Source organism: Micromonospora sp. A3M-1-15, assembly GCF_024213425.1.
Lineage (GTDB): Bacteria > Actinomycetota > Actinomycetes > Mycobacteriales > Micromonosporaceae > Micromonospora > Micromonospora chersina.
This window is the reverse complement of the sequence record NZ_JANAVK010000007.1, coordinates 55728-168176: the sequence shown is the minus strand read 5'-3', so window position 1 is coordinate 168176 and position 112449 is coordinate 55728. Positions and strand designations below refer to the sequence as shown.

Below are 112449 nucleotides of genomic sequence, written 5' to 3'. Positions count from 1 at the left end.
CACGCGACCAGGGCCGGCCGGAGGGCGGGGCCGGGGACCCGCACCGGCGCGCCGGCCGGGGTGAGCAGCGCCCGCGCGGCCACCGCCATCCGCCGCCGCCGGGGTACGAGGGCCCGACGGGTGAACACGTCGAAGTCCTGGGCGGCCACCTCGTCGAGGATCCCGCCGTAGAGCGCGTACGCGGTGCGCATGCAGGCCTGCGAGGCGGGGGCGAGCAGCGGGATGCCGGGCGCGGCGGCTTCGTAGTGTGCCTGGGCCCGGCTCACCTCGTACTCGATCAGCTCGCGCAGCCGTGGGGTGGTGCGGCCGGCGGCCCGGGCGGCGAGCAGGTCCTCGCGGGTGACGTCGAACCTGGCCAGGTCCTCGTCCGGCAGGTAGGTCCGCCCCCGGTCCAGGTCCTCGGCCACGTCCCGGATGAAGTTGGTGAGCTGGAAGGCGAAGCCGAGCTGGCGGGCCGGCTCCCGGGCGGCGGCCGGATCGGAGCTGCCCAGGATCGGCAGCATCATGGTGCCGATGACCGCGGCCGAGCCCTCCATGTAGTCGAGAAGGTCGTCGTACGTCGGGTAGGACGTCACCGTCAGGTCCATCGTCATGCTGCGCAGAAACGACGCGAAGTCGCCGCGGTCCAGGTCGAAGACGGCGATGGTGTGCAGCACGGCGGGGAGCAGCGCATCGTCGACCGACGCACCGTGCAGGCCGGCGACGAAGCGGGCGGACCACCCCTCCAGCCGGGCGGCGCGCTCGGCCGGCGGGAGGTCCTCGGTGCGGTCGACGATCTCGTCGGCGTAGCGGGTGAAGCCGTACAGGGCGTGCACGTGCCGCCGTTTCCAGGCGGGAAGCAGCCGCGTGGCGAGATAGTAGGTACGGCCGTGACGCCGGTGCAGCTCGCGGCAACGCTCATAGGCAGCGGTGAGATCGGTGTCCACCGGCCCTCCTCGAATTCGACGCAGCAATCGACGCAACTCGTAACTCTAGGGTACGCTCGCCCGCATGGCCAACGACGCAGTTGCGGATAGTTCGCTCCGGGTGGTGACGCCGGCTCAGCCCGGCACGTCGGACGATCCGGTCCGCGGCGTGCTGGCCGCGTTCACGAACGACCTGGTGAACGGTGTCGACGAGACTCTCGCGGCGTTCCTGGCCACCGAGGTCGACTCGCTCGCCGAGATCGACGCGGCGATGGGCGGGTTCGCCGCGACCGCCCGCGACTGCGTGCTGGCCGGCGGCAAGCGGGTCCGGCCGACCTTCGCGTACTGGGGCTGGCGCGGCCTGGCCGGCGGCGACGCGCCGCTGCCCTCGGTGCTGCCGGCGCTCGCCGCGCTGGAACTGCTGCACACCTTCGCGCTGGTGCACGACGACGTGATGGACGCCTCCGACACCCGGCGCGGCCGGCCGACCGCGCACCGGGCCGCCGCCGACCGGCACCGCGCGGCCGGGCACACCGGCGACCCCGAACGGTACGGCGAGGCGGTCGCCGTGCTCATCGGCGACCTCTGCCTGGTCTGGGCCGACCGGCTCATGGCGCACGCCACCGTGCCGCCGGCCCGGATGCTCGACGTGCGCCGCTGCTACGACCAGATGCGGGTGGAGACCGTCGCCGGGCAGTTCCTCGACGTGCTCGGCGAGCACGACGCGGCGCACTGGTCGGTGGACCGGGCGCTGCGGGTGGCCCGCTACAAGACGGCCGGCTACACCGTCCAGCGACCGCTGCTCTTCGGCGCCGCCCTGGCCGGGGCCGAGGCGGACACCCCGCTGATCGCCGCGTACACCCGCTACGGGCTGGCCGTCGGCGAGGCGTTCCAGCTGCGGGACGACCTGCTGGGGGTCTACGGCGATCCGGCGACCACCGGCAAGCCGGCCGGTGACGACCTGCGGACCGGCAAGCCCACCGTGCTGCTGACGCTGGCCCGCCAGTTGGCCGACCCGGTCCAGCGCCATGCCCTGGAGCGGGCCGGCGCGGTCACCGAGGCGCGGGAGGTGGCACGCCTGGCGGACGTGGTCCGGGAAACCGGGGCGGTGGCCCGGGTCGAGCGGATGATCGCCGACCGGGTGGCGGAGGCGCAGTCCGCGCTCGACACCGCCCCGATCGACGGCACCGCGCGGACCGCGCTGACGGGCCTCGCCACCGCCGCCACCACGCGGCGGGCATGATGGGCAACTTCGCGAACAAGGGGGCTGGGATGCGCACCGTGAGCGGGCGTACCGACCGGGTGGTGGTCGTCGGCGCCGGGTTGGGCGGGCTGGCCTGCGCGCTGCACCTGGCCGGGAGCGGCCGGCAGGTGACCGTGCTGGAACGCGAGCCGGTGCCGGGCGGGCGCGCCGGCCGGCTCGGCGTCGACGGATACGAGTTCGACACCGGGCCGACCGTGCTCACCATGCCCGACCTGATCGCCGAGGCGCTCGGCGCGGTGGGCGAGGAGCTGAACGACTGGCTCGACCTGACGCCGCTCGACCCGGCCTACCGGGCGTACTACCCGGACGGGTCGACGCTCGACGTCATCACCGACACCACCCGGATGGCCGCCGAGATCGCCCGGGTCTGCGGGCCCCGCGAGGCGGACGGCTACCTGCGCTTCGTCGACTACGCGCGGGACCTGTGGCGCTGGGAACGGGCCGACTTCATCGAGCGCAACCTTGACGCGCCGACCGACCTGCTCACCGGCAACCTGCTCCGGCTGCTCGCCAACGGCGCCTTCCGGCGACTCCAGACGAAGATCAACCAGTTCTTCCGGGACCCGCGTACCCAGCGGATCTTCTCCTTCCAGGCCATGTACGCCGGCCTCGCACCGCACGACGCGCTGGCCATCTACGCGGTCATCGCGTACCTCGACTCGGTGGCCGGGGTGTGCTTCCCGCGCGGCGGCATCCACGCGGTCTCCCGCGGGATGGCCGGCGCCGCGGAGAAGCACGGCGTGCAGATCCGGTACGGCACCACGGTGACCCGGGTGGAGACCGCGCACGGCCGGGCCACCGGAGTGGTCACCGCCGACGGCGAGTTCGTCCCGGCGGACGTCGTGGTGCTCAACCCCGACCTGCCGGTCGCCTACCGGGACCTGCTGCCGACGAGCCGGCAGCGCAAGCTCACCTACTCGCCCTCCTGCGTGGTGCTGCACGTCGGTTCGACGCAGGGCTACAGCCGGATCGCCCATCACAACATCCACTTCGGGCGGTCCTGGAAGGGCACGTTCGACGAGGTGATCCGCCGCGGCGAGCTGATGACCGACCCGTCGCTGCTGGTGACGAACCCGAGCCGGACCGACCCGTCGGTGGCGCCGGCCGGCCGGCACACCTACTACGTGCTCGCCCCGGTGCCCAACCTCCACCGGGCGCCGTTCGACTGGCCGGGTGACCTGACCCGCCGCTACGCCGACCAGCTCGTGGCGACCCTGGAGGAGCGCGGCTACGTCGGTTTCGGCGACGGCATCGAGGTGCTGCGCGCGGTGACGCCGGCCGACTGGGCGGCGCAGGGCATGGCCGCCGGCACCCCGTTCGCCGCCGCGCACAGCCTCTTCCAGACCGGCCCGTTCCGCCCCGCGAACCTGCACCGGACGCTCGGCAACGTGGTCTTCGTCGGCTCCGGCACCCAACCCGGGGTGGGCGTGCCGATGGTCCTGATCAGCGGCAAGCTCGCCGCCTCGCGCGTCACCGGCGGCGACCGGTGAGCGCGAGGAGTGCAGCGGAGCGGAGCCCCGCGGTCGCGAACGAAAGGCCGGCACTGTGACGGCCCGGGAGAAGCACCTGGTCGAGCTGGTCGACGACGGCGGGCACGTGCTCGGCGAGACCACGGTGGCCACCGCCCACCAGCCACCCGGACGGCTGCACCGGGCGTTCTCGGTGCTGCTGGTCGACCCGCGGGGTCGGATCCTGCTCCAGCAGCGGGCCGCCGCCAAGACCCGGTTCCCGTTGCGCTGGGCCAACTCCTGCTGCGGCCACCCGCTGCCCGGCCAGTCGCTGGCCGAGGCCGCCAACCGCCGGCTCGCCGAGGAACTCGGCGTCGAGCCGGTCGACCTCACCGAGGTCGGGGTCTACGTCTACTACGCCGAGGACCCGGCCACCGGTCGGGTCGAATTCGAGTACGACCACGTGCTGCGCGCCGACGTGCCGGCCGACCTGCCCGTCCGGCCCGACCCGGACGAGGTGGCCACCCTGCGCTGGGTCGACCCGCGCGAGCTGGAGCAGGAACTGGACGCCGACCCCCGCGCGTACGCGCCCTGGCTCGGCGGGGTGGTGAACCGGCTGCTGCGGCCGGCCCGTCCCGCCGTCGACGCGGCCCGGGCGGGCGCGCCGGCCGACGAGGTACCGGAGCGGTCGGGTGGCGGATGAGGCGCTGAGCGCGGGGGCCGTCGCGCGCCGGCTGGGGGTCGCGGTCACCACGCTCCGCACCTGGCACCAGCGCTACGGCCTCGGTCCCGGCGAGCACGTGCCGGGGCACCACCGGCGCTACACGCCGGCCGACCTCGCGCGCCTGGAGATCATGCGGCGGCTCACCGCGGAGGGGGTCGCTCCCGCCGAGGCCGCCCGCTGGGCCCGGCAGGCGCCGGCCGTCCTGCCCGCCGAGCAGCTCGGGCCGAGGCCGCGGGCCACGGCGGTCCGGGACGGCGGCGGGACGACGATCCCGGTCGGCCGGGCCGGACCGGTTGCCCGCGGCATGGCCCGCGCCGCCATGCGGCTGGACTCGGTGGCGATCGGCGAGACCGTCGCGCACGCCCTTGCCACCGACGGCGTGGTGCGCACGTGGGACGGGCTGCTCCGGCCGGTGCTCGCCGGCATCGGCGAACGGCACGCCGCCACCGGCGGCCTCGTCGAGGTGGAGCACCTGGTCTCCCGGTGCGTCTCCGAGGCGTTCGCCACCGTGGCCCGGGCGCACCGCACCGCCGGGCCCGCCCGGATCCTGCTCTCCTGCGCCGACGAGGAGCAGCACACGCTGCCCCTGGAGGCGCTGGCCGCCGCCCTGGCCGAGGCCGGGGTGGGCTACCGGATGCTGGGCGCCCGGGTGCCGGTGGCCGCCCTGCTCGAGGCCGTCAGCCGGACCGGCCCGGCGGCCGTGGTGCTCTGGTCGCACACCCGGGCCACGGCCGACCCGGACCAGCTCACCGCGGTGCTCGCCGCCCCGCGCCGCCCGCTGCTGGTGCTCGCCGCCGGGCCGGGCTGGCGGTCCGACACCCTGCCGGCCGGGGTGGTCCGGCCGGTGGACCTCGCCGAGGCGCTGTCGCTGGCCGTGGCGGTGCGGGACTCCCTGGGCCAGTCGACGACAGGCTGAGGGGCCCTCCCCATTCGGCGCGACGTCCACTACGGTCGGAAAGTCCGCCCCACCCGACCCCCTCTCGGGAGCGACGATGCGTCCACGCGCCGCGCTGGCGTTCGCCCTCGGCCTGGTGCTCCTCCTGGCCGGCTGCGGCGAGCCCGGCAAGACCCCGACCCAGGCCGGCGCCCCGCCGACCGCCTCGGCCGTCCCGACGCCGCCGAAGACGCCGGCCCCGCGGCCCAGCCCGAGCCGCACCACCCCGCCGAAGCCGAAGCTGCGCCCGCTGCCGAAGACCCTGCCCGCCGGGCTGCACCGCACCAGCGGCGACCGGGGTGTGGCGCTGACCTTCGACGACGGGCCGGACCCCCGGTTCACCCCGCAGATCCTCGACCAGCTGCGGGCGGCCCACGTCACGGCGACCTTCTGCCTGGTCGGCAAGCAGGCCCGGCGCTACCCGCAACTGGTCGCCCGGATCGCCCGCGAGGGTCACCAGCTCTGCAACCACAGCTGGCGGCACGACATCAACCTCGGCCGGCGACCGCTCGCCGAGATCCGGGCCGACCTGGTCCGCACCAACCAGGCCATCCGGGCGGCCGCGCCGCACGCGCCGATCACCTGGTTCCGCCAGCCCGGCGGCCGGTGGACGGCCGAGGAGCTGACCGTGGCCCGCCAGCTCGGCATGCGCCCCCTCCACTGGAGCGTCGACCCGCAGGACTGGGACCGCCCGCCGGCGAAGACGATCATCAAGCGGGTGACGGCGGCGACCCACCACGGCTCGATCGTGCTGATGCACGACGCGGGCGGCGACCGGACCCAGACGATGGCCGCCTGCCGGCGCCTGATTCCCGACCTCAAGCGGCGGTACGGGATCTCCCGGCTCCGATGACACCGCCTCTGACCTGGGGTTTCGCCCGGCGGTGTGCGGGTGGCCATACCGGTTTGGCCGACCCCGGAGGCATGGCATATGCTTCTCATGCCTCCGGCGGGGCCGGATGGGAGCAAGTCCGCTTGAAGTTGCGAGTGTGCAATGATGGCGGGGCCGCCCTCATCGTCTAGCGGCCCAGGACGCCGCCCTTTCAAGGCGGTAGCACGGGTTCGAATCCCGTTGGGGGCACGGTCCGGCTCAGGCCGGATGCAACACCAGCCAGGTCCTGTGGAGCAGTTGGAGTGCTCGCCGCCCTGTCAAGGCGGAGGTCGCGGGTTCAAGTCCCGTCAGGACCGCAAGCGCTGACGCCGCGCCCTTACACGCGCGGCGTTCTGCGTATCGGCCCGTGCGGTAGCATGAGCCGAGCAGCACGGCCAGGTAGCTCAGTTGGTACGAGCGTCCGACTGAAAATCGGAAGGTCGGCGGTTCGACCCCGCCCCTGGCCACATAGCCTTTCGCCGGGCTACAGGAGCGCCGACCAGCGGAAACGCCGGTCGGCGTTCTGCTTTGCGCTCCCACATGCGGCACGGCGCTGGCGTGCGGATCTTGGAGACTTTCCGTTCGTAGCTGACGGAAAGTCTCCAAGATCCCGATGCGAACCACCTGCTGCCGCCCGTTCCCGGGTGCTACTCGGCGTAGGGCTGGTCCGTGCCCTGGTCGCTGTAGCCGAGACTCCAGATGTAGCCGTCCGGGTCCGCGAAGGAGCCGCCGTACCCGCCCCACGGCAGGGCGCCGGCGGGCTTGAGGATCGTGGCGCCGGCCTTCTCGGCCTCCGCGAGGATCTCGTCGACCCGCGCCTCACTACGGACGACGTAGGTGAGGACCAACCCGCTGAAGCCGCTGCCTTCCGGGTTGGCGCCCACCTGGCCGGCCAGGCCCTCGCGGCCGAAGAAGCCGACGAGGGAGCCTCCGTCGGATTCGAAGAACACCGAGATGCCGTAGTCGTCCTTGATCTTCCAGCCGAGCCCCTCCGTGTAGAACTGCTTGGACCGGGCCAGGTCCCGGACGCCGAGAAGGATCGAGCTGACGTTCGCCTTCATGCCTTGTCTCCTTGCGCTTGAGGAATCGTGCACGCGGATCACGCTACGAACGGCCCCGTGCCCGGCGCTTCTTGATTCCTGACCGGTTGGTCGCCGGTCGCCGCCCAGGTGGCAGGCCTACCGCCCCTCCGTGTGCACCACGCTCAACCCCGGGTCCGCCGGAGGCGGGCGGGCGAGTATGAGCGGTATGGGACGTCCGGAAGGCGGTGAACGAGGTCAGGACCTGTTGCAGCGTCGCGAGGACGTGCGGCAGGCCAACTTCCTGGAACTGTTCGTCGACCTGGTGCTGGTGTTCGCCCTGGCCGGCGTGGTCACCCGGGTCGCGCGGGACATCGTCAACGAGGACCTGGTCGTCCGGTGGCGGTCGATGGCCTTCCTGCCGGTGCTGTCACTGCCGCTGATCTGGCTGTGGATCACGACCGCGCACATCACCAGCTGGTTCGACCCCCGCCGCCGCAAGATCCAGTGGATCGTCCTGGCCAGCGCCTTCGGGCTGCTGATCATGTCGACGTCCCTGCCGTACGCGTTCGTGGGCCGCGGCTGGGCGTTCGTGCTGCCGTACGTGATCCTGCTGTGCGGCCGGCCGCTCATCCTGATGCCCGCGCTGCGCGGACACCCCCTGCGGCAGCTCTACCTCCGGTCGCTGCTGTGGTCCGCGGTCTCGGCGGTGTTCTGGTTCGCCGGCGCGGCCGTCAGTGGCGGCGCCCGGGCCGCCCTCTGGGCGACCGCCGTGGTCATCGACTACCTGGGTGCGCAGCTCCGGTGGGCCGTACCGGGGATGGCCCGTTCGCCGGTCAGTGCCTGGGCCACGGACAGCCGCCACCACCTGCCCGAGCGCTACCAGCAGTTCCTGATGATCGCCCTCGGGGAAACCGTGCTCGCCGTCGGCACCACGCTGACCAACCAGAAGGTCACCGCGGCGAGCGCCGCCGGGCTGGTGGTGGCGTTCCTGTCGACGGTGCTGATGTGGCGGATCTACTTCTACCGCTCCGGCCAGGTCCTCGCCGAGACCGTCGCCGCGGCGGGAGACCGGGACGCCGCCGGCCTCGCCATCGGCACCGCCCACATCGTCATGGTGTTGGGCATCGTGGCCACCGCCGTCGGTTTCGAGGTCGTGCTGAAGCATCCGGCCGGCGCACCGGAGCCGGCGTGGCTCGTCGCGAGCCTCGGTGGTCCGGTGCTGTTCCTCTACGGGCGCATCCGTCTGGAACGCGTCGTGTTCGACCGGCTCTCGCTCCGCCGGGTCGTCGCCATCGCCGCACTGGCGGTCGCCGCCGTTCCCCTGTACCTCGCCCCGCCGCTGGCCGCGGGGGTCGTGGCCGCCCTCGTACTGCTCGGCGTGGCCCTAGCCGACGCCCGGCACGCCGCCGGCCATCCCCAGGAGCCTCCCTCGCCGGCGCACTGACCCGCTGGGCACGCGAGGCCGGGCCGGCAGCTGGGGCCGGGTCAGGGATACGGGCTCGGGCCGGGCTGTCCGCAAGGGTTCGCGGGACCGGGCCGCCACGTGAGCTGATCGCCAGGGCTACCGCTTCGGGCGGTGCTGGCCCATGCCGCTCTGGATCGCCTCCCAGACGCTACGACCGGCCTGCAACAGCGTCTCCCCGGCCTGCCCGGCGAGCTGCGCCGGCCCCGGTTGGCCGGACGGCGCCTTCTCCGCTTCCTCCGGCTTCCCGTCAGCGGCCGGCTTCCCCGGCTCCGGAGCCTTCCCCGATCCGGCCGGCTTCTCCGACTCCGACGTCTTCCCCGGACCGGCGGGCTTCTCCGGTTGCGGGGGCTGCTGCCCAGGCCCGCCGGGCTTCTCCGCCTCCGGGGTCTTCCCGGGACCGGCCGGCTTCTCCGGCTCCGAGGGCTGTCCGGCGCCGAGGCCGGTGGGCGCCTGGCCGGCGCCCTTCCCGGTGGACGGCGGGCGCCCTTCGGGGCTCTTCGACGGCCCCTGGGCGCCGGTGGGCGGCTCCGGGGAACGTGCCCCGGCCGGCGGCGCCGGGGAGGGCGGTGCGGGTCGGCCGACGCCCTCCCGCAGGGCCCGGTCGGCCACCGGGCCCACCGTCCCGATCCGCTGCCCGCTCTCGTCCACGATCGGCGCGCTGGCGAGCTGCTGCGCCGCCCGGTTCACGTCGTCGATGCTGCCGCCGACCGACCGGGCCAGCGCGTCGATGAGGTGCGGGTTCCGGTCGATGGTGCTCAGTGCCCGGTCCAGGATCTGCACCAGCTTCTCCAGCCGCACCTTGAGCAGCGCCTCGGCGCTGACGCCCGTGACGTCCAGCTCCACGCCCTCCAGGTGCACCCGGACCCCGGCGTCGAGCTGCAGCAGGTTGGCCAGGCGGGCGCGCAGCGACAGGTCGGCGTCGAGCCCCTCGACGGACAACCGGATCTGGTCGACCGTCACCTCCGGGATGTCGAGCAGGACGTCCGGCTCCGACTCGCCGCCGCCCCGGTGGGCGGGCCGCCCGCTCGTCGGCTCCGGCTCCCGCTCGGTCGCTCCGCTCTCGCTCATGCTCCCCGCTCCCCGCTGGCCCCGTCGCCTGGGCCGGATCAGGCGCGGTTACCCGGTTTCGGGCCCGCCATCCCTGGCGGTCCGTCAAGCGGGCCGTGGCGGGCGACGCACGGCCCGGACGCTGTCCAGAAAACGTTCTCCCGCTGTCCGGAAGCGGGCGAACAGGAAAGCTGCACAGCGAGGCATGAGCCGGTATGGTCCGGGCCTATGGGACAGGGGATGGCCGATCCGGATGAGGTCCGCCAGGAATTCGACCGCTTCTCCCTCCGCAGCACACTCTTCGCCCCCGCCTCCGCCGAGCGGGCGTACGCCGTGTTCACCGGGTCGCTGGCCGACTGGTGGGTGCGCGAATACACCTGGTCCGGGCCGGAGGCGCTGGCCGAACTGGGCATGGAACCACGAGCCGGCGGCATGCTCTACGAGATCGGCCCGTACGGCTTCCGGGGTGACTGGGGCCGGGTGTTGACCTGGGATCCGCCCCGGCGGCTCGTCTTCACCTGGCAGATCGGGCCGGACCGGGTGCCGGTGCCGGACCCGGCGCGGGCCAGCGAGGTCGAGGTCCTCTTCCAGCCCGAGGGGCCGGAGCTGACCCGGGTGGACGTCGAGCACCGCTACTTCGACCGGCACGGCGAGGCCGCCGAGGGCTACCGCAAGGCGCTCACCGCCGGTTGGCACGAACTGCTCTGCCGCTACCTGGCGACGGTCGCCCGCGCCACCGACTGACCGCGGCGGGTCAGCCGCCGATGCCCCTCGTCGGGGCTCCGGCGCCGGTCACCCCGGTGCCGCCGAGGTCGGCGCGGCGGCCCGCGGCCGCGCCCGGACCGAAGCCGCTGCCCGCGAGCCGGCGGCGCGGGGCGGTGCGCAACCGGGGGTACACCTCGGCGAGCCGGCGCTGGACCCGGTCGGAGCGGTCGGCGAGCACCAGCGCCACCGAGGGCGCCCCGGATTCGGCCACCGCGCCGGCCTCGGCCGTCCGCAGCCGATCGGCGACCACGTGCGCGAAACCGGCCAGCCAGGTTCGCCGGAACGCGGCCGGATGCTCCCCGGCGGGTACGGCGGCGCCGGCCAGCCCGTGCGCGGCCTGGACCAGCAGCGAGGTGAAGAGCAGCTCGACCCGTTCCAGGTCGCTGGCGAAGCCGAACAGGTGCAGGTCGAAGCCGCTGCCCTGCCGGCGGCGTACGCAGCGGCAGCGCAGCGGTTCGGCGACCGCCGCGAGCAGGCCGGCCTTGTCCCGGGCGTACGGGGCGACCACCTCGACGACCCGGTCACCGACCGGATCGGTGGCCGGCTCGCGGGCGGCGAGCAGCGCCCGGTCGACGCCGTAGCGGGCGATCAGCTCGGTGGCCTTGGCCATGAAGGCGGCCGACTCGGCGGGCGTGCAGGCCGGGTCCTCGGCCTGGGCGAGCAGCTTGCGGACCTTGCTCAGCATCGCCTCGGACATGCATCAGAGCTATCACAGAGCGGGGACGGGTCAACCCGCCCGGCTGCGCAGCGTGGCGACCGTCGAGCCGGCGAGGGTGAGCAGGCAGTCGGGCAGCAGCCCGTCGGCCGCCGCGGCCCCGAACAGCGCCTCGCCGGTGTCGGCGTCGTCGTTGGCGTACGCGCTGACGAAGCGGGCCACCCAGCGGGTGTCGTAGTCGGCCTGGTCGATGCCGGGAAAGTCGAGCGCGGCGCCGCCGCCGGGTGCGTCGTCGCCGACCATCGTGGCGGCCAGGCACCAGGCCACCCCGTACGCCCCGGCGAGCCCGGAGCGGTCCACCACGGCGTCGAAGGTGTCCACCACGCCGGCACCGTCACCGGCCAGCGCCGAGCGGAGCACGGCGGTCGCATCGTCCAGCGTCTGCTGTGCCTCGTCGCTCACCTGCCGAACAGTAGTTCCGGGGGTCAAGCGGTGACCCCGGAACAGCGCCTTCATCACGGAGAGTGATACCAGCAGTCGGGGTGCCGACGGACCGACCTCCACGGTCCCGCGCGCCGCGCCGGCACGCTAGTGTGCGCAGCGGACCCTCGCCGGAGGAAGGACGACAATGCTCAGATCTCGCGCGTCGCGTGCGGCCCTGTCCACGGCCTGCGCGGCGCTCCTGCTCGCCACCAGCGCCTGCGGGAGCGACAAGCCCGAAGAGGCGGCCAACATCCAGGTGCGCCTCTACGGCACCGACGGCAACATGCTCAACTCGTACGCTGACGGGCTGAAGGACCGCGCGGACCTCATCAACGGCATGAAGGGCACCACCCCGCTCACGCCGCTGCCCGAGAGCTTCAAGGATCGGCTACGCACCGTAGACCCGAAGCTCCAGGACTACCTCTATGCGGCGGAGACCTACGACGCGATCGTGATAAGCGCGTTGGCCGCCCAGCTCGCCGGCACGACCGACCCGGGCGAGATCGCCAAGCAGATCGTCGGGGTGACCAACGTCGGCCAGCGCTGCGACGAGGTGGCGACCTGCCTCCAGCTGGCCCGCGCCGGCGAGGACATCGAGTACCGAGGGGTGTCGCTGAACCGTGCCGGGTTCACCGACGTCGGCGAGCCGGCCACCGCCAGCTACGCCACCCTGCACTTCGACGACCGGCAGATCGACGACGGCAAGACCGAGTTCGTCGGTGCCGGGAACGATTCGTCGGCCAGCACGAAGACGCCGCCGCGGGGCCGGAAGTCGCGGCCGGCCAAGTCCTACAAGGAGGACGGCTCCCCGCTGGTGCTCGGCGGCCTGCTGCCGAAGACCGGCGACCTGGCGATCGCGTACCCGCCGATGGCGGCCGGCGCGGTGCTTGCGATCCGCGAGATCAACGCGGCGGGCGGCGCGCTCGGCGACCCGGTGACCTGGATCGAGGGCGACGACGGCACCGACCCGAAGGTGGCCAAGGCGACGGTGGCCTCGCACGTCCAGCAGGGCGTGCAGGTCATCATCGGTGCGGGCGCGTCCGGCATCTCCCGGGCCGTGCTGCCCGACGTGGTGGCAGCCGGCCGGATCCTCTTCTCCCCGTCGAACACCGACGCCGGGCTGAGCACCGTGGACGACAAGGGCCTCTACTTCCGCACCGCGCCGCCGGACAGCCTCCAGGGTCGGGCGCTGGCCGACGTGATAATGCGCGACGGACCGCACAAGATCGCGATCGTCGCCCGCAAGGACTCCTACGGCGAGGGCCTCCAGGAGAACGTCCGCGCCGAGCTGGAGCGGGCCGGCATGGGCGCCGACAAGGTCAAGCTGCTCTCGTACGTGCCCCCGGAGGGCGCGTCGCCGCCCCCGGTGGACTTCACCGCCGGGGCCAAGGAGATCAAGGACTACGGGGCGGACGCCGTGCTGCTGATCGGCTTCGGCGAGTCGGCGAAGGTGATCACCGACCTGGCCGACGCCGGGGTGCAGATCCGGAACTGAGACGACGACGAGGGCCGCACCGGCGAACCGGTGCGGCCCTCGTCGTGTCCGCCGTCAGCGGGAGCGGCGCCGCTCCAGGAACTCGGTCATCCGCCGGTGCTTCTCCTCGTCCTCGAAGAGCACCGCCTGGCTGAGCAGGTCGAGCTGCGGGTGCGCGGCCGCCGGGGCGTCCACCGCGAGCTTGGTGAGCCGCAGCGCCAGCGCCGAACCCTTGGCCATCTCGTCGAGCAGGCCGTGCGCGGTGGGCAGCAGCTCCGCCGGCTCGGCCACGACCCGGTTGACCAGCCCGATCCGCAGCGCCTCGTCGGCGTCCACCCGCCGGCCCGTGAAGAGCAGCTCCTTGGCCCGGGCCTCCCCGACCAGCGCGGGCAGCCGGTAGGTCGCGCCGGCGCCGGCCAGGATGCCCAGCCGCACCTCGGGCTGGCCGAACACCGCCCGCGCCGTGCACACCCGCAGATCGCAGGCGTACGCCAGCTCGGCGCCGCCGCCCAGCGCCGGGCCGTCGACGGCGGCCACGGTGGGCATCGGCAGCGCCCGGATCCGGGCGAAGGCGGCCTGGTTGATGGCGGCCAGCGCGTCCAGCCGGCCGCGCTCGCGGAGCTGGGCGATGTCCGCGCCACCGGCGAAGATGCCCTCCGTCCCGCCGGTGAGCAGCAGCAACCGGGGCCGCGCCTCCAGCTCGGCGCAGACCGCGTGCAGCTCGGCGATCAGGTCCGCGTCGATCGCGTTGCGCTTCTCCGGCCGGTCCAGGGTGACCACCAGCCGGTCCGGCAGCTCCTCGATCCGAAGCCCGCTCATTGCTTCACCCCGCCTTCCCAGCTGTAGAAGCCCTGGCCCGACTTCTTGCCCAGCCGGCCGGCGGCCACCATCTCCACCAGCAGCGGCGGCGGCGCGAAGCGGTCCCCGTACGCGGCCTGGAGGGTGCGGGCGATGTCGAGGCGAACGTCCAGCCCGACCAGGTCGGTCAGCTCCAGCGGGCCGACCGGGTGCCGGTAGCCGAGCACCATCGCCTTGTCGATGTCGGCGGGGCTGGCCACCCCGTCGGCGACCATCCGGATCGCCTCCAGGCCGAGGGTCACGCCGAGCCGGGAGGTGGCGAAGCCGGGCATGTCGCGTACCACGACGGGGTCCTTGCCCAGCCGGCCGGCGAGCGCGACGGCCACCTCGGTGGTCTCCGGCGCGGTGGCCGGGCCGACCACGACCTCGAGCAGGGCCATGGCCCAGACCGGGTTGAAGAAGTGCAGGCCGAGGAAGTCGGCCGGCCGCTCCAGCCCCTCGGCCAGCTCGGCGATGGGGATGCTGGACGTGTTGCTGCCGAGCAGGACGGGCCGGCGGCCCTCGGCGTCCCGCAGCACGGCGCGCTTCAGGTCGAGCCGCTCGGGGACCGCCTCCACGATCACGTCGGGGCCCTCGGCCACCTCGGCGAGCCCGACCCGCAGGGTGACCCGCTCGCGGTTCGCCGTCGCCGCCTCGGCGGTCAGCTTGCCGCGCTGCACGCCGCGCTCCCACAGCTCGCCGAGCCGCCGCAGGGCGTCGGCGCCGCGCGCCGGGTCCACCTCGACCAGCTCGACCGCGTACCCGGCGCCGGCCGCCACGTACGCGATGCCGAGGCCCATGGTGCCGGCCCCGACGACCACAAAACGACCACTCATCGATGTCCCTTCGGCGCGGACCGCTGGCGGGCGGGGTCTCCGCCGCGCCGCACGAGTCCGCTCGCTCGCTCCTGGGTGCGACCCTATGCAGGGCCGGCCCGCGGGGCATGCGTGGGGGCGCGCCGGATCGGGTACAGACGGCCGTCAACGCCGAGGGAAGGATCGAGATGAGCCAGGCACCGGAGAGCGCGGAGGGCACCGAGACCGTGGAGACCCGCGGCGACGAGCGGGTGGACCTGCTCCGCGCGGACACCAACAACGACGGGAAGACCGACGTCTGGGTGGTGGACACGGACGGCGACGGGAAGGCCGACCTGTTCCAGTTCGACACCGACGGCGACGGCAAGGTGGACATCACCATGGTCGACATCGACGAGGACGGCACCCCGGACGAGGTGGTCGACGGCGACGGCGGCCTCCCGCCCGAGCAGACCACCCCCACCGTGCGGGTCTGACGCGTACGCCGGCGGGCGCCCGGGGTTGTCCGGGCGCCCGCCGGCTCAGGCCAGCCTCAGCGTGGCCAGGTAGTACGGGTGGTCCTGGTCGTCCACGTCGACCAGTCGCCACGGCGAGCCGTGTAACAGTTCGGCGAACTCCTCGACCGAGCACACCAGATAGTCGAACCACTCGGTGCCGAGCAGGCGGTAGCGCAGCCGCAGCCGGAGCTGCCCGCCCAGCCGCCCCCGCCGCCGGTTCCGCTCGTGGTAGCCGGTGTGCACCGGATCGGTGGTGCCGTACGGGTCGGTGCCGTGCGCGATGACCTGCGCGCCGGGGCGGGCCAGCGCGGCGAGCGCGGCCAGCAGGGCGGGTGCCCGCTCCCGGCCCTCGAACAGCCCCAGGTTGTTGCCGAGCAGCAGGAACGTGTCGTAGCGCCGGCCGTCGGCGACGTGCTCGTCGACGGTGCCGAGCACCAGGTCGCGTACGCCCCGGTGCCGGCTGACCCGCAGCGCGCCGACCGAGGTGTCCAGGCCGGTGACCGGCACGCCGCGCTCCTGGAGGTGCAGGGCGATCCGGCCGGCCCCGACGCCGATGTCCAGCACCTGCCCACGCACCCGGTCCACCGCCCGGTGGTCGTACGGCTGCCACCGCTGCGGCGGGTCCAGGTAGTGCTCGGCGGGGGCGCCGTTGACCAGCCCGTCGTCGCGCTCGATGATCTCGATGACCGGCCGGGGCAGCCGTCCACCGACCAGCGGCCGGGGCCCGATCCCGGTGGTGACCGCGTACGCGTCGCGGATCATCTCGCCGAACACGTCGCCGATCGTGGGTTCCCCGGTCACGCTCACGGCGATGACGCTATCCGGGCTCGGTCGGCCTGTCGCCGCCGTATCCTGAGCGGCGTGACAGACCTGGACCGCCTGGCGGCGGAGAAGTACGTCCTGCTCACCACGTTCCGCAAGGACGGGCGGGCGGTGCCGACTCCGGTCTGGGCGGTGCGCGACGGTGAGGCGCTGGCGGTGTGGACGGTGTCGGACTCCGGCAAGGTGAAGCGGATCCGGCGCGACGGCCGGGTCACGGTGGCCCCGTGCGACGTGCGCGGCCGGCCGCACGGCGAGGCGGTGCCGGGGCACGCGACGGTCAGCGACCCGGCGGGGACCCGGCGGATCCGGGGCCTGCTCAAGCAGAAGTACCGGCTGATCGGCCGGCTGAGCCTGCTGGGCAGCCGGCTGCGCCGGGGCGAGGGCGGCACGGTGGGCCTGCGCATCGTGCTCGACTGAGCGAACCGGCCCCGGACACGATTCAGGGCGGCGGATCGTCGCTGTCGCGACGTCCCACCGCCCCTGATCGAACGCCTGAGAAACGTCCGGCCGTCAGTCCCCCTGACGCTGCTGGGGAATCTGCCCCTGCAGCAGGGCGCGAACCTCCGACTCGCGGTAGCGGCGGTGGCCGCCCAGGGTCCGGATGGCGCTGAGCTTGCCAGCCTTGGCCCACCGGGTCACCGTCTTCGGGTCGACACGGAACATCGACGCCACCTCGGCCGGTGTGAGTAGCGGCTCTGGTTCGTGCGTTCGCGATGCCATCGGGGTCACTCCTCCACATGTATAGACATCGGCCGGGGTCCCGCCGGCCGACGCGTCTCCCATGGTCCGGCTAGTCCCCGATGTCCGACATGGGCCGAACGGCTGAAGGTCCCTAGACGGACGGATGAACCATGCCCGATTTTTACTACTTTTATGCCGCAGAAACTACCTTATTCGGACTCATGATCACGGTTCGTGATGCGTCAACTACGAGACAGTCTCGCATCGAGAGGTCTCAACCCGGGCAAACCCGGCGCCCCTAGTTGCAGCGCTCCAGCAGCTGCACGGCACGCCACCGGGCGACCAGCTTGTCGTACGCCGCCGAGGCCTCCTCCGCCTCACCCCGGGAGAGCCCGGCCAGCCCGGTCGCGACCAGCTCGGTCGAGTCGTCGGCGGCGAGCGTCTCGTCGGGCAGCAGCTGCACCAGGCCGCCGTAGTCCAGCTCCACCACCGAGCGGGGGTGGAACTCCTCCAGCCAGCGGGCGGCCTCCTCGACCGCCTCGGTGATCGGCGCCTCGCCGACCGACTTCCGCAGCACGGACAGCGCGCGGGACGACCGGCGGCGCGCCTTGGAGATCTCCGTCCGGTAGCGCAACGCCCGCCGCTCCGGCTCGGTGACCAGGTGCCGCTCCTGCGCCTCGAAGAGCACGAACCAGCGCAGCGGCACGCCCCAGGTGGCGATCTGCTCGTGCACCCGGGGCACCCCGTGCTCCAGCACCCGCGCCCCGCTGCGCCAGTCCTCCACCACCGCCTTGGCCTGCCCGGCCAGGACCGGCGGGACGAACGCGTCCGCCAGCACCGAGGGCACCCCGTCGCGGGCGCTCAGCGCCGCCTCGGCGACCCGGATCCGCAGGTTCCAGGGGCAGACCAGCAGGGTGTCGTCGGCCTCCAGGACGTACGCCTCCTCGGGGAGGTCGGGCAACCGGGTCCAGCCCGCGCCCAGCGCCTCGATCACCGCCGTCCGCTGCCGGACCGGCCCCTCAAGCGGGGCGACCGCCCGGCCCTCGTTGACGTAGCGGCGCCAGTACGACTGGCGGTCGCGATCGAAGGCGGTCAGCGGCTCGTACACGCGCAGGTATGAGGCGAAGAGCGACGGCACGGCGACGATCCTCCCACGAGACGGGACTTGTCCGCCGCCGCCGTCACGAGGCGTCGTGACGTGCGCGACAGTACGGCTGCGGCCGATATTAGGCTCAGCAGCACCGGCACCATCCCGCCGGCGTGCCAACAGGTTCCGCGCCCCACAAGGACGCACACCGACACAGGAGTCAGCCATGGGCGTATTCGCCAGCACCGACGACCCGGGATCCACCGGTCACGAACAGGTCGTCTTCTGCCAGGACAAGCAGTCCGGCCTGAAGGCGATCATCGGGATCTACTCCACCGCGCTGGGCCCCGCCCTCGGCGGCACCCGGTTCTACCCGTACGCCAGCGAGGCCGACGCCCTCGCCGACGTGCTCGACCTCTCCCGGGGAATGGCGTACAAGAACGCCCTGGCCGGCCTCGACCTCGGTGGCGGCAAGGCGGTCATCTGGGGTGACCCGGAGCAGATCAAGAGCGAGCCGCTGCTGCGCGCCTACGGCCGTTTCGTGGAGTCCCTGGCCGGGCGCTACTACACCGCCTGCGACGTCGGCACCTACGTCGCCGACATGGACGTGATCGCCCGGGAGACGAGCTACGTCACCGGCCGCAGCGTGGAGCACGGCGGCGCGGGCGACTCCTCCGTCCTCACCGCCTGGGGTGTCTTCCAGGGCATGCGGGCCGCCGCCGAGCACGTCTGGGGCACCCCGACCCTGGCCGGCAAGCGGGTCGGCGTGGCCGGCCTGGGCAAGGTCGGCAAGTACCTCACCGGCCACCTGCTGGAGGACGGGGCGGAGGTCGTGGCGACCGACGTCAACTCGAAGGCCCTGGAGTGGGTGCGCGCCACCCACCCGCAGGTCACGCTGGTCGACGACACCGCGGCGCTTGTCGCGTCCGACATCGACGTGTACGCCCCGTGCGCGCTGGGCGGCGCCCTGAACGACGACACGGTGCCGGTGCTGCGCGCGAAGGTGGTCGCCGGGGCGGCCAACAACCAGCTCGCCCACGCGGGCATCGAGAAGGTCCTCGCCGACCGGGGCATCCTCTACGCCCCCGACTACGTGGTGAACGCCGGCGGCGTGATCCAGGTGGCCGACGAGATCGAGGGCTTCAACTTCGACCGCGCCAAGCTGCGGGCCACCCGGATCTTCGACACCACCCGGGAGATCCTGCGCCTCGCCGACGACGAGGGCGTCCCGCCGGCGGTGGCCGCGGACCGGCTCGCCGAGCGGCGGATGGCCGAGGTCGGCCGGCTGCGCACCATCCACCTGCGCTGAACGTCACCCCCGGGGGCGGGCACTGGCCCGCCCCCGGGCCGCGCCGGCTCGCGCACCAGCGTTAAGCTGCGATTGGGATGTTTCGTGCCGGTTTGACCGCTGTCATGGCCGGCCCCGGTGCCCACCCCTTACCGGGTACACTTTGTGACGGCCGGATCACTGCGACGCGCAGGGCCGGTTGACGGTAACCCGAGGTGCCGAACGGTGGCATCCCCATGTACCGTAAGAGCCACGAGAGATGCCTGACGTCATCGGGGCCCGCCTTCGGGCTGCCCCGCATTCTGTGCGAGGGGGTCGAGCCATGGGGCGCGGCCGTGCTAAGGCCAAGCAGACGAAGGTGGCGCGGGAGTTGAAGTATCACTCCCCGAACACCGACCTCACCGCCTTGCAGCGCGAGTTGGCGGGTGCTGGTGGGAAGTCTGAGCAGCACTTCGACGACGACTACAAAGAGTATGTCGACGACGATGATGAGGATCACCCGGACGACGACCCGGACACCTGGGTCCGTCCGACCCGCTGACCTCCGGTCGCATCTGAGCACGCGGTGACTCCCCGCGTGCTCACGCATGTGCCCATCCAACGCGGCGCACCGACGATCAGGGACCTCGCCGTCCCGGAGCCACTCCGGCCGACCGGCAGGTCCCTGATCGTGGACGCGTACCGTCAGCGGGGCCGGTTGTTCCAGTTGTAGAACGTCGGGATGTTCTCGAAGTGGTTCCAGGCGCACACCGCGCTGGCACCGTCGCCGCCCGACACCTCCGCCCGCAGCAGGCGCGCGGCCTCGGCCTCGTGGAGAAGTGCGGTCAATCCGGCGGCGGCCTCCCGCACCCGGTCCACGACGGGATCAGGGGCGGCTCCTCCGACGCGCTCAGGCTGCCGGTGACTCGTGGTCTCGGGCATGCTCCAACACTCCCTCCAGTAAGCGGATCTTGCTGTTGCGGCAGTGCTCGGTCTCCGTACCGTCAAAACGCCCCAGCTCGAAGTAGCGGTTGGCCGCGTGGCCGCCGCCGCAGAAGCCGAAGTAGGGGCAGGAGGACCGGCACGCCTCCACGCCGGTGAGGAACTCGCCCACCCAGGGCGTCCGCCCGGCGCCGGCCAGGATCTCGGCCAGCGGGGTGGTCAGCACGTTACCGCTGCTGAAGTCGCCGTAGCGCGGGTCGGTGAAGCCGGCCAGCTCCGGGGAGAGCACGACCACCGAGCCGTCGTGGCTCACCGTGGGGATCGGGTCGAGCCGGCGGGGCAGCAGGTCGTCCGCCGTGCCGGCCAGGACGGCGCCGGCGTACCGCAACGACCACTCGATCTCGCGCAGGTGGATCCGGGGATCCCGGCGCCAGGCGCCGACCAGCTCGGCCCAGAACCCGGTCACCGCGGCCGCGTCCCGGGCGTTCGTGCGGGTGTTCACGCCCTCGGTCTCCTCGATGTTGATCCCCAGCACGTCGCAGCCGAGGTCGAGGAAGTAGTCGTAGAGCTCGGTGGCCAGCCCCGGCTCCGGCCGGGAGACCACGGCCAGCGCCGAGAAGGGCAGCCCGTGCCGGCGCAGCGCCGCCACCCCGGCCAGGATCCGGTCGTACGCCGGCCGGCCGCCCCGGGTGACCCGCTCACCGTTGCGGGCCCGCGGGCCGTCCACGCTCACGCTGACCCGGATCCCGTGCTCGACGAAAAACGCGCACCAGGCGTCGTCGATAAGCGTGGCGTTGGTCTGGACGTGGTGCTCCACCGCCGGACCGAACGGGGCAAGCAGGGCCGCCAGGTGCTCCCGGCCGGCCGCGAGCGGCTCCCCGCCGTGCCAGACCACCGAGAAGCGTCCGGAGGCCGCCCAGGGGTTCACCGAGGCCGCCACCGCCTCGGCGACCGTGAGAGGCATCCGCCGGTCGGCCGCCCGCAGCGGCAGGTAGCAGTAGACGCAGTCGAGGTTGCAGAGCGTGGTCGGCTGCATCACCACGTAGGAGGGGACGGCGGCGATGCCCCGCATGCCGGTGTGCGTACGCGCAGCCATCAACCCTCCCCCGCCTAGCCTGAACCGCCCTTCAGGCTAGGCGGCGGTGACCACTCGGGTGAACCCCCGATCAGGTGCCCGGATGATCACCGGAGAGTGATCATCCGCGGGTGTGCTGCCCGATCATCTGCACGTTGCCGGTGCCCTCGATGATCTCGCCGGCCTGCCAGGCGTCGACGCCCCGGCCGGTCAGGGTGGCCAGCGCGCGGTCCGCGTCCTCGGCCGAGACGATGGCGAACATGCCGACGCCCATGTTGAACGTCGCCTCCATCTCCGGGTCCTCGATCCGGCCCTTGGACTGGATCAGGTCGAAGATCGGCTGCGGCTTCCACGTGGAGCGGTTGACCACCGCGTCGACGTGCTCGGGCAGGACCCGGACCAGGTTGCCCGGGATGCCGCCGCCGGTAACGTGGGCCAGGACCCGCACCTCGGCCTCGGCGATCAGCTTGAGGCAGTCCTGCGCGTAGATCTTGGTGGGGGTCAGCAGCTCCTCGCCGAGGGTGCGCTGCCGGCCGAAGTCCTCGATGACCACGTCCAGCCGCATCCGGCCGGCGCCCAGCAGCACGTGCCGGACCAGCGAGTAGCCGTTGGAGTGCAGGCCCGAGGAGCGCATGGCGATCACCACGTCGCCCACCTCGACCCGCTCCGGGCTGAGGATGTCGCTCTCCTCCACCACGCCCACGCCGGTCGCGGAGATGTCGTACTCGTCGGGGCGCAGCACGCCCGGGTGCTCGGCGGTCTCGCCGCCGAGCAGGGCGCAGCCGGCGTACCGGCAGCCGTCGGCGATGCCGGCGCCGATCTCGGCGACCTTGTCCGGGACGACCTCGCCGGTGGCGATGTAGTCGAGCAGGAAGAGCGGCTCGGCGCCGCACGCCACCAGGTCGTCGACCACCATGGCGACCAGGTCGATGCCGACCGTGTCGTGGATGTCGAGCTGCTGGGCGATCACCAGCTTGGTGCCCACGCCGTCGGTCGAGGAGGCCAGGATCGGGTTCTTGTACTTCTTCGTGTCCAGCCGGAACAGGCCGGCGAAGCCGCCCAGGTCACCCATGACCTCCGGGCGCCGGGTCTGCCGGACCTTGGACTTCAGCAGCTCGACCGCGCGGTCGCCCGCCTCGATCGACACCCCGGCGTCGGCGTACGAGACCGAGCGTTTGCGCTGCGTACGGCCGGTCCCCGCCGACCAGGGCTGGCGGTCGCCGCCGGCGCCCGTCGGGCTGGATCCTGCGCCGCTGCGCTCGGACACGTGCGTCACGGTTCTCCCCTTTGTGGTTCCCGCGGGCCGGTCGGTGCGGCCGGGTCCGCGTCGGTGGTGCTACGGGCGGTTGCTCGGCGTGGCGACGAGCGCGGCGGTGGTTGCGGCGGGCTCGGACGCCTCGGCGGCGACCCGGCGGCCCACTCCTTCGAGCACGTGCTTGCCGATCAGGTTCCCGGCCGGCAGCTCGATCGGGTATTCCCCGTCGAAGCAGGCCCGGCAGAGTCGGGTCTTCGGCTGCTCCGTCGCGGCGATCAGGCCGGGGAGCGATACGTAGCCCAGCGTGTCGGCCCCGATCGACCGACGGATGCCCTCGTTGTCCAGCCCGTTGGCCAGCAGCTCGGCGCGGGTGGCGAAGTCGATCCCGTAGAAGCAGGGCCAGCGGACCGGCGGCGAGGAGATCCGGACGTGGACCTCCAGCGCCCCCGCCTCGCGCAGCATCCGCACGATGGCCCGCTGGGTGTTGCCCCGGACGATCGAGTCGTCCACCACCACGAGGCGCTTGCCGCGGACGTTCTCCCGCAGCGGGTTGAGCTTGAGCCGGATGCCGAGCTGGCGCAGGGTCTGCGAGGGCTGGATGAAGGTGCGCCCGACGTACGGGTTCTTCATCAGGCCCTGGCCATAGGTGATGCCGGACTCCTCGGCGTAGCCGATCGCGGCCGGGGTGCCGGACTCCGGCACCGGGATGACCAGGTCGGCCTCGACCGGGTGCTCCCGGGCGAGCTGGCGGCCGATCTGCACCCGGGCGGAGTGCACGTTCCGCCCGGCGATGGTGGCGTCCGGGCGGGCGATGTACACGTACTCGAAGAGGCAGCCCTTGGGCTCCGGGGCGGCGAACCGGCTGGACCGCAGCCCGTCCTCGTCGATGGCGATCAGCTCGCCCGGCTCCACCTCGCGGACCACGCTCGCGCCGACGATGTCCAGCGCGGCGGTCTCGCTCGCCACCACCCAGCCGCGCTCCAGCCGGCCGAGCACCAACGGGCGGACGCCGTGCGGGTCGCGGGCCGCGTAGAGGGTCGACTCGTCCATGAAGACGAAGCTGAACGCGCCGCGCAGCTGGGGCAGCACCTCCAGGGCGGCCGCCTCGACGGAGAGGTCGGGGCGGCTGGCCAGCAGCATGGTGACCAGCGAGGTGTCGTTGGTCGAGCCGTCGGAGTCCACGCCCCGCTCGGCCACCTCACGCTGGAGCTCGGCGGTGTTGACCAGGTTGCCGTTGTGGGCCAGCGCGATCGTGGTGCCGGCGCTGGTGGCCCGGATGGTCGGCTGGGCGTTCTCCCAGGTCGAACCGCCCGTGGTCGAGTAGCGCGCGTGCCCGATCGCCACGTGCCCGCGCAGGCTGGCCAGCGTCGGCTCGTCGAAGACCTGGGCGACCAGGCCGAGGTCCTTGTAGACCACCACGCCCGAACCGTCGCTCACCGCGATGCCCGCGGCCTCCTGGCCGCGGTGCTGGAGGGCGTAGAGCCCGAAGTAGGTCAGGTTGGCGACCTCCTCCCCGGGCGCCCAGACACCGAAGACGCCGCACGCGTCCTGGGGGCCGGGTCGCTGGGGGTCAAGGTCGTGGCTCAGCCGGCCATCGCCTCGGGGCACCTGCCGCTCCCTCAATGCTGGGGTCTGGACTGGCCTTGGCGGAGGTCGGGGGGCAAGCTCCGCACGGTGGGCCGGGGACCGTGGTCGCCTCACAGTGTACGCGAACAGCCGACGACACCGACAGTCACGATCCGCCCGCGCAGCGTGATCGCCCGGAGCGCGTCGCCACAGCTACAGCGGCAGGTGCTCGGAGAGATCCGCCCTGATGCCGGACACGCGTACCCGACCCTCGGTGACGGCCTCCGCCCAGCCGAGGCGGCCCGTGGCCAGCGCCAGCCAGGTCGCCGGGTCCATTTCCACCACGTTCGGGGGCGTTCCGCGGGTGTGTCGCGGCCCCGCCACGCACTGCACGGCACCGTAGGGTGGAACCCGCACCTCCACCGATCGGCCGGGGGCGCGCTCCGCGAGGACGGCCAAGAGGGTACGGACCGCCTCCCGGAACACCGGCCGTTCGGGCGTACGCCCCTCATCCAGCGCCGTCAACGTTGCCGCGACCGCGGCCGAATAAGTGTGCGGAGAGGACACGACGGGACGATACGACCCGGCAGCATCCCGCTCGACGCTGGCCCTGGGTAGAGATGATCCGGTCAGACAAGGCATAGTTGCCGACGGCGTATTCGTACCGTGAGTGATCACCCTGGCCGGACCGGCCGGCGGGGAGATCAGACCCGGAAGGCGGTGGACGTGTCAACACACCGACGTGCCTGGAAGCAGCGGGCCGGTGTGGTCGTAGCGCTGGTCTTCGGCGCGCTGCTCGCCGTCCCCGCCACACCCGCCCTGGCGGCTCCCAACATCAGCAACGTGTCCGCCTCGCCGAACTCCGTCGAGGCGGGCGGCTCCGTCAAGGTGAGCTACACCCTCAACTTCACGGACCCGCTCTCCGCCGCCGACGTCTCGGTCACCTCCAGCAACCCGAAGCTCAACTGCGTCGACGGCTGCTCACGCGGTCGGGTGGATCAGAACGGCACCTTCGACGCCACGTTCCGGGCTGCCTCCGACGCGCCGAACGGCTCCGCCACGATCACCATCAAGGCGACGGATTCCAACGGGCCCAACAAGCAGGAGCAGTCGGCCACGGTGACGGTGACCCTCGTCGCCAAGGCTCCGCCGGCCCCGCAGACGGTCAAGTCGGTCTCCGGCAAGGTCGTCATCTCGGCCAACGGCGAGCCGATCGCGGGCGCACTCGTCATGCTCCGGGACAGCCGGAGCAACCAGCGCCGGACCACCACGGACAGCAGCGGCAACTTCCGCTTCACCGGCTCCGACTCGGACCCCATCGCGCCGGGCCGGATCGACCTGGGCGCCTCCAAGGACGGCGCCGAACCCGGTACGAAGTCGATCGACGCGGCGGCCGGTCAGTCCGTGACCGGCCTGCGCATCAGCGTGCCGCTCAAGGTCGAGGCCAGCCCCAGCGCCACCCCGTCCGCGAGCGAGGAGGCCCTGCCGAGCGACGAGGCGACCGACGAGGCGACCGACGAGCCGGCCAGCGAGCAGCCGGCCGCCCAGCAGCCGGCCGCCAACGAGGACTCCGGCAGCTTCGGCTCCTGGCTGCTGATCCTGCTCGGCGGCCTCTTCGTCGCCGTCGGTGTGGGCACCATCGTGCTGCTCTACATGCGGCGCAAGAACGAGGACGGCGACGGCGACGGGGACGGCCCACACGGGCCGACCGGCCCCGCTGGCCCGGCCGGCGCGGTGCCGGGCGCCCGGGGCGCCTACCGCGGCGCGGACGACCAGACCCGGGTGGTCAACGGCATGGGCGCCGGTGCGACGCCGACCATGGTCGGTGGCACCTCCCTGAGCGACGCGCCGACCATGATGCACCGCCCGGTCGTCGACGACGTGCCGCCGGACCCGTACGGCGCGCCGCCCGGCCCGGCCTACGGCGCCGGGGCCGGCGCCGGTCAGGCCGGCTGGGCCGGCAACGGCTACGGCGACGGGGCTCCCGGCCAGGGCGGCTACGGCGGCGACAACGGCTACGGCGCCGCACCGGCCTCGGGCGGCGGCTACGGCGCCGCCCCCTCATCGGGTGGCGGCTACGGCACCGCCCCGTCCTCCGGTGGCGGCTACGGGAGCCGGGACTACGGCGCCGGCGCCGCCGGTTACCCGCCCGCACAGGGCGGCGGCTACGGCGGCGAGCGTTACGACGAGCCCACCGGCCGCTACACCGGCGACAGCACCCAGTACGCCCCGCCGGCCGATCCGTACCCGACCAGCACCTACCAGCCGGACCAGGGCCGGGGCTACGACCAGCCCGGTCAGGGCCAGTACGGCCGCGGCCCGGAGCAGGGCGGCAACGGCTACGGTTCCGGTGGCGGCTACGGCGCCCCGGCGGGCGGCTACGACAACGGTCCCGCGGGCGGCTACGGCGGCCAGCAGGGCGGCTACGACAGCGCCCCGGCCGGTGGCTACGACAGCGGCCAGACCGGCGGCTACGACGCTCGCCAGGCCGGCTACGACGGCGGCCAGACCGGCGGCTACGACCAGCGCGGCGGCTACGGCGGCGGCGACGGTTACGGCCAGCCCCAGCAGGGTGGCTACGGCCAGCCGGGCGGCTACGGCCAGGAGCAGCCGCCGCAGCAGCGTGGCGGTGGCTACGACAACCAGGGCTACGACCAGGGTGGCTACTACGCCGACCCGGCCGAGGCCGGCCGGGGCCGACCGGACGCCCCGCAGGACCGCGGCGGCCGCCGCCTGGACTGGCTGGACGACTGACCGCGTGGGGCGCGAGCGCCCCGACCGAGCACGACGAGAGTGGCCGCCCGGCTCAACCGGGCGGCCACTTCACGTAGGGGCGACGTCGGTCGAGACCTTCTCCGCGCCGATCCGCCGGATGCGTTCGGTGCCCCAGGTCCCCAGGGATGCCAGTGCGGCGTTGAGGGACACGCCGTGTTCCGTCAGCGAGTACTCCACCTTCGGCGGCACCTCGCGGTACACCTCACGATGCACGAGCCCGTCTTCTTCCATCTCCCGCAGGTGCTGGATCAGCATCTTCTCGCTGACGCCCGGCAGGCCGCGTCGAAGCTCGGCGAATCGGCGGGTCCCGTGGTGGTGCAGCTCCCAGAGAATCAGCGACTTCCACTTGCCGGCCACGACGTCCATGGCGGCGTCGATGCCGCAGAAGTACGGACCCCGTCGTGCTGATGTCGCCATCCGTCCTCTTTCCCGGGACCTACTTACCCGAAGGTGGGTACCCCACCAATTAGTCGGTACTGGTCACCCTAGCGGGTAGCGGAGAGGATCTCCCCGAACGACGAACGCGAGGGGAGTCCCGACATGACAACCGACGACAGCGTCCAGGTGAGCGTCCTCGGACTGGGCGCGATGGGCAGCGCGCTGGCCGCCGCCCTGGTGCGGGCCGGACAGGCGACGACCGTCTGGAACCGTTCACCGGGAAGGGCGGACGATCTCGTCGCGCAGGGCGCGCGGGCCGCCGCGACGGCAGGCGACGCGGTCCGGGCCAGCCCGCTGGTGATCGCCTGCCTGCTGGACCACGCCTCGGTCCACGAGGTGCTCGATCCGCTCGCCGGCGACCTGGCCGGACGTACGTTGATCAACCTGACCACGACGTCACCCGAACAGTCGCGCGAGCTGGCCGCCTGGGCCGCCGACGCGGGGATCGCCTACCTGGACGGCGGCATCATGGCCGTCCCCGCCATGATCGGTCAGCCCGGGGCGTCGATCCTCTACAGCGGATCGGCCGCCGTCTTCGACCGGTACAGGCCGCTGCTCGATGTGTGGGGCGACAGCACCTACTTCGGTGCGGATGCCGGGCTGGCGTCGCTGTACGACCTCGCCCTGCTCGCCGGCATGTACGTCATGTTCGCCGGCTTCCTGCACGGCGTCGCCATGGTCGCGCCCGCCGGCGTGACCGCCCGCGATTTCGCCGCCATGGCCGCGCCGTGGCTGACCGCCATGACCGGCGCCTTCCAGGGGTTCGCCGCGGTCGTCGACGGCGGGGACTACACGGTGGAAGGGCAGCAGAGCCTGGCCTTCTCCGACCTCGCCCTCGGCGGCATCGTGGCCGCCAGCGCCGACCAGGGCGTCCGTACCGACGCGCTCGTCATGGTCCAGCGCCTCATGCGACGCCAGATCGATGCCGGCCACGGGCAGGAGGGCTTCGCGCGGATCATCGAGAGCATCAGGCAACCCGGCTGAGGAGAAGCGGCGCGCCCACGAGGCGGTCGCCGGCGTCAGGCGGGGGCGAAGTAGCCCTGCCGCAGCACCGGCACCACGTCGGAGACGCCGACCTCGACGGCGACGTCCACGTCCCGGGCGAAGCCACCCTCGATGAGTTCCCGGCCGGAGACGCAGCCACGGACCGCCGCCGGCACGTCGGGCGTGCTGGCCAGGGCGGCCAGGGCCATGGCCGCCTCCACGGAGAGCCCGCCGGGCACCCCGGACAGGGCGTCCAGCACGCTGGCCGCCCCGAGCTGGTCCTCCACGCCGGGGCGCAGCGACCCGTCCGGCCAGCGCTCACCGGCGGCCACCACACCGACCGGGGCGTCGGTCGAGCCGTACCCCTGGGCGCGCAGCCAGCGGCCGACGGCGGGCGCGTTGCGCAGGCAGGCCGCGACCACCGGCACGCCGGTGGCGCTCGCGGCGGCGCTGATGGCCGAGCCGTTCGGCGACGGCAGCACCAGGTCGGCGACGACCGGCGCGGTTCGCAGCGCCGCCGGGGAGAGCGACCACGGGTGTTCCGGGGTCGTCTTCCGGCGGCCGACCGCGGCGACGGCGCCGACCCGGCGGGCGTAGTCGGCGGCCTGCTCGCCCCACGGGAACGGGTGCACCCGCATGCCGCGGCTGACCGCCACCTCCACGGCGGTGGTGAACGAGAGCACGTCCACCACCACCAGGGCGGCGCAGACCCGGCCGAGCTCCGCGGCCCCGCTCAGCCCCCAGTCGAACCGGGCGCCGGCGCCGGGTTGGGCGAAGACGGCCAAGGCCAGGGCCTCAGCGCTGATCCGGCGCGGGGCGCTGGTCGTCGTCACCGGTGGCCGTCGCGGAACTCTCCGGGCCCGACGCCGCCTCGGGAGCGTCGCCGGCGTCGGTGGTGGCGTCGGCGACCTCCGCCGGAGCCTCGTCGGCCGGAGTCCCGTCCGTCGCGGTGCCGTCGGCCGCCGGAGCGTCCGCGGCTGCCACGGGAGCGGCCGCCTCGGCCCCGGTCTCCGCGGGAGCGGAACCGGCCCGCGCGATCGGTTCGGCGTCGACCTCGGCCGGGTCGACACCGACCGGCTGCTCGGCGGTGGCCGGCAGGACGGTGGTGGTCCCGGTGCGGGTGGCCTCCACCTCCACCTGGGCCGCCCCCGCGCCGCCGAAGAGGCGCGGCAGCGTGGCGGTGTGCGCCTCGCGCAGCTCGTCGAGGCCGATCCGGAACTGGCCGTGCACCTCCAGGGCGCCGCCGGCCGGGTCGGTGACCCCGATGAACTCCCACGGCACACCGCGCTCGGCGCAGAGGGCGGTGAACGCCTTCTCGTGCCCCCGCGGCACCGACACCAGCACGCGGCCGGCGGACTCGCTGAACAGGAAGACGAACGGCATCGAGCCGCCGGTGAAGTGCTCCGGCACCACGACCCGGGCGCCGACCCCGCGCCGCAGGCTCGACTCGACCAGGCTTTGGGCGAGACCACCGTCGGAGAGGTCGTGCGCGGAGCTGAGGTGCCCGACCCGGGCCGCCTCGGCGAGCAGCTCGGCGAGCTGCCGCTCGCGGGCCAGGTCGACCTGCGGCGGGATGCCGCCCAGGTGCTCGTGGGTCACCCAGGCCCACTCCGAGCCGGAGAGCTCGACGTGCGTCTCGCCGAGCAGGAAGAGCTGGTCGTGGTCGCCGGCCGGCCGCGGCACGAAGCCCATCGGCACCCGGTCCGCCACGTTGTCCAGCACGCCCAGCACGCCGACCACCGGGGTCGGGTGGATGGCCGCCGCGCCGGTCTGGTTGTAGAAGCTGACGTTGCCGCCGGTCACCGGGATGCCCAGCTCCAGGCAGCCGTCCGCCAGGCCGCGCACGGCCTCGGCGAACTGCCACATCACGCCCGGGTCCTCCGGCGAGCCGAAGTTGAGGCAGTTGGTCACGGCGATCGGCTTCGCGCCGGTCACCGCCACGTTCCGGTACGCCTCGGCCAGCGCGAGCTTCGTCCCGTGGTACGGGTCGAGGCGCGCGTACCGGCCGTTGCCGTCGACGGAGAGGGCGACACCGAGGCCGGTCCGCTCGTCGATCCGGATCACGCCGGAGTCCTCCGGCTGGGCGAGCACGGTGTTGCCCAGCACGTACCGGTCGTACTGCTCGGTGACCCAGGTCTTGTCGGCCAGGTTCGGCGACGCGATCATGCGGAGCAGGGTCTCCCGGAGCGCCTCCGGGTTGCTCGGCCGGGGCAGCGTCTCGGCCCGGTCGGCCTGGAGCAGGATCAGGTCGGCCGGCTCGCGCATCGGGCGGGCGTAGACCGGCCCGTCGTCGACCAGCGAGCCCGGCGGCACGTCCACCACGAGCTGGTCGCGCCAGGTGATGACCAGCCGGCCCGGCTGGCCGTCCGGCGACGGCGCGGTGACCTCGCCGATGGCGGTGGCCCAGACGCCCCACTTCTCGGCGGTCTTGAGCACCGCGTCGAGCTTGTCCGGGGAGACGACCAGCAGCATCCGCTCCTGGGACTCGCTGGCCAGGATCTCGTGCGGCTCCATCGAGGGCTCGCGCAGCGGCACCCGCTCCAGCCAGACCCGCATGCCGGTGCCGGCGGAGGCGGCGGTCTCGGTGAGCGCGCAGGTCAGGCCGGCGCCGCCGAGGTCCTGGATGCCGACGACCAGCTCGGCGTCGTAGAGCTCCAGGCACGCCTCGATGAGCAGCTTCTCCATGAACGGGTCGCCCACCTGCACGGACGGGCGGCGCTGCTCGCTGCCCTCGTCGAAGGTGGCGCTGGCCAGCACCGACACGCCGCCGATGCCGTCGCGGCCGGTCTTGGCGCCCATCAGCACCACGACGTTGCCGGGGCCGGTGGCGTCCTTCTTCTGAAGCCGGTCGACCGGCAGCACGCCGAGGCAGAGCGCGTTGACCAGCGGGTTGCCCTGGTAGCAGGGGTCGAAGACCACCTCGCCGCCGATGTTGGGCAGGCCGAGGCAGTTGCCGTAGCCGCCGACGCCGGCCACCACGCCGGGCAGCACCCGGGCGGTGTCCGGGTGGTCGGCCGCGCCGAAGCGCAGCGGGTCCATGACGGCGACCGGGCGGGCGCCCATGGCGAGGATGTCCCGGACGATGCCGCCCACACCGGTCGCCGCGCCCTGGTACGGCTCGACGAAGCTCGGGTGGTTGTGCGACTCGACCTTGAAGGTCACCGCCAACTCGTCGGAGACCTGGACCACGCCGGCGTTCTCGCCGATGCCGGCCAGCAGCCGGTCGCTCGGCGGGGCCTTCTCCCCGAACTGGCGCAGGTGCACCTTGCTCGACTTGTAGGAGCAGTGCTCGCTCCACATGATCGAGTACATGGCCAGCTCGGACTGGGTGGGCCGGCGGCCCAGGATGTGCCGGATCCGGTCGTACTCGTCGTCGCGGAGGCCCAGCTCGGCGTACGGCTGGAGCTCCTCGGGGGTGCCGGCGGCCCGGGGCACGGTGTCCACGCCGGGGGCCCAGTCCTCGGCCGGGCCGGCCTGCGGCACCACGCCCGGCGTCTCCCGCAGGGCCGGGTCCGGATGGGTGGTCATGACCTCTCCTCGCTGCGCTCGCCGCCGTGGCGGCGGGTGAGCCGACCGATGATCCCGCCGGTCACGCCGGGGCCCCCACCAGGTGCTTCAGCACCGAGGTGAAGAAGCCGAGGCCGTCCAGGGAGGGGCCGGTGAGCGCCTCCACCGCGTGCTCGGGGTGCGGCATGATGCCGACCACGTTGCCGGCCTCGTTGGTGATCGCGGCGATGTCGCGCTGCGATCCGTTGGGGTTGCCGCCGACGTAGCGGGCGACGACGCGGCCCTCGGCCTCCAGCCGGTCCAGTGTCGCCGGGTCGGCGACGTAGCAGCCCTCGCCGTTCTTGACCGGGACGAGCACCTCCTGGCCGGGCTGGAACGCGTTGGTCCATGCGGTGCCGACGGCCTCGATCCGGAGGACCTGGTCGCGGTTGCGGAAGTGCAGGTGCTGGTTGCGGGTGAGCGCGCCGGGCAGCAGGTGGGCCTCGCAGAGGATCTGGAAGCCGTTGCAGATGCCGAGCACCGGCAGGCCGCCGCGGGCGGCCTCGACGATGGTCCCCATCACCGGGGCGAACCGGGCGATCGCGCCGCAGCGCAGGTAGTCGCCGTAGGAGAAGCCACCGGGCAGGACGACGGCGTCGACGCCGTGCAGGTCCGGGTCGCCGTGCCAGAGCCGGACCGGTTCGGCGCCGGCGATCCGGACGGCCCGGGCGGCGTCGCCGTCGTCGAGCGAGCCGGGGAACGTCACCACACCGACCCGGGCGGTCACGAGCGCGCGTCCGCGGTCTCGTCGGCCTCGACCAGGTGGACGGTGAAGTCCTCGATGACCGGGTTGGCGAGCAGCTTGTCGGCGATCTCCCGGGCCCGGTCCAGGTCCGGTTCACCGGTGAACTCGATCTCGATCCGCCTGCCGATCCGGACCGAGGCGACGTCGCTGACGCCGAGCCGGGGCAGCGCGTTTGCGACGGCCTGGCCCTGAGGATCGAGGATCTCGGGCTTGAGCATGACGTCGACGACGACGCGAGGCACGGGGCACTCCTGACTGTGTACGCAGTTGGGTGCCGGCCCACAACGGGCGAGCGCAGCCAGCCTACCTGGCAGATACGGTCCCGCCCGCACCGGCCGGGGCCGGGTCAGGCAGTGATCGGCGTGACCGGCCGCCGGGACGGAAGGCCGATGCGAGTTCGTTGCGGCGTCGATACGAATTTGTTGCCCGACGCGGCCGCCGGCCCGCGGCGACAGGCCTCTCACCAGGCATTTTGCCGTACGGCCCGGGTGGTGGGACCGGTTTCCGACAGACGGCGGGCAGACCCCCGCACAGCCGGTCGATCGATCCACCGATTTCGATCGAACTCTTGTGACGAACATCAGCCGGCCCTTAGCATTCATCGCCAAGCGTCGATGAGTTCATCGACCGGCCCACCGGGTCCACCCCGCCCCGGTCGGGTCACCCCCGGCCCGGCGACCCCGGGCGCCCCCTCCGCAGAAGGAGTCCTCGACATGCGCCTCCGTCCCCTGCTCGCCGTGCTGACCACCGCCCTCGCCGGCGTGCTCGCCACCGCCTCCGGCGCCGCCGCCGCGCCGGCCGGCCCGCAGCCGATCATCGGTGGCAGCACCGTCTCGTCCGCCCCGTGGGCCGCCGCCGTGTTCAGCAACGGCTCGTTCACCTGCTCCGGAAGCGTCATCGCCTCCCAGTGGGTGCTCACCGCCCGACACTGCGTCAGCGGCTCGATGTCGGTCCGGGTCGGCAGCGTCTACTACGCCTCCGGCGGGGTCACCCGCACGGTGAGCGCCTCCTACACCCGCTACGACCTGGCCCTGCTCCGCCTGTCCAGCGCGGTCAGCACCTCCACCGTGACGCTGGCCAGCAGCAACCCGCCGGTCGGCTCGACCAACTCGATCTACGGCTGGGGCATGACCTGCTACAGCGGCTGCGGCGCGTCTCCCCAGCTCAAGACCGCCAGCGTGCAGGTGACCAGCACCAACGCCACCGACGCCTACGGCGGCCAGGCGATCCGCAGCACCCGGATCAACGGCAACGCCTGGCGGGGCGACTCGGGCGGCCCGCAGTTCTACAACGGCCGGCAGGTCGGCGTGGCCTCCACCGCCGACGGCTACAGCATCCAGAACTACGGCAGTGTCGCGTACAACCGGTCCTGGATCACCTCGGTTACCGGTGTCTGACGGTTAGCGCCGGTGCGGCGCGGATGGGCCGGTGGCACCCCGCCCGTCCGCGCCGCGCTGTTTTGCAGCATCCGATCAGGTGAACACGGCTCACGAACCGGCCGCCCGACGGCTGACAGCATCGGAACCGTGCTGGTCGTGACGACGGATCAACTGCCCGGCTACGAGATCCGCCAGATCCTCGGCGAGGTGGTCTCCTCGATGGCGCGGACCCGCAACCCGTACCGCGAGGGGGTCAAGAACCTGCGCGGTGGCGCCTACGACCCGATGGCGCCGGACAACCTCACCCGCTGGCGTACCGACTCGGTGGCCCGGCTCGGCGAGGAGGCCATGCGGCTCGGCGCGAACGCGGTGATCGGCATGCGCTTCGACAGCCGGGACTGCGGCGAGATGTGGATGGAGATCTGCGCGTACGGGACGGCGGTGATCGTCGTACCCAAGACGCCCGACGTCATGCCGCCGGACCAGCCGATGATCGCGGCCGAGACCGCCCACGAACCGGAGATCGCCTCGGCGCCCGGCGGCATCGCCGAGCCGGCAAGCGCCCCCAACCTCCGTACCGCCGGCGAGACCCCCACTCCCGGCTCCTGACCGCTCAGAGAATGGGGGGCGGGGAGTAGGCGGCGGCTTCGGGGTGCGCTTCCACGATCTTGGCGATGCGGGCGGTCACCCGGTCGACCTGGGCGCCGGCGGCGCCGACGAAGGCGTTGCGGTCGGCAACCAGGGCGTCGATCTCGGCCCGGCTCAGCCCCAGCCGCCCGTCGGCCCCCAGCCGGTCGAACAGGTCGTTCTCGGCGGCGCCCTTCTCCCGCATGGCCAGCGCCACGGCGACCGCGTGCTCCTTGATCACCTCGTGCGCGACCTCCCGGCCGACGCCCCGGCGGACCGCCGCGACCAGGATCTTGGTGGTCGCCAGGAAGGGCAGGAAACGCTCCAGTTCCCGGTTGATCACCGCCGGGTACGGCCCGAACTCGTCCAGCACGGTGAGGAACGTCTGGAACAGGCCGTCGGCGGCGAAGAAGGCGTCCGGCAGGGCCACCCGGCGGACCACCGAGCAGGAGACGTCCCCCTCGTTCCACTGGTCGCCGGCCAGCTCGCCGACCATCGACAGGTAGCCCCGGATGATCACCGCGAAGCCGTTCACCCGCTCCGACGAGCGGGTGTTCATCTTGTGCGGCATGGCGCTGGAACCCACCTGGCCGGGCTTGAAGCCCTCGGTGACCAGCTCCTGGCCCACCATGAGCCGGATCGTGGTGGCCAGCGACGACGGCCCGGCGGCGACCTGGGCCAGCGCGGAGAGCACGTCGAAGTCCAGCGACCGCGGGTAGACCTGGCCGACGCTGTCCAGCACTCGGGCGAAGCCCAGGTGCCCGGCGACCCGGCCCTCCAGCTCGGCCACCTTGCCGGCGTCGCCGTCGAACAGGTCGAGCTGGTCGGCGGCGGTGCCCACCGGCCCCTTGATGCCCCGCAGCGGGTAGCGGTCGATCAGGTCGGTCAGCCGCTCGTACGCGATCAGCAGCTCCTCGGCCGCCGAGGCGAAGCGCTTGCCCAGCGTGGTGGCCTGCGCGGCGACGTTGTGCGACCGGCCGGTCATCACGAGGCCTGAGTATTCGTGGGCGTGCCAGGCCAGCCGGACCAGGGTGGCGACCACCCGGTCCCGGATCAGCTCCAGCGAGGCCCGGACCTGGAGCTGCTCGACGTTCTCGGTGAGGTCCCGGGAGGTCATCCCCTTGTGCACGTGCTCGTGCCCGGCGAGCGCGCTGAACTCCTCGATCCGGGCCTTCACGTCGTGCCGGGTCACCCGCTCGCGCTCGGCGATCGAGGCCAGGTCCACGTCGTCGACCACCCGCTCGTACGCCTCGACCACCCCGTCCGGCACCGGCACGCCGAGGTCCCGCTGGGCCTTCAGCACGGCGAGCCAGAGCCGCCGCTCCATCCGTACCTTCTCCTCCGGCGACCAGAGGGCGACCAGCTCGGGCGAGGCGTACCGGTTGGCGAGCACGTTCGGGATCGTCACGGCCCCATTCTTTCGTACGCGCCGACCAGCGCCCCGGCCGCCCCACGAGCCGGATCAGCGCGGGGCGGGCCGGCCGGTGAGGGCGTGGTAGAGCCCGGCGCAGGCGTCCTCCTCGGTGTCGAAGCGCTGGCGGACGTCGTGCACGCCGCGCTCGTAGAGGCCGATCTCCCAGCCACCGCCCGGGGCGTGGCGGAGGAACCAGAAGTCGGCCGGGACCGGCACGTGCTCGTGCACGCCTTCCAGCTCGAAGGCGTCCGGCGACAGTCCCGCCGCCAGCAGGGCCCCGCGTACCTGGTGCCGATCCACACCCACCTCCCGTCCCGCTCGAGCCGATGATGGAGAGGTTCCGGGCCTGAACAAGACGGTTGTCCGTTCAGCCACCCGATCGGGTCATCTCGTCGACCTCGAAATCCGCCGTCCGTTATGCCGGCCGGGACAGCGGGACACGGGCTGACCGGCGAAGATCATCCTCGGCTCTCCCTGGGCCCTCCTTCCTCCTCGAACCGAGGATCCGCATGCGCAAACCTCTCTTCGCCGGGCTCACCGCGGCCGCGTTGACCGGTGGCTCACTCCTGACCTTCGCCGGCGCGGCACAGGCCGCGGACGGGACGACCCTCTACGTCCGACCGGCGGTCACCACCTGCGCCGACACCGGGCCCGGCACCTACGACCAGCCGTTCTGCTCGATCGGCGCCGCAGCGGCGGTCGTCTCGGCCGGGCAGACCGTCGAGATCAGCGGCGGCGTCTACCGGGAGCACGTCACCGTCACCCGGTCCGGCACGCCGGACGCGCCCATCGTCTTCCGGGGCGGCCCCTCCAGCTCGCAACTGGTCGGCCCGGCGGGCGGAATCACCATCGACGGCCAGCACGACATCAGGATCGAACGGATCCAGGTCCCCGGCGCGGCCGACGGTCCCGCACTCGACATCCGCAACGCCGCCCGTGTCACGGTCGAGGGCGGCGGCTACTCCCTGACGAGCGGTGTGACCGGGACGGCCGTGCGCCTTTCCGGCGTCACCGACTCGGTCCTGAGCAACTTCTTCGTCTCCGGCACCTCGCTGACCACCGGCGTGTCGCTGGACGACGCCACGTCCGGCGTCCGCCTGTCGTCCGTAGGCGTCGTCGGCAACCCGGTCGACCCGATCGAGCAGAGCGTCGGGGTACGGATCGAGGGCACCGACAACACGGTCGTCGGCGGTTCCCTCAGTCGCCTCACCGGCGCCGCCATCAGCATCGCGGCGAGCGCGCGCGGAACGACCGTGGCGAACAACGAGATCAGCGAAGGGGTCGGCTACGGCGTCCACAACGCCGGTGCCGCCGGCTCGGCGATCACCAACAACACGATCCAGGACCGGTGCCGAGGCGGCGTCCGCGTCGACGCCGGGTCCACCGGCGTCTCGGTGCAGAACAACCGGCTCGTCAAGAGCCGCGACCACAGCTGCCCGTCACCGCCCGGGCAGGGCGTGCAGATCGCCGTCGAGGGCAGCGCCACCGCCGACACGGTGGTCGACTACAACCTCGCCGACCTTTACACGCCCGGCTCCTCGGCGATCTACGCCTGGAACGGCACCCGGATGGGCCTGGCGGCCTTCCGCACCGCCTCCGGCCAGGCTGCCCACGACCTCGACACCCCGGGCCCGACGGGCGGCTACGACTCGGCCAACTCGGCCGCTCCGGGCTTCCCGGTGACCGACCGCAACGGCACCGCCCGAGTTGACGACCCCGCGGTGCCGAACACCGGCGCCGGGCCGCTGCCCTACGCCGACCGGGGGGCGGTCGAGACCGTCCGCGGCCCGGACACCCGGTTCGCCCTCACGCCGGACCTCGACACGGGCTCGGTCACCGTGGACGCCTCCGCCACCGTGCCGGGGGTCGCGCCGATCGCCACCTACCGGTTCGACTTCGGCGACGGCACGATCGTCACCCAGGACACGCCGATCGCCACCCACCGGTACGCCACCCGGAACACGTACAGCGTCTCCGTGCGGGCCACCGGCACGGACGGCCGCAAGGACGACACCACCCACGCGGTGAGCGTGCTGCCCCGCACCGGCACCGTCGGCCTGCTCACCACCTCCGCCCTCCGGTACGTCGCCCCGATGGCCAACGTGCCGTGGCCGGCGCTCGGCGCGGACCGGTCCGACCTCGGTCCGACCGCCCGGCTCGACCTGGTCGACGCGGGCGACGGCAAGGTGGCCCTGTTCCTGCGTTCGGCCGGGCGCTACGTCACCGCCGACACGGCCGGGGTGGCGGCGCTGACCTACCAGACCGTGGTGGTCGGCGACACCGAGCGGTTCACCCTGCTCCGCAACGCCGACGGCACGATCAGCCTCAAGTCCGTCGCCGGCGGCAGGTTCGTGACCGCGACCGCGAACGCGACCACGCCGCTGATCGCCAACGGCACGACCATCGGCACCGACCAGAAGTTCTACCGGGTCGACGTGGCCAACGCGGGACGCACCCTGAAGGCGGGCGCCAACGGCCGCTTCGTCACCGCGGACAGCGGCAGTGTCAAGCCGCTGATCGCGAGCGCCACCAGCGCCGGCACGGCGCAGCGGTTCGACCTGCTCGACCTCGGTGGCGGCAAGGTGGCGCTCCTGGCCTGGGCCAACCGGCTGATCGTCTGCGCGGACGGCGCCGGCGCCAAGCCGCTGATCGCCAACCGCACCAGCGCCGGCGCGTGGGAGAAGTTCACCCTGGTCCGCAACACCGACGGCACGGTCAGCCTCAAGGCGGCGGTCAACAGCCGCTACGTCACCGCGGACAGCGGCGGCGCCAAGCCCCTGATCGCCAACCGCACCGCCATCGGCCCCTGGGAGAAGTTCACCCTAGGCGGCTGAGCGCACGACGAGCGACGCCCGCCCGGCCGCGACAACCGGGCGGGCGTCGTCGTCACCTCCACGCGAAATGCGCGACCGGGGCAGCGGGAACACCTCCCGATGGGTAAAGATCGACCCGGGCCCGGTCCGGGTCCCTCCTCTCCTCGACCGAGGACGCACATGCGCAATCCCTCCCTCGCCGGGCTCACCGCACTCGCGCTGACCGGCGGATCCCTGCTGTCCTTCGCCACGCCGGCCCAGGCCGCCGAAGAGACGGTCCTCTACGTCCGCCAGACGTCGACCGCCTGCTCCGACACCGGACCTGGCACCCTCGCCCAGCCCTACTGCTCCATCACCCCGGCCGTCGCGCGGGTCACCGCCGGCCAGACCGTCGACATCGGGAAGGGCACCTATCCGGAACGCCTCACCGTCGACAGTTCCGGCAGCTCAGACCAGCCGATCACGATCCGCAACAGCGGCGGCGCCGTTCTCAACGGCGGGACGGCCGGTGTCGTCGTCATCGACCAGCACGACATCCTGCTGCAAGACCTCTGGGTGAGCCGGGCCGTCGACGCGCCCGCGCTCGAGCTGAAGAACGTTTCGAGGATCACGATCGAAGGCGGCAGCTACGCGATGGCGGACGCCGCCACATTGCCCGCCGTCCGGCTCACCGGGGTGACGCAGTCGACCCTCGCAGGGTTCAAGGCCATCGGAGTGGCCGCCATGAGTGGGGTGAGTCTGGACACCGCGACCACCGGCGTGGATGTCCGTTCCGCGATCGTCGGAAGCTCAGCAACGTTCGACAACCTCGACCGAGTCGGCATCCGGATCGACGGGCCGGGAAACACTGTCCGGAACAGCACCATCGGCGGGTTCACGGGGGCGGAGATCGCGCTGGGCCCGGCCGCGGTGGGCACCGTGGTGGCGAACAACGAGTTGAACGGCGGAGCGGGCACGGGCATCCACAATCGCGGCGCAGCCCGGACGGCGATCACCAACAATCGGATCCAGAGCAGTTGCCGAGACGGTGTCCGGATCGACGGCGCCTCCACCGGCGTCTCGGTCCAGAACAACGTGCTGGCCTCGAACGGCCTCTTCGGGCAGCCCTACTGCGACCCTTCTGCCGAGCCGGGCGCGGAGATCGGTGTCTACGGCGCCGCCCGAGGCGACACGGTGGTCGACTACAACAACACCTATCACTTCGGCTCACCGTCCGGTTCCGCGTACTCCTGGGATGGCAGCCGGATGGGTCTGGAGGCGTTCCGGGCCGTCTCCGGGCAGGCCGCGCACGATCTGGACACCCCGTCCCCCTTCGACAAGGAGGACTCGGCAAACTCTGCGGCACCCGGATTCCCGGCGACCGATCGCAACGGCAACACCCGTGCCGACAACCCGTCGGTGCCCAACACCGGCGGCGGGCCGATGCCCTGGGCCGACCGCGGCCCGACCGAGCGCCTCGGGAGCCCCAGCGCCCAGATGGAGGCGGGGCTGGATCTCGGCACCCGCACCGTCCGGGTCGACGCCTCCGCCTCGCTCCCCGGATACGTCCCGATCACCGAGTACGTCATCGACTTCGGTGACGGCACCGTGGTCACCCAGGACAAGCCGATCGCCACGCACACGTACGCGAGGAACGGCACCTACACCGTGTCGGTCCGGGTGTCCGGCATCGACGGTCGCACGGCCACCGTCACCAGATCCGTCAGCCTCCTGCCGCGTACCGGCACGGTCGGCTTGCTTTCCCTGTCCAACCTGCGCTACGCGTCGTCGACCGTGGCCGGGTGGAGTGTGCGTGCCGACCAGGCGGCGCTGGATGCCGGCGGCCAGTTCGACCTGGCCGACGCCGGCAACGGGCAGGTCGCCCTGCTGTCCCGAGCCACCAACCGCTACCTGTCCGTCGACGGCACCGTACGTCCGGTCAACGCGGCAGTCGGCCCCACCGAGACGTTCTCCCTGGTCCAGAATCCGGATGGCACAGTCAGCCTCCGGTGGACCGGCGGCGGCTACGTGGGCGTGTCGTCGAGCACCGATCTGACTGCGGTCGCCACCACGGTCGGCACGAGGGAGAAGTTCTACCGGGTGAACGTCGCCGACGCGAACCGCTCGTTCAAGGCCGGCGCCAACGGCAGGTACGTCACCGCGGAGAACGCCGGCGCCAATCCGCTGATCGCCAACCGGACCAGCGTCGGCCCGTGGGAGCGGTTCGACCTGGTAGACCTCGGCAGCGGCCAACTGGGCGTCTTCGCCCACGCGAACAACCGCTTCGTCTGCGCGGACAACGGCGGCGTCAACCCGCTGATCGCCAACCGGCTCAGCGCCGGCGCGTGGGAGAAGTTCACCCTGGTCCGAAACACCGACGGCACGGTCAGCCTCAAGGCGGCGGTCAACAGCCGCTACGTCACTGCAGATAGCGGCGGCGCCAAGCCCCTGATCGCCAACCGCACCGCCATCGGCCCCTGGGAGAAGTTCACCCTCGGCAGCTGACCGGAACGCAGGACGCCCGCCCGGATCCATCGACCCGGGCGGGCGTCGGCGTCAGCGCTCCAGGATCGCCGTCACGCCCTGCCCGCCGGCCGCACAGATCGAGATCAGGCCACGCCCGCTCCCCTTCTGGTCGAGGAGCTTGGCGAGGGTCGCCACGATCCGGCCGCCGGTGGCCGCGAACGGGTGCCCGGCGGCCAGCGAGGAGCCGTTGACGTTGCACTTGTCCCGGTCGATCGACCCGAGCGGCGCGTCCAGGCCGAGCCGCTCCTTGCAGAACGCCGGCGACTCCCAGGCGGCCAGGGTGGCCAGCACCTGCGAGGCGAACGCCTCGTGGATCTCGTAGTAGTCGAAGTCCTGGAGGGTCAGCCCGGCCCGGGCCAGCATCCGGGGCACCGCGTAGGCGGGGGCCATGAGCAGCCCCTCGTCGCCGTGCACGAAGTCGACCGCCGCGGTCTCGGACCAGGAGAACCAGGCGAGCACCGGCAGGTGGTGCTCGCGCGCCCACTCCTCGGACGCCAGCAGCACGGTCGACGCGCCGTCGGTGAGCGGGGAGGAGTTGCCGGCCGTCATGGTGGCCCGCTCGGCGTCCGGCCCCTTGGCGCCGAAGACCGGCTTGAGCGAGCCGAGCTTCTCCAGGCTGGTGTCCGGGCGGAGGTTCTGGTCGCGGGTCAGCCCCAGGTAGGGGGTCATCAGGTCGTCGAAGAACCCCTTCTCGTACGCGGCGGCGAGCCGCTGGTGCGAGCGGAGCGCCAACTCGTCCTGGGCCTGCCGGTCGACGTTCCAGAGCAGCGCGGTCTTCGCGGCGTGGTCGCCCATCGACAGCCCGGTCCGCGGTTCGGCGTTGCGCGGGATCTCCGGCTTGAACGGCTGGAGCGGGCGGAGCTTCGCGGCGATCTTCAGCCGCTCGCCGAGGGTCCGGGCGGAGTTGAGCTGGATCAGGGTGCGGCGCAGGTCCTCGTTGACCGCGAGGGGCGCGTCGGAGGTGGTGTCCACGCCGCCGGCGATGCCGACCTCGATCTGCCCGAGCGCGATCTTGTTGGCGACCAGGATGGCGGCCTCCAGCCCGGTGCCGCAGGCCTGCTGGATGTCGTAGGCCGGGGTGTGCGGGTCGAGGCGGGAGCCGAGCACCACCTCGCGGGTGAGGTTGAAGTCCCGGGAGTGCTTCAGCACGGCGCCGGCCACCACCTCGCCGACCCGCTGCCCGGCCAGCCCGAACCGGGCGACGAGCCCGTCCAGCGCCGCGCCGAGCATGTCCGCGTTGGACGCGTGCGCGTAGCGCGAGTTGGACCGGGCGAAGGGGATGCGGTTGCCGCCGATCACCGCGACCCGCCGGACACTCTGCACGATCGGCCTCCTCGAAGCTGTTGCCCGAACCCTACTCGCCAGTAGGCTACGCCTATGACCGACAGGTACGCGAGCTTCGTCCAATCGGGGGCCGGCCGCGCGCTGGTCAAGCGCCTCGGGCTGCCCGACCCGCCTCGCCTGCGCCGGCACACGCCGGGCGACCCGCTGGTTCCCGGGCCGGTCCTGCTCGGATCGTCGACCGGCGGCCGGCTCGCCGAGCCGGTGGGCAAGGTGCTGACCGCCGCCGGGGTCGAGCTGGTCGACCCGGCCGCCGCCACCGACGCCACCGCCCGCGTCGCGGCTCTGGTGTACGACGCCAGCGGCATCACCGACTCCACCGGGCTGCGCCAGCTCTACGACTTCTTCCACCCGCAGGCCCGGGCGCTGCTGCCCAGCGGCCGGGTGATCGTGCTGGGCACCCCGCCGGCCGAATGCGGCTCGCCCCGGGAGGCGACCGCCCAGCGGGCGCTGGAGGGGCTGACCCGCAGCATCGGCAAGGAGTTCGGTCGGGGCGTGACCGCCCAGCTCGTGTACGTCACGAAGGACGGCGACGCCGGCACCCCGGTCAGCCTGGAGTCCACCCTGCGCTTCCTGCTCAGCGGCCGGTCCGCGTACGTCTCGGGCCAGGTGATCCGGGTCGGCGCGGGGACCGCTGCCGCTCCGGCCGACTGGGACCGGCCGCTGGACGGTCAGGTCGTCCTGGTCACCGGGGCCGCCCGGGGCATCGGCGCGGCGCTGGCCCGGGTGCTCGCCCGGGACGGCGCCACGGTCGTCGCGCTGGACATCCCGGCCGCCGGCGACGAGCTGGCCGCGGTCGCCAACGAGGTCGGCGGCAGCGCGGTGCAGCTCGACCTGACCGCGCCGGACGCCCCGACCCGGCTGGCCGAGCACCTGGCGAGCCGGCACGGCCGGGTCGACGTGGTGGTGCACAACGCCGGCATCACCCGGGACAAGACGCTGGGCCGGATGGACGCCGACCGCTGGGACTCGGTGATCGACGTGAACCTCTCCAGCCAGGAGCGGATCAACGACGTACTGCTGGAGCGTGACCTGATCCCGGCCGGTGGCCGGATCGTCTCGGTCTCCTCGATCGCGGGCATCGCCGGCAACCGGGGCCAGACCAACTACGCGACGAGCAAGGCCGGTGTGATCGGCCTGGTCGACTCCCTCTCCCCGGTGCTGCGCGAGCGGGGCATCAGCCTCAACGCGGTCGCGCCCGGTTTCATCGAGACCCGGCTGACCGCCCGGATCCCGCTGATGATCCGCGAGGCGGGCCGGCGGATGAACAGCATGGCTCAGGGCGGCCTGCCGGTGGACGTGGCCGAGACGATCGGCTGGCTGTCGTGGCCGGCGAGCGGCGCGGTCAGCGGCAACGTGGTCCGCGTCTGCGGCCAGAGCCTGCTGGGGGCGTGATGGCGCGGCGGAAGCAGCGGCCGGAGGAGCCGGCCGAGGAGCTGTCGGTGCACGAGCTGATCGAGGGCCCGACCCAGGACCTCACCTCGGCCCGGGCGGCGCTCGCGGCGCGCGGCGTCCCGGAGCCGCCCGTCGAGGCGACCCAGGACCTGTCCGCGCTGGCCGACGACCGCACGCGGGACCTGTCCGCGCCGGCCGACGACCGCACCCGGGACCTGTCCGGCGCCGCCGCGGCGGTCACGGCGGGCGGGGCGGCCACGCTGACCGCGCCGGACCGCACCGGGCCGGAGGGGCGCCTGCGCATCGACCTGCCCCGGCTGCCCGCGCCGGGTGCGCTCTACCGGCGGGCCCTGCTGGGCGCACTGCCCGGCACGGGCGGCCGGCGGCGGCCGGACGTGCCGGCCGTGGAGCTGGGCGTCACCGGGGTGCCTGTCGACCCGGCACACCTGGCCGACTACGACCGGGTGTGCGGGTTCCGGCTGGCCGACCGGCTGCCGGCGACGTACCTGCACGTGCTGGGCTTTCCGCTGTCGCTGCGGCTGATGACCGCACCGGATTTCCCCATCCCGCTGACCGGCGTGGTGCACGTGGCGAACCGGATCACCGTGCACCGGCCGGTCGAGGTGGGCGAGACGGTGGACTTCCGCACGTACGCGGAGAACCTGCGCCCGCACGAGCGGGGCCGGCAGCTCGACGTGGTTCTTGTCGGCTCGGTCGGCGGCGAGGAGGTCTGGCGGGGCGTCTCGACGTACCTCGGGAAGGAGCGCACGGCGGGCGGCGGCCCGCGGCCCGACCGGGGTGACCGCCCGACCCCGCCGGCGGCCTCGGCGCACTGGCGGGTGACCCCGCGGGTGGGGACCGACTACGCCCGGGTCTCCGGCGACCACAACCCGATCCACACCTCCAGGCTGGGCGCGCGACTGTTCGGCTTCCCGCGCCCGATCGCCCACGGCATGTGGAGCAAGGCGCGCTGTGTGGCGGCGCTGGAGAGCCGGCTGCCGGAGGCCTACACGGTGGAGGTGGCGTTCAAGCTGCCCGTGCCGCTGCCGTCCACGGTGGCCTTCAGCGCCTCCGGCACCGGCGGGAGCTGGGACTTCGCGCTGCACGACGCGCGGCAGGGGCGGCCGCACCTGGTGGGCACCGTCCGCTGAGGAAAGAGGGGGCTTGGCGTTCCCTTTTTCGTGCGCTAAGTTGTTCTCAGGTTGAGTTGTTCTCAAGATGAGAGAGACGAGACGACGTGAACGAGCAGGACTTCCTCGCCGCGTACGACCCCCGGGACTACCCGGCGGTCGCGGTCACCGTCGACGTGGTCGCGCTGACCATCCGCGACGGCGCGCTGCACCTCCTGCTGATCCGCCGGGCGGCCCCGCCCTACGCGGGGCACTGGGCGCTGCCCGGCGGGTTCGTCCGCCCGAACGAGGACCTGGCCGCCGGCGCCCGGCGGGAGCTGGCCGAGGAGACCGGCCTCGGCGGCGAGCGGCTGCGCCGGGTCCACCTGGAGCAGCTCGCCACCTACGGCGGGCCCGACCGCGATCCCCGGATGCGCGTCGTCTCGGTCGCCCACCTGGCCTTCGCCCCCGACCTTCCCGACCCGGTGGCCGACACCGACGCCGACGACGCGATCTGGCTGCCGGTCACCGCCCTGACCAGCCGGCAGCTCGCCTTCGACCACGGCCGGATCATCGACGACGGGCTGGAGCGGGCCCGGTCCAAGCTGGAGTACACCCCGCTGGCCACCCGCTTCCTGGAACCCGAGTTCACCATCACCGAGCTGCGGGCCGTCTACGAGACGGTGTGGGGCCACCCGCTGCACGCCGGCAACTTCCACCGCAAGGTGCTCTCGGTGCCCGGCTTCGTGGAGAGCACCGGCGCCAGCACCGAGCGGGGCGGCGCGCGCGGTGGCCCCCGGGCCAAGCTCTACCGGGCCGGCGACGCCCGGCTGCTCCACCCGGCGCTGCTGCGCCCCGCCCGGGAGGAGACCGTGCGGTGAGGACCGAGGACGCCATCCGGCTGGTCGCCACGGCGCACGGCGACGCCGACCTGTTCGGCACCGAGGCGCCGGCCCGCCGCTACCGCGAGCTGGTCACGGCACTGCACCCCGACCGGCTCGGCGCGGTCGACCCGGGGGTACGCGCCGCCGCCACCGACGCGCTCATGGCGGTGACCGCCCGCTGGCGGGGCGGCCGCGGTGCCGAACTCGGCGACTACGCGTTACGCCGGATCGCGTACGCCGGGGACCTGGCCGACCTCTACGACGTCGGGCGGGACCGGCTGCTCAAGCTGCCCCGGAATCCGGCCGACAACGACCTGATGGCCCGCGAGGCGCGCGCCCTGCGGCGGATCGCCGAGCGGGGCGACCCGCGCCACCTGCCCTACGTACCCCGGCTCGTCGACCACCTGCCCGCCCGCGACCCGGCGACCGGCGCGGAACGGCTGGTCAACGTGGTGGCCGCGGCACCCGGGCTGCACAGCCTCGACGAGGTGCGCCGGGCGTACCCGGACGGGCTGGACCCGCGCGACGCGGCCTGGATGTGGCGGCGGCTGCTGGTCGCCCTCGGCCTGGCCCACCGGGCCGGGGTGGTGCACGGCGCGGTGCTCCCCCGGCACGTGCTCATCGAGCCGGACGCGCACGGCGTGGTCCTGGTCGACTGGTGCTTCGCGGTGGTGGGCGAGGGCGCCGTCCCGGCGCTGGTCCCCGGCCATGAGGAGTGGTACCCGGCCGAGGTGACCGCGCGGCGGCCCGCCGGCCCGGGCACCGATCTGGCCATGGCCGCGCGCTGCATGACCTGGCTCATGGCCGGCCGGGCGCCGCGCGAGCTGCGCGCCTTCGCGGCCGGCTGCACGCGCCCGAAGCTGGCCGCCCGCCCCGACGACGCCTGGCGGCTGCTCGGCGAACTCGACGAGGTGCTGGACCGCCTCTTCGGCCCCCGCACCTTCCGCCCCTTCACCCTCAATCCCTAGGGAGGCTGCCATGGGCAGCGGAATCTGGTCCACCGACGTGTACGACGCCGCCGACCGCTACCGGCGGGCCACCGGCGCGAGCGCGTTCTCGTACAGCGACAGCGGGGCGCGGACCGTGCACCCCGCGCTCGACCCTCGTGGCGCCGTCCGGGAGAGCCGCGACTCGGCCGAGCACCCGCGGTCGACGCCCATCGCGGTGCTCTTCGACGTGACCGGCTCGATGGGCCACGTGCCCCGGGTGCTCCAGAGCAAGCTGCCGCAGCTGCTCGGCCTGCTGCTCCGCCAGGGGTACGCCCCCGACCCGCAGATCCTGTTCGGCGCGATCGGCGACGCCACCTGTGACCGGGTGCCGTTGCAGGTCGGCCAGTTCGAGTCCGACAACCGGATGGACGACGACCTCGGCCGGATCGTGCTGGAGGGCGGCGGTGGCGGCCAGATGACCGAGTCGTACGAGCTGGCGCTCTACTTCATGGCCCGGCACACGGTCACCGACAGCTGGGCGAAGCGGGGGCGGCGCGGCTACCTGTTCATCATCGGCGACGAGCTGGCGTACCCCCGGGTGGACCGGCGGCAGGTCGCCCGGCTCATCGGCGACAACCTGAGCGAGGACGTGCCGCTGCGGCAGATCGTCGACGAGGTGACCCGGCGCTGGGACACCTACTACCTGCTCCCGGCCGGCAGCGCGTACGCGGGCAGCCGCAAGGTGCTCGACTTCTGGCGCGACCTGCTCGGTCAGCACGCCGTCGAGCTGGACGACCTGGACGCGGTCTGCGAGACCATCGCGCTCACCGTCGGCCTCGGCGAGCAGGCCATCGACCTGGACGCCGGGCTGCGCGACCTGGACCGGGCCGGGTCGACGGCCGGCCGGACCGTCTCCCGGGCGCTCGCCCGGCTCGGCGGCGGCCGGCGCGCGGTGGCCACGCTGCCGTTCGCCCCGACCGACGGAAGCGGGGTCACCCGGCTGTGAACCACGTGATGGTGGTCGACCTCGGCTACGGCGACGCCGGCAAGGGCACCGTCGTCGACTGGCTCTGCGCGAGCCGGCCGGTGCACACGGTCGTCCGGTTCAACGGGGGCGCGCAGGCGGCGCACAACGTCGTGCTGCGCGCCGGGCGCCACCACACGTTCGCGCAGTTCGGGGCCGGGACGTTCCGTCCCGGGGTCCGCACGCACCTGTCGCGGCACGTGGTGGTGGACCCGCTGGCGCTGGCCGCCGAGGCCGACCACCTCACGGCGGTCGGGGTGCCCGACGCGCTCGACCGGCTGACCGTGGACGGGGAGGCGCTGCTGGCCACCCCGTACCACCGGGCAGCCAACCGGGCGCGGGAGATCGCCCGGGGAGCCGACCGGCACGGCTCCTGCGGGCTGGGGGTGGGCGAGGCGGTCGCGTACGGCCTCGCCCACCCCGACGAGGCGCCCCGGGTGGCGGACTGCGCCCACCCGGCGGTGCTGCGCCGCCGGCTCACCGCGCTGCGGGACCGGCTCACCGCCGAACTCGGCCCGCTGGACGCCCCGCCGGTCGAGGACTGCCTGCCCGCGTACGCGGCCTTCGCCGACCGGGTGGCGATCGTCGGCCGGGCGCACCTGGCGGGTGTGCTGCGGGCGGGGACCTGCGTGTTCGAGGGGGCGCAGGGGGTGCTGCTGGACGAGTGGCACGGCTTCCACCCGTACACCACGTGGAGCACCACCACCTTCGCCAACGCCGAGGCGCTGCTGGCCGAGGCCGGGCTGGCCGGCACCGCGCAGCGGCTCGGCGTGCTGCGGGTGACCACCACCCGGCACGGTCCCGGGCCGCTGGTCACCGAGGACCCGGCGCTGCCCTTCGCCGACCCGCGCAACCCGACCAACCCCTGGCAGGGCCGGTTCCGGTTCGGTCACTTCGACGCGGTCGCCCACCGCTACGCCCTGGCCGCCGCGGGCGGGGTGGACGGTCTGGCCCTGACCCACCTCGACCTGGCCGGCCCGGCCCTGCGCCTCTGCCGCCGCTACGACACGGTGGACGGGCTCAACCCCGGCCCGGCCGGCGACCTGGACCGTCAGGCCGCGCTCACCGCCCGGCTGCTCCGGGCCCGCCCGGTCCTCGACGAGGCGCCCACCGACTGGCCGGCGGCGGTGGCGGCCGAGCTGGGCGCGCCCGTGCTGCTCACCTCGCACGGCCCGACCGCCGAGGACAAGGTCCCGGCCCTCGCTGGAGCCGTTTCCACTCCCCGCTGACATCCCACCACCGAGCATGGGGGCATGGGGGACATCGTCGACCTGCTGCACCAGACGGTGACCTCGCCGTGGGTGTACCTGGTGATCATCGTGGTCACCGCGGTCGACGCGTTCTTCCCCGCGGTGCCGGGCGAGACCGTGGCGATCACCGCCGGGGTCTTCGCGGCCGGCGGGGAGCCGAACGTGGTCGGGGTGATCGTGGCCGCCGCGTTCGGCGCGCTCGTCGGCGACCACGTCTCGTACGCCATCGGGCGCGGCGGCGGCGCGCACCGGCTGGCACGGCTGCCCGCCGACAGCCGGCGCCGGACGGGTTCCGAGTGGGCCCGCCGGGCGGTCGACCGGCGCGGCGGCATCATCCTGACCACCGCCCGGTACGTGCCCGGCGGGCGGACCGCCGTCACCCTGACCATGGGCGCGGTCCGCTACCCGGTCCGCTCCTTCCTCATGTACGACGCGCTGGCCTGCGCCACCTGGGGGATCTACTGCGGCCTGCTCGGCTACTTCGGCGGGCTGGCCTTCGAGCACAACCCGATCCAGGGCCTGCTCGCCGGCGTCGGCATCTCGGTGGCGGTCACGGGCCTGTTCGAGGCCGCCCGCTGGGCCCGCCGCCGCGCCCGCGCCCGCGCCACCGCGCGCCGCTGACCCGGGATCTCAGTCCTCCAGCAGGTCGGCGTCGTGGACCAGGATGGCGAGCTGGACCCGGTTGGCCACGCCGAGCTTGGCCAGCGCGCGGCTGACGTGCGTCTTCACGGTCGCCTCGCTCGCGCCGACCCGGCGGGCCACGTCGGCGTTCGCGTCACCCCGGGCCACCTCCCGGACGATCGCCGCCTCCCGGTCGGTGAGCCGGGCCAGCCGCTGCCGTGCGGCCTCCCGTCGGGCCGGACCGCGTTCGGCGAACGAGCTGATCAACCGCCGGGTCACCGTCGGGGCGAGCATGGCGTTGCCGGCCGCGACGGTCCGCACGGCGGCCGCGAGCTCCCGGGGCGGGGTGTCCTTGAGCAGGAAGCCGACGGCGCCGGCACGCAGTGCGGCGTGCACGTACTCGTCCCGGTCGAAGGTGGTCAGCATGACGACCCTGGGACCCGCGGCGACGACCCTCGGCGCGGCGGCCAGCCCGTCGGTGCCGGGCATGCGGACGTCCAGCAGCACCACGTCGGGCCGCAGCCGGACGGCGGCGGCCAGCGCCTCGTCGCCGTCGGCCGCCTCACCGACCACCGCGATGTCCGGCGCGGCCTCCAGGATCAGCCGCAGGCCGGCGCGGACCAGTTGCTCGTCGTCGGCGATCAGGGTACGGATCACGGCAGCTCCTCGACCGGCACCAGCGCCCGCAGCAGGAATCCCCCGTCGGCGGTCGGACCGGCCGACAACCGGCCGCCGGCCAGTTCGACCCGCTCGCGCAGCCCCACGACGCCGAGCCCCGCGCCGGGCAGGGCGGGGCCGGGCCGAGTGGCCGGGCCGTTGAGGACGGCGACCTCGATCCCGTCGGGCAGGTGCCGCAGGCGCACGGTGACCGCCGCGTCCGGGGCGTGCTTGCGCACGTTCGTCAACCCCTCCTGGACCACCCGGTGCACGGTCCGGGCCACCGCGCCCGGCACCGGCCCGGCCGTCCCCTCGTCCCGCCGGTCCACCCGGAGGCCGGCCGCCCGGGAGTCCGCCACGAGGTCGTCGACCGCGTCCAACCCAGCGACGGGCAGCGGGGTGCCGCCGGCGGCCGGCTGGCGCAGCACGCCGAGCACCTCACGCAGGTCGGTGAGGGCCGCCCGCCCGGTGGAGCGGATCAGGGCGGCCGCCTCGACGGTGGCCGCGTCGGCGGCGGTCACCTCCAGCGCCCCGGCGTGCACCACCATGAGCGAGACGCGGTGCGCCACCACGTCGTGCATCTCCCGGGCGATCCGGGCCCGCTCCTCGGCGCGTACCCGGTCGGCCCGCGTCTCCTGCTCGCGTTCCAGCCGCTCGGCGCGGTCCCGGAGGGCGGCCAGGGTGTCCCGTCGCGCCTGGATCCACAGGCCGGCGAGCAGCGGGAACACCACCAGCCAGGCGAAGAGCGCCGTGGCGTTGGCGCCGGTCGCGGTGGTCAGCCGGCGCTCCCCGCCGACCGCGACGCCGACCACCACCCCGAGCACGGCGACAAGTCCCGCCCCGAGCAGGTGAGCGGCGAGCCGGCGACCGCGCAGCCCCACGCCGGCGCGCCAGGAGGCCAGGAGGGCGGCCGGCCAGGCGGCCAGGACGACCCAGCCGACCACCGCCGCGCCGACCAGCGGCCAGCGGCGGGCCGTGACGGCGGCGGCGCCCGAGGCCAGCGCCACGACCAGCACCAGCAGCCGGGGCAGCGGCGAGCGGACGCCCAGCGCGCCGGTCGCCGACGCCCAGGTGCCGGCCGCCACGAGCCCGGCGAGCAGGAGCGGCGTGTGCCGCTCGGCCCGCCGCAGCAGGGTGGCGCGGGTGGTCACCCGGCGAGCCTAGGCCGGGCGGGCGCGCGACGGGGCGTACCTCGGGGTGGGTTGGGGGCCGACCCCGAGGGCCCGTCGGGGTACGACACGACGAAAGTGACCGCCGCCGGCCGACCGACGGCAGATGGCGGGGACCGGCGGCGCGACAAGCATCGGGGCCATGGATTCCGTGCTCGACCTGCTCCACCAGACCATGTCCTCGCCCTGGGTCTACCTGGCTCTGTTCGCCATCGCGGTGGTCGACGGCTTCTTCCCGGTGGTGCCGAGCGAGACCGCCGTGATCACGGCCGGAGTGTTCGCCGCCACCGGCCAGCCGGACCTGCCGCTGGTGGTCGGCGTGGCGGCGCTCGGCGCGCTCGTCGGCGACCACGTCTCGTACGCGATCGGCCGGCACGGCGGCGGCCGGCTGCTGGCCCGGCTCCCGGCGGTCGATGGCAACGCGGCGGCGGGTCGGGGCAGGCGGCGGCGGGCCGCCGTGGAGTGGGCCCGGCGCGGCATCGCGGCACGCGGCGGGCTGATCCTCACGGTGGCCCGCTACGTCCCGGGTGGACGCACGGCGGTCACCCTGACCATGGGGGCGACCCGGTTTCCCCGGCGGCGGTTCCTCGCCTTCGACGCGCTGGCCGCCGCCTCCTGGGGCGGCTACTCGGCGCTCGTCGGCTACCTGGGCGGGCTCGCGTTCGAGCGGGACCCGGTCCGCGGGCTGCTGCTCGGGCTGGGGCTGGCGCTGACCCTCACGGTGATCGTGGAGGCGGTGCGCTGGGCCCGGGGCCGGCGCCGCCGGGTGGCGTGTGCCCGGGTCAGCCGGCCGGCGGATGCCAGGTGATCCCGCGCAGCAGCTGGTCGGCGCCGAGCCAGGCCACGTTCATCATCCGGGTGGCGGTCTTCTCCGGGTCCGCCTCCGGGTGGTCGGCAAGCCAGTCGGCCAGCGACTCAGTGGCGCCGACCAGGGCGTACGCGACGACCTCCAGATCGGTGGCGCGGACCTCGCGCCCCTTGGCGCGCAGCGCGTGGTCGAGCATCCCGGCGACCACCTCGACCAGCCGCCCGCGCATGGTGGCCAGTTCGGCGGCGAACGGCTGCTCGCCGCGGGCCTGCCGGTAGAGCACGGCCCAGCCGTCCCGGTGCGCGCCCACGAAGCCGAAGAAGGCGCGCAGCCCGCGCCAGAGCCGCTCGTCGGCGGGCAGGTCGGAGGCGGCCGCCCCGGCGATGGCCTCCATCATCCGGGTGCCCTCGCGGTGCAGGCAGGCGACGAAGAGCTCCTCCTTGGTGCCGAGGTACGCGTAGACCATCGGCTTGGAGATGCCGGCGTCGTCGGCGATCTCGTCCATGCTGGCCGCGTGGAAGCCCCGGCGGGAGAAGACCTTTACCGCCGCGTCGAGCATCTGCTGCTCGCGCACGGCGCGGGGGAGGCGCTTGAAGGTCGGTGTGCTGGACACCCTTGCGAGCATACCTACTCGTGCGTAAGGTTACGCCAGAGTAACCAAAGTCGGCTCGCCCGAGAGGTGCATCCCCCATGAGTGACTTCGACCCGGCCAACTTCGCGAACGTCGGCCCGAAGGAGTTCGCGCAGCTGGTCAAGTCCACCCCCGACGACAAGCTCGCCGAGGTCATGTCCGGCGACCTGCGCGGCAAGATCCTGAGCGAGGTCTTCAACCGGATGCCGAGCCTGTTCCGGGCCGACCGGGCGGGTTCCACCAACGCGGTCATCCACTGGAACATCACCGGCCGTCCCGACGGTGGCACCGACACCTACGAGATCGTCATCGAGAACGGCACCTGCACCGTCTCGGAGACCCCCACCCGGGACCCGAAGCTCAGCCTCACCATGGGCCCGGTCGAGTTCCTGAAGATCGTCTCCGGTGGTGGCAACCCCGTCATGATGTTCATGACCGGCAAGCTGAAGGCCAAGGGCGACCTGGGCCTCGCCGCCAACATCGCCAACCTGTTCGACATCCCCAAGGCCTGAGATGGCCGAGTTCTCGCTCGACCTGAACGAGGAACAGCGGGACCTTCGCGACTGGGTGCACGGCTTCGCCGCCGAGGTCGTGCGCCCGGCCGCGGCCGAGTGGGACGCCCGCGAGGAGACGCCCTGGCCGATCATCCAGGAGGCGGCGAAGGTCGGCCTGTACGGCTTCGAGTTCCTCGCCACCTGCTGGGCCGACCCCACCGGACTCTCCCTGCCGATCGCCAGCGAGGAGCTGTTCTGGGGTGACGCCGGCATCGGCCTGAGCATCTTTGGCACCTCGCTGGCCGTCGCCGCCATCTACGGCGCCGGCACCCCCGACCAGATGGTCGAGTGGGTGCCCCAGTGCTTCGGCGACGTCGACCAGCCCGCCGTCGCGGCGTTCTGCACCACCGAGCCGGAGGCCGGCTCCGACGTCGGGTCGATGCGGACCCGGGCGGTCTACGACGAGGCCACCGACGAGTGGGTGCTCAACGGGCAGAAGGCGTACGCCACCAACGGCGGCATCGCCGGCGTGCACGTGGTCACCGCCTCGATCGAACCCGAACTGGGCTCGCGGGGACAGGCCGCGTTCGTCGTGCCGCCGGGTACGCCGGGGCTCACCGCCACCCGCAAGCTGCGCAAGCTCGGACTGCGCGCCTCTCACACCGCCGACGTCTTCCTCGACGACGTACGGGTGCCCGGGCGCTGCCTGCTCGGCGGCAGGGAGGCGCTCGACGAGCGGCTGGCCCGCGCCCGCACCGGCCAACGCGCCTCCGGCCAGGCCGCGATGCGCACGTTCGAACTGTCCCGGCCGACCGTCGGCGCGCAGGCGCTCGGCGTGGCCCGCGCCGCGTACGAGTACGCCCTCGACTACGCCAAGGAACGGGTCCAGTTCGGCCGGCCCATCATCGAGAACCAGGCGGTCGCGTTCGCGCTCGCCGACATGAAGATGGAGATCGACGCGGCCCGGCTGCTGGTGTGGCGGGCCTCCTGGATGGGTCGCAACAACCGGCCGTTCAGCGCGGGCGAGGGCTCGATGTCCAAGCTCAAGGCCGGCGAGGTGGCCGTCTCGGTCACCGACCGGGCCGTCCAGCTCCTCGGCGGCGCGGGCTTCCTGCGCGACCACCCGGTCGAGCGGTGGTACCGGGACGCCAAGATCTACACCATCTTCGAGGGCACTTCCGAGATCCAGCGGCTGGTCATCTCCCGGGCCATCTCCGGTATGCAGATCCGCTGATCGCCGGCGGACCCCGACCCGACCCGCGGTGGCACCACGTGCCGCGGGTCGGGCCGCCGGTCCACCCGCCACGTTCAGGGTGTCCGCAGGTTGGGCACCTGATCACGTGGGCTGGGCGGCGCGCCGACCCCGGTGCATGATCGGGAGAACACGAACGCGAAGGAGGGTCGCGACTTGGACCTGCCGTTCATCGTCGCCACGCTGACCCGACGCGGACTGCTCAACCCGGGCCGCCCCATCCGGGTGGCCTCCCAACTCAACGCGCTGCGCCGGTGGGGCTGGAGCCTCGCCGGCGAGCTGCGCCAGGCCGCCGCCCGCGACCCGGGGCGGACCGCCGTCGTCGACGAGCACGGCGCCGCGCTGACGTACCAGGAACTGCTGGACCGGTCGGAACGGCTGGCCCGGTCCCTGCGGGCCGGGCTCGGCGTACAGGCCGGCGACCGGGTGGGCGTGCTCTGCCGCAACCACCACGGCCTCATCGAGGCCATCGTCGCCGCCATGCTGCTCGGCGCGGACGCCGTCCTCGTCAACACCGGCCTCTCCGCGGCCCAGCTGGCCACCGTGGCCGAGGAGCAGGGCCTGCGCGTGCTCGTGCACGACGCCGAGTTCGCCGAGCGGGTCCTCGGCCTCCCCGCCGAACTGCACCGCGTCGACGAGCGCCGCCAGGAGGAGCTGATCGCCGGCGCGCTGCCCGGTGACCAGCTCCAGCCACCCGAGCGGGACGGCCGGACCATCGTGCTCACCTCCGGCACCACCGGCGCGCCCAAGGGCGCCCGCCGGCCCACGCCGCACGGCTTCGGCCCGCTGGTGTCCATCATCGACCGCATCCCGCTGCACGTCCACGACACCGTGCTGATCGCCGCGCCCATCTTCCACACCTGGGGGTACGCCGCCCTCCAGGTGTCGTTCGCGCTACGCGCCACGATCGTGCTGCACCGCCGGTTCGACCCGACCGCCACGCTGGCCGCCCTGGCCGCGCATCCCTGCGACGCGCTCTTCGCCGTACCCGTGATGCTGCAACGGCTCATGGAGGTGCCACCGCCCGCTGCCCGGCCGCCGCTCAAGGTGGTCGCGGTCAGCGGCTCGGCGCTCCCCGGCGGCCTGGCCACCGCCTTCATGGACCGCTACGGCGACGTCCTCTACAACCTCTACGGCTCGACCGAGGTCTCCTGGGCCTCCATCGCCGGCCCGGCCGAGCTGCGCACGGCCCCCACCACGGCGGGCCGCCCGCCGCACGGCACCCGGCTGGAGATCGTGGACGACGCCGGCGAACCGGTCCGGGACGGCCGGGTCGGCCGCATCTTCGTGGGCAACGAGATGCTCTTCGAGGGCTACACCTCGGGTGCCGGCCGGGAGAGCCGCGACGGCCTGCTGGACACCGGCGACCTGGGCCGGATGAACCCCGAGGGCCTGCTCTTCGTCGACGGGCGCGCCGACGACATGATCGTCTCCGGTGGCGAGAACGTCTTCCCCTCCGAGGTGGAAGACCTCATCGCCCGCCTGCCGCAGGTCCGCGAGGTCGCGGTGATCGGCGTGCCGGACACCGAGTACGGCCAGCGGCTGGCCGCCTTCCTCGCCCTGCACCCCGGCGAGACGCTCGACCCGGAGGCGGTCCGCGAGTACGTCCGGCACTACCTGGCCCGCTTCTCCGTACCCCGGGACGTGGTGTTCGTGAAGTACCTGCCGCGCAACGCCACCGGCAAGGTGCTCAGCCGGGAGCTCCGCCGCTACTACGGCTGAGCCACAGGGGACGGACGGGCGGCCTCCGCCGGTGATACCTTCCGTGCGCCGGCTGTTCCGGCGGTGCCTTCCACCCTCGGGAGCTGCTCGCATGGTCCGAATCCGCCGGCGTCGGGCCCTGGGTCTCCTCCTCGGTGGCGTCTCGGCCACGGCGCTCGGCGCCTCCGAGCCCGTCCTCAGCCGACGCCGCGCCGCCACGCCGGTCCGCGGCTCGTCCCCGCCCGTCGAGGTGGAGAACTCCGCGGCCGGAGAGCCCTGGTGGCCGCCGGACGGCGCCCGGGCCGCCGACGACCGGCGGCGGCAGATCCAGGGGTACGCCTCGACGACCAGCCTCGCCCCCGGCGAGTCCGTCGACTTCCACGTCGCGGTCGATCCCGCCGGCCGGTTCCGGATCACCGTGCACCGGCTCGGCTGGTACGGCGGCGCCGGCGCCCGGACCATGCTGACCAGCCCGGACCTGGACGGCACCCCACAGCCGGTGCCGCCCGCGGACCCGGTGACCGGCGCCATCGCCTGCCGGTGGCCGGTGTCCTGGACCCTCCGCATCCCCGAGGACTGGACCTCCGGCCTCTACCAGGCGGTCTTCACCTCCGCCGACGGCTGGCGCGCGTGCACGCCCTTCGTGGTGCGGGACGACCGGCGGGCCGCCGCGGTCTGCGTGGTGCTGCCGGTGACCACCTGGCAGGCGTACAACCAGTGGCCGCGGGACGGGCGGGCCGGCAAGAGCCTCTACAACGGCTACGCGGCCAGCGGGCGGCGGGACCCGGCACTGCGGGCACGCGAGGTCTCCTTCGACCGCCCGTACGCCGAGGCGGGCCAGCCCGCCCAGTTCAGCCGGGACCACGACGCCGTCCAGTGGCTCGAACGCAACCGCTACGACATCAGCTACGCCACCAGCTTCGACCTGCACTCCGGGCGACTCGACCCGGCCCGCCACCGGGGGCTGGTGTTCTGCGGGCACGACGAGTACTGGTCGGCGGAGATGCGCCGGGCCGCCGAGGCCGGACTGGCCGACGGCACCAGCCTCGCCTTCCTCGGCGCCAACAGCGTCTACTGGCACATCCGGGTGCGACCCTCCGCCGGCGGCCACCCGGAGCGGATCGTCGCCTGCGCCAAGACCACCCCCGACCCGGACGAGGACGCCGCCGGCCCGACGGTGACCTGGCGCGGCCTCGACAATCCCGAGCAGGCGCTGCTCGGCGTCCAGTACAACGGCATCGTCGTCACCCCGCAGCCGCTGGTGGTCCGCTCGGCCGACCACTGGGTGTGGGCCGGCACCGGGGTGGCCGACGGCGACCGCATTCCCGGGGTCGTCCAGGGCGAGGCGGACGGCGTCCAGGCCGGCGCCGCACGGCCCCTCGGACTCCGCGAAACCCTGCTCAGCGGGTCGCTCTACCCCGCACAGCAGGGCGGGCGGCGGATGCAGAGCACCCACGTGTACGAACGGCCCGGTGGCGCGGTGGTCTTCGCCACCGGCACGCTCGGCTGGACGATGGCGCTCAACCGGCGCGGGCACCGCGACGAGCGGATCGAGCGGGCCACCGCCAACGTGCTCGACCGGATCGTCGGAGGCCCACGCGGCGGCACGGTGCCGCCTGACGAAACCGGCCTCAGGACGGCGGATCAGCCGGAGGCCCCACCCGGCCCGACCAACCGCTGACGACGGGCCCGCCGCCGAGGTAGCCGATCGCCCGGCGCCGGCGCCGGCGCCTCCCCGCCCGGACCGGCCGGTGGTCTTCCGCGAACGGCAGCCGTCGCGGTAACCCTCCACGCGGCCGGCAGGTGGTCGCCTCGTCGCCGCCATGGTTCCGGACGGCGACGAGGCCGTCGGGCCCGGTCAGGCCGGAAGACCGATCTGGCCGTCCACGGCGGCGGCGGCGATGTCCGAGCGGTGGTGCGAGCCGGCCAGCCCGATGCCACGTACCACCGCGTAGGCGGCGTCCCGCGCGGCGGCCAGGTCGGGGCCGGTGGCCGTGCCGCAGAGGACCCGGCCCCCGGCGGACCGCAGGGCGCCGTCGGCGTCCCGGCGGGTGCCGGCGTGGATGACCCCGGCGCGGTCCGCGCCGGTGATCACGTCACCGGTACGCGGCGCCGCCGGGTAGCCCTCGGCCGCCACCACGACGGTGACCGCCGCGCCGTCGCGCCAGCGCAGCGGCGGATGCGCGGCCAGCGTGCCGGTGGCGGCGGCGTGCAGCAGCCCGCCCAGCGGCGTCTCCAGCAGGGCGAGCACCACCTGGGTCTCCGGGTCACCGAAGCGGGCGTTGAACTCGATCACGCGCGGGCCGGCGGCCGTGATCGCCAGGCCCACGTAGAGCAGGCCGGCGAACGGGGTGCCCCGGCGGCGCAACTCGGCAAGCGTCGGGTGCACCACGTCGCGCATCACCTCGTCGACCAGGCCCGGCGGGGCCCAGGGCAGCGGCGCGTACGCGCCCATGCCGCCGGTGTTCGGCCCGGTGTCGCCGTCGCCGACCCGCTTGAAGTCCTGGGCGGGCAGCAGCGGCACGGCCGCCTCGCCGTCGGTGACCACGAAGAGCGAGACCTCGGGACCGGCCAGGTACTCCTCGATCACCACCCGGCCGCACTCCTCGGCGTGCCGTACGGCGGCGGCCCGGTCATCGGTCACCACGACGCCCTTGCCAGCGGCGAGCCCGTCGTTCTTCACGACGTACGGCGCACCGAACTCGTCCAGCGCCTTCCCGACGCTCGCCGCGTCCGTGCAGGTGTACGCCCGGGCGGTCGGCACGCCGGCCGCGGTCATCACGTCCTTGGCGAACGTCTTCGAGCCCTCCAGCCGGGCCGCCTCGGCCGACGGCCCGAACGCCGCGATGCCCTTGGCGCGGACCGCGTCGGCGACCCCGACCACCAGCGGCGCCTCCGGACCGATCACCACGAGATCCGCGGCCACCTCGACGGCGAGCGCCGCCACCGCCGCCGGATCGGTGGCGTTGACGTCCCGCACCTCGGCCACCGCAGCGATCCCCGGATTCCCCGGAGCCGCCACCAGCGCCTCGACGGAAGGATCGCCGACCAGCCCGAGCGCGAGCGCATGCTCCCGCCCTCCACCACCCACAAGAAGAACCCGCACGACCGGCATCCTACTGACCACCCCACCCACCCTTGTTGATCAAGAAGTTTGCGTCTCAATTCCGGTCCTCAATGACGCAAACCTCTTGATCAACGAGGCCGTCCGAGGGCGCGTGCGACCGTGTGGGCGATGTAGTCGGGGCGGAGGGTGTCGGGCCAGGTGAAGCGGAGGACGGTCCAGCCGGCGTTCGTCAGGCGGTTCTGGCGTCGGCGGTCCTCGTAGATGGCCTGGGGTGCCTGGTGGGAGGTCTGGCCGTCGGCCTCGGCGATGACTCGGGCGGCGCGCCAGCCCAGGTCGCCGATGCCGAGCAGGTAGCCGTCTTCGTCGCGGACCTCCAACTGCAGCGCGTCGGGCGGCACGCCGCCGTCCACGCAACGCAGCCGGACCCGGGTCTCCAAGGGTGACTGGGCCCGGCCGTCCGACTCCGCCAGGGAGCGTCGGGCCGCGACGGCACCCCGCCGCCGGGCGATGAGCGCCGCCACCAGGGAAAGGTCCGACTCGTCGATCAGCTGCCGGTTGAGCGCCGAGTCGAGGACGCACACCGCGGGATAACGGTCGGCCCGGAGAATGACGTCGGCCACCGTGCGGACCGGGGTCGTGACGGGAAGCCCGGCGACTGTGCCGACATCACCCGGACCGAGGGTGAGCTGGTGCACCACCAGATCCGGGTCAGCCGGCCGCTGGGGACGTGGCCGACCCGGAGGCACCGAGACGTGAACCGCTGACGCGGCGCGCAGACCACCGATGCGGTGCAGTTCGGCGGCGGTGTCCAGCACGGCGACGGCTCCGGGGCCGAGAGTCGCGACGGCCGCCCGGATGCGTGCCCGCCGGAGTGCCGCCACGTCCACCTGCGGCGCCGGCACGAAACAGCCCCGCGCCACCCTGATCCACCGCCCCGATCGTGCGAGATGACGGATCTGGTCCCGACTGAATCCCAGGGCAACGGCCTGGGAGGCGGTCACCACCCCACCCTGCCGCCCAGCAACCCGACTCAACCCAACACGATCAGCCACCCACCCAGGCTGCCCAGAGCCCCCACACCTCGAAAACCCCTGTGGAAAACCCTGTGGACAACCCACACCCCAGCCGTTGTCGATCAAGAAGTTTGCGTCAGAACTCGCGCCGAAATCAGACGCAAACTTCTTGATCAACTCGTGGGGAGTGAGGGCGTTACGGGAGGAGGGGGTGGCGGGTTACGTTTTCTTCTCGGCCTGGGCCTACGCCTACGATGCTCACCTTTGTGCCGCAGAGTTCTTCGATGCGGGCGATGTAGCGTCGGGCGTTTTCCGGCAGGTCGGCTTCGGTTCTGGCCTTGGTGATGTCTTCCCACCAGCCGTCGAGCTCTTCGTAGATCGGGGTGGCGTGGTGGAAGTCCGTCTGCGTCATCGGCATGTCGTCGAAGCGCTCGCCGTTGATTTCGTAGCCGATGCAGATCGGCACCTTGGGCATGCCGGTCAGCACGTCCAGCTTGGTGATGACCAGGTCGGTTACGCCGTTGAGGCGGCAGGCGTAGCGGGCCACGACGGCGTCGAACCAGCCGGTGCGGCGCTCGCGGCCGGTCGTGGTGCCGTACTCGTGGCCGATCTTGCGCAGGTGCTGCCCGTTGTCGTCGAACAGCTCGGTCGGGAACGGGCCCGAACCCACCCGCGTCGTGTACGCCTTGCTCACCGCGATGACCTTGGTGATCGCGGTCGGCGGGATGCCCGCGCCCACGCACGCCCCGCCCGCCGTCGGGTTCGACGAGGTGACGAAGGGGTAGGTGCCGTGGTCCATGTCGAGCATGGTGGCCTGGGCGCCCTCCAGCAGGACGGTCTCGCCGCGGTCCAGCGCGTCCCAGAGCATCACGCGGGTTTCCGCGATGTACGGCCGCAGCCGCTCCGCGTAGCGCAGGTACTCCTCGACGGTCTCGTCGACGTCGATCGCCTTGCGGTTGTAGACCTTGAACAGCACCTGGTTCTTCTCGCGGAGCGCCAGCTCCAGCTTCTTGCGCAGGATGCCGGGGTCCAGCAGGTCCTGGAGCCGGATGCCCATCCGGGCGACCTTGTCGCCGTACGCGGGGCCGATGCCCCGGCCGGTGGTGCCGATCCGCGAGCTGCCCAGGTAGCGCTCGACCACCCGGTCCAGCGCCCGGTGGTGCGGCATGATGAGGTGCGCGTCACCCGAGATCCGCAGCCGGGAGACGTCCACGCCCCGCTCGGCGAGACCGTCGATCTCCTCCAGCAGCACCTTCGGGTCGACCACCACGCCGTTGCCGATGATGATCATCGCGTCCGGCGAGAGCGCGCCGGACGGCATGAGGTGCAGCGCGTACTTCTGGCCGTCCGGTGTGATCACCGTGTGGCCGGCGTTGTTGCCGCCGGAGTAGCGCACGACGTAGTCGACCCGCTCACCCAGCAGGTCGGTAACCTTGCCCTTGCCCTCGTCGCCCCACTGAGCGCCGATGAGCACGATCGCTGGCATCTTCTCCGCCTCCAGAAGGCTCGGGTGCCAGGTGGCGACCGGTCGGCGAGCCCGGGGTGTCAGGCTAACAAGTAGTGACGGCGGGACCGGCAGGGGTTCGTCGAGAAGCAGGAGGCTCCTTCGTGTACGACGTGGTGCTGCTCACCCTCGGCTCGGAGCGGGACGCGCCCGGCGGCGGGTGCGGCAGCGGTGGGGCCTGCTGCGGTGGCGCGTCGGAGGCGGCCGGCGAGGGGCCCGAGGAGCGCTGCGAGACGCCGCGCGTGCCGGTGCTGGCCTGTGCGGACGCGCTGACCGCCCGGGGCGCCCGGGTGGAGACGGTGACCGCCCGTTCGGACGCGGAGATCGACGAGGTGCTGGCCCGCCTCGACGGCCCGCCCCGAGCCGACGGCCTCACCTGGCCGGACCCCGACTCCAAGACCCGGCTGGTCGTCGCCACGGCCAGTGACGGTCAGTTGCGCGCCGTGCTGCGCCGGCTGGTCCGGCGGTACGCTCCGCCGCCCAGCCGCCGCCCCGCCGGCCTGCCCGGGAACCGGACCGTGCCGGACCTGCCGCCGGTTGGCGTACTCCCGCTCGACCCGGCCCGGTCCGGGACGGCGCGGGACCTGGCCGCGCAGCTCGGCCTGCCCCGCGACCCGGCCGCGGTGGCCGCCGCGGTGCTGGACGGCACCCCCCGCCGGCTCGACCTGCTGCGCAACGACGGCGGCTCGGTGACGCTGGACGGCGCGCTGCTGGGCGCGGCCGACGACGCGGGCCGGCCGCTGCACTGGCGTGCGCGGGTCGAGGTCGACGGCACCGTGCTGAGCACCGGCGAGGAGCCGATCATGGCCTGCGCGATCGGCAACGCCGGCGGTTACGCGAGCCTGGGCGACGTGGCGCTGCTGGCCGATCCCGACCCGTCCGACGGCCGGGTCCAGGTGGCCGTGGCCGTGCCGGTGGTCACCCGCTCCGCGTTGGGCAGGAAGAGGGTACGGCTGGAGGTGCGCCGGGCCCGGGGCCGCGCGGCGGCGGTCGTACCGCGCGACGAGAAGGTGCCCTTCCTCGACGACGGCGTCGAGGGCGAGCTGAGCCGGAAGCGGTCCTGGTGGACCGAGCCGGGCGCCTGGGCGGTCTGGACGGCCTGACCTCCGTCGATCCCCGCTCGGGCCACCCGGCAGACCGGACGGCCTATCCTCGGCGGGAGGAATGGGGAGGAACCGTGGTGCACGAACACGCCGACCCGGCCCACGTGCCGGGTCAACCGCAGGTGCCGGAGCGGGACATCGAACCGCTCTGGCCGCCCGAGCAGGCCGACCCGGTCGTCACCGCCCCGCCGTGGGCGGCCCCGGCCCAGCCGAGCGCGGCGCCCTGGCCCGTCCCGCCCAGCGACGCCGCGCCGTCGACCCCGTGGCCGCAGCCGCCGGCTCCCGACGAGGCACCCGCGGGTGACACCGTGCCCGCACCTCGCGTGGCGCAGCCCCCGGTCGACCTGGACCTGCCGTTCACCCTCGACCAGCCGTCGCCCACCCCGACGGCGACCACGCCGGAAGCGACCGTGCCCCGACCGGCCAGCACCGCCGGCCCGAACGACGCGGCTCACAGTTCCGGGGCCACGCCCGAAGCTGGCACGCCGGGAGGGACCGACCCTCGGCCGGCGACCACGGCCGGCCCGGACGACACGGCCCACACCACGGGAACCACGCCCGAAGCGACCACGCCCGAAGCGACCAAGCCCGGAGCGACCACGCCCGAAGCGACCACGCCCGGAGCGACCGCTCCCCGGCCGGTTACCGGAGCAGCGGACGGAACCGGGGCCGACGCCCCTGCGGCGGATGGCGAACCACCTGGCGGAGAGGCGGAGAGCCCCGGTGACCGCGGGGCCGGCACGCCACCGAACGGCCGGCCCGACTCTCCCTGGGCCGAGCCCCCGCAGCGCGCGACCGCCGACCCCACCACGCCGGCGCCGCACTCCGGTCCGGCTCCGCCAGCGACCCAGCCCATTACCAACTCGGCTGCTTCCGGGCCGGTGGCGCCCGCGGCCGGAGCCACCCCACCGGCGCAGGATGGTCCCCACGAAGGCCCCGAGGGCGCGGCCCCGGCCGCCGACGGGTCGCCCGAGGCCGAGACGCCGCGACTCGGCCCGTTCCCGCCCTCGCCGGGCGTGCCGCTACCGCAGTCCTACGGCGACGGGACGGCCTACCCGCCCGGACCGGTCGGCTACGGACAGCCGACGCCCGGGCCGGGTGGCTACGGGCAGCCGGCGCCCGGTCCGGGTGGCTACGGACAGCCGACGCCCGGACCGGGTGGCTACGGACAGCCGACCCCGGGACCGGGTAGCCACGGGCAGCCGACGCCGGGACCAGTCGGCTACGGTCCACCGGCGGCGCACGCCGGGCCACCCGCGCCGGCGCCGCAGGCCGGGGCGCCGGGGTGGTACCCGCCGGCCTGGCCCCAGCAGCCGGCCCCGCCCCCGCAGCCAGGCGCACCGCAGGCGCAGCCGGCACCGGCACAGCAGCCCGGAATGCAGCAGCCGGGGCCGGCCGCGTACCCGGAGCAGGTCTGGACGCCGGCGAGCGGTGCCCCGCCGACGGCGGAGGACTTCGCGCGGCGGCGGCAGGTTCGGCCGGTCGACCCGGTCGCCACCATGGGCGTCCGGGCGGTGGTCAACAAGATCGGGCTGGTCCGGCTCGCGCCGGGGCGGCAGGAGCAGGAGATGCGGCGGGACATCGAGATGGTGCGCCGCAACTTCGGCGGGCTGCGCCAGGTGACGGTGGTCAACCCGAAGGGTGGCGCCGGCAAGACGGTCGCCATCCTGCTGCTCGCCATGACCTTCGGCCAGAAGCGCGGCGGGTACGTGCTGGCCTGGGACAACAACGAGACGCAGGGCACCCTGGGGATGCGGGCCCAGCAGGACTTCCACTCCCGCACGGTGCGGGACATGCTGCGTGACCTGGCCCAGTTCCAGGGGTCGCACGGCCGGGTCGGCGACCTGTCGCAGTACGTCCGCTCGCAGGGCGAGGGCATGTTCGACGTGCTCGCCTCGGACGAGTCGGCGACCGGCGGCGAGATGCTGACCGCCGCGGCGTTCGCCGAGATCCGCGAGGTGGTCAGCCGCTTCTACAAGCTGATCTTCGTGGACACCGGGAACAACGTGCGGGCGCAGAACTGGCAGGCCGCCATGGACGCCACCGACCAGCTGGTGGTCACCATGTCGGCGCGGAACGACTCGGCCGAGACCGCCGCCCGGATGCTCGACCACCTGGAGCAGAGCGGCCGGCAGCGGCTGGTCCGGCAGGCGGTGACGGTGGTGTCGATGCCGCCGTCCCGCAAGGAGATCGACCTGCCGGCCATCCAGGAGCACTTCGCCGCCCGGACCCGGGCGGTGCTGCTGGCGCCGTACGAGCGGCTCATCGACACCGGCGAGCCGATCCGGTACGGCCAGCTCTCCTCGGCCACCCGGGACGCCTGGCTGAAGATCGCCGCCTCGGTGGCGGAAGGGCTGTAGGAGGGCGCGACGGCCGGCTCCTCGCGGGGAACCGGCCGTCGCGTCGTTCAGTGGCTGGCCAGGGCGTCCCCGGCGGCCGGGTCGCAGTCGCGGAGGAACTGGGCGCAGCGCGCCGCCTCGTCCGCCTCGCCGATCTCGCCGGCCGCGCGGGAGAGCACGTAGAGGCAGCGGAGGAAGCCCCGGTTGGGCCTGTGCGACCAGGGCACCGGGCCGTGGCCCTTCCAGCCGCTGCGGCGGAGCTGGTCGAGGCCCCGGTGGTAGCCGGTGCGGGCGTACGCGTACGCCGGGACGACCTGGCCCGCGTCGAGCGCCCGGGTGGCGAGCGCCGCCCAGCCCGCGCTGTAGGTCGGGAAGCGGGCCGCGACCTCGGCGTACGCCTCGTCGGTGTCCTGCTCGGCGGCGGACGCCAGCGCGGCGTCGGCCTCCTCGTGCACGGGGAGCAGGGTGGCCGGTGGCTCAGGCAACAGGTTCTGCATCGCCCCATTCAACCCGCTTCGCCCTGGGGTACGCGAGGGGGTCCGGCGAGCCGGTCGGCTGAACGGCTGAGGGTTTCGTCACGCCTGCGGTGGCCGCCCACGTACCCGCGGCCCATGCCGCGGCGCGACTTTTTCCACTACAACTACAGATCCGGAGCCTCCCCAGGACCCGGTTACGCAGGAGCCCGGTGGCCTGGCCGCCGGGCTCCTGTCCGTGCCGCCCGCGTTTGCCGGCTTGCCGCCGCGGGGCAGGATGATCTGGTGCCGACCCCACCACCCGCGGACGTCATCGAGCCGCACGCCAACCCCGACGAGATCGAGACCCGGACCGCGTTCGACCGGCGGCTGGCCGAGGGGAGCCTCGCCGGCCTGACCGTGCAGGGCCTCCGCCTCGACCTGGACCCGGTCCCCGACCTGCGCGGCGTCGAGGTCGCCGGCACCCTCTTCGTGGGCTGCCGGTTCGCCGACCGGGAGGTCGGCGCGGACCTGGTCCGGCGGGGCGCGAACGTCGTCCCGCCCTTTTCGGGGCTGCCCTACCCGACCCAGCCGTCCCACCTCTACACCGCCGACGACCTGGCCGCCGGCTTCGCCGAGGGCGGCTTCGAAGGGATGTACGACACCCGGGTGTACGCGCACTTCCGGGCGCACGGCGGCGCCCTGCCCGACGTGCGCGAGGCGCTCGGCCAGCGGCTGCACGACCACGGGGTGGACAACGCCCTGGCCGACGCCACCCGGGCCTGGCTGGCCGTGCACGGGCCGCAGTCCGTGGTGGGCGTGATGGGCGGGCACGCGGTGCCGCGCGGCAGCGCCGCGTACCGGATGGCGGCGGTGCTGGGCTGGGAGCTGGCGCGGGCCGACCGGCTGGTGGTGACCGGCGGTGGTCCGGGCGTGATGGAGGCGGCCAACCTGGGCGCGTTCCTCGCGGCCTGGCCGGCGGAGGAGCTGACCGCGGCGATCGACCTGCTGGCGACCGCGCCCGACTTCACCGACCACGACCGCTACACCGACGCGGCGCTGCGGGTCCGGGAGCGTTACGCGGCCGGGCCGGCCCTGCCCACGCCCCGCCCGGCGGCGGCCGGCACCGAGTGGGCCCGCTCGGGCGGCCTGGCCATCCCCACCTGGCTGTACGGGCACGAGCCGGCGAACCTGTTCGCCGGGCGGATCGCCAAGTACTTCTCCAACGCCATCCGGGAGGACACCATCCTGCGGCTGGCCCGGGGCGGGATCGTCTTCGCGCCGGGCCGGGCCGGCACGGTGCAGGAGGTGTTCCAGGCGGCCACCAAGACCTACTACGGCACCGACGGGGCGAGTGGCGCGTACGTCTTCCTGGACCGCACCTACTGGACCACCGAGCTGCCCGTGGAGTCGCTGCTGCGGCCGCTCTTCGCGGCCTCCCCGTTCGGCGACCTGTCGGCCACGGTGCATCTCACCGACGACGTCCGCGAGGCGGTACGGGTGCTCACCGCCGGATGAGACGCGCGGAGGCCGGCACCCGATCGGGTGCCGGCCTCCGGTTCACGCGGTGGTCACTTCATCGTGGTGCCGGTGGAGCGCAGGTGCTCGCAGGCCTCCACGACGCGGGCGGCCATGCCGGCCTCGGCGGCCTTGCCCCAGACGCGCGGGTCGTACATCTTCTTGTTGCCGACCTCGCCGTCCACCTTCAGCACGCCGTCGTAGTTGCGGAACATGTGGTCCGCGACCGGCCGGGTGAAGGTGTACTGGGTGTCGGTGTCGATGTTCATCTTCACCACGCCGTAGTCCAGCGCCTCGCGGATCTCCGACAGCAGCGAGCCGGAACCGCCGTGGAAGACCAGGCTGAGCGGCTTGTCCTTGCCGTACTTGGCGCCCACGGCCACCTGGATGTCGTGCAGCACCGCAGGGCGGAGCTTGACGTTGCCCGGCTTGTAGACGCCGTGCACGTTGCCGAAGGTCAGCGCCGCCATGTAGCGGCCCTTCTCGCCGAGGCCGAGCGCGTCGACCATGGCCAGGCCGTCCTCGACGGTGGTGTAGAGCTTCTCGTTGATGGCGTTCTCGACGCCGTCCTCCTCGCCGCCGACGACGCCGACCTCGATCTCCAGGACGATCTTGCCCTTGGCGGCCTCGGTGAGCAGCTGCTCGGCGATCTCCAGGTTCTCCGCGACCGGCACGGCCGAGCCGTCCCACATGTGCGACTGGAAGAGCGGCTCCTGGCCGTTCTTCACCCGCTCCTGGGAGATGCCCATGAGCGGCCGGACGAACTTGTCCAGCTTGTCCTTCGGGCAGTGGTCGGTGTGCAGGGCGATGTTCACCGGGTACTTCTTGGCCACCTCGTGCGCGTACGCGGCGAAGGCCACCGCGCCGGTCACCATGTCCTTCACGGACGGGCCGGACAGGTACTCCGCGCCGCCGGTGGAGACCTGGATGATGCCGTCGCTCTCCGCGTCGGCGAAGCCCTTGAGCGCCGCGTTCAGCGTCTGCGAGGAGGTCACGTTGATCGCGGGGTACGCGTACCGGCCGGCCTTGGCCCGGTCCAGCATCTCCGCGTAAGCCTCGGGGGAAGCGATGGGCATGTCGAACGCTCCTTACTTACCGCTCTCGGCCGTGCAGGCCGCTCTCGTCCTTGGGTGCGCCGGACCGCGCTGTCCACCGCGGGAAGTATCCCGTAGGAGCGCGCGGCGGACACAACCGACCCGGGAACCGCTCACCCTTGGTCCAGGCGGTCCGGCAGCACGACGCTGATCAGCCAGCTCACCACCGCCATGACAATGGCGCCCCAGAAGGCGGCCCAGAAGCCGTTGACGTGGAACGACAGGTCCAGCCCGCGGGCGATCCAGTCGGTGAGCAGGAACAGCAGGGCGTTGACCACGAGCGCGAACAGACCGAGCGTGAGCAGGTAGAACACGCAGCCGATCACCTTGATGACCGGCTTCAGCAGGGCGTTGACCGCGCCGAAGATGAGCGCCACCACGACCACGGTGAACACGGTGTTGAAACCGTTGTGGCCGGTGACCTCCACCCCGGGCACGATGAGCGTGGTCACCCACAGCGCCACCGCGGTGATCGCCAGCCGGATCAGGAAGCCCACGGCACCATCCTGGCACCGGGTGTTCCCCCCGGAGGGGACAATCGCCGACTCCACCGTTCCGCCCGCCGCCGAGCGGGGGCCCGGGTGAGCCCGTACGGTGTGGTGGTGACTGTCCGCACCGAGATCCAGGGAGGGACGATGGGTCAGCCCGAGGAGGACTTCGCCCCGAGCGACCACCTCGCTCCGGAGGAGCGCGACCTGGAGGCGGATCCGGCCGACGCGGTCGAGCAGGCCGCGGTGGTCACCCCCGAGGATGGCGACGGCGAGCCGCACCGGGGCCTGGAGGTCGACGACTGGGACGCCATGGAGCAGGCCCGGGTGGTCACCGCCGACGAGGACGACTACCGCTGAGCGGGCGGGCGGGGCCGGTGGCCCCGCCCACGCGTCAGCGCAGGGCGGTGACCTGCTTCGGGTGGGCCGCCGTCCACTCGCCGAGCCGGTCGGTCCGCAGCGCCTCGAGGAAACCCGGGGCCAGGGCGGGGTCGAGCCGGAACCCGAACGGTTCCTTCTCCGTGTAGCGGACCGGCAGGCCGACCACGACCGGATCGACGGTGGCCGCCTTCCCGGCCAGGGAGAGCAGCGTCAGCAGGGACGTCTCACCGGTGTCGGTCACCAGGCCCGAACCGGCCTGCGAGACCAGCCGGTTGAGCAGCACCGGGTTGGTCAGCACCCCATCCTCCCGGATCCGGGTGAGCAGTCCGGCCGCGTACCGGCCGGCGTTGCGGTCCCGGTCCAGTCCGCCGTCCCGAAGGCCGTAGCGCTGCCGCAGCAGGTCCACCGCCGCGGTGCCGCCGAGCGTCTGGCAGCCGGCCGGAAACCGCCGCTGGGTGTGCACCGAACGCACCGCCGCCGGCAGGCAGACCGGCACGCCGCCGACCGCGTCGGTGAGCTCGCGGGTCGCCTGGTAGGTGAGCACCGCGCCGGCGTCGATCCGTACGCCGGTCAGCTCGGCGACCACCTGCCGGGTCGCCCGGTATCCGGCGGCCAGATCCTTCCCGGCCGGCCCGGCGCCGAACGTGAAGGACGCGTTGAGCTTGTCGGTCCCCCGACCGGGAATCGGCACCAGCAGGTCGCGTGGGAGGGAGACCAGGTAGAGCCGGCTGCGGTCCGCCGGGACGTGCACCAGCAGCACGGAGTCGGCCCGCCGGCCCCCGCCGGCCTGGTCCAGGCCGAGGAGCAGCACGTTCAGCGCCCCGGTGGGCGTCGGCGAGGGTGTCGCCAGCAGGTTCGCGGTCTCCGGCGGGCGCGGTGCGATCGCGGTGAAGCCGGCCAGGGCGGCGGCGACCACCGCCAGCGCCGTACCCGCGACCCGGAGCCGCAGACGGCGGCGCCGGCGGCGGACCACGGCCCGGTCGATGGCGGCCCGGACCGGGCCGGTGGGCGGGGTCAACGCCTCGCGCCGGGCGAAGGCTGCCCGCAGGTCGTCCTCGATCATCAGCAGACCTCCACGTACTCGGCTCGGAGGGTGGCCAGGGCGCGGGAGATGCACGAGCGCACGGTGCCGACGGCGCAGCCGAGGATCTCCGCGATCTCCGCGTCGGGCAGGTCCTCGTAGTAGCGGAGCACCAGCGTGGCCCGCTGCCGCCGGGGCAGCCGGGACAGCCACGACCAGACCTGGTCGCGGTCCACGGCGGACTGCGCGTGGTCGCTCGGCGCCGGCACCGCCTCGTCCGGTTCGCCGCGCAGCAGCACCCGGCGCGCCCAGGAGCCCCGCCGCCAGTCGATGAACTGGTTGGTGAGCATCCGGCGCACGTACCGCTCGGGCGCGTCGCTGCGGGCGACCCGACGCCAGTTGAGCTGGACCCGGACCATGGTCTCCTGCACCAGGTCCTGGGCCTGGTGCGGATCGCCGGTCAGCATGACCGCGTACCGCAGCAGGGCGCTCAGCCGCGCGTCGGCGAACTCCTCGTACGTCACTGCACCTCCCGGTGTCCCGCCCTGTTGACGGGCACGGGCCGGCGGAACATTGCACCGACGCTGATCAGCCGTTCGGTCAATATCTGTCGGTGAATGCCTCGCGGGGCAGCGGTGTTACTTAAGAGTTCTTTAAGCTCCACGGGCTCCACCTGATCATTCACGGGAGGAACCCCCAACCATGCTTTCCCACTCCACCCGGCGCTGGCTCGCCGGGCTGGGCGTCGCAGGCGCGTTCGTCGCCGCCTCCGCCACCCCCGCCGCCGCGGCGGACTCCTTCCAGCTCGTCTCGTACGACATGCTGGTCGCGCCGGGCCACACGGTCCTCAACTACCTCTACGCGTACGACCCCGAGAGCGAGGAGGACCTGCAGAAGCTCACCCTCGACCTGGACCTGTCGAAGGTCGACGACTTCGCCACGCTGGAACTGGCGAGCGGCGGCTGGGACTGCGCCACGACCGACGCCAACCTGCACTGCGAGGCGGTGGCCGGCGAGTGGGGTGTGCCGAGCTTCGACTACTACCTGACCGCGAAGTCCGACGCCACCCCCGGGCAGAAGGCCGAGATCGCGGTCAAGGCCAACGGCGACGGCAAGGTCGCCACCGGCTCCATCAGCGTCACCGTGGCCGAGGGCGTCGACCTCCAGAGCGAGCCCGAGGACAGCGTCGACGGCGCGCCGGGCGCCGAGGTCGGCCTGCCCAGCACGGTCCGCAACGGCGGCGAGAACACCGCCCACGGCGCCGTGCTGCGGCTGCAGAGCGACTGGTTGACCCCGTACGTCGGCAACTTCAGCAACTGCGAGTACGACGACGGCCTGCCCGCCATCTGCCGCTTCGACACGGACCTGGAGCCGGGCAAGAGCTACAAGCTCTCCGCACCGCTCCCGGTGAAGGTGGACAAGACGGCCCGCACGGGCAGCAGCGTGGTCAACTCGGTGGACTGGTGGACCAAGGACGACTGGGCGCTGGTCGAGAAGGACCCGACCTGGCCGCTGCCGCCGGGCAAGCCGGGCACCGGCGACGAGCTGCGCCTGGTCGAGGTCGGCGCCGCGCGGCAGTCCGCCCCGCAGACCGACGTGGACCGGTGGAACAGCTACACCGAGGTCAGCGTCGTGGTGACCGGTGACAACGGCGCCGACCTGGCCGCCGTGGGCAGCACCGCCACCGGCAAGGTCGGTGACCAGGTGAAGGTCTCCGCCGGCGCCCACAACCTCGGCCCGGCCGTGGTGGAGACCTGGCGCGAGGAGGGCCCGCTCACCGTCGTCGAGGTGCCGCAGGGCACCACCGCGGTCAAGGTCTCCGAGGACTGCGCTCCCTGGGTCCAGGACGAGCCGTGGAACCCGTGGGACCACGCGGGTGAGCCGGGCGCGGCGAAGTACGGCTGCATCGGTTACGGCGACCTCGCCAAGGGCGACACCGTCACCTGGGAGTTCACCCTCCGGATCGACAAGCTGACGGACGCGACCTCCGGCAAGGTGGCCACCAAGCTCGCCGGGGACCCGAACGAGCCCAACAACTACGCCCTCATCGCCATCACGTCGGGCACCGCCGGTAACGGCGGCAATGGAGGCAACGGGGGCAACGGGGGCAACGGCGGCGGCGAGGGTGACGGCGGCACGCTGCCGATCACCGGTTCCAACACCGCCCTGATCGCCGGTGTCGGCGCCCTCCTGCTCGCCGCCGGCGCGGCCGGCTACGTCGTGTCCCGCCGCCGCAAGACCCGCTTCGTCGCCTGACCGGAGCGCCACCAGAACACCGGTGCCCCGCCGACCATCCCGGTCGGCGGGGCACCGTCGTGTCCGCCCGAAAACCGGACGACGCAAGATCGCCGGAGCTGACACCATCGACGGGTGCTGCTGACCCTGACCACGACTCACCGCCCCGCCACCGACCTCGGCCACCTCCTCGTCAAGCACCCGGACCGCGTGCAGAGCTTCGACCTGCCCGCCGGCACCGCGCACGTGCTCTACCCCGAGGCGGACGAGGCGCGGTGCACGGCGGCGCTGCTGGTCGAGGTCGACCCGCTCAAGCTGGGCGGCGGCCGGGGCCGCCGGCAGGCGACCACGCCGGACAGCTTCACCCTCGGGCAGTACGTGAACGACCGCCCGTACGCGGCGTCCAGCCTGCTCTCCTCGGCGCTGGCCAAGGTGTTCCGCTCGGCCCTGCGTGGCGAGTCCCGGGACCGGCCGGAGCTGGCCGCCGCCGCCATCCCGCTGGAGGTGCGGGTGCCGGTGCTGCGCTGCCGGGGCGGCGCCGAGCTGGCCGTACGGGTGTTCGCCCCGCTCGGCTGGACCGTGACGGCCACCCCGATCCCGCTGGACGAGGCGTACCCGGAGTGGGGCGACAGCCGCTACGTCGACCTGACGCTGACCGGGACGCTGCGGCTCGCCGACGCGCTCAACCATCTCTACGTGCTGCTGCCCGTGCTGGACGACGCCAAGCACTACTGGGTGGCCCCGGACGAGGTGGACAAGCTGCTCCGGGCCGGCGCCGGCTGGCTGGCCGACCACCCGGAACGTGCCCTCATCACCCGCCGCTACCTGGCGCACCGGCGTGCCCTGGCCGGGGAGGCGATGGCCCGCCTGGCCGAGCTGCGCCTCGCCGACGAGCCGCCCGCCGACGACAGCGTGGAGACCGAGCAGACCGCCGAGGCGCCCCGGGCCTCGCTGGCCGTACGCCGGCGCGAGGCGGTGCTGGCCGCACTGCGCGACAGCGGGGCGTCCCGGGTGCTGGACCTGGGCTGCGGGGGCGGCGCGCTGCTGACCGCGCTTGTCGCCGACCGGCGGTTCACCGAGGTCGTCGGCACCGACGTGTCCACCCAGGCGCTCGCCCTGGCCGCCCGGCGGCTGCGGCTGGACCGGCTGCCGGAGCGGCAGCGGGACCGGATCCGGCTCTGGCAGTCGGCGCTGACCTACCGGGACGACCGGCTGCGCGGCTACGACGCGGCGGTGCTCATGGAGGTGGTCGAGCACGTCGACCCGCCGCGGCTGCCGGCGCTGGAGGACGCCGTGTTCGGCCACGCCCGGCCCGGCACGGTCGTGGTGACGACGCCGAACGTGGAGTACAACGTCCGCTACGAGGGGCTCGGGGCGGGCCGGTTCCGGCACGCCGACCACCGCTTCGAGTGGACCCGCGCCGAGTTCGCCGCCTGGGTGGACCGGGTGGCGGCGGCGCACGGCTACACAGCCACGATCGGCGGTGTCGGCGACGAGGACCCCGAGCTGGGCTGTCCGACCCAGCTCGCCGTGCTGAGCAGGACGGACACCGACATCCGGAAGGAGGAGACGACCCGATGACCATCCTGGACATTCCCGAACTCGCCCTGGTGGCGCTCGTCGGCGTCTCCGGTTCCGGCAAGTCGACGTTCGCCGGCCGGCACTTCCGGCCCAGCCAGGTGCTCTCCTCGGACACCTTCCGCGGCATGGTGGCCGACGACGAGAACGACCAGTCCGCCTCGGGCGACGCGTTCGACGCGCTGCACCACGTGGCCGGGATCCGGCTGCGCCGGGGCCGGCTCACCGTGGTCGACGCGACCAACCTCCAGCCGCACGCCCGGGCCGGGCTGATCAGGGTGGCCCGGGAGCACGACGTGCTGCCGGTGGCCATCGTGCTGGACGTGCCGGAGGCGGTGGCCTGGGAGCGTACGCAGTCCCGGGCCGACCGGACGCACGGCCGGCAGGTGCTCGCCCGGATGCAGCGTGACCTGCGGCAGTCCTACGGGCGGCTGGCCCGGGAGGGCTTCCGCAAGGTGCACGTGCTGCGCGGCGTCGAGGAGATCGAGGCCGCCGAGATCCGCTACGAGAAGCTGTTCAACGACCGGCGCGAGCTGACCGGGCCGTTCGACATCGTGGGTGACGTGCACGGCTGCCGCGAGGAACTGGAGGCGCTGCTGCTCCGGCTGGGCTGGGCGCTGCGCCGCGACGACGCGGGCCGCCCGGTGGACGCCGTGCACCCGTCGGGGCGTACCGCGGTCTTCGTGGGAGATCTGGTGGACCGCGGCCCGGACTCCCCCGGGGTGCTGCGCCTGGTCATGGGCATGGTGGCGGCCGGCCACGCGATCTGCGTGCCGGGCAACCACGAGCAGAAGCTGCTGCGCAAGCTGCGCGGCCGGGACGTGCGGCTCACCCACGGCCTGGCCGAGACGATGGCGCAGCTGGAGTCGGAGCCGGCGGAGTTCGTGGCGGCGACGGAGGCCTTCATCGACGGCCTGGTCAGCCACTACGTGCTGGACGGCGGTCGGCTGGTGGTGGCGCACGCCGGCCTCAAGGAGGCGTACCACGGTCGGGCGTCCGGGCGGGTGCGGTCGTTCGCGCTCTACGGGGAGACCACCGGCGAGACCGACGAGTACGGCCTCCCGGTGCGGTACCCGTGGGCGCGCGACTACCGGGGTTCGGCAATGGTCGTCTACGGCCACACCCCGACCCCGGAGCCGGAGTGGGTGAACAACACCATCTGCCTGGACACCGGCTGCGTCTTCGGCGGCCGGCTCACCGCGCTGCGCTACCCGGAGAAGGAGCTGGTCGCCGTCCCCGCGGTCAAGGAGTGGTACGCCCCGGCCCGCCCGCTGGTCGCGCCCACCCCGGCCCGGCCGGACACCGTGCTCGACCTGGCCGACGTCACGGGACGGCGGCACCTCACACACGCGTACGGGACGCTGACCGTGCCGGCCGAGAACGCGGCCGCCGCGCTGGAGGTGATGAGCCGTTACGCGCTCGACCCGGACCGGCTGGTCTGGCTGCCGCCGACCATGGCGCCCTGCTCGACCTCGACGGTGGAGGGGTTCCTGGAGCACCCGGCGCAGGCGTTCGCCGACTACCGGGCGGCCGGCGTCGACCGCGTGGTCTGCGAGGAGAAGCACATGGGCTCGCGGGCCGTGGTGCTGGTGGAACGGGAGCCGGGACGGTTCGCCGGCGGGGCGGTGCACACCCGCACCGGCCGGCCGTTCTTCGGGCCGCCGCTGGACGGGCAACTGCTGGCGCGGGTCCGCGCGGCGGTCACCGCCGCCGGCCTCTGGGCCGAGCTGGGCACCGACTGGCTGCTCCTCGACTGCGAGCTGCTGCCCTGGTCGGCGAAGGCGGGTGGGCTGATCCGCGAGCAGTACGCCGGGGTCGGCGCGGCCGGCCGGGCGGCCCTGCCGGCGGTGCTCGGCACGCTGGACTCCGCCGCCGCGCGCGGGCTGCCGGTGGGCGAGCTGCGCGGCCGGATGGCCGACCGGGCGGCCGAGGTCGACGCGTACTCGGCGGCCTACCGGGCGTACGTCGGGCCCACCGACGGGCTGCGCGGGGTGACGCTGGCGCCGTTCGCCGTGCTGGCGGGGGCCGGGGCGAGCTACGCCGACCGCGACCACGGCTGGCACCTGGCGCTGGCCGACCGGCTCTGCGCCGCCGACCCGGAGTTCTTCACCCCGACCCGGCGGCAGGTGGTCGACCTGGCCGACGAGGCGGCGGTGGCCGCGGCGACCGACTGGTGGCTGTCGCTCACCGCGGCCGGCGGGGAGGGCATGGTGGTCAAGCCGTACGCCGGCCTGGCCGCCCGCTCGCCGAAGGGGTCGCTGCTCCAGCCGGGGATCAAGTGCCGGGGCCGGGAGTACCTGCGGATCATCTACGGTCCCGGGTACACCGGGCCGGGGCAGCTCGCCGCGCTGCGCAAGCGGTCGCTGGGGCGCAAGCGTGGGCTGGCCCTGCAGGAGCACGCACTGGGCCTGGCCGCCCTGGACGCGCTGGCCAAGGACGCCCCGCTCTGGCGCCGCCACGAGCTGGTCTTCGCCATCCTCGCCTGCGAGTCCGAGCCGGTCGACCCACGGCTCTAGACCCGTACGCCCCGGTCCGGCGCGGTGCCGGACCGGGCCCGGGTACCCTTTGTGGCCGTGGACACAGCTGAGAAGACCCGGGTGCTCTCCGAGAGCGTGGCCCTGAACCCGCTCGATCCGAAGGACCTCATCCACACCTTCGGGATGATCGGCGTCTGGGCGATCCTCTTCGCCGAGACCGGCCTGCTGGTCGGCTTCTTCTTCCCGGGCGACTCGCTGCTCTTCCTGGCCGGGGTGGCCGCCTCGCCGGTGGCCGACGCGATCTTCGGATCCGGCACCCGGCTCTCGCTGGCCGGCCTGCTGATCGGCGGCCCGCTCTGCGCGATCGCCGGCGCCCAGCTCGGGCACTGGCTCGGCGCCCGTTACGGCAAGCGAATGTTCGACCGCCCCAACTCCCGGCTGTTCAAGCGGGAGTACGTGGAGAAGGCCGAGTACTACTTCCAGAAGTTCGGCCCGGCGAAGGCCGTGGTGCTGGCCCGGTTCATCCCGATCGTGCGGACCTTCCTCAACCCGGTGGCCGGGGTGCTCGGCATGCCGGCCCGGCAGTTCCTCCTGTGGAACGTGGTCGGGGCGGTCCTCTGGGTGGACGGCATCCTGCTGATCGGCTACCTGCTGGCCGACCAGATCTACAACGCGATCGGCGACAAGATCGACAGGTACATCCTGCCGGTGGTCGCGCTGATCGTCCTGATCTCGGTACTGCCGATCTTCTTCGAGTTCCTCCGCGACCGGCGGGCGCGCAAGCGCGGCGAGGCGGTCGCGGTGATCGCCGCGGCCAGCGCGGCGGGCGCCGTGGACGCGGTCCGGGACGCGGTCGACGGCGACGACGACCAGCACCACGGGCGCGGCGGGCAGCACCGCCGCTGACCCGGGCCAGAGACACCGAAGGCCGGCTCCCTCTCGGGGAGCCGGCCTTCGACTACGACCTGTCGACCTGCGGGTGGTACGGATGACGGCAGCCGTCACCTGTGGCCATCCGGGCTCGGCGCGTCTGACGCCGCGCCACGACCCCGGACAGCCATCCGGTGGGTGGCGCCACCCCTGGCACGCCACCCATCGCCGCCGCACTCAGTCGAGGCGGCCACCCGGACCCGGACACGTCCGGATTCAGCGGGCCTTCTTGGTGGCCCGCTTCCGCGGCGGGGTGAGCAGATCCGCGATCGTGGCGATCGCGGTCGGCACCAGCCGGTAGTACGCCCAGACACCGCGCTTCTCCCGCTCCAGCAAGCCGGCCTCGGTGAGGATGCGCAGGTGGTGGCTGACCGTCGGCTGCGAGAGGCCGAGCGGCGCGGTGAGGTCACACACGCACGCCTCCCCCTCGGGAGCCGACTGGATCAGGCTGAGCAGCCGCAGCCGGGCGGGGTCCGCGAGGGCCTTGAGGACCCCCGCGAGCCGCTCGGCGTCGGCACGTTCGATCGGCTCGCCGGCAAGCGGCGAGATCTGAGGCATGGTCATTTCAGCCAACGCAGTTCCCACGTATTCCATCCTTCCACCAGCAGCATCGATCCGCCTGCATATCAGCAGATCCGAATCGGCAAACTTTTACGCCACAAGGCCGAGGTCAGCCAACGTATAGGCCGCCCGATAAGGCAGTCCGGCGGCTCGCACCGTGTCGCCGGCGCCTCGATCAACAATAACCGCCACACCCACCACCTCGGCCCCGGCCTCGCGCAATGCCTCGACAGCGGTCAACACGCTGCCGCCCGTGGTCGAGGTGTCCTCGACCGCCAGGACCCGGCGCCCGGCGACCTCCGGGCCCTCGATCCGTCGCTGGAGACCGTGCGCCTTGCCCGCCTTGCGCACCACGAAGGCGTCCAGCGGGCGGTCGGTCCCGGCCGACGCGTGCAGCATCGCCGTGGCGACCGGGTCGGCCCCGAGGGTCAGCCCGCCCACCGCGTCGTACGCCCAGTCGGCGGTGAGGTCGTACATGACCCGACCGATCAACGGCGCCGCCCGGTGATGGAGCGTGACGCGACGCAGATCGACGTACCAGTCCGCCTCCCGACCCGACGAGAGCACCACCCGGCCGTGGACGACAGCCAGGTCAGTGATGAATTTACGCAGGTCGTCGTGGTCCCCCATGGCGATAGAGGGTACTTCGCAAGTCTGGGAGGCGGGCGTGGGGTCCACCCGGGTCAACCCTGCGGGCGACCGACGGGTGGCGATGTCCGACTACGCTGTGCGACTGTCCACCCCGGTCACCGGGCGGGCATCCCGGCGACGGGACACCCGACGGGCCGGCCCGCGGTCAGTCGCCGGCCCGGCCGACCCGGCCGCGGGTGTCCCGGGAGACGCCGCGCAGCAGCCGCCGCGGCGCGTGCCGCAGCCCCGCCACGGCCAGCTTGTACTTCCAGCTCGGAACGCTGACCGCCTTGCCTTTTCGCAGGTCACGCAGTCCTTCGTCGACCACGTCGTCGGTCCGCAGCCACATCCACGCCGGGGTCCGCGACATGTTGATGCCGGCCCGCTCGTGGTAGCCGGTGCGGGTGTAGCCGGGGCAGAGCGCCATCACGCGTACGCCGAGCGGGGCCACCGACTGGCCGATCGATTCACTGAAATTCGTCACCCACGCCTTGCTGGCCGAGTACGTCGATCCCGGCATGGGGACACCGAAACCCGCAACCGAAGAGACATTTATCACTGCCCCGTGGCCCCGCTCGATCATCGGACCGAGGGCCGCGTGGGTCAGCCGCAGGACGGCCAGCACGTTGAGCCGGACCAGGCGGGCCTCGTCCGCGACGGCCGACCGGACGAACGAGGTGTTGAGGCTGATCCCGGCGTTGTTCACGAGCAGCTCCACCGGCGGGTCGGCGGTCAGCCGGCCCTCGACCGCGGCGCAGCCGTCGTCGGTGGACAGATCCGCGGCGATGGTCTCGACCCGGCGGCCGTGCCGGCCGGTCAGCTCGGCCGCCAGGGCGTCCAGGCGGCCGGCGCCCCGGGCCACCAGGACGAGGTCCCAGCCGTCGGCGGCCAGCCGGCGGGCGAACGCCTCGCCGATGCCCAGGCTGGCCCCGGTGATCAGGGCCCGGCGCGGGGAGGAGGGTGCGTCGGTCACGGGCGGTCCTCCGGGGGTGGGGTCGGCCCGGGCGGGGCCGACGGCGGCGGGGTGGGGGGCGCGCCGGGCGGCGGCGGGGCCGACACCGGCCCGGCCGGCGGCGCCCAGGGCGAGGGGTGTCCGTAGCCCGGGGCGGGGGGACCGTGGTACCCGGGTGCCGGCGGACTGGAGGCCGGCGGGGGACCGTAGGCCGGTGCGGGCGGGACGGGACCGGGCGGCGGGACCGGGCCGGTCGCCGGGCGCGGCGGGCGGCGGTGAAAGAAGGCACCGGCCGTCGGCAGCGTGAGCAGGGCCGCCACCACCAGGTACCCGAGGATCTGCGCCACCGACACCCCCGCGTTCACCGGGATCCACCAGCCCGGGTAGGCGTCACCGACCCGGGCCAGCAGGTCGGCGGTGACCCGGTCGTCGGCGCCCAACCGGAGCGGGGCGGCCCGCTGCCCGACCAGCACGGCCAGGCCGCAGCAGCCGCAGAAGAGGCCCAGCCCGGCGACCACCCAGGTGGTCACCCGGGCGCCGGCCCGGCCGGAGAGCAGGCCGAGGCCGAGCCCGACGAGCAGCAACGCGACAAGCACGCCGAGCACCGCCGAGAACACGGTGGAGCCGCGCAGCAGGGACGCCACCCCGTCGATCTCGCCGTTGCCCGCGCCGGTCGCGCGCGCCGCCTCCCGGAACCGGTCCACCGTGCCCGCCGTGACCAGCAGGTTGGCGACCGCGTACGCCACGGCGCCCCCCGCCATCAGCAGCAGCAGCGCCGCCGCCGAGACCACCGCGCCGGGCCGGCGGGGCGGGGCCTGATGGGGGTACGACACGACAGATCCCTCCGGTAGGCGTCGGCTTGCAACCTACTCGGAGGGATCGTCGGCGTCGCTGTTATCCGGGCGTCAACTTCCGGATGGCGGCTCGCCCTCGCGGCGCTCGCCCGACCCGGGCGCGGGCGGCTGGCCGGGGGCCGACGGGTAGGCCGGGTCGGCGGGCTGGCCCGGCGTGGCCGGGTAGCCGGGCGTGGCCGGGTAGCCGGGCGTGGCCGGGTAGCCCGGGTAGGCGGCGCCCGGAACCGGCGGCTCCCAGGCCGCCTTGGGCTTGCGGAAGAACTCGTTGGCCTTGGGCAGCGCCAGCAGGATCAGCGCGGCCAGCAGAGCCAGCAGCGCGACCAGGCCGAGGAGCAGGCTGACCGGGCCGTACCAGGACGGGAGCGCGTCCTGCAGCCGGCGCTGGATCTCCTCGCCGCTCGGCATGTCGCCGTTTGTGGACCCGCCGCCCGCGGTGAGCCCGCCGGCCGCGCTGTTCAGCAGCCCGCCACCGGTGCAGCAGAGCAGGATGCCGCCCACTACCCAGGTGGTGATCCGGGAGGCGTTCTTTCCCCGGTTGTTCAGCAGCGCGAGCACGACCAGCCCGACCGCGAGCAACAGCGAGAGCAGGGCGCCGCCGAGGCTGGCCGCGTAGGCGAAGTCGCCCACCTGCTCGGCCGACGTGCCGGCGTACGCGTCCTTGAGCACGTCCCGGATGGTGCCGAGGGTGGACAGCGTGACGATCAGACTCAACACCTGGATGACGGCGACGAGGATGAGCAGCCAACTGGAAACCGTCACCACGCCCGGACGCGCACGGGGCGGGGTGCCCGGAGCATCGACCATGATTCTCCCTCCCTTGATCAGAGGACCACCGTAACGAAGCCGGGCCAGGTGGGCACGACGCGACAGCCGGCAGCGGTGCGGGAGTTCAGCCGCCGGACGGCTGCCGGCGGCAGAGCCGCCGGTACTCGGCGGTCACCACCGCGAGCAGGAAGAGGTCCACGCCGAGCGCGAAGACCGCGCCGAACTGGTTGACCGTGAAGCTGAAGATCTGCCCGAACAGCAGGTCCACGAGGAGCGCGAGCTTGAACAGCCGGAAGGCCCGCACCTGGTCGCTGGGGAGCAGAAGGGCCCCGCGGATGCTCAGCACCGCGGTGATCAGCGCGGAGACCGAGACCCCGAGCACGGCACCCCACTCCTGCTGGTCGGGCAGTTCGCCGGTGATCGCGTCCAGCAGGACCCGCAGCACGACCACGAACGGTTCGCCGACCAGGTAGAGCACCACCACGGCCACCACCCAGCGGTGCGTGGCCACCCAGACCGCCGCCCGGCGGGCCCGGAGCAGCCAGGGCTGCCAGAACCGGGGCGCGGGCGGCTCCCGCCGGGGCACCGCGTCCAGCAGCCGGGCCACCGCCTCCTCGACGTCCGGGCCGCTGTCCCGGACCAGTCGCAGCACCGCCGCCCGGCGCCGGGCGGTGAGGCCGGTGGTGAGCCCGCCGACCACGGTGTAGAGGGCGTTCGCCGTGCGCTCCGGCGGGGAGAGCCGGGTCCGGCCGCGCAGCGCCTGGGTGAGCACGACCAGCAGGGCGAAGGCGACGTAGATGATGCTGGCGGCCGGGGCGTAGAAGTAGTCGGTGCCGGCCGTGACGAACTTTCCGACCTCGTCGATGAAGAGCCCGAAGCCCATCCCGCCCAGGATCGCGCCCAGGATGCGCGCCGCGCTGCCCAGGAAGACCAACCCCACCCCGAGGCCCGCGGTCATCAGCAGGCCACCCCAGAGCACGTGCGCGATGTGCAGCCCGCCACCGCCGAGCCGCGGGTAGCCGGTCGCCTGGAGGTACGCCCGGGTGACCAGCACGGTCACCACCCCGGACAGCACGAACGCCTGAAGGTACGACGGCGCCTCCAGTGCCCGGGGCGGTCGCGACCAGCGGGACGGACGGGCGGCCACGCGCCCGACGTTAGTAGCCGCGCCACTCCGCGCGGGCGTACTCCAGGACTCTGGGCTGCAGCAACGTGGAGGCGGGCACGTCCAGCCGGGCCCGGTCGGCGGGGAAGGTGGCCGCCGCGGCGAGCACCGACGGGGTGAGGAACCGCAGCGACGGCGCGTCGGCGGGCAACCCCAGCGCCGGCGGCGTCCCGCCCGGCGCGGCGAGCACGAAGCCCCAGTCGCCGAAGCTCGGCACGTCCACGTGGTACGGCACCGTGGCGAAGCCCGCCTCCCGGATCGACCGCTCGATGGACCAGTACGACCGGGGCGCGAAGTACGGCGAGCCGGACTGCACGACGAGCCGGCCGCCCAGGGCGAGCACCGGCCGGATCAGCGCGTAGAACTCGATCGTGTAGAGCTTGGCGGTGGCCGTCTCGTCCGGATCGGGCAGGTCGGCGATGACGACGTCGAAGCGTTCCGTGGCGGTGCGCAGCCAGCCGAACGCGTCGACGTTGAGCACCCGTACCCGGGGGTCGGCGAGCGAGTGGTGGTTGAGGTCCCGCAGCTGTGGCTCGGAACGGGCCAGCCGCACGACGGCCGGGTCGAGGTCGACCAGGGTCACCTGGCGCACGTCCGGGTACTTGAGGATCTCCCGCAGCGCCAGCCCGTCCCCGGCGCCGAGCACCAGCACGTTTCCGTGCGGCCCGCGCATGGCCGGGTGGACCAGCGACTCGTGGTAGCGGTACTCGTCGATCGAGCTGAACTGGAGGTCGCCGTTGAGGAACAGCCGCAGGTCGGTGTCGGCGTGGCCGACCTCCCGCACCGACCGGGTCAGCACGATCTCCTGGTAGCGGCTGCGCTCGGCGTGCACCACCGGGTCGCGGTAGAGCTGCTGCCGCGCGGTCACCTCGAAGTCGTGCGCGGTGACCCAGGCGTACCCCAGGCAGAGGGCGACCACGACGCTGCCGGCGCCGAGCGCGACCCGCGACCGGCGGCCCAGGTCGCTGCGGAAGACGGTGCAGACCAGGGCGAGGCCGGCGACGGCGTTCACCGCACCCACCACGAGGGCGCCCTTGAGCTGGCCGAAGACCGGCATCAGCAGGAACGGGAAGGCCAGCCCGCCGAGCAGCGCGCCGACGTAGTCGGCGGCGAACAGGTCGGCCACCGCGCTGCCCGCGGACTGCTCGCGGATGCGTTGCAGCAGCACCATGAGCAGCGGGATCTCCGCACCGATCAGGAGGCCGAGCACGAACGCGGTCCCGACCAGCGCCGGCCCGTAGAGGTCGAGCCAGGCGAACGCGGCGTAGAGGCCGAGCACGGAGAGGCCGCCGAGCAGGGCCAGGGTCAGCTCGATCGCGGCGAACGCGGCCGCCGCCCGGGACTGGAACGGCTTCGCGACCAGCGCGCCCACGCCCATTGCGAAGACCATCACGCCGAGCACGATCGACGCCTGCCCGACCGTGTCGCCGATGAGGTAGCTGCCGAGTGCGACCAGGGCCAGCTCGTACACCAGGCCGCAGGCCGCGCACACGAAGACCGCGAGCAGGACCGCCGCGCGGGCCGGGCGCCACCGCGGCCGCGCGGGCGCGTCGGCGGTCACGCGTTTTCCCGGGTACGCCCGGCGGCGCCCGCCCCGGCGCGCTGCGCGGGCACGGCCACCCGGCGCTGCCGGCGGCGCTGCACCACGCCGACGGTGACGAAGAGCGCGGCGAGCAGGAGCAGGCCGACCGTGGCGAGCAGCCAGCCCCACCGGTCCCGCAGGTAGTCGCTGCCGGCGTCGGGCAGCGGGGACGGGCTGGCCGCCGCCGGGACCGGGGTGTCGGCCGGCTCGGCCAGCCCGGCCTCGACGGCGAGCAGCGGCAGCATGACCGCGGCCCGGGTGACCGCCCAGCCGGGATCGTCGACGAAGACGTCCTCGGTGAGGCCGAGCCGCTCCAGCCCTCGCTCGACCTGCCAGAGGTCCGCGGAGTCGATGTCCGGCGAGCCGGTCACCTGGATCCGGGCGAAGTCGTTGCTCTCGCTGCTCTCCGAGACGTAGCCGATGTTGGCCGTCACCTGCACCCAGCGCGGGCAACCCGGGTTCTCCTCGACCGCGACGCCGTCGCCGAGGTTGGAGCCGACGTTCAGCGGGGCGCCGTAGTCGTAGTAGTCCACCAGCTCCCAGCCGTAGCAGAGACCCTGCTCGGCGCTGGTGCGCTGGAGGATCGCCACGCTGTCGGCCCGCTCGTCGGCGGCCGGCGCGGACACCGTGGTGTCGCCGTCGCTGTTGAGCACCCCCGCCGCCACGCAGCCGGCGACGACCAGGCCGATGGTCAGCCAGACGGCCCAGGCGGCGGTCCTGTTCCTCGCCGCCGGCTTGCCGGGCGTCATCAGCTGATCGCGGCGGCGATGATCGCGCCGGTGGCGAGGTGCACGACGGCGGAGACCCAGACCGCGGGGTGCGGCTCCGGGTCGACCAGGATCTCCCCGAGCTTGCCCGGGGTGGCCATGTCGAGCAGCAGGAACGACGCGGCCATGATGACCAGCCCGAGGATGCCGTACGCGGCCGCGCCGACCAGGCCCAGGGCGAAGTCGTCCGCGCTGGCGGCGATCGCGGCGACCACGATGATGCCGACACCGGCCAGGTTCGAGGCGAGCAGCAGCGCGGCGTTGCGGTTGCGCTCCACCCAGATCAGCTCGTGCAGCTTGCCGGGGGTGGCGACGTCGACAAGCACGTAGCCGACGGCCATCAGGGCGACGCCGACCACGCCGTAGGCGAGCGTGACGAGCAGGTCGGTGACCAGGGTCTGCACAGGGGGACTCCAGGATTCGTCGGGGTGGGAGGAGGTCAGGTCACTTGCCGGAGCCGGGGCCGCCACCGCGGACCGTGCTGCCCCGCCCCCAGCCCCAGTGGCTGCCCACCCGGGAGTGGTAGCGGGGGTAGGCGGTGGTCATCCGCTCCAGCAGGATCACCGAGCCGGCGGCGGCGAGCGGCAGGATCACCAACGAGTCGTCGTCGTAGCGCAGATAGACCCCACTGCCGTCGACGTACTGGTCGGCCGGCTGCCAGGCGTCGGTGATCTCCTTGGACACCTGGCTCGGCGTGCGGTTCGACGTGTACGCGATCGCGTCGGAGCCGAGGTCCTGGCTGGTGGCCCGGGTGTAGCGGTCTTCCACGTAGCCCCGCGGCGAGAAGTTGCCGTAGAAGATCGCGAAGGCGGCGACCACGGCGCCGATGACGGCGAACGCCACCCCCACCACGAACCACCGTCGGTACGTCACAGCGCCACCTCCGTTCGCGACTGCGGGGCTCGCAAACCCGGCTCACTCCTCGCGCTCACAGCTCCACCACCGTCTCGGTCAGGACCAGCTCATTGGTCTGGGGGTACGCGTGCCAGGTGCGCCAGGCCACCGAGCCGTCCAATGGCGCGGGGCGGACGGCGAGCGCGGTGATTGCGTCCTCGTCGCCGGGAAAGACGCCGACCAGCGCGTACGGGTCGTCGGCCAGTTCGGCGCGGAGCGCGGCGACCCGGGTGCGCAGGCCGTCGCCCGCCGGCCGGAGCACCGTGGCGGTGAACCGGTAGCCGGCGGTCTCGTCGTGCAGGGCGTCCGGCAGGTGCGGGGGGCGGCCGGGCAGGCAGGCGACCGTCTCGGCGAGGTCGCCGCAGATCACCTGGTGGGAGGCGCCGAGCAGGCGCAGCCGCAGCCGCAGCCCGCCGGGCAGGGTCAGCTCACGCACGTGCAGAGCGGGGCGCTCAGGGCCGCCGAGGGCCAGGCTCAGGTCGGCGGCGCGGGTGTCGACGTAGGGGGCGTCCAGGGCGACGAGCACGCTCAGCCCACCTTCTCCGGACCGCCCTGCGGGTAGATCATCACCTCGGCGCGGTGCAACTGCTCGCCGAGGTTCACCTCCCAGCCGGCCTCCCCGTACGCCTCGAAGGAGAGCCGCGCCCCGCCGGGCGCCTGGTAGTCGTAGTAGCGCATGGTGCCGCGCGGGTCGAGGCCGGTGCCCTCGGTGGCCGTGTACTTCGCCTGGCCGGACTCGTCCCAGTTGTAGCGGCGGCCCGCGATCTCCAGCGTCGGCGCGCCCGGGGTGACGGTGGCCGACGGCTCGCTGGTCCAGAGCACCATCTCCAGGTCGGGCTCCGACTCGACGGAGAGCCAGCGCTTCACCCCGCCGGCGTCGTCGAGCAGGTGCTCCGCCCAGCTCCAGCCGCCCTCGACCAGGTGCACCGAGCCGCGCACGGTGTAGGGCACCTGCCGGATCTCCACGATGTCGCCGGGCTTGAGCCCGCGGGGGTCACCGCGCAGCGCGTCGGCGTCCCGGTCCCGGAACGGGTCGCCGTGAGCGGCCGCCGGGCGTGGCGCGGACCGGGCCCGGCGGAGGGCGATCACGGCGATCACCACGCCGGCCACCCCGACCAGGCACCCCAACGTGGTCACGACGTACGCCAGCGAACCGTTCACGGTCGTCTCCCCCCAAGGTGTTTCGGCGGAGACGGTAACAACCCGACGCACGCGCGCCGAAGCGCCGTTCGCTGGGTGATCGGTCAGCTACGGTCAGGCTCCGGTGAGGCGTTCGGTGGCGTACTCGCGGAGGGTGGCGCGGCCCATGATGCAGCCGCTGAACGTGGTGAACTCGCCGTCGTCGTCGCGCAGCCGTTCCCAGGCGGCCCGGCCCGCCGCCGGGTCCACCGTGTCCAGCAGCGCGGCCGCGTACGCCTTCCCGGCCGGCGATCCGTGCTTCAACAGCCGGTCGACTTTCTTCCGGGCCGCCTCGGGATGCTCCCGCAGGGCCCGCTCCACGTGCCGGTACGCCTCGGTGGCCGGCAGGATCTGCCCGGCGATCCCCACCCCGCCGAAGGCGAGCGTGTCCGCCCGGCCGAGTTCCTCGACGGCCGCGTCCAACTCCCGGTCCTTCTTCCCGATCCCCAACATGCCCTCACTATTGCCCTGACCGGCCGCCTCCGACGCTGTTGATCAAGAACTGGATCGGCCCGGCCGGACCCGTGCGGGTCCGGCCGGGCCGGCAAGGATGGTCAGGCGGCGGTGACGGTCAGGGCGTCCTTGCTGTCGGCCAGGTCGACCCGCACCGTGTCGCCGTCGCGGATCTGGCCGGCCAGCAGCGCCTTGGCGAGCTGGTCGCCGATGGCCGACTGCACGAGCCGGCGCAGCGGCCGGGCCCCGTAGATCGGGTCGTACCCGTGCTCGGCCAGCCACACCCGGGCGGCGTCGCTGATGTCCAGTGCCAAACGCCGGTCCGCAAGACGGCGTCGCATCCGGTCGAGCTGGATGTCGACGATCGCCCGCAGGTCCTCGCCCTGGAGGGCGGCGAACACCACGATGTCGTCGAGGCGGTTGAGGAACTCCGGCTTGAAGTGCGACCGGACCACCGCGAGGACGCCCTCCCGGCGCTGCTCCTCGGCCAGCGTCAGGTCGCTGATCACCGAGGACCCCAGGTTCGAGGTCAGGATCAGGATCGCGTTGCGGAAGTCCACGGTGCGACCCTGGCCGTCGGTGAGCCGGCCGTCGTCGAGCACCTGGAGCAGCACGTCGAACACGTCCGGGTGGGCCTTCTCCACCTCGTCCAGCAGGATCACCGAGTACGGCCGGCGGCGCACCGCCTCGGTGAGCTGGCCGCCCTCCTCGTAGCCGACGTAGCCGGGCGGGGCGCCGACCAGCCGGGCCACCGAGTGCTTCTCGCCGTACTCGCTCATGTCGATGCGGACCATGGCCCGCTCGTCGTCGAAGAGGAACTCGGCGAGCGCCTTGGCCAGCTCGGTCTTGCCGACACCGGTCGGGCCGAGGAAGAGGAAGCTGCCGGTCGGTCGGTCCGGGTCGGCGACGCCGGCCCGGGCGCGGCGGACCGCGTCGGACACGGCGCCCACGGCCTCGGCCTGGCCGACCACGCGGGCCCGCAGCGACTCCTCCATCCGGAGCAGCTTGGCGGTCTCGCCCTCCAGCAGCCGGCCGGCGGGGATGCCGGTCCAGGAGGCGACGACCGCGGCGATGTCGTCCGCGCCGACCTCCTCCTTGAGCATCGCGCCGTCGGCCTGGAGCCGGGCCAGCTCCTCCTCGGCCTGCTTCAGCTCGGTCTGGAGGGCGGGGATCCGGCCGTAGCGCAGCTCGGCGGCGCGCTCCAGCTCGCCGTCGCGCTCGGCCCGCTCGGCCTCGCCGCCGAGCCGCTCCAGCTCCTCCTTGGCGGTGGAGAGCTTGGTGATGTGGCTCTTCTCCAACTGCCAGCGCTCGGAGAGCGCGGTGAGCTGCTCGCGCTTGTCGGCCAGCTCCTTGCGCAGCCGGGCCAGCCGCTCGGCGGAGGCGGCGTCCGGCTCCTTGGCCAGCGCCATCTCCTCGATCTCCAGCCGGCGTACGGCCCGCTCGATCTCGTCCACCTCGACCGGGCGGGAGTCGATCTCCATCCGGAGCCGGGAGGCGGACTCGTCGACCAGGTCGATGGCCTTGTCCGGCAGGAACCGGTCGGTGATGTAACGGTCGGAGAGGGCGGCCGCGGCGACCAGCGCGGCGTCGGTGATCCGGACGCCGTGGTGCACCTCGTAGCGCTCCTTGAGGCCGCGCAGGATGCCGATGGTGTCCTCGATCGTCGGCTCGCCGACCAGCACCGGCTGGAAGCGGCGCTCCAGCGCCGGGTCCTTCTCGATGTGCTCGCGGTACTCGTCCAGCGTGGTGGCGCCGACCATCCGCAGCTCGCCGCGGGCCAGCATCGGCTTGAGCATGTTGCCGGCGTCCATCGAGCCCTCGCCCTTGCCCGCGCCGACCACGGTGTGCAGCTCGTCGAGGAAGGTGATGACCTGGCCGTCGGAGTTCTTGATCTCCTCGAGCACCGACTTGAGCCGCTCCTCGAACTGGCCGCGGTACTGCGCCCCGGCCACCATGGCGCCGAGGTCGAGCGAGACGAGCTTCTTGTCCCGCAGCGACTCCGGCACGTCACCGGCGACGATCCGCTGGGCCAGGCCCTCGACGATCGCGGTCTTGCCGACGCCCGGCTCGCCGATCAGCACCGGGTTGTTCTTGGTACGCCGGGACAGCACCTGGATCACCCGGCGGATCTCCGAGTCGCGGCCGATGACCGGGTCGATCTTGCCCTCGCGGGCGCTCGCGGTCAGGTCGACGCCGTACTTCGCCAGGGCCTGGTAGGTCTGCTCCGGGTCGGCCGTGGTGACCCGCCGGTCCCCGCCGCGCACGGTCGGGAAGGCGGCGACCAGGTCTTCCTCGGTGGCGCCGGAGTTCTTCAGCGCGACGGAGACCGCGCCGCCCACCCGGGCCAGCCCGGCCAGCAGGTGCTCGGTGGAGGTGTACTCGTCGCCCAGCGGCCGGGCGATCTGCTCGGCGGCCCCGATGGCGTTGACGAACTCCCGGGCCAGGGTCGGCTCGGCGATGCTGGAGCCGCGGGCCGCGGGCAGGGCGTCGACCGAGCGCTGGGCGACCCGGCGCAGCTCGGCGGGGTCGGCCCCGACGGCGCGCAGCAGGCCGGCGGCGGTCGAGCCCTCGGTGTCCAGCAGCGACAGCAGCAGGTGCCAGGGCTCCACGGTGGCGTGCCCGCGCTGGTTCGCCAGCGCGACGGCGCCGGTGATGGTCTCGCGGCTCTTGGTGGTGAGGCGTTCCGTGTTCATGGGCTCCCCCGGATCGGCGTGTCCACTGGGAGAGACACAACCAGAGTTGAGTCTATTCCGCTCAACTCCACCGGTGTGACCCGGCTCACTCCCGGCGTTTCCAGCGCCAGTCGAACTCCCCGCCGGCCGGCGGCGGCCCGGGCAGCGGCGGCTCGGCCTGCCCGAGGCCGGCCAGCAGCAGCGCCAGGTGGCGGCGGCGCAACTGCCGGGTCCGCTCCGGATCGGGTACGCGAATCGCGGCGCACCCCTCCAGCAGCAGCCCGACGTCCTGCGCCACCACGTCCGGCCGGAGCCGCCCGGCCTCCCGCGCCCGCTCCACCAACCCCTCGACCAGCTCGTTCGCGCGCATCGCGGCCCGGCCCATCTCCTCGGTCGGGCTGAAGGTGCCGGCGAGGTGCACGGTGAGGGAGTGCACGTCGGCGTCGACGACGCGCGCCAGGAAGCCGGCGAACGCCGCCCATTCGTCCGGCTCGGTGGCGGCCTCCTCGCCCGCCGCGATGAACCGCCGCAGCCCGTCGTCGCAGAGCTTGCGCAGCAGGTCCTCCTTGCTGGCGTACCGCCGGTAGAGGGCACTGATGCCGACGCCGGCCCGCTCGGCGACGGCGGCGATGGGCGCCTTCGGGTCATCGAGGAAGACGGCGCGGGCGGCCTCCAGGATCACCGCGTCGTTGCGGGCGGCCTGGGCACGTCGGCCGGCGAGCGGCGGAGGGTCGGTCGGATTCGGCATGCATCGAGACTAGCACTGGAACGGATCATTCCGCTCTGCTACTCTGAAGCGGAACGAAGCATTCCGTTCTGAAGGAGCAGTCATGACGGACACCGCCATCCGCCCGTACCGCGTCGAGATTCCGCAGGCCGCGCTGGACGACCTCGCCGACCGGCTGCGCCGGACCAACTGGCCCGGCGAGCTGCCGGGCGTCGGCGGCGCCTACGGCATGGCAACGGATCGGGTCCGCGAGCTGGCGACGTACTGGCTGGAGAAGTTCGACTGGCGGGCGGTCGAGGCACGACTGAACGCCCACCCGCAGTTCGTCACCGGGATCGACGGCGAGGAGATCCACTTCCTGCACGTCCGGTCGTCCCGGCCGGACGCCACCCCGCTGGTGCTCACCCACGGCTGGCCCGGCTCGGTGGTCGAGTACCTCGACGTGATCGCCCCGCTCACCGAACCGGCCGATCCGGACGCGCCGGCGTTCCACCTGGTGATCCCGTCGCTGCCCGGCTTCGGCTTCTCCGGTCCGACCCGCAGCGCCGGCTGGAACCGCTACCGCACCGCCCGGGCCTGGGCGACGCTGATGGCCCGCCTCGGGTACGACCGGTACGGCGCGGTCGGCAACGACGCCGGTTCGATGGTCTCGCCCGAACTGGGCCGCCTCGACGCGGAGCACGTGCTCGGCGTGCACGTCACCCAGCTCTTCTCCTTCCCGTCCGGCGACCCGGCCGAGTTCCAAGGGCTCTCCGCGGCCGACCAGGCCGCGTTGGGGCACCTCCAGTGGTTCGTGGAGAACAAGTTCTCCTTCAACCAGGTGCAGAGCCAGCAGCCGCAGACCCTGGCGTTCGCGCTGGCCGACTCGCCGGTCGGCCTGCTGGCCTGGAACGGGCAGCTGCTCGACGAGAGCCTCGACCCGGACTTCGTCCTGGCGAACGTCGCGATCTACTGGTTCACCGGCACGGCCGCCTCGGCGATGCGGTTCTACTGGGAGGACGCGCACGCCACCGAGCAGCCGGCCGGGGCGACCACGGTGCCGACCGCGGTGGCGATGTTCCCCGGCGACTTCCAGTCGATCCGTCGGTTCGCCGACCGGGACCACGCCAACATCGTCAGCTGGCACACCTTCGAGGCCGGGCCCGAGCGGCGGGGGGACGTCGCCGGCCACTACGCCGCGCACGAGGCGACCGACGTCCTGGTCGGCGACATCCGGCAGTTCTTCGCCGGGCTCCACTGACCGTCGACGTGTTCGTCGCCGGGCCGGAGCAGCCCGGCGACGAACCGTCAGCCCTCGTCCAGCACCACCCGGACCCAGCGCCGGTTGGCGGTCCAGCCCGTGCCGACCACCACGTCGTCCGGGCCCCGGGCGAGGATCGTGCCGTCGCCGAGCACCGTGAGGTGGTGCTCCCCGGTGAGCGGCCAGTCGACCCGGTAGTAGCGGCCCCCGGCCACCACACCCACCCCGTCCGGGCTCGTCACCGCCACCAGCTCGGCCCCGAGCGGCGCCACCGAGCGGGCCTGCGCCGGATGCCCGACGGCGCGGACCAGCGCCCACTCCCGGCCGCCCACCAGCCGCCAGAGCGCCGGGAAGCCCGTCCGGTCCGGGCGCTCTCCGACCAGCCACGCGCCGCCGTCCGGGGCGATCACCGCGCGGAGCACCCCCACCTCGTCGCCCCGCCAGGGCAGCGGCGTCGACACCCAGTGCCGGCCCGCGTCCCCGGACACCGCGGCGGCGGGCCGGCCGTCGCGCGCGCCGGCCGCCACCACGAGGTCCCCGAAGTAGCCCACGGTGTTCAACCCCGGCACGGCCGGCTGGGCGGGCAACGGCCGCAGGGCGACGCCGTCCCACTCGCCCACCGCACCGAGCCCTTCGACCACCTGGAAGCGACCCCGGGCCGCCACCAGCGCCGCCGGCTCCCCGCCGGTGGTGTGGGCGAAGCTGGCCCCGCCGTCGGTCGAGGTGTACCAGCCGTACGGCTCGGCGAGCAGCACCAGCGCACCCGGCACCGCGTAGAGCTGCTGGTCCTCCGCCACCGGGCGGGGATGCCGCAGCGCCTGCCAGCTACGGCCGCCGTCCTCGGTGCCGTACAGCAGGGCGGTGCAGCCGCGGTCGGGTGGCACGCCGTCGCAGGCGGCGAAGAGCGCGTAGCCGTGGTCGGCGTCGACGAACTCCACGAACGGGCGGTCGTACCGGCGGTCGACGGCGACCCGCACGTGGCGTACCTCGTCGAAGCCGACGGCCCGCGACGGCGCCGGCGCGGTCGGCGCCGGCCGCGGGGACGCGGACGACCGGTCGGGTGGCGGCCGGCGGACGTCGCCGATCGAGCAGCCGACCAGGACGGGCAGGAGCAACAGGAAGATCGCCTTGTGGCTCCGCAGCCGGTCCATCGGCGCCTCCCGTCGAGCCTCAACAGTATGAGCTGCTCACTCGTCGGTGCGAGGTCGTCGGCCGGGCGGCCGGGCGGGCCGCCACCGGTGCTCCACGAGGGTGTCCGTGCCGTCACTCCCGGTCGACGCCGTGCATCCGGACAGCAGGAACACCGCGACCAACAGGAATGATCTTCGGTTCATCGGGCCTCCTGCGCAGGGTAGCCTCACCTAGGTGCGAGTACGTGTCGAACAGACTGCCCTACCGGGGATCGGCGTCCGTCACGACCTGATGACGGAATCCGGTCGCCGGCTCGGCGTGGTCTCCCACCGCAATGGCCGCCGCGACCTGGTCCTCTACGACCCGGACGATCCCGACTCCTGCCAACACGACATACCGCTGACCGACGACGAGGCGGAGGCGCTCGCCGACATCCTCGGCGCGTCGCTGATGCTCGGCCAGCTCGCCGGGCTGCGCGAGCAGGCCGCCGGGCTGCTCACCGAGCAGGTCCTCATCCCGGCCGGCTCCCGCTACGTCAACAAGCGGCTCGGTGATACCAAGGCACGCACCCGCACCAGCGCCTCCATCGTCGCGGTGCTGCGTCAGGGCGAGGTGATCGTCTCGCCCGATCCCACCTTCCGGTTCCAGGCCGGTGACGTGGTGGTCGTGGTCGGCACCCGGCAAGGGCTCGACGGGGTCACCGCGATCCTCGCCGAAGCCGACCCGGACGGCTGAGGCGCGGATGCACGAATCCACCACGCTGCTCGTCGAGGTCGGCGCGCTGCTGCTCCTGCTCGGCCTGCTCGGCCGGCTCAGCCGCCGCTTCGGTGTCTCACCCATCCCCCTCTACCTGCTCGCCGGCCTCGCCTTCGGCCACGGCGGCCTGCTGCCGCTCAACGCCAGCGAGGAGTTCTTCGCCGTCGGCGCGGAGATCGGCGTCATCCTGCTGCTCGTCATGCTCGGCCTGGAATACAGCGCCAACGAGCTGGTCGGCAACCTCCGGTCAGCCGCGCCCGCCGGCCTGATCGACGCGGTGTTCAACGCGCTGCCCGGCTTCGCCTTCGCCCTGCTGCTCGGCTGGGGCTGGGTGGCCGCCGTGGTGCTCGCCGGCGTCACCTGGGTCTCCTCGTCCGGTGTGATCGCGAAGGTGCTCGGCGACCTCGGCCGGGTCGGTAACCGGGAGACCCCGGTGATCCTCTCCGTCCTGGTGATCGAGGACCTGGCGATGGCCCTCTACCTGCCGCTGGTCACCGCGCTGCTCGCCGGGGTCGGCTTCGTGAAGGGCGGCATCGCGCTCGCCGTCGCGGTGCTCTCCGTGGTCGTCGTGCTGACCGTCGCCATCCGGTACGGCCACCTGATCTCCGCCGCGCTCTCGGCGAAGGACCCCGAGGCGCTCCTGCTGGGGGTGCTCGGCCTCACCCTGCTCGTCGCCGGGGCCGCGGCCAAGCTCCAGGTCTCCGCCGCGGTCGGCGCGTTCCTGGTCGGCATCGCCCTGTCCGGGCCGGTGGCGCACCACGCCACCGAACTGCTCTCGCCGCTGCGGGACCTCTTCGCCGCGGTCTTCTTCGTCTTCTTCGGCCTGGTCACCGACCCGCTCGACATGCCGCCGGTGCTGCTGCCGGCATTCCTGCTGGCGGTGGTCACCATGGGGACGAAGCTGGCCACCGGTTACCTGGCCGCCCGCCGGGCCGGGATCGCCGAGCCCGGTCGCTGGCGGGCCGGCTTCGCGCTCACCCCGCGCGGCGAGTTCTCCATCGTCATCGCCGGGCTGGCCGTCGCCGCCGCGTACCCGGTCGAGCCGCGGCTGGCCGCGCTCGCCACGGCGTACGTGCTGATCACCGTGGTGACCGGGCCGATGTTGGCCCGTCTGCCCGACCTGCCCTGGTTCAAGCTCTGGCTGCGGCGGCGCGCGGCGGCCCGACCGCCGGTGCCGGCGACAGTGGCCGACTGACCTCGGCCGGGCCGGGTCGACCATACGGTGGACCCGGCCCGGCCAACGGTTGTCGAATTGATTCCGGGAAGGTCTACCGCCGCCCGGCGAAACCGCGTTAACGTGTCGCCCCAGCAGCCAGGGACCGCGGGTGGCCGGTGCCCCCGCCAGCGTTAGCGGAAGGTTGGCCGGTGAGCGTGCAGGAAGAGACGTTCCACGGCTTCGCCAACCCCGTCGACCCCTCACCCGCCGAGCTGCGCTCGTGGGCCTACCAGCCGGACTCGGTCCCGCTCACCTCGATGCCCCCGGACTGGGACCTGCTGGTCGCCGGGGACCACCTGGTGCAGACGCTCTTCGACCTGGCCATGGACCCGGCCTGCCCGGCGCGCCGGTTCGCCCTGCACTGCCTCTACATCTACGCCGCCGACGGCATCCGGACGAACTTCCGGGCCCACCCGAAGCGCCGCTTCCGCAAGCTCGTCGAGCAGGCCGAGCGGGCCGGCGACGAGCTGATGCGCAACTGGGCACACAACAGCCGGGTGCTGCTCGCCCGGCCGGACCTCTTCGCCTACCGCGACTGGTGCGAGGGTGGCCTGGTGCGGGAGAACCGGCGGCTCTGACGGCGAACGGGCCCGGACCCCCAGCCGGCGTCACAGCGTCCCGGCCCGCACGGTCTCCTGACGGCGAACGGGCCGGGACCCCCAGCCGGCGTCACAGCGTCCCGGCCCGCACGGTCTCCTGACGGCGAACGGGCCGGGACCCCCCGTGGGTCCCGGCCCGCACGTCGGCGGATCGTCAACCGGTCGATCCGCCCTGCTTCCTGCGCCGCTCGTCGTCCCTGGCCCGGTCGACGCCGTGGTCCACCTGGTCCATGAAGCGCCCTTCCCGGACCTTGTCGGTGAAGCCGCCCTTGGTCACCCGGTCGAACCGCTGCCGGACGTTCTCGGCCAGCTCTTCCAGCCGTTCCTCCGCCCGTTCCGCCACCGTCTTCGCCGATTCCGCCATGGCTCCCCCTGCCAGTTCGGAGTCCGAATTGAGGCGCTTGGCCGCATTCACAGGCTACCGAACCCGCCCCCGACGCACGCCGCTTTCGCCCAACCGTCCGCCCCCGCTCGCACGTCGGCGCAAGCGAAGGCCGGCGCGGCCCGATCGGGGCGCGCGCCGGCCTGAGTCGGTGGGTGAGGTCAGCGCTCCGGGGTACGGCGGGGACGCCAGACCACGAGCGCCGTGGAGGTGCGGTTGGTGGGGACGAGGTCGCCGCGGGAGAAGCCGCCCAGCGACTCCAGCTCGGCGATCCGGCGGTACGCGGCGTCCAGCTCTGCCTCCAGCCGGGCCACCCGCTGCTGGGCCTCCTCGAGCAACCGCTCCAGGTTGATGATCCGCTTGACCCCGGCCAGGTTGATCCCGTCGTCCTGGCTGAGCCGCTGCACCTCGCGGAGCAGCACCACGTCCCGGACGCTGTACCGGCGGCCGCCGCCGGCCGCCCGGCCGGCCTGCACCAGGCCCAGCCGGTCGTACTGGCGGAGGGTCTGCGGGTGCATTCCCGCCATCCGCGCCGCCACCGAGATCATCAGCACCTTGGCCTCGTAGGCAGGGTCACCCGAGCCGATGAACTCCTGCGACATCCCCGCTCACCTCCGCCTCGTCACCCGGTCAACTGAATCGACGCACCCGCGCGTCGAGATGTTCCCGCGCGGCCGGCGGGGTCTGCTCCGCGAACGTCTCCAGCGCCGCCCGCGCCTCGTCGGACAGCGTCGCGGGAACCACCACGTCGAGGGTGACCAGCAGGTCACCGGCGCGGCCGTCCTTGCGTACGACGCCCTTGCCCCGGGCGCGCAGCACCCGACCGCTGGGCGTACCCGGCGGCACCCGCAGGGTCACCGTGCCGTCCAGGGTCGGCACCCGCAGGTCGGTGCCGAGCACCGCCTCCGCGAACGTGATCGGCACGGTCAGGGTCAGGTCGTCCCCGGTGCGCCCGAACAGCTCGTCCGGACGGACCTTCACGTGCACGAACAGGTCGCCCGCCGGGCCGCCCCGCTCGCCGGGCTCGCCCCGGCCGGCCAGCCGGATGCGCTGGCCGTCGGCCACGCCCGCCGGGAAGCGCACGTTCAGCGTGCGGGTCTTGGTGACCCCGCCGGTGCCCTGGCACTCGGGGCACTTCTCCTCGACGACGGTGCCGACGCCCTGGCAGTTGCGGCACGGCTCGGAGAAGCTGAACGACCCCTGGTTGCGGGTGGTCACCCCGGCGCCGTGGCAGACCGGGCAGGCCACCGGCTGGGTGCCGGGCTTGGCCCCGTTGCCGTGGCAGGTGTCGCAGACCCCGGGGGCACGCAGCGTCAACGGCAGGGTGACGCCGCGGACCGCGTCGGGGAAGTCGAGCGCCACCTCGGTCTCGACGTCCCGACCCCGGGCCGGGCCGCGCGGGCGGGCCGCGCCGCCAGCGCCCCCACCCGTGAAGATCGAGCTGAACAGGTCGCCCAGGCCGCCGCCACCGAACCGGGCCTCGCCGCCGGCCGCCCCGCCGCCGAACAGGTCGGAGACGTCGAACGGCATGCCGCCGGGCTGGCCCGCGCCGCGGGCGTTGCGCCGGAAGGCGCCGGAGCCGAAGAGCGAGCGCATCTCGTCGTACTCGCGGCGCTTCTTCTCGTCGCCGAGCACGGCGTACGCCTCGGAAACGGCCTTGAACCGCTCCTCGGCCTTGGGGTCCCCGGGGTTGTGGTCCGGGTGCGACTCCCGAGCCAGCTTCCGGTACGACTTCTTGATCTCGTCCGAGGAGGCGGACTTCTCCACGCCCAGCGCGGCGTAGTAGTCCTTCTCGATCCAGTCCTTGGAACTCACCGGTCCACCCCCTTCCACGGGACGTACCCCGGTCGTCCCGCCCGCCCAGTGTGGGCGGGCGGGACGTCACGGGTCGGCACTACTCCGGATCGGCGACCGCGACCAGGGCGGGCCGCAGCAGCCGTTCGCCGAGCTGGTAACCCCGGCGCATGACCTGCACGCAGGTCGGTTCGGTCACGTCGGCGGAGGTCTGGTGCGCCACCGCCTCGTGCCGGGTCGGGTCGAACGGGTCACCCTGCTCGCCGAAGGCGGTCAGGCCGAACTTGCCCAGCGCGCCGGTGAGCTGCTCGGCCACGCTGCCGAACGGGCCCACCAGGTCGCCGTGCTCGCGGGCCCGGTCCAGGTCGTCGAGGATCGGCAGCAGAGCGGTCAGCACCGTGCCGATCGCCTGCTCCTGGACCAGGCTGCGATCCCGGTCGACCCGCTTGCGGTAGTTGGCGTACTCCGCCGACACCCGCTGGACGTCGCGGGTCCGCTCGTCCAGCTCGGCCCGGAGCGACTCCAGCTCGGCGCCGAGCGGGGCGTTCGCCGTGACGGACTCTTCGCTCGGCTGGGCCGGAGCGTCCACCACCGGCGGACCGGAGACCGGGGCGTCGGCCTCGCCCTCGATCTCGTCGACCACGACCTCGGCCTCCTCGACCAGCCCTTCGGCGGGCGCGTCGGCCGCGGCGTCGGCGGCCGACGTGTCGGTCACCGCCTGCTCGGTGGTCTTGCCGATCTTGCGCTTGTCACGGATGACGACCCGCGGCTCCTCGCCGGCGCCCTGTCCGGCGGTCGCGGAGCCACCCGGCGCCGACCCGGTGGAGCCCGGGTCGGCGGCTCGTGGCTTCTCCGTCATGCGGCTACCTCATCCCTCTGCGAGAAACGTGTCCGGGACCGAACGTCACTTCTTGTCCTCGTCCACGATCTCCGCGTCGACCACGTCGTCGGGGCCGCCGGCCTGGGCGCCGCCGGGCGCACCCGCACCCGCACCCGCGCCCGCGCCCGGCCCGGCCGCGCCCGGGGCCCCCTGCTCGCCCTGCTGCTGCGAGTAGAGCAGCGAGCCGGCCTGCTGGGAGACCTGCGCCAGCTTCTCGTGCGCGGCCTTGATCTTCTCGATGTCCTGGCCGCCGAGGGCGCTGCGCAGCTCGCCGAGCGCCTCGTTGAGCTGGTCCCGGTTCTCGGCGGGCAGCTTGTCGCCGCTCTCGGCGAGGAACTTCTCGGTCTGCCACTGGAGCGCCTCGGCCACGTTGCGGGTCTCCGCCTCGTCGCGGCGCCGCTTGTCCTCGTCGGCGTGCTCCTCGGCGTCCCGGCGCATCCGCTCGATGTCGTCCTTCGGCAGCGAGGAGCCGCCGGTGATCGTCATCTTCTGTTCCTTGCCGGTGCCCAGGTCCTTGGCGTGCACGTTGACGATGCCGTTGGCGTCGATGTCGAACGTGACCTCGATCTGCGGCACGCCGCGGGGCGCCGGCGGGAGGCCGGTCAGCTCGAAGGTGCCGAGCTTCTTGTTGTAGGCCGCGATCTCCCGCTCGCCCTGGAACACCTGGATGAGCACCGACGGCTGGTTGTCGTCGGCCGTGGTGAAGACCTCGGAACGCTTGGTCGGGATCGTGGTGTTGCGCTCGATGAGCTTGGTGAAGATCCCGCCCTTGGTCTCGATGCCCAGGCTCAGCGGGGTCACGTCGAGCAGCAGGACGTCCTTGACCTCACCCTTGAGCACACCGGCCTGCAGGGCGGCGCCGACGGCGACGACCTCGTCCGGGTTGACGCCCTTGTTCGGGTCGCGGCCCGTGAGCTGCTTGACCAGGTCGGTCACGGCCGGCATCCGGGTCGAGCCGCCGACCAGGATGACGTGGTCGACATCGGAGATCTTGATCCCGGCGTCCTTGACGGCCTGCTCGAACGGGCCCTTGCAGCGGTCCAGCAGGTCCTGCGTCATGCGCTGGAACTCGGCGCGGCTCAGCGTCACGTCGAGGTGCAGCGGGCCGGCGGCACCGGCGGTGATGTACGGCAGGTTGATGTTGCTGGTGGTGGCGGCGGACAGCTCGATCTTGGCCTTCTCGGCCGCCTCCTTGAGCCGCTGCATGGCCATCTTGTCCTGGGACAGGTCGATGCCGTGCTCGCCGCGGAAGGTCTTCACCAGGTGGTCGATGATCCGCTGGTCCCAGTCGTCACCACCGAGGTGGTTGTCACCGCTGGTGGACTTGACCTCAATGACGCCCTCGGCCAGTTCCAGCAGCGAGACGTCGAAGGTGCCGCCACCCAGGTCGAAGACCAGGACGGTCTGCTCCTTGGAGCCCTTGTCGAGGCCGTACGCCAGGGCCGCCGCGGTCGGCTCGTTCACGATCCGCAGCACGTTGAAGCCGGCGATCTCGCCGGCCTCCTTGGTGGCCTGCCGCTGGCCGTCGTTGAAGTAGGCCGGCACGGTGATGACCGCGTCGGTGATCTGCTCACCCAGGTACGCCTCGGCGTCCCGCTTGAGCTTCATCAGCGTGCGGGCCGAGATCTCCTGCGGGGTGTACTTCTTGCCGTCGATGTCGACGGTCCAGTTGGTGCCGATCTCCCGCTTGACCGAGCGGATGGTCCGGTCCGGGTTCGTCACCGCCTGGCGCTTGGCGACCTCACCGACGAGCACCTCGCCGTTGCGGGCGAACGCGACGATCGAGGGGGTCGTCCGCGAGCCCTCCGCGTTGGCGATGACGGTGGGCTCACCGCCCTCGAGAACGCTGACGCAGGAGTTCGTCGTGCCGAGGTCGATGCCGACCGCACGTGCCATGTTCGCTTCCTCGCTTCGTAACGGTGAGCAGGTCAACGGGCCTGCCCGGCGGGCCGCCCGCAGCGACCGCACCACAAGTTGAGTGAACTTGACTCAATAGTGCCACGCGCCCGGCGATCCGCAAGTCGGGGTTGAGCCGACCCGACGCAACCTGACCGTTATTACCGTCCGGTTGTCTTACCTTGCGTCGGTCGGGCACGCTTTAGCGGTGACGACGCACGGCGATCCCGCCACCCATGCCGGCGCGCCCGCCGTCGCAGCCCGCACCGGACCCGACGCCGGTCAGGACCCGCCCGCCGACGCGGAGGGTCTGCCCGCCGCACTCACCGGCCTGCGGGCCGCGATCGGGGCGGCCCGGTTCCCCCTGGCCCTGCCCTCGGCCGAGCCGGCCCGCCGCACCGCCGCGGGCCTCACCGACCAGCTCGACGACTACCTGCTGCCCCGGCTCGCCCGCCTCGACGCCCCGTTGCTGGTCGTGGTCGGCGGCTCGACCGGCGCCGGCAAGTCGACGCTTGTCAACAGCCTGGTCCAGGCGCGGGTCAGCGCCGCCGGGGTGCTGCGCCCGACCACCCGCTCGCCGGTGCTGGTCTGCAACCCGGCCGACGCCGCCTGGTTCCGCCAGGGCGAGCTGCTGCCCGGCCTGACCCGGACCACCGAGCCGAGCGAGCACCCGGGCACCCTCCAACTGGTCACCGCCCCCGCGCTCCCGGCCGGTCTGGCCTTCCTCGACGCGCCCGACATCGACTCGGTGGTCGACGCCAACCGGGCGCTCGCCGGTCAACTGCTGGCCGCCGCCGACCTCTGGCTCTTCGTCACGACGGCCGCCCGCTACGCCGACGCCGTCCCGTGGGAGCTGCTGCGCAGCGCCCGGGCCCGGGGCACGGCCGTCGCCATGGTCCTCGACCGGGTGCCCCCGGAGGCTGCCGACGAGATCGCCGCCCACCTGTCGGAGATGCTCGCCGCGCAGGACCTGGGCGCCGCGCCGCTGTTCGTGCTGCCGGAGACATGGGTGGACGGACAGGGGCTGCTGCCCGACCGGGTCACCGCCCCGCTGGCCGCCTGGTTCGCCCGGCTCGCCGCCGACGCCGAGACCCGTTCGGCGGTGGTCCGGCAGACCCTCGACGGCGCGCTGGCCGCCCTGCACCCCACCGTGGACGCGCTGGCGGACGCCGCCGACGAGCAGGTGGCCGCCGCCGACGCGCTGGACGAGCGGGTCCGGGCGGCCTACCGGGGGGCGGAACGGACCGTCGACCAGGGGCTCAAGGACGGCCGGCTGCTCCGCGGCGAGGTGCTCGCCCGCTGGCAGGAGTTCGTCGGCACCGGCGAGTTCTTCCGCAGCCTGGAGGCGCGGATCGGCCGGCTGCGCGACCGGGTGGTCGCCGCGGTCACCGGCCGTCCGGCCCCGGCCGCCGAGCTGCGCAACGCCATCGAGTCGCAACTCGTCACGCTGCTGCGCGGGGTGGCCGCCGAGGCGGCGGAGAACGCGCACACCGGGTGGAAGGCGCACCCGGCCGGCGCGGCGCTGCTCGAACCGGAGCTGGCGCACCCCTCGGCCGACCTGCCGGAGCGCGCCGAGCGGCTGGTCCGCGACTGGCAGCGCGGCGTGCTGGAGCTGGTCCGGGCCGAGGGCGGCGACCGCCGCTTCGTGGCCCGCACCGCCGCGTACGCGGTCAACGCCACCGGCCTGGCCGTCATGATCGCGGTCTTCGCGGCCACCGCCTTCATCCCGACCGGCCTGGAGGTCGCCACCGGCGCCGGCACCACGGTCGCCGCGCAGGCGGTGCTCCAGGCGATCTTCGGCGACCAGGCGGTCCGCAACCTGGCCAGCAAGGCGCGGGTGGACCTGCTGGACCGGATCGGCGCGCTGCTGACCGAGGAGGCCGACCGGTTCCTCGCCCGCACCGCCGAGGCACGCCCGGCCGCCGAGACCGGCGCCGCGCTGCGGCGGGCCGCCGGCGAGGTGGAGAAGGCCCGGCACCGCGCCGGCCTCTCCGGCACGTCGGGCCCGGTGCTGCCCGCCGCCGACCAGGGCGGGCGCGCGTGAGCAACATCGTCGGCCGGATGCGGGAGGCGTTCCGGGGCGGGCAGCGGGTCGACCCCGACGTCCTGATCGCCCGCCTCCAGGCGGTCCGGCGCTTCCTCGGCGCCGTCGACGGCCAGGTGCCCGACGCCCAGCTGGTCAGCGCGCACACCGTGGTCGAGCGGGCCGGCACCCGGCTCGCCCTCTCCGGCCACCACACCGTGGTCGCGCTGGCCGGGGCGACCGGCAGCGGCAAGTCGAGCCTGTTCAACGCCCTCGCCCGGCTGAACCTCTCCCCGGTCGGCGTCCGCCGGCCCACCACCGGGGTGGCGCACGCCTGCGTCTGGGGGCAGCTGGACGGCGCGTCCCGGCTGCTCGACTGGATCGGGGTGCTGCCCCGGCACCGGTTCGTCCGGGAGAGCCCGCTGGACGGCGACGACGAGTCCGCCCTGCACGGCCTCGTCCTGCTGGACCTGCCCGACTTCGACTCGGTGCAGCGGACCCACCGGCTGGAGGTGGACCGGCTTCTCGGCCTCGTCGACCTGGTGGTCTGGGTGGTCGACCCACAGAAGTACGCCGACCGCGTGATCCACACCAGCTACCTGCGCGAGTTCCACCGGCACCGCGACGTGACCGTGGTGGTGCTCAACCAGGCCGACCGCCTGCCCCCGGCCGAGCTGCCCCGGGTCCTCGGCGACCTGCGCCGGCTGCTCGACGCCGACGGGCTGGAGGGGGTCCCGCTGCTGCCCACCGTGGCGGTGGACCCGGCCGGGCTGGACGGGCTCCGCGCCGAGCTGGAGCGTACGGTCGCCGAACGGCAGGCCGCGCTGCGCCGGCTGGCCGGCGACGTGGACGCCGTGGTGGCCGAACTCGAACCGCTGGTCGGGCCCGAGGCGCCCCGCAGCGGGCCGGGTGACGCCTCGGCGCGGCAGCTCACCACGGCGCTGGCCGGATCGGCCGGGGTGCCGACGGTGGCCGAGGCGGTCGAGGGGGCGTACCGGCACCGGGCCGTCGGCAGCACCGGCTGGCCGCTGGTTCGCGGCTGGCGGAAGCTGCGGCCGGATCCGCTGCGCCGGCTGCACCTGCCCGGCGGGGGCGCCGACGCGCCGGCGGAGAGCCTGGTCGCGGCCACCTCCGTACCCGATGCCACCGCCGCGCAGCGCTCGGCGCTCAACCTGGCCATCCGCGCGGTGGCCGACCGCTCCGCCGCCGACCTGCCGGCACCCTGGCCGGCCGCGGTGACCGCCGCGGCCCGGTCGCGGCTGGCGGACCTGCCGGACGCGCTGGACCACGCGGTGGCCGCCACCGACCTGGGCATGGACCGCCGGCCGACGTGGTGGCGGGTGGTCGGCGCGCTCCAGTGGCTGGTCACCCTCGCGGCGCTGGCCGGCCTGGCCTGGCTGGCGCTGGGCTACGCGCTGCGCATCCTGGGCCTGCCTTCCCTGGACTACCCGGACCTCGGCGAGGTGCCCTGGCCCACCGTGCTGCTGCTCGGCGGCCTGCTGGCCGGGCTGCTGGTCGCGGCGCTGACCCGGCCGGTGATCCGGTGGGCGGCCCGGCGTGCCCGCCGCCGGGCCGAGCAGCGGCTGCTCACCTCGGTGGGCAGCGTCGGCGAGAGGTACGTGCTGAACCCGGTCTGGGCGGTGCTGGCCCGCTACGCCGAGGCGCGGGAGGCGCTGCGGGAGGCGGCCCGGGGCTGAGCGCCGGCACGGCAGCCCGGCGTGCTGACCGGTGTCCCGGCCGGCAGCACGGCGTAGGGTCGGTGCATGGCCACGCCACAGACCCCCTACGAGGCGGTGCTGCACGCCGCTCGCGACGTGACGAGGCTCGACTCCGCCCTGGACGCGGAGATGCTCGGCGCCGCGCTGCTCGGCAGCGTCTACGCCGTTGCCGAGACCGACCGGGAGAACGCCGTCCGCGACTTCGTGGCCGGCTTCCTCACCGCCACCTCGCGCCGCCGCAGTGCCGCCGCGACCACCATCCGCGCCGTCTTCGCCGCCCTCGTGCCGGACGCCGAGGGCGCCGCCCGGGTCCGCCCGGGCGCGTACGCCCCGCCCTGGACCGGCCAGCTCGGCCGGGTGCACCTCACCGGCGCCTGGTCGTACGGCGACGTGTACGGCGACCAGACCTCCTACCTGGCCACCTTCGCCTACGACGACGCCGAGGGCGGCCCGGAGCACGCCCTGGTCGCCCTGGTCGACCACAACATCGGGATCACCAAGGACGTGTTCGTGGGCGGCCCGGCCGCCCGGATCGTCGAGCAGGCCCGGGAGATCTGCACCGAGGACGAGTTCACCTGGTTCCGCACCGAGGACCCGGCCCGGATGCGCGCCGAGGTGGGCCGTCACCTGGCGGTCACCGACGACCTCGGGGAGCTGCCGGCGCAGGGCTCGCTGGCCACCGACCGGGCGCTGGTGGGCGCCCGGCTGGCCGCGCTTCCCGGCCCGGCCCGGCCGGCGGCGACGGCCGACGTCCCGCCGCTCACCGACGAGGTGCGGACCCGGCTGATCCGGGCCTTCCTCGGCTCGCCGGAGGCGGTCCGGTTCGGCCTCGACCAGGTGGCCGACGGAGAGCTGGCCTCGCTCCACTTCTGCCTGGGGCTGCTGCTGGACCACGCGGCGAGCTTCCCGGACGCCGACCCGATGCGGTGGAGCCCGACGGTGGCGGAGCTGTTCCTGCTCGACTGGGTGCACCGCCGGGCCGTGCTGGACATGGACGACGCGGCCATGCTGCCCCGGGTGCTGCGCGGCTGGGCGGCGTACGCGGCCCGCCAGCGGGGGCTGCCGGCGGCGGCGGCCGCCCGCACGGACGAGGCGGTCGCGGAGATGGTCCCCGAGTTCGCCCGCCTCTACAGCACCGGCGAGCGGCGCAGCCCGGCCACGGCGGCCGTGGCCCAGCTCATGGCGGACGGCGTCGACCCGGACGATCCGGCCGCGCTGGACGCGTGGATCGAGGCGAACCGTCACCGCCTCACCGACGACCCGGCCTGACCCCCCGGCCGCGATCCGGGGCGGATCAGGCCGCGGTGGCGGTCGGGTCCGCGGTGACCGACGCCGTGGCGCTCGGGTCCGGGTCCTCGCTCGGGCTGAGCGTCGGCGTGGGCGACTCCTCCGGCGGCGTGCCGGTCGGTGACGGGGTGCCGTCCGGCGGCGCCGTCGTCGCGTCGGGCCCGTCGCTGGGCGACGGCTCCAGGGTGGGCTCCGGCGAGCCGCCGGTGGGTTCGGCGGTCGGGCTGGGGGTCGGCTCCGGGGTGGCCGTGCCGGATGGCGACGGCGACGGCACCGGCGACGGGCGCGGCGATGCGGCCGGCGTGCTGCGGGTCGGGCGGGGCACCGGCACGGGCGCGGGGGCGGCCGGGCGGGACCGGCGGGAGCCGAGGTCACTGTCGTCGGGCAGGGCCGGCGCGGCGGGGAGCACCGGCACGGGCGGCACGATGGTGGCCGCCGGGCCGGGAACGGGCATCCGGGTGGGCGGCATCGGGGACTGGTCCCCCTCGGGCAGCGGGATGACGACCGGACCGACCGAGGGGGTGGGGATGAACGGGGTGCTGCTGTCCGGGAGGGCGCTGTTCCCCACGGTGGCCGATCCGGCGCTGATGGCGGCGAGGATGGGCATGGAGGCGGTGCCGGCCAGCAGTGCGACGGTGAACAGGTAGCCGCGGCTCGGGCCGCCCAGGCCGTTTGCGCGGTGGGCGCCGACCACCCGCCGGTAGGCGGATGGGGGCACCGCCCGGTGCCGGCCGAGGAACGGAGTTCCCGGAGGACCCTCTGGCGGCTCGGACACCGGCACACTCTCCTCGTACGCATCGACAGGGCGGAAACCCGGCGCAGGCCAAACGGACAAATGCCGCGCGGGGGTTATCGCCAGCTTGAACCAGTGACGCTCAGTTCACCAGCCACCACAGCGTGTCGACACACAAATTGTCCGTCGGCCGAGGATGGCCCACCAGACAAATGCGTCTATGAGTCGCGAACGAGACGGAACGTCACCCGTGGAGGAGGCCATACTGTGGGCCCACTCACCTCCTCTGCAATCATTCAGGCACGACGGCAACGCAGCCGCTACCTCCGCGCACCCCGCGGCTGGTGCGGTACGGCGCCGGCGCTCCCGGGTCGGGCTCCTGATCGGACCCGGCTCACGCCGCGCGGCAACCCTCACCGGGGCTAGGCGCGGCCGCCAGGGACCGACCCGGCACCAGCCGGGTCGGGCGCACGATGTGCGCGGCACGGGTCACCCCCCGGCGCCGGCGCAGACCAGACAGGGAGAGACGGATGGCAAAGGGCGACCCCGGGGCCGCCACCCGCAACAGGCGGGCGGCACCCCGTACCAAGCGCGCCGCCGCCGCGGGCGAACCGGAGCTCGTGCAGCTGCTCACGCCCGAGGGCGAGCGGATCGAGAGCGCGATCGGCCCGGACGGGACCGAGTACCGCGTCGACTTCACCGACGAGGAGTACCGCGGCCTCTACCGCGACCTCGTGCTGGTCCGGAAGCTCGACGCCGAGGCGACCGCGCTGCAGCGGCAGGGCGAGCTGGGCCTCTGGGCCAGCCTGCTGGGCCAGGAGGCCGCGCAGGTCGGCTCCGGCCGGGCGCTGCGTACGCAGGACATGGCCTTCCCGACCTACCGGGAGCACGGCGTCCTCTACTGCCGGGGCATCGACCCGATCATGCCGCTCGGCCTGTTCCGCGGCGTCGACCAGGGCGGCTGGGACCCGAACGAGTTCAAGTTCAACATGTACACGATCGTCATCGGGGCGCAGACCCTGCACGCGACCGGGTACGCCATGGGTGTCGCCATGGACGGCAAGACCGGCAGCGACGAGGGCGAGGCGGTGATCGCCTACTTCGGCGACGGCGCCACCAGCCAGGGCGACGTCAACGAGTCGTTCGTCTGGGCCAGCGTCTTCAACGCCCCGCTGGTGTTCTTCTGCCAGAACAACCAGTACGCCATCTCCGAGCCGCTGGAGCGGCAGACCCGCGTCCCGCTCTACCAGCGGGCCGGCGGCTTCGGCTTCCCCGGCGTCCGGGTGGACGGCAACGACGTGCTCGCGTCGTACGCGGTGACCCGGCACGCGCTGGACAACGCGCGGCACGGCCAGGGCCCGAGCCTCATCGAGGCGTACACCTACCGGATGGGCGCGCACACCACCTCCGACGACCCGACCCGGTACCGGATCGCCAGCGAGGTCGAGGCCTGGCAGGCCAAGGACCCGATCGCCCGGATGAAGGCGTTCCTCACCAAGCAGCAGATCGTCGACGAGTCGTTCTTCGCCGAGGTCGACGAGCAGGCCCGCGCCGAGTCGGTGCACCTGCGCGAGCGGGTGCTCGCCATGCCGAACCCGGAGCCGGTGACCATGTTCGACCACGTCTACCCCAACGGGTCCCCCGAGCTCGACGAGCAGCGGGCCCAGTTCTCGAAGTACATGGAGTCGTTCGAGGGGAGCGCCCACTGATGGCCACGGAGACGCTCACCCTCGGCAAGGCCCTCACCGCCGGCCTCCGCAAGGCCCTGGAGAACGACCCCAAGGTCGTCATCATGGGCGAGGACGTCGGCAAGCTCGGCGGCGTCTTCCGGATCACCGACGGCCTCCAGAAGGACTTCGGCGACCAGCGGGTGATCGACACCCCGCTCGCCGAGTCCGGCATCATCGGCACCGCGGTCGGCCTGGCCATCCGCGGCTTCCGGCCGGTCTGCGAGATCCAGTTCGACGGCTTCGTCTACCCGGCGTACGACCAGATCGTGTCGCAGGTGGCGAAGATGCACTACCGCTCGCAGGGCAAGGTACGGATCCCGATGGTCATCCGGATCCCCTACGGCGGTGGCATCGGCGCGGTGGAGCACCACTCGGAGTCGCCCGAGGCGTACTTCGCGCACACCGCCGGCCTGAAGGTCGTGACCTGCGCCAACCCGCAGGACGCGTACTCGATGATCCAGCAGGCCATCGCCTCCGACGACCCGATCGTCTTCCTGGAGCCGAAGCGGCGCTACTGGGAGAAGGGCCCGGTCGAGCTGGACGCCCCGCTGGCCGACGCGTACCCGCTGCACGCCGCCCGGGTCGCCCGGCCCGGCACCGACGCCACGGTGCTGGCGTACGGCCCGATGGTGCGTACCGCCCTGGACGCGGCCACCGCCGCCGCCGAGGACGGCCGGGAGCTGGAGGTCATCGACCTGCGTACGCTCTCGCCGCTGGACCTGACCGCCGCGTACGAGTCGGTGAAGCGCACCGGCCGCTGCGTGGTCGTCCACGAGGCCCCGGGCAACCTGGGCCTCGGGTCGGAGATCGCCGCCCGGATCACCGAGGAGTGCTTCTACTCCCTGGAGTCCCCGGTGCTGCGGGTCACCGGCTTCGACACCCCCTACCCGGCCGCCCGGGTGGAGGAGGAGTACCTGCCCGACCTCGACCGGGTGCTCGACGCCGTCGACCGCACCTTCGGCTGGTGAGCGGCATGTCGCGGATCAAGACGTTCAACCTCCCCGACCTGGGCGAGGGCCTGACCGAGGGCGAGATCCTCGCCTGGCTGGTCAAGGTGGGCGACGACATCGAGCTGAACCAGCCGATCGTCGAGGTGGAGACCGCCAAGGCGGCGGTCGAGATCCCGGCGAAGTGGGCCGGCCGGGTGCAGGCGATCTTCCACCCGGAGGGCACCACGGTCGAGGTCGGCAGCCCGATCATCTCGATCGACACCGACCCGAACGCCGGGCCGATCGAGCAGTCGACGACCGGCGCGCCGGCCGCCGAGCTCCCCACCCCGTCGGCGGCCTCGCTGGCCGCCGTCGAGGTCGCACCCGAGGAGGGCATGGTCGAGCCGGGCCTGATCGGTGGCGTGGCGCCGGGCGGGCGTACCGCCGTGCTGGTCGGCTACGGCCCGCGGAACGCGCCGGCCAAGCGCCGCGCGCGCAAGGGCGGCGTGCCGGCCCAGGCCGCGACGGCCCAGGCCGCTCCGGTCCAGGCCGCTCCGGTCCAGGCCGCTCCGGTCCAGGCCGCTCCGGCTCCGGCGCCGGCCCCGGTGGTCCCGGCGCCCGCGCTGAACGGCAACGGCCGGCCGGCCGGCGGCCCGGTGCTGGCCAAGCCGCCGGTCCGCAAGCTCGCCAAGGACCTCGGCGTCGACCTCGCCACGCTGACCGGGTCGGGCCCGCTGGGGTCGATCACCCGGGAGGACGTACAGCGGGCGGCGTCGGCCCCGGCGGCGGCCGAGCCGCTGACGGTCGCGGCGCCGGTCACGGCCGCCGCGAGCTTCGGCGCCGACCGCGAGCAGCGCATCCCCGTCAAGGGGGTACGCAAGCTCACGGCGGAGAACATGTCCCGCTCGGCGTTCACCGCCCCGCACGTCACGGAGTTCCTGACCGTCGACATGACCCGGGCCATGAAGGCCCTGGACCGGCTCCGCGAGCGGCGCGAGTGGCGGGACGTCCGCGTCTCGCCGCTGCTGCTGGTCGCCAAGGCGGTGCTGCTGGCGGTCAAGCGCCACCCGATGGTCAACTCGACCTGGGCTGGCGACGAGATCGTGGTCAAGGACTACGTGAACCTGGGCATCGCGGCGGCCACCGAGCGCGGCCTGATCGTGCCGAACATCAAGGACGCCGGCCGGCTCTCACTGCGCGGGCTGGCGGACGCGATGACCGATCTCGTGCAGACGGCCAAGGCGGGGAAGACCTCGCCGGCCGACATGTCCGGCGGCACGCTGACCATCACCAACGTCGGCGTCTTCGGCGTCGACACCGGCACGCCGATCCTGCCTCCGGGCGAGTCCGCGATCCTCGCCTTCGGCGCGGTCCGGGAACTGCCCTGGGTGCACAAGGGCAAGGTCAAGCCGCGCCTGGTCACCACCCTGGGCCTGTCCTTCGACCACCGGATCATCGACGGTGAGCTCGGCTCGAAGTTCCTCCGCGACATCGGGGACTTCCTGGCCGACCCGGAGGCGGCGCTGCTCGCCTGGACCTGACGGTCCGACCGCACCAGGCAACGGCCGGTGTGCACGGGTGAACACCCGGCACACCGGCCGTTGCCGTTGGGGAACGAAACCTCGGCCCGATGGGGCGGTTGACCTACGATCCTTAGGTACGTGGTTCAGCTCACCTAACAATCGATGGAAATTGGCGGCGTTCTGCGGTTCAATAGACACATCAAGGGGCTGACAACCGAATAGCCAGGAGGAGAGACCCAGATGAGCATGATCGAGCGAATCCGCAACCGCCGCGACGCCAACCGCCGCGCCCGTGCCATCGAGCACGCGCTGCGTTCCGCCAACTCGCCCGCGGTCCGCGAGGAGCTTCTCGCCATCGCCCAGCGTCACATGAGCTGACGCTCCCCTACTTTCCTCACCTCCTCCAGTTCGAAGACCCGCCCGGGGCGCACCGGGCGGGTCTTCGGCGTCTCACGTCGATTGACACCGGGATTCCACCTCGCCGCACCGCCCGGTACGGTGGGTCTCGGTCGCCAACCGCCCGCCCCCGGACCGATCGCCTCGACAGCAACCGATCGACATTGTCCGGTGACGTTCGGTGACGGCCGGTGCTCCCCCGGGCGCCTCCGGGCGGCCACCGGATACGGTGCGGGGAGCCCGCACGGCCGGTACCTGCCGGCGACGCCGGCAGCCATGCCGACGGTCCCGATCGGCATATCGGCGGCCGACATGTGATGGAGGAGGCGCACCCATGACGTCCGAGGCCCCGCACCGCCCTGGCCAGGAGCCGGGCGAGGTGTCGCCGGGCGCCGGCGGACCGGTGCCGTACGGCGACCGCCCGGCGCAGCAGGACAACGGGTACGGCGCGCCCGACCTCGGCTGGGCGCCGCCCCCGCCGGCCGGTCGGCCCGCGCAGCCGGCCCCCGCCTGGGCCGCGGCCGACGACCAGCCCCCCGCCTGGACGCCGGGCGGCCAGCCCGCCGCCGGCCGGGCCACCGCCCAGGTGCCCCCGCCGGCCGAGCCGGGCGGTTGGGGCACCCCCGCGCAGCCCGCCTGGGCCGCGCCCGAGCAGTCCGCTCCGGCCTGGGGCGCGCCCGACCAGGGTGCACCCGCCTGGGGCACGCCCGAGCAGGCCGGCCCCCACCGCGCCGCCGAGCAGGGGCCGCCCGCCTGGGGCGCCGCCCCCCAGAGCAACCCCACCGAGCCGACCCCGCCGGCCTGGGCGAACGAGCACGGCGGGCCCGCCTGGGGCACCGCCCCGGCTCCGGCCGGTGAGCAGCCGGCCTGGGCGCAGGCCGGCGATCCGGGCAACCGCGGCGCCGCCCAGGTGCCCGCGCCCGCCACCGTGCCGAACGAATCGTGGGCCACCCCGGCCGGGCAGAACGACCCCAACCGGTCCGGCGGGTGGAGCCCGACCGGCGGGCAGCAGGACGACGACCGCGCCGGTGGCTGGCGCCCGGCGCAGGAGGACAACTCCGGCGGCTGGGCCGTCGGGTCCGGCGCCCACCAGCAGCAGGACGAGCAGCCCGCCTGGGGCCAGCAGGGCGAGCAGGCCACCCCCGGCTGGTCGCCGGCCGATCCGCCCGCCCGCGCCGCGGCCAAGGTCTCCGTCCCCGGCGCCGTCCGGCCCGAGGCCGCCTGGCCCGGCCAGCAGGAGCAGGGCCGCTCCGGCGGCTGGCAGAACAGCCCGCAGGCGCAGGACGACGACCCGGCCCGCTCCGGCGGCTGGCAGAACGGCCCGGCGGCGCAGGACGACGAGGCGGGCCGCGCCGGCGGCTGGCCGGGGCAGCAGGACGAGCCGGCACGCGCCGGCGGCTGGGACAACGGCCGGGACGACGAC

Annotated in this window: 107 protein-coding genes, 3 tRNA genes and 1 pseudogene (3 of these 111 only partly in view); 53 read left to right on the top strand and 58 right to left on the bottom strand. The window is 73.6% G+C overall.

Annotated elements, in window-relative coordinates; genetic code table 11:
* On the bottom strand, positions 1-3 hold the start of the coding sequence (locus NLX85_RS29400; protein WP_254340592.1) for a deoxyribodipyrimidine photo-lyase. It extends 1320 nt beyond the left edge of the window; 3 of the gene's 1323 nt are visible here — the first part of the coding sequence; its start codon is at positions 1-3; its stop codon lies off the left edge, out of view.
* Positions 1-926 carry the 5' portion of a phytoene/squalene synthase family protein gene (locus tag NLX85_RS29395; protein ID WP_254340590.1) on the bottom strand. 1 nt of this gene lie to the left of the window's left edge, so the window shows 926 of its 927 coding nt (coding positions 1-926); its start codon is at positions 924-926; its stop codon straddles the left edge of the window (only 2 of its three bases are visible, at positions 1-2). Before NLX85_RS29395 ends, NLX85_RS29400 begins: the two co-directional genes overlap by 4 nt.
* Positions 927-990: 64 nt before the next feature.
* On the opposite strand from NLX85_RS29395, the gene NLX85_RS29390 reads away from it, so the two are divergent.
* The 8 genes from NLX85_RS29390 to NLX85_RS29355 all read left to right on the top strand — a co-directional run bounded on the left by NLX85_RS29390 (position 991) and on the right by NLX85_RS29355 (position 6613).
* Positions 991-2148 (top strand): polyprenyl synthetase family protein, encoded by a 1158-nt coding sequence (locus NLX85_RS29390; protein ID WP_254340588.1) that lies wholly within the window; start codon positions 991-993, stop codon positions 2146-2148.
* A gap of 29 nt (positions 2149-2177) precedes the next feature.
* Positions 2178-3659: a phytoene desaturase family protein gene (crtI, locus tag NLX85_RS29385; RefSeq protein WP_254340587.1), complete on the top strand. Its 1482-nt coding sequence runs from the start codon at positions 2178-2180 to the stop codon at positions 3657-3659.
* 55 nt (positions 3660-3714) lie between these two features.
* Complete coding sequence (idi, locus tag NLX85_RS29380; protein ID WP_254340586.1) at positions 3715-4320, top strand: isopentenyl-diphosphate Delta-isomerase; 606 nt, start codon at positions 3715-3717, stop codon at positions 4318-4320.
* Positions 4310-5257 (top strand): MerR family transcriptional regulator, encoded by a 948-nt coding sequence (locus NLX85_RS29375; protein WP_254340585.1) that lies wholly within the window; start codon positions 4310-4312, stop codon positions 5255-5257. The genes idi and NLX85_RS29375 overlap by 11 nt, the downstream gene beginning before the upstream one ends.
* Before the next feature lie 76 nt (positions 5258-5333).
* Positions 5334-6128, top strand: coding sequence for a polysaccharide deacetylase family protein (locus tag NLX85_RS29370; RefSeq protein ID WP_254340580.1), 795 nt, complete (start codon positions 5334-5336; stop codon positions 6126-6128).
* Between the two features lie 155 nt (positions 6129-6283).
* Positions 6284-6356: transfer RNA gene (locus NLX85_RS29365), tRNA-Glu, on the top strand.
* Between the two features lie 33 nt (positions 6357-6389).
* Positions 6390-6463, top strand: a tRNA-Asp gene (locus NLX85_RS29360).
* A 76-nt stretch (positions 6464-6539) separates the two neighbouring features.
* Positions 6540-6613: transfer RNA gene (locus NLX85_RS29355), tRNA-Phe, on the top strand.
* A gap of 180 nt (positions 6614-6793) precedes the next feature.
* Here NLX85_RS29355 and NLX85_RS29350 read toward each other — a convergent pair.
* On the bottom strand, positions 6794-7207 hold the full coding sequence (locus NLX85_RS29350; RefSeq protein WP_254340578.1) for a VOC family protein: 414 nt from the start codon (positions 7205-7207) through the stop codon (positions 6794-6796).
* A gap of 226 nt (positions 7208-7433) precedes the next feature.
* Between NLX85_RS29350 and NLX85_RS29345 the strand changes: the two genes are divergently transcribed.
* On the top strand, positions 7434-8612 hold the full coding sequence (locus tag NLX85_RS29345) for a low temperature requirement protein A (protein ID WP_254340573.1): 1179 nt from the start codon (positions 7434-7436) through the stop codon (positions 8610-8612).
* A 117-nt stretch (positions 8613-8729) separates the two neighbouring features.
* On the opposite strand, the gene NLX85_RS29340 is transcribed toward NLX85_RS29345, so the two are convergent.
* A complete protein-coding gene (locus NLX85_RS29340; RefSeq protein ID WP_254340572.1) occupies positions 8730-9701 on the bottom strand; it encodes a hypothetical protein in 972 nt (323 codons plus the stop codon).
* A gap of 207 nt (positions 9702-9908) precedes the next feature.
* On the opposite strand from NLX85_RS29340, the gene NLX85_RS29335 reads away from it, so the two are divergent.
* Complete coding sequence (locus tag NLX85_RS29335; RefSeq protein WP_167544562.1) at positions 9909-10424, top strand: SRPBCC family protein; 516 nt, start codon at positions 9909-9911, stop codon at positions 10422-10424.
* A gap of 10 nt (positions 10425-10434) precedes the next feature.
* On the opposite strand, the gene NLX85_RS29330 is transcribed toward NLX85_RS29335, so the two are convergent.
* Both NLX85_RS29330 and NLX85_RS29325 read right to left on the bottom strand, forming a co-directional pair.
* Complete coding sequence (locus NLX85_RS29330) at positions 10435-11142, bottom strand: DUF2786 domain-containing protein (protein WP_254340571.1); 708 nt, start codon at positions 11140-11142, stop codon at positions 10435-10437.
* A gap of 30 nt (positions 11143-11172) precedes the next feature.
* A complete protein-coding gene (locus NLX85_RS29325) occupies positions 11173-11562 on the bottom strand; it encodes a hypothetical protein (RefSeq protein ID WP_212830829.1) in 390 nt (129 codons plus the stop codon).
* Between the two features lie 166 nt (positions 11563-11728).
* Here NLX85_RS29325 and NLX85_RS29320 point away from each other — a divergent pair, with 166 nt between their 5' ends.
* Positions 11729-13078 carry an ABC transporter substrate-binding protein gene (locus NLX85_RS29320; RefSeq protein WP_254340570.1) on the top strand — a complete coding sequence of 450 codons (1350 nt, stop codon included), beginning with the start codon at positions 11729-11731 and terminating at the stop codon, positions 13076-13078.
* A 54-nt stretch (positions 13079-13132) separates the two neighbouring features.
* On the opposite strand, the gene NLX85_RS29315 is transcribed toward NLX85_RS29320, so the two are convergent.
* Both NLX85_RS29315 and NLX85_RS29310 read right to left on the bottom strand, forming a co-directional pair.
* Positions 13133-13876 (bottom strand): enoyl-CoA hydratase/isomerase family protein, encoded by a 744-nt coding sequence (locus tag NLX85_RS29315; protein ID WP_254340569.1) that lies wholly within the window; start codon positions 13874-13876, stop codon positions 13133-13135.
* Positions 13873-14730, bottom strand: coding sequence for a 3-hydroxyacyl-CoA dehydrogenase family protein (locus tag NLX85_RS29310; RefSeq protein WP_254340568.1), 858 nt, complete (start codon positions 14728-14730; stop codon positions 13873-13875). The genes NLX85_RS29315 and NLX85_RS29310 overlap by 4 nt, the downstream gene beginning before the upstream one ends.
* A gap of 167 nt (positions 14731-14897) precedes the next feature.
* Between NLX85_RS29310 and NLX85_RS29305 the strand changes: the two genes are divergently transcribed.
* Positions 14898-15185, top strand: a complete 288-nt coding sequence (locus NLX85_RS29305; RefSeq protein WP_107075368.1) for a hypothetical protein — start codon at positions 14898-14900, stop codon at positions 15183-15185.
* A 45-nt stretch (positions 15186-15230) separates the two neighbouring features.
* Here the strand turns inward: NLX85_RS29305 and NLX85_RS29300 are convergent, their stop codons facing one another.
* Positions 15231-16007 carry a bifunctional 2-polyprenyl-6-hydroxyphenol methylase/3-demethylubiquinol 3-O-methyltransferase UbiG gene (locus NLX85_RS29300; RefSeq protein ID WP_254340899.1) on the bottom strand — a complete coding sequence of 259 codons (777 nt, stop codon included), beginning with the start codon at positions 16005-16007 and terminating at the stop codon, positions 15231-15233.
* Positions 16008-16067: 60 nt separating this feature from the next.
* Between NLX85_RS29300 and NLX85_RS29295 the strand changes: the two genes are divergently transcribed.
* Entirely contained in the window at positions 16068-16445 is a 378-nt protein-coding gene (locus NLX85_RS29295) for a PPOX class F420-dependent oxidoreductase (protein ID WP_254340567.1), read from the top strand.
* 93 nt (positions 16446-16538) lie between these two features.
* Here the strand turns inward: NLX85_RS29295 and NLX85_RS29290 are convergent, their stop codons facing one another.
* Positions 16539-16748, bottom strand: coding sequence for a BldC family transcriptional regulator (locus NLX85_RS29290; protein WP_007073996.1), 210 nt, complete (start codon positions 16746-16748; stop codon positions 16539-16541).
* A gap of 259 nt (positions 16749-17007) precedes the next feature.
* Positions 17008-17847 carry a hypothetical protein gene (locus tag NLX85_RS29285; protein ID WP_254340566.1) on the bottom strand — a complete coding sequence of 280 codons (840 nt, stop codon included), beginning with the start codon at positions 17845-17847 and terminating at the stop codon, positions 17008-17010.
* A gap of 175 nt (positions 17848-18022) precedes the next feature.
* Between NLX85_RS29285 and NLX85_RS29280 the strand changes: the two genes are divergently transcribed.
* Both NLX85_RS29280 and NLX85_RS29275 read left to right on the top strand, forming a co-directional pair.
* The gene (locus NLX85_RS29280; RefSeq protein WP_254340564.1) at positions 18023-19105 is read left to right on the top strand and encodes a Glu/Leu/Phe/Val dehydrogenase; all 1083 of its coding nucleotides are present in this window, start codon (positions 18023-18025) and stop codon (positions 19103-19105) included.
* A 301-nt stretch (positions 19106-19406) separates the two neighbouring features.
* Positions 19407-19625 carry a DUF3073 domain-containing protein gene (locus NLX85_RS29275; protein ID WP_254340563.1) on the top strand — a complete coding sequence of 73 codons (219 nt, stop codon included), beginning with the start codon at positions 19407-19409 and terminating at the stop codon, positions 19623-19625.
* A gap of 143 nt (positions 19626-19768) precedes the next feature.
* On the opposite strand, the gene amcA is transcribed toward NLX85_RS29275, so the two are convergent.
* The 5 genes from amcA to NLX85_RS29250 form a co-directional block, all read right to left on the bottom strand.
* Positions 19769-20005, bottom strand: coding sequence for a multiple cyclophane-containing RiPP AmcA (amcA, locus tag NLX85_RS29270; RefSeq protein ID WP_139131895.1), 237 nt, complete (start codon positions 20003-20005; stop codon positions 19769-19771).
* Complete coding sequence (gene amcB / locus NLX85_RS29265; RefSeq protein WP_254340898.1) at positions 19974-21077, bottom strand: cyclophane-forming radical SAM peptide maturase AmcB; 1104 nt, start codon at positions 21075-21077, stop codon at positions 19974-19976. The genes amcA and amcB overlap by 32 nt, the downstream gene beginning before the upstream one ends.
* Positions 21078-21201: 124 nt before the next feature.
* A complete protein-coding gene (gene purM, locus NLX85_RS29260; protein ID WP_091315768.1) occupies positions 21202-22356 on the bottom strand; it encodes a phosphoribosylformylglycinamidine cyclo-ligase in 1155 nt (384 codons plus the stop codon).
* Positions 22357-22416: 60 nt separating this feature from the next.
* Positions 22417-23943, bottom strand: coding sequence for an amidophosphoribosyltransferase (purF, locus tag NLX85_RS29255; protein ID WP_254340561.1), 1527 nt, complete (start codon positions 23941-23943; stop codon positions 22417-22419).
* Positions 23944-24114: 171 nt separating this feature from the next.
* Positions 24115-24468, bottom strand: a complete 354-nt coding sequence (locus NLX85_RS29250) for a sterol carrier family protein (protein ID WP_229791370.1) — start codon at positions 24466-24468, stop codon at positions 24115-24117.
* Positions 24469-24627: 159 nt separating this feature from the next.
* Here NLX85_RS29250 and NLX85_RS29245 point away from each other — a divergent pair, with 159 nt between their 5' ends.
* Positions 24628-26655 carry a carboxypeptidase-like regulatory domain-containing protein gene (locus tag NLX85_RS29245; RefSeq protein WP_254340560.1) on the top strand — a complete coding sequence of 676 codons (2028 nt, stop codon included), beginning with the start codon at positions 24628-24630 and terminating at the stop codon, positions 26653-26655.
* A gap of 69 nt (positions 26656-26724) precedes the next feature.
* On the opposite strand, the gene NLX85_RS29240 is transcribed toward NLX85_RS29245, so the two are convergent.
* The gene (locus tag NLX85_RS29240) at positions 26725-27093 is read right to left on the bottom strand and encodes a helix-turn-helix domain-containing protein (protein ID WP_254340558.1); all 369 of its coding nucleotides are present in this window, start codon (positions 27091-27093) and stop codon (positions 26725-26727) included.
* Positions 27094-27216: 123 nt separating this feature from the next.
* Between NLX85_RS29240 and NLX85_RS29235 the strand changes: the two genes are divergently transcribed.
* On the top strand, positions 27217-28098 hold the full coding sequence (locus NLX85_RS29235) for an NAD(P)-dependent oxidoreductase (protein WP_254340556.1): 882 nt from the start codon (positions 27217-27219) through the stop codon (positions 28096-28098).
* 35 nt (positions 28099-28133) lie between these two features.
* On the opposite strand, the gene NLX85_RS29230 is transcribed toward NLX85_RS29235, so the two are convergent.
* The 4 genes from NLX85_RS29230 to purS all read right to left on the bottom strand — a co-directional run bounded on the left by NLX85_RS29230 (position 28134) and on the right by purS (position 32631).
* Complete coding sequence (locus NLX85_RS29230; protein WP_254340896.1) at positions 28134-28883, bottom strand: 2-phosphosulfolactate phosphatase; 750 nt, start codon at positions 28881-28883, stop codon at positions 28134-28136.
* 10 nt (positions 28884-28893) lie between these two features.
* On the bottom strand, positions 28894-31626 hold the full coding sequence (purL, locus tag NLX85_RS29225) for a phosphoribosylformylglycinamidine synthase subunit PurL (protein ID WP_254340555.1): 2733 nt from the start codon (positions 31624-31626) through the stop codon (positions 28894-28896).
* 61 nt (positions 31627-31687) lie between these two features.
* Complete coding sequence (gene purQ / locus NLX85_RS29220) at positions 31688-32371, bottom strand: phosphoribosylformylglycinamidine synthase subunit PurQ (RefSeq protein ID WP_254340553.1); 684 nt, start codon at positions 32369-32371, stop codon at positions 31688-31690.
* Positions 32368-32631 (bottom strand): phosphoribosylformylglycinamidine synthase subunit PurS, encoded by a 264-nt coding sequence (gene purS, locus NLX85_RS29215; RefSeq protein WP_091315782.1) that lies wholly within the window; start codon positions 32629-32631, stop codon positions 32368-32370. Before purS ends, purQ begins: the two co-directional genes overlap by 4 nt.
* Positions 32632-33102: 471 nt before the next feature.
* Here purS and NLX85_RS29210 point away from each other — a divergent pair, with 471 nt between their 5' ends.
* Together NLX85_RS29210 and NLX85_RS29205 are read left to right on the top strand one after the other, a co-directional pair.
* Positions 33103-33786, top strand: a complete 684-nt coding sequence (locus NLX85_RS29210; protein WP_254340552.1) for a DUF1986 domain-containing protein — start codon at positions 33103-33105, stop codon at positions 33784-33786.
* Positions 33787-33915: 129 nt separating this feature from the next.
* Complete coding sequence (locus tag NLX85_RS29205; RefSeq protein WP_254340551.1) at positions 33916-34377, top strand: YbjQ family protein; 462 nt, start codon at positions 33916-33918, stop codon at positions 34375-34377.
* A gap of 4 nt (positions 34378-34381) precedes the next feature.
* Here NLX85_RS29205 and purB read toward each other — a convergent pair whose 3' ends face one another.
* Both purB and NLX85_RS29195 read right to left on the bottom strand, forming a co-directional pair.
* Positions 34382-35803, bottom strand: a complete 1422-nt coding sequence (gene purB, locus NLX85_RS29200; protein WP_254340550.1) for an adenylosuccinate lyase — start codon at positions 35801-35803, stop codon at positions 34382-34384.
* 54 nt (positions 35804-35857) lie between these two features.
* On the bottom strand, positions 35858-36109 hold the full coding sequence (locus tag NLX85_RS29195; protein WP_254340549.1) for a hypothetical protein: 252 nt from the start codon (positions 36107-36109) through the stop codon (positions 35858-35860).
* Between the two features lie 209 nt (positions 36110-36318).
* Between NLX85_RS29195 and NLX85_RS29190 the strand changes: the two genes are divergently transcribed.
* Both NLX85_RS29190 and NLX85_RS29185 read left to right on the top strand, forming a co-directional pair.
* Positions 36319-38643, top strand: a complete 2325-nt coding sequence (locus NLX85_RS29190; protein WP_254340548.1) for a PKD domain-containing protein — start codon at positions 36319-36321, stop codon at positions 38641-38643.
* 159 nt (positions 38644-38802) lie between these two features.
* Complete coding sequence (locus tag NLX85_RS29185; protein WP_254340547.1) at positions 38803-41106, top strand: PKD domain-containing protein; 2304 nt, start codon at positions 38803-38805, stop codon at positions 41104-41106.
* Between the two features lie 51 nt (positions 41107-41157).
* On the opposite strand, the gene NLX85_RS29180 is transcribed toward NLX85_RS29185, so the two are convergent.
* Positions 41158-42450, bottom strand: coding sequence for an acetyl-CoA C-acetyltransferase (locus NLX85_RS29180; RefSeq protein ID WP_254340546.1), 1293 nt, complete (start codon positions 42448-42450; stop codon positions 41158-41160).
* A gap of 54 nt (positions 42451-42504) precedes the next feature.
* On the opposite strand from NLX85_RS29180, the gene NLX85_RS29175 reads away from it, so the two are divergent.
* The 7 genes from NLX85_RS29175 to NLX85_RS29145 all read left to right on the top strand — a co-directional run bounded on the left by NLX85_RS29175 (position 42505) and on the right by NLX85_RS29145 (position 49680).
* A complete protein-coding gene (locus NLX85_RS29175; RefSeq protein ID WP_254340544.1) occupies positions 42505-43863 on the top strand; it encodes a 3-oxoacyl-ACP reductase in 1359 nt (452 codons plus the stop codon).
* 260 nt (positions 43864-44123) lie between these two features.
* A complete protein-coding gene (locus NLX85_RS29170) occupies positions 44124-45014 on the top strand; it encodes a MaoC/PaaZ C-terminal domain-containing protein (RefSeq protein WP_374628636.1) in 891 nt (296 codons plus the stop codon).
* A gap of 86 nt (positions 45015-45100) precedes the next feature.
* The gene (locus tag NLX85_RS29165; RefSeq protein WP_254340540.1) at positions 45101-45853 is read left to right on the top strand and encodes an NUDIX domain-containing protein; all 753 of its coding nucleotides are present in this window, start codon (positions 45101-45103) and stop codon (positions 45851-45853) included.
* Entirely contained in the window at positions 45850-46824 is a 975-nt protein-coding gene (locus NLX85_RS29160) for a serine/threonine protein kinase (RefSeq protein WP_254340538.1), read from the top strand. The genes NLX85_RS29165 and NLX85_RS29160 overlap by 4 nt, the downstream gene beginning before the upstream one ends.
* Positions 46825-46834: 10 nt before the next feature.
* Positions 46835-47791, top strand: coding sequence for a hypothetical protein (locus NLX85_RS29155; RefSeq protein ID WP_254340536.1), 957 nt, complete (start codon positions 46835-46837; stop codon positions 47789-47791).
* Complete coding sequence (locus NLX85_RS29150) at positions 47788-49038, top strand: adenylosuccinate synthetase (RefSeq protein WP_254340534.1); 1251 nt, start codon at positions 47788-47790, stop codon at positions 49036-49038. Before NLX85_RS29155 ends, NLX85_RS29150 begins: the two co-directional genes overlap by 4 nt.
* 24 nt (positions 49039-49062) lie before the next feature.
* Positions 49063-49680 carry a DedA family protein gene (locus NLX85_RS29145; protein WP_254340532.1) on the top strand — a complete coding sequence of 206 codons (618 nt, stop codon included), beginning with the start codon at positions 49063-49065 and terminating at the stop codon, positions 49678-49680.
* A 9-nt stretch (positions 49681-49689) separates the two neighbouring features.
* Here NLX85_RS29145 and NLX85_RS29140 read toward each other — a convergent pair whose 3' ends face one another.
* Positions 49690-50337, bottom strand: coding sequence for a response regulator transcription factor (locus NLX85_RS29140; RefSeq protein WP_254340530.1), 648 nt, complete (start codon positions 50335-50337; stop codon positions 49690-49692).
* Complete coding sequence (locus tag NLX85_RS33575) at positions 50334-51488, bottom strand: sensor histidine kinase (RefSeq protein ID WP_254340526.1); 1155 nt, start codon at positions 51486-51488, stop codon at positions 50334-50336. Before NLX85_RS33575 ends, NLX85_RS29140 begins: the two co-directional genes overlap by 4 nt.
* A 160-nt stretch (positions 51489-51648) precedes the next feature.
* On the opposite strand from NLX85_RS33575, the gene NLX85_RS29130 reads away from it, so the two are divergent.
* Entirely contained in the window at positions 51649-52314 is a 666-nt protein-coding gene (locus NLX85_RS29130) for a DedA family protein (RefSeq protein WP_254340525.1), read from the top strand.
* Here NLX85_RS29130 and NLX85_RS29125 read toward each other — a convergent pair.
* A complete protein-coding gene (locus NLX85_RS29125; RefSeq protein ID WP_189193466.1) occupies positions 52289-52927 on the bottom strand; it encodes a TetR/AcrR family transcriptional regulator in 639 nt (212 codons plus the stop codon). The two genes, NLX85_RS29130 and NLX85_RS29125, sit on opposite strands and share 26 nt — an antisense overlap.
* A 77-nt stretch (positions 52928-53004) precedes the next feature.
* Between NLX85_RS29125 and NLX85_RS29120 the strand changes: the two genes are divergently transcribed.
* The 4 genes from NLX85_RS29120 (at position 53005) to NLX85_RS29105 (ending at position 58073) form a co-directional block, all read left to right on the top strand.
* The gene (locus tag NLX85_RS29120; RefSeq protein ID WP_254340524.1) at positions 53005-53457 is read left to right on the top strand and encodes an SCP2 sterol-binding domain-containing protein; all 453 of its coding nucleotides are present in this window, start codon (positions 53005-53007) and stop codon (positions 53455-53457) included.
* Position 53458: 1 nt separating this feature from the next.
* A complete protein-coding gene (locus NLX85_RS29115; protein WP_254340523.1) occupies positions 53459-54673 on the top strand; it encodes an acyl-CoA dehydrogenase family protein in 1215 nt (404 codons plus the stop codon).
* Positions 54674-54847: 174 nt separating this feature from the next.
* Positions 54848-56413: an AMP-binding protein gene (locus tag NLX85_RS29110; RefSeq protein WP_254340521.1), complete on the top strand. Its 1566-nt coding sequence runs from the start codon at positions 54848-54850 to the stop codon at positions 56411-56413.
* A 91-nt stretch (positions 56414-56504) separates the two neighbouring features.
* Positions 56505-58073, top strand: a complete 1569-nt coding sequence (locus tag NLX85_RS29105) for a N,N-dimethylformamidase beta subunit family domain-containing protein (RefSeq protein ID WP_254340519.1) — start codon at positions 56505-56507, stop codon at positions 58071-58073.
* A gap of 177 nt (positions 58074-58250) precedes the next feature.
* On the opposite strand, the gene purD is transcribed toward NLX85_RS29105, so the two are convergent.
* The 3 genes from purD to NLX85_RS29090 all read right to left on the bottom strand — a co-directional run bounded on the left by purD (position 58251) and on the right by NLX85_RS29090 (position 61958).
* Positions 58251-59498, bottom strand: a complete 1248-nt coding sequence (gene purD, locus NLX85_RS29100) for a phosphoribosylamine--glycine ligase (RefSeq protein ID WP_254340517.1) — start codon at positions 59496-59498, stop codon at positions 58251-58253.
* Between the two features lie 89 nt (positions 59499-59587).
* Positions 59588-60511, bottom strand: coding sequence for a type IV toxin-antitoxin system AbiEi family antitoxin domain-containing protein (locus tag NLX85_RS29095; protein ID WP_308210864.1), 924 nt, complete (start codon positions 60509-60511; stop codon positions 59588-59590).
* Positions 60512-60668: 157 nt separating this feature from the next.
* Complete coding sequence (locus tag NLX85_RS29090) at positions 60669-61958, bottom strand: adenylosuccinate synthase (protein ID WP_254340513.1); 1290 nt, start codon at positions 61956-61958, stop codon at positions 60669-60671.
* A 122-nt stretch (positions 61959-62080) separates the two neighbouring features.
* On the opposite strand from NLX85_RS29090, the gene NLX85_RS29085 reads away from it, so the two are divergent.
* Positions 62081-63079: an acylglycerol kinase family protein gene (locus NLX85_RS29085; RefSeq protein WP_254340511.1), complete on the top strand. Its 999-nt coding sequence runs from the start codon at positions 62081-62083 to the stop codon at positions 63077-63079.
* Positions 63080-63191: 112 nt separating this feature from the next.
* On the opposite strand, the gene NLX85_RS29080 is transcribed toward NLX85_RS29085, so the two are convergent.
* Positions 63192-63386, bottom strand: a complete 195-nt coding sequence (locus tag NLX85_RS29080) for a hypothetical protein (RefSeq protein WP_254340935.1) — start codon at positions 63384-63386, stop codon at positions 63192-63194.
* Between the two features lies 1 nt (position 63387).
* Here NLX85_RS29080 and NLX85_RS29075 point away from each other — a divergent pair, with 1 nt between their 5' ends.
* Complete coding sequence (locus NLX85_RS29075) at positions 63388-65439, top strand: chromosome partitioning protein (RefSeq protein ID WP_254340894.1); 2052 nt, start codon at positions 63388-63390, stop codon at positions 65437-65439.
* 47 nt (positions 65440-65486) lie between these two features.
* Here NLX85_RS29075 and NLX85_RS29070 read toward each other — a convergent pair whose 3' ends face one another.
* Entirely contained in the window at positions 65487-65915 is a 429-nt protein-coding gene (locus NLX85_RS29070) for a DUF3151 domain-containing protein (protein ID WP_254340509.1), read from the bottom strand.
* A 261-nt stretch (positions 65916-66176) separates the two neighbouring features.
* Here NLX85_RS29070 and NLX85_RS29065 point away from each other — a divergent pair, with 261 nt between their 5' ends.
* Complete coding sequence (locus NLX85_RS29065) at positions 66177-67388, top strand: LOG family protein (RefSeq protein ID WP_148427713.1); 1212 nt, start codon at positions 66177-66179, stop codon at positions 67386-67388.
* A 53-nt stretch (positions 67389-67441) separates the two neighbouring features.
* On the opposite strand, the gene fbaA is transcribed toward NLX85_RS29065, so the two are convergent.
* Both fbaA and NLX85_RS29055 read right to left on the bottom strand, forming a co-directional pair.
* Positions 67442-68464, bottom strand: a complete 1023-nt coding sequence (gene fbaA / locus NLX85_RS29060) for a class II fructose-bisphosphate aldolase (RefSeq protein ID WP_254340507.1) — start codon at positions 68462-68464, stop codon at positions 67442-67444.
* A gap of 131 nt (positions 68465-68595) precedes the next feature.
* On the bottom strand, positions 68596-68979 hold the full coding sequence (locus NLX85_RS29055; RefSeq protein WP_254340505.1) for a phage holin family protein: 384 nt from the start codon (positions 68977-68979) through the stop codon (positions 68596-68598).
* Positions 68980-69117: 138 nt separating this feature from the next.
* Between NLX85_RS29055 and NLX85_RS29050 the strand changes: the two genes are divergently transcribed.
* A complete protein-coding gene (locus tag NLX85_RS29050; protein WP_254340893.1) occupies positions 69118-69330 on the top strand; it encodes a hypothetical protein in 213 nt (70 codons plus the stop codon).
* 34 nt (positions 69331-69364) lie between these two features.
* Here NLX85_RS29050 and NLX85_RS29045 read toward each other — a convergent pair whose 3' ends face one another.
* Together NLX85_RS29045 and NLX85_RS29040 are read right to left on the bottom strand one after the other, a co-directional pair.
* A complete protein-coding gene (locus NLX85_RS29045) occupies positions 69365-70414 on the bottom strand; it encodes an LCP family protein (protein WP_254340503.1) in 1050 nt (349 codons plus the stop codon).
* Positions 70414-70896 (bottom strand): SigE family RNA polymerase sigma factor, encoded by a 483-nt coding sequence (locus NLX85_RS29040; protein ID WP_091315870.1) that lies wholly within the window; start codon positions 70894-70896, stop codon positions 70414-70416. The genes NLX85_RS29045 and NLX85_RS29040 overlap by 1 nt, the downstream gene beginning before the upstream one ends.
* 178 nt (positions 70897-71074) lie before the next feature.
* Between NLX85_RS29040 and NLX85_RS29035 the strand changes: the two genes are divergently transcribed.
* From NLX85_RS29035 to NLX85_RS29020, 4 genes are all read left to right on the top strand, one after another.
* Entirely contained in the window at positions 71075-72628 is a 1554-nt protein-coding gene (locus NLX85_RS29035; RefSeq protein WP_254340501.1) for an LPXTG cell wall anchor domain-containing protein, read from the top strand.
* 114 nt (positions 72629-72742) lie between these two features.
* Complete coding sequence (locus NLX85_RS29030) at positions 72743-74188, top strand: 3' terminal RNA ribose 2'-O-methyltransferase Hen1 (protein WP_254340499.1); 1446 nt, start codon at positions 72743-72745, stop codon at positions 74186-74188.
* Positions 74185-76701 carry a polynucleotide kinase-phosphatase gene (locus tag NLX85_RS29025; protein ID WP_254340497.1) on the top strand — a complete coding sequence of 839 codons (2517 nt, stop codon included), beginning with the start codon at positions 74185-74187 and terminating at the stop codon, positions 76699-76701. The genes NLX85_RS29030 and NLX85_RS29025 overlap by 4 nt, the downstream gene beginning before the upstream one ends.
* Positions 76702-76725: 24 nt before the next feature.
* Positions 76726-77568 (top strand): DedA family protein, encoded by an 843-nt coding sequence (locus NLX85_RS29020; protein WP_254340487.1) that lies wholly within the window; start codon positions 76726-76728, stop codon positions 77566-77568.
* A 240-nt stretch (positions 77569-77808) separates the two neighbouring features.
* Here NLX85_RS29020 and NLX85_RS29015 read toward each other — a convergent pair whose 3' ends face one another.
* The 15 genes and pseudogenes from NLX85_RS29015 to NLX85_RS28945 form a co-directional block, all read right to left on the bottom strand.
* The gene (locus NLX85_RS29015; protein WP_007073957.1) at positions 77809-78186 is read right to left on the bottom strand and encodes a helix-turn-helix transcriptional regulator; all 378 of its coding nucleotides are present in this window, start codon (positions 78184-78186) and stop codon (positions 77809-77811) included.
* Positions 78187-78243: 57 nt separating this feature from the next.
* The gene (gene pyrE / locus NLX85_RS29010) at positions 78244-78783 is read right to left on the bottom strand and encodes an orotate phosphoribosyltransferase (RefSeq protein ID WP_254340485.1); all 540 of its coding nucleotides are present in this window, start codon (positions 78781-78783) and stop codon (positions 78244-78246) included.
* 166 nt (positions 78784-78949) lie between these two features.
* Positions 78950-79756 carry an SDR family oxidoreductase gene (locus NLX85_RS29005; protein ID WP_254340483.1) on the bottom strand — a complete coding sequence of 269 codons (807 nt, stop codon included), beginning with the start codon at positions 79754-79756 and terminating at the stop codon, positions 78950-78952.
* Positions 79757-79968: 212 nt separating this feature from the next.
* Positions 79969-80568, bottom strand: a pseudogene (locus NLX85_RS29000) (hypothetical protein); the annotation flags it as partial.
* A gap of 72 nt (positions 80569-80640) precedes the next feature.
* On the bottom strand, positions 80641-81393 hold the full coding sequence (locus NLX85_RS28995; protein ID WP_254340479.1) for a hypothetical protein: 753 nt from the start codon (positions 81391-81393) through the stop codon (positions 80641-80643).
* 85 nt (positions 81394-81478) lie between these two features.
* Positions 81479-82501 (bottom strand): hypothetical protein, encoded by a 1023-nt coding sequence (locus tag NLX85_RS28990; protein ID WP_254340477.1) that lies wholly within the window; start codon positions 82499-82501, stop codon positions 81479-81481.
* Between the two features lie 10 nt (positions 82502-82511).
* Positions 82512-84080 carry a polyamine aminopropyltransferase gene (locus tag NLX85_RS28985; protein ID WP_254340475.1) on the bottom strand — a complete coding sequence of 523 codons (1569 nt, stop codon included), beginning with the start codon at positions 84078-84080 and terminating at the stop codon, positions 82512-82514.
* A complete protein-coding gene (locus NLX85_RS28980; RefSeq protein WP_254340471.1) occupies positions 84077-84850 on the bottom strand; it encodes a hypothetical protein in 774 nt (257 codons plus the stop codon). Before NLX85_RS28980 ends, NLX85_RS28985 begins: the two co-directional genes overlap by 4 nt.
* A complete protein-coding gene (locus NLX85_RS28975; protein WP_254340470.1) occupies positions 84850-85272 on the bottom strand; it encodes a DUF350 domain-containing protein in 423 nt (140 codons plus the stop codon). The genes NLX85_RS28980 and NLX85_RS28975 overlap by 1 nt, the downstream gene beginning before the upstream one ends.
* Before the next feature lie 40 nt (positions 85273-85312).
* On the bottom strand, positions 85313-85741 hold the full coding sequence (locus tag NLX85_RS28970) for a DUF4247 domain-containing protein (RefSeq protein ID WP_254340468.1): 429 nt from the start codon (positions 85739-85741) through the stop codon (positions 85313-85315).
* A gap of 55 nt (positions 85742-85796) precedes the next feature.
* Complete coding sequence (locus NLX85_RS28965; protein ID WP_254340466.1) at positions 85797-86288, bottom strand: DUF2617 family protein; 492 nt, start codon at positions 86286-86288, stop codon at positions 85797-85799.
* 2 nt (positions 86289-86290) lie between these two features.
* Positions 86291-86923, bottom strand: a complete 633-nt coding sequence (locus NLX85_RS28960) for a DUF4178 domain-containing protein (RefSeq protein ID WP_254340463.1) — start codon at positions 86921-86923, stop codon at positions 86291-86293.
* Positions 86924-87016: 93 nt separating this feature from the next.
* The gene (locus tag NLX85_RS28955) at positions 87017-87394 is read right to left on the bottom strand and encodes a hypothetical protein (protein WP_189193494.1); all 378 of its coding nucleotides are present in this window, start codon (positions 87392-87394) and stop codon (positions 87017-87019) included.
* 101 nt (positions 87395-87495) lie between these two features.
* Complete coding sequence (gene clpB, locus NLX85_RS28950) at positions 87496-90087, bottom strand: ATP-dependent chaperone ClpB (protein ID WP_254340461.1); 2592 nt, start codon at positions 90085-90087, stop codon at positions 87496-87498.
* Between the two features lie 85 nt (positions 90088-90172).
* A complete protein-coding gene (locus NLX85_RS28945; protein WP_254340459.1) occupies positions 90173-90814 on the bottom strand; it encodes a TetR/AcrR family transcriptional regulator in 642 nt (213 codons plus the stop codon).
* An 82-nt stretch (positions 90815-90896) separates the two neighbouring features.
* Between NLX85_RS28945 and NLX85_RS28940 the strand changes: the two genes are divergently transcribed.
* On the top strand, positions 90897-92033 hold the full coding sequence (locus tag NLX85_RS28940; protein ID WP_254340458.1) for an epoxide hydrolase family protein: 1137 nt from the start codon (positions 90897-90899) through the stop codon (positions 92031-92033).
* Between the two features lie 47 nt (positions 92034-92080).
* Here NLX85_RS28940 and NLX85_RS33320 read toward each other — a convergent pair whose 3' ends face one another.
* Positions 92081-93184, bottom strand: coding sequence for a hypothetical protein (locus tag NLX85_RS33320; RefSeq protein WP_305885074.1), 1104 nt, complete (start codon positions 93182-93184; stop codon positions 92081-92083).
* Between the two features lie 214 nt (positions 93185-93398).
* Here NLX85_RS33320 and NLX85_RS28925 point away from each other — a divergent pair, with 214 nt between their 5' ends.
* The 3 genes from NLX85_RS28925 to NLX85_RS28915 all read left to right on the top strand — a co-directional run bounded on the left by NLX85_RS28925 (position 93399) and on the right by NLX85_RS28915 (position 95714).
* Positions 93399-93899 (top strand): cation:proton antiporter regulatory subunit, encoded by a 501-nt coding sequence (locus NLX85_RS28925; protein ID WP_254340452.1) that lies wholly within the window; start codon positions 93399-93401, stop codon positions 93897-93899.
* A 7-nt stretch (positions 93900-93906) separates the two neighbouring features.
* Positions 93907-95115, top strand: coding sequence for a cation:proton antiporter (locus NLX85_RS28920; protein ID WP_254340450.1), 1209 nt, complete (start codon positions 93907-93909; stop codon positions 95113-95115).
* Positions 95116-95285: 170 nt separating this feature from the next.
* Positions 95286-95714 (top strand): hypothetical protein, encoded by a 429-nt coding sequence (locus tag NLX85_RS28915; protein ID WP_091264495.1) that lies wholly within the window; start codon positions 95286-95288, stop codon positions 95712-95714.
* Positions 95715-95889: 175 nt separating this feature from the next.
* On the opposite strand, the gene NLX85_RS28910 is transcribed toward NLX85_RS28915, so the two are convergent.
* From NLX85_RS28910 to dnaK, 5 genes are all read right to left on the bottom strand, one after another.
* Positions 95890-96099 (bottom strand): hypothetical protein, encoded by a 210-nt coding sequence (locus tag NLX85_RS28910; protein WP_254340448.1) that lies wholly within the window; start codon positions 96097-96099, stop codon positions 95890-95892.
* A gap of 179 nt (positions 96100-96278) precedes the next feature.
* On the bottom strand, positions 96279-96719 hold the full coding sequence (locus NLX85_RS28905; RefSeq protein ID WP_254340446.1) for a heat shock protein transcriptional repressor HspR: 441 nt from the start codon (positions 96717-96719) through the stop codon (positions 96279-96281).
* A 28-nt stretch (positions 96720-96747) separates the two neighbouring features.
* The gene (dnaJ, locus tag NLX85_RS28900; protein ID WP_254340444.1) at positions 96748-97932 is read right to left on the bottom strand and encodes a molecular chaperone DnaJ; all 1185 of its coding nucleotides are present in this window, start codon (positions 97930-97932) and stop codon (positions 96748-96750) included.
* A 79-nt stretch (positions 97933-98011) separates the two neighbouring features.
* The gene (gene grpE, locus NLX85_RS28895; protein ID WP_254340442.1) at positions 98012-98770 is read right to left on the bottom strand and encodes a nucleotide exchange factor GrpE; all 759 of its coding nucleotides are present in this window, start codon (positions 98768-98770) and stop codon (positions 98012-98014) included.
* Positions 98771-98815: 45 nt separating this feature from the next.
* A complete protein-coding gene (dnaK, locus tag NLX85_RS28890; protein ID WP_254340440.1) occupies positions 98816-100687 on the bottom strand; it encodes a molecular chaperone DnaK in 1872 nt (623 codons plus the stop codon).
* A gap of 208 nt (positions 100688-100895) precedes the next feature.
* On the opposite strand from dnaK, the gene NLX85_RS28885 reads away from it, so the two are divergent.
* From NLX85_RS28885 to NLX85_RS28875, 3 genes are all read left to right on the top strand, one after another.
* Positions 100896-102731: a GTPase domain-containing protein gene (locus NLX85_RS28885; protein WP_254340438.1), complete on the top strand. Its 1836-nt coding sequence runs from the start codon at positions 100896-100898 to the stop codon at positions 102729-102731.
* 17 nt (positions 102732-102748) lie between these two features.
* Entirely contained in the window at positions 102749-104407 is a 1659-nt protein-coding gene (locus NLX85_RS28880; RefSeq protein WP_254340892.1) for a GTPase, read from the top strand.
* Positions 104408-104473: 66 nt separating this feature from the next.
* Positions 104474-105697 carry a hypothetical protein gene (locus NLX85_RS28875; RefSeq protein ID WP_254340436.1) on the top strand — a complete coding sequence of 408 codons (1224 nt, stop codon included), beginning with the start codon at positions 104474-104476 and terminating at the stop codon, positions 105695-105697.
* Positions 105698-105722: 25 nt separating this feature from the next.
* On the opposite strand, the gene NLX85_RS28870 is transcribed toward NLX85_RS28875, so the two are convergent.
* Positions 105723-106490, bottom strand: coding sequence for a hypothetical protein (locus NLX85_RS28870; RefSeq protein WP_254340434.1), 768 nt, complete (start codon positions 106488-106490; stop codon positions 105723-105725).
* A gap of 488 nt (positions 106491-106978) precedes the next feature.
* On the opposite strand from NLX85_RS28870, the gene pdhA reads away from it, so the two are divergent.
* The 5 genes from pdhA to NLX85_RS28845 form a co-directional block, all read left to right on the top strand.
* The gene (pdhA, locus tag NLX85_RS28865; RefSeq protein ID WP_254340432.1) at positions 106979-108157 is read left to right on the top strand and encodes a pyruvate dehydrogenase (acetyl-transferring) E1 component subunit alpha; all 1179 of its coding nucleotides are present in this window, start codon (positions 106979-106981) and stop codon (positions 108155-108157) included.
* Positions 108157-109146, top strand: coding sequence for an alpha-ketoacid dehydrogenase subunit beta (locus NLX85_RS28860; RefSeq protein WP_254340431.1), 990 nt, complete (start codon positions 108157-108159; stop codon positions 109144-109146). The genes pdhA and NLX85_RS28860 overlap by 1 nt, the downstream gene beginning before the upstream one ends.
* 5 nt (positions 109147-109151) lie before the next feature.
* Entirely contained in the window at positions 109152-110648 is a 1497-nt protein-coding gene (locus NLX85_RS28855) for a dihydrolipoamide acetyltransferase family protein (RefSeq protein WP_254340888.1), read from the top strand.
* A gap of 222 nt (positions 110649-110870) precedes the next feature.
* Entirely contained in the window at positions 110871-111008 is a 138-nt protein-coding gene (locus tag NLX85_RS28850; protein ID WP_165823299.1) for a hypothetical protein, read from the top strand.
* Between the two features lie 352 nt (positions 111009-111360).
* On the top strand, positions 111361-112449 hold the start of the coding sequence (locus NLX85_RS28845) for a hypothetical protein (RefSeq protein WP_254340429.1). Its footprint extends 1743 nt past the window's final position; only the first 1089 of its 2832 coding nucleotides appear in the window; the start codon lies at positions 111361-111363; its stop codon lies beyond the right edge, outside the window.

What these genes read in the sequence shown, in the direction of transcription:
- NLX85_RS29105 (WP_254340519.1), top strand. Translation starts at nt 56,505, where the DNA reads ATGGTCCGAATCCGCCGGCGTCGGGCCCTGGGTCTCCTCCTCGGTGGC.
- NLX85_RS29370 (WP_254340580.1), top strand. Translation starts at nt 5,334, where the DNA reads ATGCGTCCACGCGCCGCGCTGGCGTTCGCCCTCGGCCTGGTGCTCCTC.
- NLX85_RS29155 (WP_254340536.1), top strand. Translation starts at nt 46,835, where the DNA reads ATGGGCAGCGGAATCTGGTCCACCGACGTGTACGACGCCGCCGACCGC.
- NLX85_RS29050 (WP_254340893.1), top strand. Translation starts at nt 69,118, where the DNA reads ATGGGTCAGCCCGAGGAGGACTTCGCCCCGAGCGACCACCTCGCTCCG.
- pdhA (WP_254340432.1), top strand. Translation starts at nt 106,979, where the DNA reads ATGGCAAAGGGCGACCCCGGGGCCGCCACCCGCAACAGGCGGGCGGCA.
- pyrE (WP_254340485.1), bottom strand. Translation starts at nt 78,783, where the DNA reads ATGGGGGACCACGACGACCTGCGTAAATTCATCACTGACCTGGCTGTC.
- NLX85_RS29035 (WP_254340501.1), top strand. Translation starts at nt 71,075, where the DNA reads ATGCTTTCCCACTCCACCCGGCGCTGGCTCGCCGGGCTGGGCGTCGCA.
- NLX85_RS29015 (WP_007073957.1), bottom strand. Translation starts at nt 78,186, where the DNA reads ATGGAATACGTGGGAACTGCGTTGGCTGAAATGACCATGCCTCAGATC.
- dnaK (WP_254340440.1), bottom strand. Translation starts at nt 100,687, where the DNA reads ATGGCACGTGCGGTCGGCATCGACCTCGGCACGACGAACTCCTGCGTC.
- NLX85_RS29090 (WP_254340513.1), bottom strand. Translation starts at nt 61,958, where the DNA reads ATGCCAGCGATCGTGCTCATCGGCGCTCAGTGGGGCGACGAGGGCAAG.
- NLX85_RS29240 (WP_254340558.1), bottom strand. Translation starts at nt 27,093, where the DNA reads ATGGCGACATCAGCACGACGGGGTCCGTACTTCTGCGGCATCGACGCC.
- amcB (WP_254340898.1), bottom strand. Translation starts at nt 21,077, where the DNA reads ATGCGGGGCATCGCCGCCGTCCCCTCCTACGTGGTGATGCAGCCGACC.
- NLX85_RS28905 (WP_254340446.1), bottom strand. Translation starts at nt 96,719, where the DNA reads ATGTCGCAGGAGTTCATCGGCTCGGGTGACCCTGCCTACGAGGCCAAG.
- NLX85_RS29330 (WP_254340571.1), bottom strand. Translation starts at nt 11,142, where the DNA reads ATGTCCGAGGCGATGCTGAGCAAGGTCCGCAAGCTGCTCGCCCAGGCC.
- NLX85_RS28880 (WP_254340892.1), top strand. Translation starts at nt 102,749, where the DNA reads ATGCGGGAGGCGTTCCGGGGCGGGCAGCGGGTCGACCCCGACGTCCTG.
- NLX85_RS28850 (WP_165823299.1), top strand. Translation starts at nt 110,871, where the DNA reads ATGAGCATGATCGAGCGAATCCGCAACCGCCGCGACGCCAACCGCCGC.
- NLX85_RS28955 (WP_189193494.1), bottom strand. Translation starts at nt 87,394, where the DNA reads ATGTTGGGGATCGGGAAGAAGGACCGGGAGTTGGACGCGGCCGTCGAG.
- NLX85_RS29145 (WP_254340532.1), top strand. Translation starts at nt 49,063, where the DNA reads ATGGGGGACATCGTCGACCTGCTGCACCAGACGGTGACCTCGCCGTGG.
- NLX85_RS29120 (WP_254340524.1), top strand. Translation starts at nt 53,005, where the DNA reads ATGAGTGACTTCGACCCGGCCAACTTCGCGAACGTCGGCCCGAAGGAG.
- NLX85_RS29130 (WP_254340525.1), top strand. Translation starts at nt 51,649, where the DNA reads ATGGATTCCGTGCTCGACCTGCTCCACCAGACCATGTCCTCGCCCTGG.
- NLX85_RS29235 (WP_254340556.1), top strand. Translation starts at nt 27,217, where the DNA reads ATGACAACCGACGACAGCGTCCAGGTGAGCGTCCTCGGACTGGGCGCG.
- NLX85_RS29350 (WP_254340578.1), bottom strand. Translation starts at nt 7,207, where the DNA reads ATGAAGGCGAACGTCAGCTCGATCCTTCTCGGCGTCCGGGACCTGGCC.
- NLX85_RS33320 (WP_305885074.1), bottom strand. Translation starts at nt 93,184, where the DNA reads ATGGACCGGCTGCGGAGCCACAAGGCGATCTTCCTGTTGCTCCTGCCC.
- NLX85_RS29315 (WP_254340569.1), bottom strand. Translation starts at nt 13,876, where the DNA reads ATGAGCGGGCTTCGGATCGAGGAGCTGCCGGACCGGCTGGTGGTCACC.
- purL (WP_254340555.1), bottom strand. Translation starts at nt 31,626, where the DNA reads ATGACCACCCATCCGGACCCGGCCCTGCGGGAGACGCCGGGCGTGGTG.
- grpE (WP_254340442.1), bottom strand. Translation starts at nt 98,770, where the DNA reads ATGACGGAGAAGCCACGAGCCGCCGACCCGGGCTCCACCGGGTCGGCG.
- NLX85_RS28920 (WP_254340450.1), top strand. Translation starts at nt 93,907, where the DNA reads ATGCACGAATCCACCACGCTGCTCGTCGAGGTCGGCGCGCTGCTGCTC.
- NLX85_RS29045 (WP_254340503.1), bottom strand. Translation starts at nt 70,414, where the DNA reads ATGATCGAGGACGACCTGCGGGCAGCCTTCGCCCGGCGCGAGGCGTTG.
- NLX85_RS29025 (WP_254340497.1), top strand. Translation starts at nt 74,185, where the DNA reads ATGACCATCCTGGACATTCCCGAACTCGCCCTGGTGGCGCTCGTCGGC.
- NLX85_RS28910 (WP_254340448.1), bottom strand. Translation starts at nt 96,099, where the DNA reads ATGGCGGAATCGGCGAAGACGGTGGCGGAACGGGCGGAGGAACGGCTG.
- crtI (WP_254340587.1), top strand. Translation starts at nt 2,178, where the DNA reads ATGCGCACCGTGAGCGGGCGTACCGACCGGGTGGTGGTCGTCGGCGCC.
- NLX85_RS29340 (WP_254340572.1), bottom strand. Translation starts at nt 9,701, where the DNA reads ATGAGCGAGAGCGGAGCGACCGAGCGGGAGCCGGAGCCGACGAGCGGG.
- NLX85_RS29175 (WP_254340544.1), top strand. Translation starts at nt 42,505, where the DNA reads ATGACCGACAGGTACGCGAGCTTCGTCCAATCGGGGGCCGGCCGCGCG.
- NLX85_RS29280 (WP_254340564.1), top strand. Translation starts at nt 18,023, where the DNA reads ATGGGCGTATTCGCCAGCACCGACGACCCGGGATCCACCGGTCACGAA.
- NLX85_RS29310 (WP_254340568.1), bottom strand. Translation starts at nt 14,730, where the DNA reads ATGAGTGGTCGTTTTGTGGTCGTCGGGGCCGGCACCATGGGCCTCGGC.
- NLX85_RS29210 (WP_254340552.1), top strand. Translation starts at nt 33,103, where the DNA reads ATGCGCCTCCGTCCCCTGCTCGCCGTGCTGACCACCGCCCTCGCCGGC.
- NLX85_RS29335 (WP_167544562.1), top strand. Translation starts at nt 9,909, where the DNA reads ATGGGACAGGGGATGGCCGATCCGGATGAGGTCCGCCAGGAATTCGAC.
- NLX85_RS29190 (WP_254340548.1), top strand. Translation starts at nt 36,319, where the DNA reads ATGCGCAAACCTCTCTTCGCCGGGCTCACCGCGGCCGCGTTGACCGGT.
- NLX85_RS28860 (WP_254340431.1), top strand. Translation starts at nt 108,157, where the DNA reads ATGGCCACGGAGACGCTCACCCTCGGCAAGGCCCTCACCGCCGGCCTC.
- NLX85_RS28995 (WP_254340479.1), bottom strand. Translation starts at nt 81,393, where the DNA reads ATGGTCGATGCTCCGGGCACCCCGCCCCGTGCGCGTCCGGGCGTGGTG.
- NLX85_RS29115 (WP_254340523.1), top strand. Translation starts at nt 53,459, where the DNA reads ATGGCCGAGTTCTCGCTCGACCTGAACGAGGAACAGCGGGACCTTCGC.
- NLX85_RS28945 (WP_254340459.1), bottom strand. Translation starts at nt 90,814, where the DNA reads ATGCCGAATCCGACCGACCCTCCGCCGCTCGCCGGCCGACGTGCCCAG.
- NLX85_RS28855 (WP_254340888.1), top strand. Translation starts at nt 109,152, where the DNA reads ATGTCGCGGATCAAGACGTTCAACCTCCCCGACCTGGGCGAGGGCCTG.
- NLX85_RS29275 (WP_254340563.1), top strand. Translation starts at nt 19,407, where the DNA reads ATGGGGCGCGGCCGTGCTAAGGCCAAGCAGACGAAGGTGGCGCGGGAG.
- NLX85_RS28875 (WP_254340436.1), top strand. Translation starts at nt 104,474, where the DNA reads ATGGCCACGCCACAGACCCCCTACGAGGCGGTGCTGCACGCCGCTCGC.
- clpB (WP_254340461.1), bottom strand. Translation starts at nt 90,087, where the DNA reads ATGAACACGGAACGCCTCACCACCAAGAGCCGCGAGACCATCACCGGC.
- NLX85_RS28980 (WP_254340471.1), bottom strand. Translation starts at nt 84,850, where the DNA reads ATGACGCCCGGCAAGCCGGCGGCGAGGAACAGGACCGCCGCCTGGGCC.
- NLX85_RS29070 (WP_254340509.1), bottom strand. Translation starts at nt 65,915, where the DNA reads ATGCAGAACCTGTTGCCTGAGCCACCGGCCACCCTGCTCCCCGTGCAC.
- NLX85_RS29305 (WP_107075368.1), top strand. Translation starts at nt 14,898, where the DNA reads ATGAGCCAGGCACCGGAGAGCGCGGAGGGCACCGAGACCGTGGAGACC.
- NLX85_RS29390 (WP_254340588.1), top strand. Translation starts at nt 991, where the DNA reads ATGGCCAACGACGCAGTTGCGGATAGTTCGCTCCGGGTGGTGACGCCG.
- NLX85_RS29320 (WP_254340570.1), top strand. Translation starts at nt 11,729, where the DNA reads ATGCTCAGATCTCGCGCGTCGCGTGCGGCCCTGTCCACGGCCTGCGCG.
- NLX85_RS29290 (WP_007073996.1), bottom strand. Translation starts at nt 16,748, where the DNA reads ATGGCATCGCGAACGCACGAACCAGAGCCGCTACTCACACCGGCCGAG.
- fbaA (WP_254340507.1), bottom strand. Translation starts at nt 68,464, where the DNA reads ATGCCCATCGCTTCCCCCGAGGCTTACGCGGAGATGCTGGACCGGGCC.
- NLX85_RS29185 (WP_254340547.1), top strand. Translation starts at nt 38,803, where the DNA reads ATGCGCAATCCCTCCCTCGCCGGGCTCACCGCACTCGCGCTGACCGGC.
- amcA (WP_139131895.1), bottom strand. Translation starts at nt 20,005, where the DNA reads ATGCCCGAGACCACGAGTCACCGGCAGCCTGAGCGCGTCGGAGGAGCC.
- NLX85_RS28940 (WP_254340458.1), top strand. Translation starts at nt 90,897, where the DNA reads ATGACGGACACCGCCATCCGCCCGTACCGCGTCGAGATTCCGCAGGCC.